Annotated in this window: 84 protein-coding genes and 1 pseudogene (2 of these 85 cut by a window edge); 55 read left to right on the top strand and 30 right to left on the bottom strand. The window is 29.1% G+C overall.

What is annotated here, in order from left to right; genetic code table 11:
• Nucleotides 1-239: the 5' end (the start) of a plasminogen-binding N-terminal domain-containing protein gene (locus CBLAS_RS06055; RefSeq protein WP_106871874.1), read on the bottom strand. The gene continues 487 nt to the left of window position 1, outside the view; only the first 239 of its 726 coding nucleotides appear in the window; its start codon is at nucleotides 237-239; its stop codon lies beyond the left edge, outside the window.
• A 142-nt stretch (nucleotides 240-381) separates the two neighbouring features.
• Here CBLAS_RS06055 and CBLAS_RS06050 point away from each other — a divergent pair, with 142 nt between their 5' ends.
• The 3 genes from CBLAS_RS06050 to CBLAS_RS06040 are packed head-to-tail and all read left to right on the top strand — an operon-like array spanning nucleotide 382 to nucleotide 3,556.
• Nucleotides 382-1,548, top strand: coding sequence for a peptidoglycan DD-metalloendopeptidase family protein (locus CBLAS_RS06050; RefSeq protein ID WP_106871872.1), 1,167 nt, complete (start codon nucleotides 382-384; stop codon nucleotides 1,546-1,548).
• An 11-nt stretch (nucleotides 1,549-1,559) separates the two neighbouring features.
• Complete coding sequence (mgtE, locus tag CBLAS_RS06045; protein WP_241517606.1) at nucleotides 1,560-2,969, top strand: magnesium transporter; 1,410 nt, start codon at nucleotides 1,560-1,562, stop codon at nucleotides 2,967-2,969.
• A complete protein-coding gene (locus CBLAS_RS06040) occupies nucleotides 2,954-3,556 on the top strand; it encodes an NUDIX domain-containing protein (RefSeq protein ID WP_106871870.1) in 603 nt (200 codons plus the stop codon). The genes mgtE and CBLAS_RS06040 overlap by 16 nt, the downstream gene beginning before the upstream one ends.
• Before the next feature lie 104 nt (nucleotides 3,557-3,660).
• Here CBLAS_RS06040 and CBLAS_RS06035 read toward each other — a convergent pair whose 3' ends face one another.
• The 5 genes from CBLAS_RS06035 to CBLAS_RS06015 all read right to left on the bottom strand — a co-directional run bounded on the left by CBLAS_RS06035 (nucleotide 3,661) and on the right by CBLAS_RS06015 (nucleotide 10,704).
• Nucleotides 3,661-6,228, bottom strand: a complete 2,568-nt coding sequence (locus CBLAS_RS06035) for an AsmA family protein (RefSeq protein WP_106871867.1) — start codon at nucleotides 6,226-6,228, stop codon at nucleotides 3,661-3,663.
• A gap of 151 nt (nucleotides 6,229-6,379) precedes the next feature.
• Nucleotides 6,380-7,132 (bottom strand): energy transducer TonB, encoded by a 753-nt coding sequence (locus tag CBLAS_RS06030; protein WP_106871865.1) that lies wholly within the window; start codon nucleotides 7,130-7,132, stop codon nucleotides 6,380-6,382.
• Nucleotides 7,129-7,518, bottom strand: a complete 390-nt coding sequence (locus tag CBLAS_RS06025; RefSeq protein WP_106871863.1) for an ExbD/TolR family protein — start codon at nucleotides 7,516-7,518, stop codon at nucleotides 7,129-7,131. Before CBLAS_RS06025 ends, CBLAS_RS06030 begins: the two co-directional genes overlap by 4 nt.
• A gap of 4 nt (nucleotides 7,519-7,522) precedes the next feature.
• Nucleotides 7,523-7,963, bottom strand: a complete 441-nt coding sequence (gene exbB / locus CBLAS_RS06020) for a TonB-system energizer ExbB (RefSeq protein WP_241517605.1) — start codon at nucleotides 7,961-7,963, stop codon at nucleotides 7,523-7,525.
• Nucleotides 7,957-10,704 (bottom strand): TonB-dependent receptor plug domain-containing protein, encoded by a 2,748-nt coding sequence (locus tag CBLAS_RS06015; RefSeq protein WP_157940029.1) that lies wholly within the window; start codon nucleotides 10,702-10,704, stop codon nucleotides 7,957-7,959. The genes exbB and CBLAS_RS06015 overlap by 7 nt, the downstream gene beginning before the upstream one ends.
• Before the next feature lie 271 nt (nucleotides 10,705-10,975).
• Between CBLAS_RS06015 and groES the strand changes: the two genes are divergently transcribed.
• The 12 genes from groES (at nucleotide 10,976) to CBLAS_RS05955 (ending at nucleotide 27,952) form a co-directional block, all read left to right on the top strand.
• Nucleotides 10,976-11,239 (top strand): co-chaperone GroES, encoded by a 264-nt coding sequence (groES, locus tag CBLAS_RS06010; RefSeq protein ID WP_106871859.1) that lies wholly within the window; start codon nucleotides 10,976-10,978, stop codon nucleotides 11,237-11,239.
• A gap of 31 nt (nucleotides 11,240-11,270) precedes the next feature.
• Nucleotides 11,271-12,908 carry a chaperonin GroEL gene (gene groL / locus CBLAS_RS06005; RefSeq protein ID WP_106871857.1) on the top strand — a complete coding sequence of 546 codons (1,638 nt, stop codon included), beginning with the start codon at nucleotides 11,271-11,273 and terminating at the stop codon, nucleotides 12,906-12,908.
• Nucleotides 12,909-13,134: 226 nt separating this feature from the next.
• A complete protein-coding gene (locus CBLAS_RS06000; protein WP_106871855.1) occupies nucleotides 13,135-15,105 on the top strand; it encodes a site-specific DNA-methyltransferase in 1,971 nt (656 codons plus the stop codon).
• A gap of 3 nt (nucleotides 15,106-15,108) precedes the next feature.
• The gene (locus CBLAS_RS05995; RefSeq protein WP_106871853.1) at nucleotides 15,109-17,979 is read left to right on the top strand and encodes a type III restriction-modification system endonuclease; all 2,871 of its coding nucleotides are present in this window, start codon (nucleotides 15,109-15,111) and stop codon (nucleotides 17,977-17,979) included.
• Between the two features lie 98 nt (nucleotides 17,980-18,077).
• On the top strand, nucleotides 18,078-20,021 hold the full coding sequence (locus CBLAS_RS05990) for a DUF4139 domain-containing protein (RefSeq protein ID WP_106871851.1): 1,944 nt from the start codon (nucleotides 18,078-18,080) through the stop codon (nucleotides 20,019-20,021).
• 84 nt (nucleotides 20,022-20,105) lie between these two features.
• Nucleotides 20,106-20,891, top strand: coding sequence for a bifunctional hydroxymethylpyrimidine kinase/phosphomethylpyrimidine kinase (thiD, locus tag CBLAS_RS05985; protein WP_106871849.1), 786 nt, complete (start codon nucleotides 20,106-20,108; stop codon nucleotides 20,889-20,891).
• A gap of 104 nt (nucleotides 20,892-20,995) precedes the next feature.
• Complete coding sequence (gene ispG / locus CBLAS_RS05980; RefSeq protein WP_106871847.1) at nucleotides 20,996-22,063, top strand: flavodoxin-dependent (E)-4-hydroxy-3-methylbut-2-enyl-diphosphate synthase; 1,068 nt, start codon at nucleotides 20,996-20,998, stop codon at nucleotides 22,061-22,063.
• Between the two features lie 4 nt (nucleotides 22,064-22,067).
• Entirely contained in the window at nucleotides 22,068-23,462 is a 1,395-nt protein-coding gene (locus CBLAS_RS05975) for a replicative DNA helicase (protein WP_420912997.1), read from the top strand.
• Nucleotides 23,463-23,468: 6 nt separating this feature from the next.
• A complete protein-coding gene (locus CBLAS_RS05970; RefSeq protein WP_106871843.1) occupies nucleotides 23,469-25,160 on the top strand; it encodes a hypothetical protein in 1,692 nt (563 codons plus the stop codon).
• Between the two features lie 40 nt (nucleotides 25,161-25,200).
• Entirely contained in the window at nucleotides 25,201-26,175 is a 975-nt protein-coding gene (locus CBLAS_RS05965) for an agmatine deiminase family protein (RefSeq protein WP_106871841.1), read from the top strand.
• Complete coding sequence (locus CBLAS_RS05960) at nucleotides 26,172-27,056, top strand: cation diffusion facilitator family transporter (protein WP_106871839.1); 885 nt, start codon at nucleotides 26,172-26,174, stop codon at nucleotides 27,054-27,056. Before CBLAS_RS05965 ends, CBLAS_RS05960 begins: the two co-directional genes overlap by 4 nt.
• Nucleotides 27,057-27,067: 11 nt before the next feature.
• Nucleotides 27,068-27,952: a carbon-nitrogen hydrolase gene (locus CBLAS_RS05955; protein ID WP_106871837.1), complete on the top strand. Its 885-nt coding sequence runs from the start codon at nucleotides 27,068-27,070 to the stop codon at nucleotides 27,950-27,952.
• Between the two features lie 4 nt (nucleotides 27,953-27,956).
• Here the strand turns inward: CBLAS_RS05955 and CBLAS_RS05950 are convergent, their stop codons facing one another.
• The 7 genes from CBLAS_RS05950 to CBLAS_RS05920 form a co-directional block, all read right to left on the bottom strand.
• Entirely contained in the window at nucleotides 27,957-28,589 is a 633-nt protein-coding gene (locus CBLAS_RS05950) for a M48 family metallopeptidase (RefSeq protein ID WP_106871835.1), read from the bottom strand.
• Nucleotides 28,590-29,396: a tryptophan-rich sensory protein gene (locus CBLAS_RS05945; RefSeq protein WP_106871833.1), complete on the bottom strand. Its 807-nt coding sequence runs from the start codon at nucleotides 29,394-29,396 to the stop codon at nucleotides 28,590-28,592. It abuts the gene before it with no gap.
• A 76-nt stretch (nucleotides 29,397-29,472) separates the two neighbouring features.
• Nucleotides 29,473-30,798: an MATE family efflux transporter gene (locus tag CBLAS_RS05940; RefSeq protein WP_106871831.1), complete on the bottom strand. Its 1,326-nt coding sequence runs from the start codon at nucleotides 30,796-30,798 to the stop codon at nucleotides 29,473-29,475.
• Nucleotides 30,798-31,889, bottom strand: a complete 1,092-nt coding sequence (locus tag CBLAS_RS05935) for a DNA adenine methylase (protein WP_106871829.1) — start codon at nucleotides 31,887-31,889, stop codon at nucleotides 30,798-30,800. The genes CBLAS_RS05940 and CBLAS_RS05935 overlap by 1 nt, the downstream gene beginning before the upstream one ends.
• A gap of 156 nt (nucleotides 31,890-32,045) precedes the next feature.
• Nucleotides 32,046-32,189, bottom strand: coding sequence for a Sel1 repeat protein (locus CBLAS_RS05930; protein WP_338152845.1), 144 nt, complete (start codon nucleotides 32,187-32,189; stop codon nucleotides 32,046-32,048).
• Between the two features lie 129 nt (nucleotides 32,190-32,318).
• Nucleotides 32,319-32,693 carry a tetratricopeptide repeat protein gene (locus CBLAS_RS05925; RefSeq protein WP_106871825.1) on the bottom strand — a complete coding sequence of 125 codons (375 nt, stop codon included), beginning with the start codon at nucleotides 32,691-32,693 and terminating at the stop codon, nucleotides 32,319-32,321.
• Complete coding sequence (locus tag CBLAS_RS05920) at nucleotides 32,647-32,772, bottom strand: SEL1-like repeat protein (protein WP_162296618.1); 126 nt, start codon at nucleotides 32,770-32,772, stop codon at nucleotides 32,647-32,649. The genes CBLAS_RS05925 and CBLAS_RS05920 overlap by 47 nt, the downstream gene beginning before the upstream one ends.
• Nucleotides 32,773-33,185: 413 nt before the next feature.
• Here CBLAS_RS05920 and CBLAS_RS05915 point away from each other — a divergent pair, with 413 nt between their 5' ends.
• Together CBLAS_RS05915 and CBLAS_RS05910 are read left to right on the top strand one after the other, a co-directional pair.
• The gene (locus CBLAS_RS05915) at nucleotides 33,186-45,704 is read left to right on the top strand and encodes a YadA-like family protein (RefSeq protein WP_172658190.1); all 12,519 of its coding nucleotides are present in this window, start codon (nucleotides 33,186-33,188) and stop codon (nucleotides 45,702-45,704) included.
• A gap of 930 nt (nucleotides 45,705-46,634) precedes the next feature.
• On the top strand, nucleotides 46,635-52,022 hold the full coding sequence (locus CBLAS_RS05910) for a YadA-like family protein (protein WP_106871823.1): 5,388 nt from the start codon (nucleotides 46,635-46,637) through the stop codon (nucleotides 52,020-52,022).
• A gap of 336 nt (nucleotides 52,023-52,358) precedes the next feature.
• Here the strand turns inward: CBLAS_RS05910 and CBLAS_RS05905 are convergent, their stop codons facing one another.
• Complete coding sequence (locus CBLAS_RS05905) at nucleotides 52,359-53,198, bottom strand: tetratricopeptide repeat protein (RefSeq protein ID WP_106871821.1); 840 nt, start codon at nucleotides 53,196-53,198, stop codon at nucleotides 52,359-52,361.
• A gap of 130 nt (nucleotides 53,199-53,328) precedes the next feature.
• Here CBLAS_RS05905 and abc-f point away from each other — a divergent pair, with 130 nt between their 5' ends.
• On the top strand, nucleotides 53,329-55,269 hold the full coding sequence (abc-f, locus tag CBLAS_RS05900; protein WP_106871819.1) for a ribosomal protection-like ABC-F family protein: 1,941 nt from the start codon (nucleotides 53,329-53,331) through the stop codon (nucleotides 55,267-55,269).
• Nucleotides 55,270-55,719: 450 nt separating this feature from the next.
• On the opposite strand, the gene CBLAS_RS05895 is transcribed toward abc-f, so the two are convergent.
• Complete coding sequence (locus CBLAS_RS05895; protein ID WP_106871817.1) at nucleotides 55,720-57,423, bottom strand: Na+/H+ antiporter NhaC family protein; 1,704 nt, start codon at nucleotides 57,421-57,423, stop codon at nucleotides 55,720-55,722.
• 65 nt (nucleotides 57,424-57,488) lie between these two features.
• Nucleotides 57,489-58,337, bottom strand: a complete 849-nt coding sequence (locus tag CBLAS_RS05890) for a TIGR01777 family oxidoreductase (RefSeq protein ID WP_106871815.1) — start codon at nucleotides 58,335-58,337, stop codon at nucleotides 57,489-57,491.
• 78 nt (nucleotides 58,338-58,415) lie between these two features.
• Between CBLAS_RS05890 and CBLAS_RS05885 the strand changes: the two genes are divergently transcribed.
• Genes CBLAS_RS05885 through CBLAS_RS05870 form a run of 4 tightly spaced genes read left to right on the top strand, consistent with a single transcriptional unit; the run spans nucleotide 58,416 to nucleotide 62,268 of the window.
• A complete protein-coding gene (locus tag CBLAS_RS05885) occupies nucleotides 58,416-59,621 on the top strand; it encodes a M48 family metallopeptidase (protein ID WP_106871813.1) in 1,206 nt (401 codons plus the stop codon).
• A complete protein-coding gene (gene prmC / locus CBLAS_RS05880) occupies nucleotides 59,608-60,414 on the top strand; it encodes a peptide chain release factor N(5)-glutamine methyltransferase (RefSeq protein WP_106871811.1) in 807 nt (268 codons plus the stop codon). The genes CBLAS_RS05885 and prmC overlap by 14 nt, the downstream gene beginning before the upstream one ends.
• Nucleotides 60,407-61,057 (top strand): uracil-DNA glycosylase, encoded by a 651-nt coding sequence (locus CBLAS_RS05875; protein ID WP_106871809.1) that lies wholly within the window; start codon nucleotides 60,407-60,409, stop codon nucleotides 61,055-61,057. The genes prmC and CBLAS_RS05875 overlap by 8 nt, the downstream gene beginning before the upstream one ends.
• Nucleotides 61,054-62,268: a hypothetical protein gene (locus CBLAS_RS05870; RefSeq protein WP_106871807.1), complete on the top strand. Its 1,215-nt coding sequence runs from the start codon at nucleotides 61,054-61,056 to the stop codon at nucleotides 62,266-62,268. Before CBLAS_RS05875 ends, CBLAS_RS05870 begins: the two co-directional genes overlap by 4 nt.
• Nucleotides 62,269-62,277: 9 nt before the next feature.
• Here CBLAS_RS05870 and CBLAS_RS05865 read toward each other — a convergent pair whose 3' ends face one another.
• Genes CBLAS_RS05865 through CBLAS_RS05855 form a run of 3 tightly spaced genes read right to left on the bottom strand, consistent with a single transcriptional unit; the run spans nucleotide 62,278 to nucleotide 64,040 of the window.
• Nucleotides 62,278-62,676 carry a YbgC/FadM family acyl-CoA thioesterase gene (locus CBLAS_RS05865; RefSeq protein ID WP_106871805.1) on the bottom strand — a complete coding sequence of 133 codons (399 nt, stop codon included), beginning with the start codon at nucleotides 62,674-62,676 and terminating at the stop codon, nucleotides 62,278-62,280.
• Nucleotides 62,677-62,678: 2 nt separating this feature from the next.
• Nucleotides 62,679-63,506, bottom strand: a complete 828-nt coding sequence (locus tag CBLAS_RS05860; protein ID WP_106871803.1) for a glycosyltransferase — start codon at nucleotides 63,504-63,506, stop codon at nucleotides 62,679-62,681.
• A gap of 42 nt (nucleotides 63,507-63,548) precedes the next feature.
• Nucleotides 63,549-64,040, bottom strand: coding sequence for a DUF4149 domain-containing protein (locus tag CBLAS_RS05855; RefSeq protein WP_172658189.1), 492 nt, complete (start codon nucleotides 64,038-64,040; stop codon nucleotides 63,549-63,551).
• A gap of 189 nt (nucleotides 64,041-64,229) precedes the next feature.
• Between CBLAS_RS05855 and rpmH the strand changes: the two genes are divergently transcribed.
• The 20 genes from rpmH (at nucleotide 64,230) to gmhA (ending at nucleotide 82,945) form a co-directional block, all read left to right on the top strand.
• A complete protein-coding gene (gene rpmH / locus CBLAS_RS05850) occupies nucleotides 64,230-64,364 on the top strand; it encodes a 50S ribosomal protein L34 (RefSeq protein ID WP_004277342.1) in 135 nt (44 codons plus the stop codon).
• Complete coding sequence (rnpA, locus tag CBLAS_RS05845; RefSeq protein ID WP_106872055.1) at nucleotides 64,352-64,687, top strand: ribonuclease P protein component; 336 nt, start codon at nucleotides 64,352-64,354, stop codon at nucleotides 64,685-64,687. Before rpmH ends, rnpA begins: the two co-directional genes overlap by 13 nt.
• On the top strand, nucleotides 64,684-65,022 hold the full coding sequence (gene yidD, locus CBLAS_RS05840; RefSeq protein ID WP_106871801.1) for a membrane protein insertion efficiency factor YidD: 339 nt from the start codon (nucleotides 64,684-64,686) through the stop codon (nucleotides 65,020-65,022). Before rnpA ends, yidD begins: the two co-directional genes overlap by 4 nt.
• Complete coding sequence (gene yidC, locus CBLAS_RS05835) at nucleotides 65,022-66,599, top strand: membrane protein insertase YidC (RefSeq protein ID WP_106871799.1); 1,578 nt, start codon at nucleotides 65,022-65,024, stop codon at nucleotides 66,597-66,599. The genes yidD and yidC overlap by 1 nt, the downstream gene beginning before the upstream one ends.
• Nucleotides 66,596-67,402, top strand: a complete 807-nt coding sequence (locus tag CBLAS_RS05830) for a Jag N-terminal domain-containing protein (RefSeq protein ID WP_106871797.1) — start codon at nucleotides 66,596-66,598, stop codon at nucleotides 67,400-67,402. The genes yidC and CBLAS_RS05830 overlap by 4 nt, the downstream gene beginning before the upstream one ends.
• Nucleotides 67,399-68,724: a tRNA uridine-5-carboxymethylaminomethyl(34) synthesis GTPase MnmE gene (gene mnmE, locus CBLAS_RS05825; RefSeq protein WP_106871795.1), complete on the top strand. Its 1,326-nt coding sequence runs from the start codon at nucleotides 67,399-67,401 to the stop codon at nucleotides 68,722-68,724. The genes CBLAS_RS05830 and mnmE overlap by 4 nt, the downstream gene beginning before the upstream one ends.
• Before the next feature lie 50 nt (nucleotides 68,725-68,774).
• Nucleotides 68,775-69,656, top strand: coding sequence for a lysophospholipid acyltransferase family protein (locus CBLAS_RS05820; protein ID WP_106871793.1), 882 nt, complete (start codon nucleotides 68,775-68,777; stop codon nucleotides 69,654-69,656).
• 9 nt (nucleotides 69,657-69,665) lie between these two features.
• Nucleotides 69,666-71,417, top strand: a complete 1,752-nt coding sequence (gene waaC / locus CBLAS_RS05815; RefSeq protein WP_106871791.1) for a lipopolysaccharide heptosyltransferase I — start codon at nucleotides 69,666-69,668, stop codon at nucleotides 71,415-71,417.
• Nucleotides 71,418-71,613: 196 nt separating this feature from the next.
• Nucleotides 71,614-72,345 (top strand): protein kinase family protein, encoded by a 732-nt coding sequence (locus tag CBLAS_RS05810; RefSeq protein WP_106871789.1) that lies wholly within the window; start codon nucleotides 71,614-71,616, stop codon nucleotides 72,343-72,345.
• Nucleotides 72,346-72,477: 132 nt separating this feature from the next.
• A complete protein-coding gene (locus CBLAS_RS05805; protein ID WP_157940028.1) occupies nucleotides 72,478-73,737 on the top strand; it encodes an O-antigen ligase family protein in 1,260 nt (419 codons plus the stop codon).
• Nucleotides 73,738-73,948: 211 nt separating this feature from the next.
• Complete coding sequence (locus tag CBLAS_RS05800) at nucleotides 73,949-74,674, top strand: polysaccharide deacetylase family protein (RefSeq protein WP_241517604.1); 726 nt, start codon at nucleotides 73,949-73,951, stop codon at nucleotides 74,672-74,674.
• Nucleotides 74,671-75,420 carry a glycosyltransferase family 2 protein gene (locus CBLAS_RS05795; RefSeq protein ID WP_106871785.1) on the top strand — a complete coding sequence of 250 codons (750 nt, stop codon included), beginning with the start codon at nucleotides 74,671-74,673 and terminating at the stop codon, nucleotides 75,418-75,420. The genes CBLAS_RS05800 and CBLAS_RS05795 overlap by 4 nt, the downstream gene beginning before the upstream one ends.
• On the top strand, nucleotides 75,398-76,402 hold the full coding sequence (locus tag CBLAS_RS05790) for a glycosyltransferase family 9 protein (RefSeq protein WP_241517603.1): 1,005 nt from the start codon (nucleotides 75,398-75,400) through the stop codon (nucleotides 76,400-76,402). The genes CBLAS_RS05795 and CBLAS_RS05790 overlap by 23 nt, the downstream gene beginning before the upstream one ends.
• Nucleotides 76,395-77,444 (top strand): glycosyltransferase family 4 protein, encoded by a 1,050-nt coding sequence (locus CBLAS_RS05785; RefSeq protein WP_106872051.1) that lies wholly within the window; start codon nucleotides 76,395-76,397, stop codon nucleotides 77,442-77,444. The genes CBLAS_RS05790 and CBLAS_RS05785 overlap by 8 nt, the downstream gene beginning before the upstream one ends.
• Nucleotides 77,441-78,508: a hypothetical protein gene (locus tag CBLAS_RS05780; RefSeq protein WP_106871781.1), complete on the top strand. Its 1,068-nt coding sequence runs from the start codon at nucleotides 77,441-77,443 to the stop codon at nucleotides 78,506-78,508. Before CBLAS_RS05785 ends, CBLAS_RS05780 begins: the two co-directional genes overlap by 4 nt.
• The gene (locus CBLAS_RS05775; RefSeq protein ID WP_106871779.1) at nucleotides 78,495-79,442 is read left to right on the top strand and encodes a glycosyltransferase family 9 protein; all 948 of its coding nucleotides are present in this window, start codon (nucleotides 78,495-78,497) and stop codon (nucleotides 79,440-79,442) included. The genes CBLAS_RS05780 and CBLAS_RS05775 overlap by 14 nt, the downstream gene beginning before the upstream one ends.
• Nucleotides 79,439-79,945 carry a D-glycero-beta-D-manno-heptose 1,7-bisphosphate 7-phosphatase gene (gene gmhB, locus CBLAS_RS05770; RefSeq protein WP_106871777.1) on the top strand — a complete coding sequence of 169 codons (507 nt, stop codon included), beginning with the start codon at nucleotides 79,439-79,441 and terminating at the stop codon, nucleotides 79,943-79,945. Before CBLAS_RS05775 ends, gmhB begins: the two co-directional genes overlap by 4 nt.
• A 43-nt stretch (nucleotides 79,946-79,988) precedes the next feature.
• Nucleotides 79,989-80,978 carry an ADP-glyceromanno-heptose 6-epimerase gene (rfaD, locus tag CBLAS_RS05765; RefSeq protein WP_106871775.1) on the top strand — a complete coding sequence of 330 codons (990 nt, stop codon included), beginning with the start codon at nucleotides 79,989-79,991 and terminating at the stop codon, nucleotides 80,976-80,978.
• Nucleotides 80,971-82,395, top strand: a complete 1,425-nt coding sequence (rfaE1, locus tag CBLAS_RS05760; RefSeq protein WP_106871773.1) for a D-glycero-beta-D-manno-heptose-7-phosphate kinase — start codon at nucleotides 80,971-80,973, stop codon at nucleotides 82,393-82,395. Before rfaD ends, rfaE1 begins: the two co-directional genes overlap by 8 nt.
• A complete protein-coding gene (gene gmhA / locus CBLAS_RS05755) occupies nucleotides 82,379-82,945 on the top strand; it encodes a D-sedoheptulose 7-phosphate isomerase (RefSeq protein WP_106871771.1) in 567 nt (188 codons plus the stop codon). The genes rfaE1 and gmhA overlap by 17 nt, the downstream gene beginning before the upstream one ends.
• 41 nt (nucleotides 82,946-82,986) lie before the next feature.
• On the opposite strand, the gene CBLAS_RS05750 is transcribed toward gmhA, so the two are convergent.
• Both CBLAS_RS05750 and CBLAS_RS05745 read right to left on the bottom strand, forming a co-directional pair.
• Nucleotides 82,987-84,921: a BCCT family transporter gene (locus CBLAS_RS05750; RefSeq protein WP_106871769.1), complete on the bottom strand. Its 1,935-nt coding sequence runs from the start codon at nucleotides 84,919-84,921 to the stop codon at nucleotides 82,987-82,989.
• A 143-nt stretch (nucleotides 84,922-85,064) separates the two neighbouring features.
• Entirely contained in the window at nucleotides 85,065-86,999 is a 1,935-nt protein-coding gene (locus tag CBLAS_RS05745; protein WP_172658188.1) for a BCCT family transporter, read from the bottom strand.
• 208 nt (nucleotides 87,000-87,207) lie between these two features.
• Between CBLAS_RS05745 and purL the strand changes: the two genes are divergently transcribed.
• The 5 genes and pseudogenes from purL to purH all read left to right on the top strand — a co-directional run bounded on the left by purL (nucleotide 87,208) and on the right by purH (nucleotide 93,614).
• A complete protein-coding gene (gene purL, locus CBLAS_RS05740) occupies nucleotides 87,208-89,409 on the top strand; it encodes a phosphoribosylformylglycinamidine synthase subunit PurL (protein WP_106872049.1) in 2,202 nt (733 codons plus the stop codon).
• A gap of 22 nt (nucleotides 89,410-89,431) precedes the next feature.
• Complete coding sequence (locus CBLAS_RS05735) at nucleotides 89,432-90,172, top strand: TerB family tellurite resistance protein (protein WP_106871765.1); 741 nt, start codon at nucleotides 89,432-89,434, stop codon at nucleotides 90,170-90,172.
• Entirely contained in the window at nucleotides 90,150-91,259 is a 1,110-nt protein-coding gene (locus tag CBLAS_RS05730; RefSeq protein WP_241517602.1) for a DNA-methyltransferase, read from the top strand. The genes CBLAS_RS05735 and CBLAS_RS05730 overlap by 23 nt, the downstream gene beginning before the upstream one ends.
• Nucleotides 91,249-91,920 (top strand): annotated as a pseudogene (locus CBLAS_RS09575) (HinfI family type II restriction enzyme). The gene CBLAS_RS05730 and the pseudogene CBLAS_RS09575 overlap by 11 nt, the downstream one beginning before the upstream one ends.
• A 155-nt stretch (nucleotides 91,921-92,075) precedes the next feature.
• Entirely contained in the window at nucleotides 92,076-93,614 is a 1,539-nt protein-coding gene (gene purH / locus CBLAS_RS05720; protein ID WP_106871763.1) for a bifunctional phosphoribosylaminoimidazolecarboxamide formyltransferase/IMP cyclohydrolase, read from the top strand.
• 318 nt (nucleotides 93,615-93,932) lie between these two features.
• Here purH and CBLAS_RS05715 read toward each other — a convergent pair whose 3' ends face one another.
• The 6 genes from CBLAS_RS05715 to CBLAS_RS05690 form a co-directional block, all read right to left on the bottom strand.
• A complete protein-coding gene (locus tag CBLAS_RS05715) occupies nucleotides 93,933-95,600 on the bottom strand; it encodes a restriction endonuclease subunit S (RefSeq protein WP_106905677.1) in 1,668 nt (555 codons plus the stop codon).
• Nucleotides 95,588-97,693: an HsdM family class I SAM-dependent methyltransferase gene (locus CBLAS_RS05710; RefSeq protein WP_106871757.1), complete on the bottom strand. Its 2,106-nt coding sequence runs from the start codon at nucleotides 97,691-97,693 to the stop codon at nucleotides 95,588-95,590. The genes CBLAS_RS05715 and CBLAS_RS05710 overlap by 13 nt, the downstream gene beginning before the upstream one ends.
• Nucleotides 97,694-99,198: 1,505 nt before the next feature.
• Nucleotides 99,199-100,338, bottom strand: coding sequence for a cell division protein FtsZ (gene ftsZ, locus CBLAS_RS05705; protein ID WP_106871755.1), 1,140 nt, complete (start codon nucleotides 100,336-100,338; stop codon nucleotides 99,199-99,201).
• A gap of 14 nt (nucleotides 100,339-100,352) precedes the next feature.
• On the bottom strand, nucleotides 100,353-101,720 hold the full coding sequence (ftsA, locus tag CBLAS_RS05700; protein WP_106871753.1) for a cell division protein FtsA: 1,368 nt from the start codon (nucleotides 101,718-101,720) through the stop codon (nucleotides 100,353-100,355).
• Nucleotides 101,713-103,182 carry a peptidylprolyl isomerase gene (locus CBLAS_RS05695; protein WP_106871751.1) on the bottom strand — a complete coding sequence of 490 codons (1,470 nt, stop codon included), beginning with the start codon at nucleotides 103,180-103,182 and terminating at the stop codon, nucleotides 101,713-101,715. The genes ftsA and CBLAS_RS05695 overlap by 8 nt, the downstream gene beginning before the upstream one ends.
• Nucleotides 103,183-103,305: 123 nt before the next feature.
• Nucleotides 103,306-103,881 carry a class II aldolase and adducin N-terminal domain-containing protein gene (locus tag CBLAS_RS05690; RefSeq protein ID WP_277620704.1) on the bottom strand — a complete coding sequence of 192 codons (576 nt, stop codon included), beginning with the start codon at nucleotides 103,879-103,881 and terminating at the stop codon, nucleotides 103,306-103,308.
• Between the two features lie 66 nt (nucleotides 103,882-103,947).
• Between CBLAS_RS05690 and rsmH the strand changes: the two genes are divergently transcribed.
• From rsmH to rmuC, 3 genes are all read left to right on the top strand, one after another.
• Nucleotides 103,948-104,862, top strand: a complete 915-nt coding sequence (gene rsmH / locus CBLAS_RS05685; protein WP_106871747.1) for a 16S rRNA (cytosine(1402)-N(4))-methyltransferase RsmH — start codon at nucleotides 103,948-103,950, stop codon at nucleotides 104,860-104,862.
• Between the two features lie 3 nt (nucleotides 104,863-104,865).
• Entirely contained in the window at nucleotides 104,866-105,156 is a 291-nt protein-coding gene (locus CBLAS_RS05680) for a hypothetical protein (RefSeq protein WP_106871745.1), read from the top strand.
• A gap of 115 nt (nucleotides 105,157-105,271) precedes the next feature.
• Nucleotides 105,272-106,210, top strand: a complete 939-nt coding sequence (gene rmuC / locus CBLAS_RS05675; protein ID WP_157940027.1) for a DNA recombination protein RmuC — start codon at nucleotides 105,272-105,274, stop codon at nucleotides 106,208-106,210.
• On the opposite strand, the gene CBLAS_RS05670 is transcribed toward rmuC, so the two are convergent.
• The gene (locus tag CBLAS_RS05670; protein ID WP_106871741.1) at nucleotides 106,207-106,704 is read right to left on the bottom strand and encodes a hypothetical protein; all 498 of its coding nucleotides are present in this window, start codon (nucleotides 106,702-106,704) and stop codon (nucleotides 106,207-106,209) included. The genes rmuC and CBLAS_RS05670 overlap by 4 nt on opposite strands.
• A gap of 162 nt (nucleotides 106,705-106,866) precedes the next feature.
• Here CBLAS_RS05670 and CBLAS_RS05665 point away from each other — a divergent pair, with 162 nt between their 5' ends.
• The gene (locus tag CBLAS_RS05665; RefSeq protein ID WP_106871739.1) at nucleotides 106,867-107,736 is read left to right on the top strand and encodes a D-amino acid aminotransferase; all 870 of its coding nucleotides are present in this window, start codon (nucleotides 106,867-106,869) and stop codon (nucleotides 107,734-107,736) included.
• 22 nt (nucleotides 107,737-107,758) lie between these two features.
• Here the strand turns inward: CBLAS_RS05665 and CBLAS_RS05660 are convergent, their stop codons facing one another.
• Complete coding sequence (locus CBLAS_RS05660) at nucleotides 107,759-109,048, bottom strand: SH3 domain-containing C40 family peptidase (RefSeq protein WP_106871736.1); 1,290 nt, start codon at nucleotides 109,046-109,048, stop codon at nucleotides 107,759-107,761.
• A gap of 54 nt (nucleotides 109,049-109,102) precedes the next feature.
• Between CBLAS_RS05660 and CBLAS_RS05655 the strand changes: the two genes are divergently transcribed.
• Nucleotides 109,103-110,443: an ATP-dependent DNA helicase gene (locus CBLAS_RS05655; RefSeq protein WP_106871734.1), complete on the top strand. Its 1,341-nt coding sequence runs from the start codon at nucleotides 109,103-109,105 to the stop codon at nucleotides 110,441-110,443.
• Here CBLAS_RS05655 and lolA read toward each other — a convergent pair.
• On the bottom strand, nucleotides 110,440-110,955 hold the full coding sequence (gene lolA, locus CBLAS_RS05650; RefSeq protein WP_106871732.1) for a LolA-like outer membrane lipoprotein chaperone: 516 nt from the start codon (nucleotides 110,953-110,955) through the stop codon (nucleotides 110,440-110,442). The genes CBLAS_RS05655 and lolA overlap by 4 nt on opposite strands.
• Nucleotides 110,956-111,057: 102 nt before the next feature.
• Between lolA and secA the strand changes: the two genes are divergently transcribed.
• From secA to metE, 3 genes are all read left to right on the top strand, one after another.
• Entirely contained in the window at nucleotides 111,058-113,658 is a 2,601-nt protein-coding gene (gene secA, locus CBLAS_RS05645; RefSeq protein WP_106871730.1) for a preprotein translocase subunit SecA, read from the top strand.
• Between the two features lie 3 nt (nucleotides 113,659-113,661).
• Complete coding sequence (locus CBLAS_RS05640) at nucleotides 113,662-114,858, top strand: ABC transporter permease (protein ID WP_172658230.1); 1,197 nt, start codon at nucleotides 113,662-113,664, stop codon at nucleotides 114,856-114,858.
• 350 nt (nucleotides 114,859-115,208) lie between these two features.
• A protein-coding gene (gene metE, locus CBLAS_RS05635; protein WP_106871726.1) for a 5-methyltetrahydropteroyltriglutamate--homocysteine S-methyltransferase crosses the window boundary here: on the top strand, nucleotides 115,209-115,343 show its 5' end (the start). Its footprint extends 2,130 nt past the window's final position; only the first 135 of its 2,265 coding nucleotides appear in the window; the start codon lies at nucleotides 115,209-115,211; its stop codon lies beyond the right edge, outside the window.

Here is a 115,343-nt window from a genome sequence, read left to right as displayed (position 1 = left end):
TTTGCCATACCCATCTTTTTTTCAGTAACTACAGCTCTTGCTATTATTGAGCTTTCGCCATTGCCAAAAGTGTGCATAACAACACCACTGCTTCCAACAACTATGTCGTTACTATCTAATACTTCACCATACCCATTTTCTGTTTTTATAAGAGGGGTTTGATATTCTGGTAAATTAAATAAAGATGATGCATTTAAAAAGGTCATTAATCCTAAAAATATAGCTATAAAATGTCTCAATTTTTCTCCTTGGTCTGTTAATTAAGCACAATTATACTAAAAATAAGTTAATTAACACAACTAAGAGTGTTAAAATTTGAGTTTACCAATTTTAAACAATAATATAGTAGAATGTATTCCCTAATTATTTAAAAGGTTGTTAATGATTAAAAAATTCTTTATTATCTTTTTAGTTTGTGTTAGTGTATATGCAAAAAATTATAGCCTACAAGAGTTTAAGTGGCCTAGTGGGATTACTTTGCTTGATTTTTTGGAAAGCTCAAATATTCCTTTATCTTTGTATTACAATTTGGAAGCAGAGGAGAAAGAGCTGGTTACTGAGATTATAGCCGATTCTGATTGTGATATGCTAATTGATGAAACGGGCAAGGTTGATCAGATATTAGTTCCTATAAGTGATGAACTTCAAATTCATATATATAAAGATAAAGAAAATAAATTTAAATTAACATTTACACCAATAATCTATGAAGAAAAAACACACTCTCTTGGAATAAATATAGAAAAATCTCCATACTTAGATATAAGTAAAGCAACAGGAAGTAGTGCTTTATCAAATGCTTTTATGGTTGTTTTTGGCAAGGTTGTAAATTTTAGAAAACTTCAAAAAGGCGATGCTTTAGTTCTTCATTATACACAAAAATATAGACTCGGTAAGCCTTATGGAAACCCAAGAATAATTTCAGGTATGATGGAAGAAAATAAAAAAAGCTACTATATGTATTATTATGATTCAAAATACTACGATGAAAAAGGAAAAATGGCTGAGAAGTTTTTGTTTAGACTTCCTGTACCTGGTGCTAGAGTATCATCTAAATTTAGTCCAAAAAGATATCATCCTGTGCTAAAAAGATATAGAGCGCATCTAGGAACTGACTATGCTGCACCAAAAGGAACACCTATAAAAGCAGTTGCAGATGGCAAAGTTGTTTTTGTTGGAAAAAAAGGCGGATATGGAAATACTATTGAAATAAGTCATATAAATGGATATAAAAGCCTATATGCTCACACTAGTAAATTTGCTAAAGGTATGAAAGTTGGTAGGAATGTCAGTCAAGGACAGATAATAGCCTATATAGGAACTACAGGACTTAGTACAGGACCACATCTTCACCTAGGATTATATAAAAACAACAGAGCTATAGATTTTGAAAAAGTTGTATATGTTGAAAAAGATGGAGAGTTTGTAAAAGAAAAAGCTAAATTTGAAAAATTTAAAAGAGTAGAAAATGAAAAATTACAAAATGCTATGGGCGGTTATCAAAATCCACCAAAAATAGTAACATTTGATAATTTTATAAAAATATAAAAGGCAAAAAATTGAAAAAAGATGAGTTTAGTGAAGAAATAGAAGGGTTAGAAGATAATGAAGAGTTACTAGAGGCAAAGGCTCTACTTGATTCCCATATAAATGATACTATAGAAGATGAGATGAGTGGTGTTGATATAGTTGAGTGCCTAAAGATTATAAAAAGACATGATGAAAAAAGCTATTTTGAATATCTTCATACTCTAGACATAGAAAGTTTATCTAACGCATCCATCGAGATGCCTGATTATATACTAAAAGATGTTATAGATCTTTTGCCTAAAGATAAGTTGGTTGAGGTTGTTGAAGATCTTGAAAGTGATGATCAGTTTGAGTTTTTAGAAAATATCGATGAGATTGATGGAAAAAAAGCAAGAGAGATTTTTGATGATTTAAGTGATGAAGATAAAAAAGATATTTTAAAACTCTCTCGTTATGAAGATAATCAAGCTGGTTCATATATGCAAATAGAGCTTTTTAAGGCAAATGCAAATGAAACAGTTATGGAGGCTGTTGATAGGCTAAGAGATTTGAGACATGCAGATGAGATAGACTATGTTTATCATCTTTTTGTTGTAGATGATAAGGATGTTTTAAAATACTCTATACCGTTAGCTGATTTAATCATATATAACTTTAGCTTAACACTTGAAGAGGTTGTAAGAAGTGCAAAAAATGAGGATTTTAGACCAAGATCAGCACTAGATACAGATGATATAAATGAGGTAGCTTCTGAGTTTCAAGAACACGATATGTCTGTTATGCCTGTTGTTGATAGTAGGGGAGTTTTGGTTGGTAGGATTACATCAGATGATATTTATGATTTTATACAAGAGAGTGCAACAGAGCAAATTTATAACTTAGCAGGACTTAACGATGAGGCTGAAGAAGAAGATATAAGTTTTGCAAAAGCTGGTAAGGCAAGGGCATTTTGGCTCTGTATAAATTTAGTAACTGCATTTTTAGCTTCATTTATTATAGGGTTTTTTGATGCGACACTTCAAAAGTATGTAGCACTTGCTATTTTAATGCCAATAGTTGCTTCAATGGGTGGAAATGTTGGAATTCAAGCTCTTACGGTTACTGTTCGTAGGCTTGCACTTGGTGAGATTGAGTATAAAGATGCCAAAAAGGTTTTAAAAAGAGAGATATCTATTGCTGTTATAAATGGAGCTATATTTGCCATAGCTGTAGCATTAATAGCATCATTATGGTTTAAAGACCACATGCTAGGTGTTGTTATAGGTCTTTCAATGATTATAAATTTATCAATTGCTGGATTTTGCGGGGCTGCCATACCTATAATACTTAAAAAGTTTAAAATTGATCCTGCTGTTGGTTCATCTATAATCTTAACAATGATGACTGATATTATAGGATTTTTTAGTTTCTTAGGACTTGCAACATGGATACTAGTATAAAAGAGTTTAAAATAAAAGAGCTAAATGAATCACAATATATAAAACCATTTAGGCTTGAAGTTGTAAGAGATAGTAAAAAGATAGTATGGGATTGTCTAAAAGCATATGATAGCGTGTCTGTGCTTTTATTTCATAAGGATAAAAATGCTTTTCTACTTGTAAAGCAGTTTCGTCCACCTATTTGGTATAGACTATACAAACAAGGCGTAAATAAAAAAGAATCTGGAATAACCTATGAGCTTTGTTCTGGGATAATGGATAAAGGAATTAGCGCTAAAGACACTATAATAGAAGAGATATTAGAAGAGACTGGATATGAAGTAGATGAGGTTGAAAAGATATCATCATTTTATGGCGATGTTGGTTTATCAGGTAGAAAACAAACACTTTTTTTTGCAATGATAGATGATAGTATGAAGCAGACACAAGGTGGCGGGATAGATGGTGAAGATATAGAGCTTTTTTACTTACCGCTTAATGAATGGAAAGAGTTTTTAGAAGATGAAGATATCATCAAGCCTGCAAGTTTAGGATATACGATATATTGGTTTTTTAATAAATTTCCAGATTTAAAACCAAAAAACTAAAACTTTTAAATTGATACTATGTTTTGATATGTAAGAGTTATTTTAGATAATTTTATCTATTAAATGAATAAAAGCCCCAAAGTAGGGGCTTTTATAGTTTGTCGTTAAAATAGTCCTTTTATTAGGCCTTTAACTATATCTTTTTCACTTTTTTTACCATCATCTGTGGCGTTTTCAGTAGCACCATCTTTTTTACTTCCGCCAAAAAGCTTATCTAATCCCTTATCTATCTGTTTTTCTAATTTCTTTTCAAGATATTTTGAACTAACTTTTACTTTTGGATCTTGAGTGGTTCCTGTTACCATAGCGCTTATATCAGTTTTTTGAACTTGTATATCAACAGGTATATTAATTTGTGAAGTAATGGTGTCTAAAGTTCCTTTTGTAACATTTAATTCCATTGTTGGAGCTTTCATATTTGAGTCAAAATAAATCATATTTTTATTGATTGTTCCTCTAATATAGGAGTTGTTAAACACCTCTTTTGTTATATCTCTTCCGGTTGCAAGACTAACAGCACTTGTAAGTTTTCCTTGTGTTAGTTGGCCTTCATGAATATCTACATTAAAATCACCTTTTTGGCTTTTTGTGTTGTAGTTAAATACTAAATCACCAATACCTTTATAAAATTTATTAAAATCTAGTAGATATAAAAGTTCAGTTATTTGAAATTTATCAAATGTAGCTCTTATAATCTCATTTTTAATACTAGCATTAAGTTTTCCGCCGATTAAATTTGAGTTCAAATCAGCACTAAAGTTTTCACCACTTTTCTTTATGTTACCATTTGCTAAAACTTCGCCATTCATTTTCATACCAGTTGCAAATTGTAGTTTTGAAAGATCTTTTATTAAAGCTTCATAATTAGCATTAAATAAAGCTTTATTTATGTCAAAGCTACCATCAAATTTAGATAAATTTGCTAAATCTGAATTGATTAAAGCTTTAAAATTTGCAACAGATTTTACTATATTTACATCTGCTTTTTGATTAAATTTAATGTTTTTAGGGAAATCTTTTTCCATAAGTTTACTAAGTTCGATATGGTTTAAAACACCATCTATAATGTTTAAATTTGCCTTACCATTTAAATTTTTAACATCAAAACTATCTAAATCTATAGAGCCATTTATCTTTCCGTTTGCTAAAACTTTTTGACCAGCTAACATAAAAATGCTTCCTAAGTTAAAGTTATTTAAATTAGCAGTTAAGCTTTTACCATTTGTTACAGCTTTTAGACTTCCACCAAGTGTTGTAGCATTTAAATTTAGGCTAGAAAGGGCGTTATTTACTAGTTTAACATCTCCATCAACATCTAATTTTTCATCAATTTTTTGACCAGTTAAAAATGCAAATTTAGATAAGTTATCAATTGAGGCTTTATAAACAGCACTTAAAGTAGCTTTATTTAAATCATATGAACCATCAAATTTAGATACATTCAATAAATCTGAGTTTAAGATATTTTTAAAATCAATTACTGAACTTTTTATAGTTATATCTGATTTTTCACTAAATTTAATATTTTTTGGAAAATCAAATTGAGTTAAATTTTTAAGTTCTTTTTCGTTTAAAATACCATCTTGTATATTTAAATCTATTTTACCATTTAAATTTTTAATGTCTAAACTATCTAATATAATATTGCCATTTAGTTTTCCATCTGCTAAAATCTTTTGACCTGTTAAGACAAAAATACTTCCTAAACTAAAATTATCAATATTTGCATTTAATTTTTTGCCATCAGTTGTAGCTTTTAAACTTCCACCAAGAGTTTTAGCGTCTAAATTTAAGCTTTTTAAGGCATTTTTTTCAACTTCTACATTTCCATTTGCTTGCAAACTTCCATTTAGTTTTTGACCAACAAATGGTTCTAAGTTAGCAAGTTTGTCTATATCAACTAAAAAATCACTAGTTAATGAGTTTGCATTAAGATTATATGTTGTATTGCTAACGCTTATGTTTGCTAGTTTTGATTTTACATTTGTATCTGCTATTACTATATTGTTTTCTAATGCAATATCAGATTTTAAATCAAGAGGTATATTTTCAGGTATGGATATGTTTTGATCTTTTAATCCATCTTTTTGAACTATTAAATTTGATGAAGTAATTGTAGCTGTTCCTGTGCCTTCTTTAACATTTGCTACTGCATTTATTAAACCATCTAAGTATAATGGTTGGTTTGCTAAAGCAAGAGCTTTTTTAACATTTAGTCCTTTTGCGTCCAAATCCACATTAAAAGGTTTAAAATCTTTTAAATTCGCTAAAAATCTTACATTTGAATCAAGCATTTTGCCAGATCCATTTACGCTAAAATCTTTTGCTTTACCCTTTGCTTTTCCACTTAAATCCATCTTTTCATCAAGATTTAACCCAAAACTTTTTAAGTTATTAACATCTACTTTATAGTTTAAATCAAAACTCTGTGCAAAAAGTGAGTATTTGCCATTTACATTTGCCATTATCTCATCATTTACAACAGCATCAACATCTAAGCTTCCAAATTTAAGCTCAAATTTCGATAATTTTACATCATATCCTGATTTTTCTTTTATAGTTTTTTCTATATATGGTTTTACTAGATTGTTTCCAAAACTCGTGAAAGCTACTACATATACGGCAACTAACATAAGCAATAGTAATACAACCAAACCTTTTATAAACTTCATTATTTCTCCTTGTTATTGTAATTTTTGCATTATATCAAATTTTAGCTAATTGTTCTAATTTAGATAAAATCTAAAAGGCTTCGCATTAATCTTAAATTTCTTAGATAATTATAAGCAAAAACCATATTTATGATTTTTGCTTATTAAAGTATTATAATTGATTTAAATCAAAAATAATAGGTATAGTTATGCTTCTACCATAAGAGCGAACAGGTAAGGAGTATTTTGCGTCATTTACAATTTTAATAGCATGATTATCAAGCACTTTGTGCCCACTACTTTTTGCTATTTTAATATATTCAAAAGTGCTTTTATCTATCTGCTTAAATTCTACTATAACTCGTCCACCAATCTCTTGCTCTATTGCTCTTTTTGGATAACTCATATGCCTTTTTAAAGCCAAATAAATTTCACCATTTAAGTTAGAGCCACTATCTTGAACAGGTGTATTACTGCCACTTGCAGTAGTTCCACCAACTACATTAGCACTATTGCTAGCTTCAATGTTTTGTTTTTTTACTATTTTTTTAGCAGGCTTAGACTTAGACTTAGGCTTTTCAATTTTTTTTGGCTCAACTGTTACTACTTCTTCAGGTTTTTTTTCTACTATCTCTTCAGGTTTTTCTTCTTCAAGCTTTTCTTCTTCAGGTTGTTCTTCTGTTATTTCCTCAACTGCTTCCTCAGGTTGTTCTTCAACAATCTCCTCTTTTTTTGCCATTGCTTCTTGATACTCTTCTGTTTGAGCAATTTGTGCAAAGCTTAATCCAAAAGCTTGTGCCTCGTTTTCAGATATACTTATGCTGGTGTCTTGACCTAAGCTTTTGAAAAATATTAATGCGACAACACAGGTATGTAAAAGCGCCGATATAAAAAAAGCAACAATAAAATTTAAATCTTTTTTCATTGTTCCACTTGTGTCATTATTAAAAAGTTTTGTAAATCAAGATATTTTAATATTTGCAAAATATCTACAAATTTTCCAAATTCAGCTTTTTGATCGCCTTTAAATAGAATAAAATCATCTTTTTTTAACTTGCTTAGTTCGATTTTTAGACTATCTAAATCTAAATTTTGATTATTTAGCCTTATTTGGGAGTCAGAACTTAATATAATCTCGACCCTCTCTTTTGGAATATCCTCTTTTTTTAAGCTAGTATTTTGCTTTGGAAGTTTTACATCAATCTTGCCATACTCTATAAAGCTAGCAGCTGTTAGCACAATGGCTAAAAGCACTAGCATAACATCTATTAAGGGTATAACATTTAGTTTAAAATTATTTTTAATTTCCATCTTTTTACTTATCTTTGTGATTGCTTTGAAAAATATCTATTCGTTTGTTTGCAGCTCTTATAGCAAAATCATGAATAACAAGACTTGGTATTGCTACTAAAATACCAAGTGCAGTAGCTTTTAATGCTAGAGATAGTCCCGTCATTATCGAAGCTGTTTCAAAACTACCACTTTGCCCCATATTATAAAAAGTAATAATTATCCCTACAACAGTGCCTAAAAGTCCAACATAAGGGGCATTTGAACCTATAATGCCTATACAAGTTAAATTTCTACTTACATCTATTTTAAGTTTATGCAAATCATCATACTTTTCTTCTTTAAAGCGGATAAAAAATATCATCCGCTCAATGCCAAGTGTTATAACTATAAAACTCATACTTCCTAAAATTCCAAATATAATAATATCAATATATTCATTTAAAAATGGCATAAAGTCTACCATCTGTATCCTCCTTCAAAATAAAATGACCGTCCTGATTGATAAATTTTTACATTACTTATATCTTTTGAATACCTATCTATTTCACCAGATACAATTTTTTTGTTTAATACATTTAACACATCAAGATTTGCAAAAAATTCTGAATTTTTAGAAGTATTGTATACAAGTCCAAGCCTAATATCCCAGTTAAAACCTGTTCCAGAGATTTTTTTAGTTCTATAAGCAGTTACATAATGCCCATTGTAATTTTCTACGTTCTCATCTGTTGCAAGTTGTAATCTTTTTAAAGGTGCTTCAAGTCTAAAGGTATTTCCTACTGTTAAATCAAGTTTTGGTGATAAAAAATTTGGAAATTTGGAAATTGTGCTAAGTCTTAAAGACCATTTTCTATTAAAATCTTCAGCCGGAGCATCTTCTATATTTATAATTTTTCCATCTAATTTTAAATATTTGTATGATGGTTTTTGTGTTTTTCCTAATGAAGAATCGGTTTTATGAGTATTGCTTCCTTGAACAAAACTATTATATGCCAAAGAGTTTGACCTAGCATCTGTATAATTGAAAGCTAATTCAAATGCATGAGTGGAGTTTTGAATTTTATATGGAATTTTATTACTTAAAGTTACTGTATAGATATCTGTCTTGCTCTCGCCTTTATTTGTAAATACTCTTAAGTCTGATTTATTATACTTGTTTTTATCAAGTTTACTTATATCTATACCTTCTGTTATTACATCAGCATCAAAGATAAGATTTTTTCCTTTTCTATGGATATATTTTAAACCTAGATCAAGATTATAAAAAGATGTGTCAAAACCTATTGCAAGTTCATCATCATAAGGGGTTTTTAATTTTCTAAAAAATCTATCACTTTTTTTCAAAACTGATGTATCAATTTCCCACGATGGATCATCTGGATCATACAATATTCCTCCAAATCTTTTTCTTTTATATGAAGTTTTTAAGTCCTCTCTACCCTCTTTTAACATAAGTGCGAGTGGAGATCTGCCATAATATCTATTTAAACCTAAGGTTATTTTTGAATTGCTAAATTCATACGATGATACAAATCTTGGAGCAACATTTAGTTTATTTGTGTAACTATCTTTGTCAAATCTAACTCCTGGTCGTAAAGAAAGGTTGCCTAATTCAAGCTCATCTTGTAGCCAAAATGAATATTGTTTTATTTTAGCTTTTGTCTCGCCACTATAAGTATCTTTTTTCATATAAGCATAACCATCAAGTCTTGAAGGATCCCAATCATATAAAGACTCAACAGTGCATGCTTCATCATCAGGATGACATCTATCTAATCGCTCTTGCCTATCTTCTGGTCCATAGAAGCCATTTACAGTCTTTCCAGAATATACACTAGGAACGCTATAAACATTAAATGCTCTTTTTATTTTATAACTTGCATCTACTTTTTTTAGCTCAAGCCCCATGCTAAAGCTGTGGTCTAAACTCAAATCACCTATATCTAAAATTTTTGCTTTTTCAAAATCTAAACTTGCTTTATAAGAAAGAGTTTTTTGGGTTTGGTCTATATCGCCAAATCCACCAGAGTTGCCTCCTGTTTTAAATTTATTAAACCTGCTACCAGTTGACCATAATTTATAATATTCATGCTCAGCATCTCTTGATGAATTAAGGTTTGAAAAGCCAATAACTTGATTGAGTTTTCCAAACCCAAGGTCATAATCTAAATCAATTGAGCTTATTAATCCACCAGAGTTGTAGGTTTGTTTGGAATTTTTTGCAGCTGGATTATGATATGCTCCACTGCTTGGTGCATATATAAAGCTAGGAGTAATAGTTAGATTATCTGTTGCAAAGTATCTAGCCTTTAAGAAAAAATTATCATTTTTTCTAGTTTGATTTTTTGTCTCTTGTCCATATTTTTCAGCATAATTTTCACTATAAGCTAATAGTGGAATGGTGCTTCTAGAGCGTGAGTAATTAAATAAAATCCCTAAATTTTCAGCTACATAACCTTCTAATTCTACAATATTTCTTATTTTTTTAAACTTTGGTTGCTGTAAGCTATTATGTGAATTTTCAAAATCATTTTTTTCTTTTTCATCTACAAAGATTTTAGTATATTTATCGCTTGTATAACCAGAACTTATTTTACCATGAAAACCATTTCGTGGATTTCTTGTTTTTGTTTCTACTACCCCCCCCTGAAAACTACCATATTTAGCACTCACAGAGCTATCATAAACATTTAATGTTTCTATTAAATCTGGATCAAGATTAATGCCTTGTGAAATAGAGCCAATATCTGGTAGTGCTGTTTGTGACATACCAATTGAACTCATACTTCCCATCTCTTGTGAGACTCTTAAACTACTTGATGGATTTAAATCATTATTTATACTCATACCATCTATGATAAAGTTGTTTTGATAAGATCTTGCACCATTAATACTTATATCTTGAGAATCTAGCTCACCTTGATTTTTAGAAGAAACTTGTGTGTTTGCAAAAGTTACATTTGGATTTATTTTCAAAATGTCAGTAAGTCCTCTTCTTGGTCCAGCAATAGAACTTATGGTATTTTTTGATATAGATGATGAACCTTTGTATTTGTCTTTTGTTGTTATGGGTTTTGATGGTAAATTTGCAGAGATATTTAGATCTTTAAGCTCGATATCCTTTGCCAAACCTGCGGTGGAGATATAGCAAAAAGACGAGCTTAATGCTAATAGACTAAAACTAAATGTATTTTTTTTATACAATTTTATTCCTTTTTTTAAAATAATAATGATAATTATAATAAGAATTATTTTAAAAGATTATTAAATATAATATAAATAATAACCTTAAATTTATAGATTGTTTTAAATATATTAATCATAATTAAATATATTTTTAAACAATACATTTAGCCTAATAGACTAAATGTTTATGATAAATTTAGCTACAAGTATTGACAAAAATTAAAAAATTGCCTATAATTTCATCACTTAAAAACATTGAGTGCTAAAAATTTAATAAAAAGGATGTAAAATGAATTTTCAACCATTAGGAAAGCGCATTTTAGTAAAACGCGAAGAGGAAACAAAAACAACAGCAACAGGTATTATAATACCTGATAATGCTTCAAAAGAGAAGCCATCAGTTGGTGAAGTAGTAGCTGTTTCAAAAGAGAGTGAAGGCATAAATGTTGGAGATACTGTTGTATTTTCTAAATATGCAGGTAGCGAAGTAAATTTAGATGGAGAAAAATATCTTGTTCTAAATTTAGAAGACACTCTTGGCATAATAAAATAGGTATAATAAAATAAATTAAAAAGGAAATAAAATGGCAAAAGATATAATTTTTTCAGATGAAGCAAGAAACGGACTATATGCAGGCGTTAAAAAACTTAACGATGCAGTTAAGGTTACAATGGGGCCAAGAGGTAGAAATGTTTTAATTCAAAAAAGCTTTGGTGCTCCATCTATCACAAAAGACGGTGTTAGTGTTGCAAAAGAAATTGAGTTAAAAGATACTATTGAAAATATGGGAGCAGGCTTAGTTAAAGAGGTTGCTAGTAAGACAAATGATGAAGCAGGGGATGGAACTACAACAGCTACAATTTTGGCTCACGCTATATTTAAAGAGGGTCTTAGAAACATAACAGCAGGTGCTAATCCAATAGAAGTAAAAAGAGGTATGGATAAAGCAGTTTCTGCTATAATTGAAGCTTTAAAAGATATCTCAACTCCTGTTAAGGGTAAAAAAGAGATAACTCAAGTTGCTACAATATCTGCAAACTCAGACTCAGCTATCGGTGAGCTTATAGCTGATGCTATGGAAAAAGTTGGTAAAGATGGTGTTATAACTGTTGAAGAGGCAAAATCAATCGATGACGAACTAAATGTTGTTGAGGGTATGCAATTTGATAGAGGTTACTTAAGCCCGTATTTTGTAACAAATGCTGAAAAGATGACAGTTGAGTTAAGCAGCCCTTATATTTTACTATTTGATAAAAAAATAGCAAATTTAAAAGACTTACTTCCAGTTTTAGAACAAATTCAAAAAACAGGAAAACCACTTTTGATAATTGCTGAAGATATTGAAGGCGAAGCACTTGCAACTTTAGTTGTAAATAAACTTCGTGGTGTATTAAACATCTCAGCCGTAAAAGCTCCTGGTTTTGGTGATAGAAGAAAAGCAATGCTTGAAGATATTGCTATTTTAACAGGTGGTAATGTAATTAGTGAAGAGATGGGAAGAACATTAGAGAGTGCTACACTTGAGGATTTAGGTGAGGCAGAAAGTGTTGTGATTGATAAAGACAATACTACTATCGTAAATGGTAAAGGTGAAAAATCTGCAATTGAAGGTAGAGTTGCTCAAATAAAATCTCAAATAGAAGAAACTACAAGTGATTATGACAAAGAAAAACTTCAAGAAAGACTTGCAAAACTAAGTGGCGGTGTTGCAGTTATAAAAGTAGGAGCTGCAAGTGAAACAGAGATGAAAGAGAAAAAAGATAGAGTTGATGACGCACTAAGTGCTACAAAAGCTGCTGTTGAAGAAGGTATCGTAATTGGCGGTGGAGCTGCTTTAATTTGTGCTGGCAAAAAGGTTAAGTTAGAGTTAAGCGGTGATGAAGCAATCGGTGCTGCTATCGTTGAGAGAGCTTTATACGCTCCAACAAGACAAATCGCTGAAAATGCCGGATTTGATGCTGGTGTTGTTGCAAATGAGATTAAAAATAGTAAAGATGATAACAAAGGTTTTGATGCTTCAACTGGCGAATATGTTGATATGTTTGAAGCAGGTATCATTGACCCTGTAAAAGTTACAAGAGTTGCACTGCAAAATGCAGTTAGCGTTTCAAGTCTACTTTTAACAACTGAAGCTACAGTTAGCGATATAAAAGAGGACAAACCTGCTATGCCTGATATGAGTGGTATGGGAGGAATGGGCGGTATGGGTGGAATGATGTAATCCACTTTTTAGCCCCTTTTTGGGGCTAAGCCCTACTTATTTTATACCTACATAATTTTACATTTTTATAAATTAGATTTTTAATTATTTTTACACTAACAAATTTTAATAAACATTATCAGTCAATTTATATAATTTAAATTTCAAATCTTATTAGTATTTTAAAATAAACATTGTATAATCAAATTTATCATTTTTGGCAAAACTATGTTATAAAGGAACAAATTTGGATAAACATCAAAATACAACTAACAATATAAAACCACATGATGAAAAAATTGATATATTAAAAAAACACTTTGGCAACTGTTTTACTAAAGATGGAAAAATAAATTTTGAAAAGCTAAAACAAGAACTAGCTCCAAATGAGATGAACTTTTACAAAGAGAGTTATAGTTTAGAGTGGTTAGGTAAATCATATGCTAGAATTTTAGCTAGCGATGAAGCAACTACACTTTTAAAAGAAGATAAAAGCTTTAACCAAAAAGAAGAGAATAAAAATTCACAAAATTTGCTTATAAAAGGGGACAATTTAGAGGTGCTTAAACACCTATCTAATGCCTACTATGAAAAAATCAAAATGATATATATAGACCCACCTTACAATACAGGAGGCGATGGTTTTGTATATGAAGATGATAGAAAATTTACGGTAAGTGATTTGGTTGCTTTGGCAGGAATTAGCAAAGATAAAGCTAAACAGATACTCGAGTTTACCAAAAGTAAAAGTAATAGCCATAGTGCATGGCTTACTTTTATGTATCCAAGGCTCTATATAGCTAAGACTTTACTAAGAGATGATGGGGTTATTTTTGTAAGCATTGATGATAATGAAGTAGCACAACTTAGACTAATTATGGATGAAATTTTTGGCGAAGAGAATTTTGTATCAACCATTAATATATATTCAAATCCAAGAGGTAGACAATCTAGTAAAAATATTGCCGAAACTCATGAATATATATTGGTATATTCAAAAACACAAAAAATTCAATTAAAAGGAGAAAATCTTACAAAAGATCAAATAAATGAATATAACAAACAAGATGAAAATGGTTTTTATAGGGAAATTGGCTTAAGACTAAGAGGAGGTAGGGCTACAGCTGAAGAAAGTCCAAGTTTACATTTTCCTATTTTTGTAGATCCAACAGATAATAGCATACATTTGGACAATAAAGAAAAATTTATAAAAATTATTCCAAAATTTTCAAATGGTATTTTAGGTACATGGAGATGGTCAAAAGATAAAATTATCAAAGATAAAAAATTATTAATTGCAAGAAAAGTTAAGAGAGAAGGAAAGCTTGAATATGATATTTTTGAAAAAAATTATTTATTTAAAAATAAAACAAGAAAAATTAAAAGCACATGGATGGAAAAAGAAATAAACTATGATAGGGCATCTAATGAACAAAAAGATATTTTAGGAAATAAATTTTTTGATTACGCTAAACCTCTTTTTTTATTAAAAAAAATTACCCAAATTTCTACTGCTAATAATGATATTATCCTAGATTTCTTTGCAGGTTCAGCGACTACAGGTCATGCTATTATGCAACTAAATGCGCAGGATGGTGGAGATAGAAAATTTATACTAGTTCAATTACCTGAAAAGATAGATGAGAAAAAGAGTAAAGTAGCATATGAATTTGTAAAAAATGAGTTAAAAGTTAAAGAACCAACTATCTTTGAAATTACAAAAGAAAGATTAATCCGTGCTGCAAAAAAGATAAAAGATGAAAACAAAGATAAAGATTTAAGCGAGCAAGACTTTGGCTTTAGAATTTTTGAGACTATGCCTATTTGGGAAGATTATAGATTTGATGAAAAAGAGTTAAGTTCTAATATGGCACTGTTTGATGAAAAAGAGTTAAATGAGGAAGACCTTAATGCTTTACTTATAACTTGGAAAACTTATGATGGATCACCTCTTACAAAAAATCTTATAACTTATGATTTAGATGGTTATAGTGGATATTATGTTGACTCAAAACTATATTTAATGCATAGAGGTTTTAAAACTAAAAATTTAAAAGCCCTTCTTGAAAAGATAGACAATGATAAGGATTTTAACCCAACAACTATCATAGCCTTTGGATATAATTTTGAAAGTAAGAGCCTGCTTGAAATTTCAGAAAATATAAAGTCTTATGCTAATAAAAAAAGCATAGACATTGACTTCATAACAAGGTATTAAGTTATGAAAGGATTTAATTTTGAGAAAAACTTGCCTCATCAAACACAAGCTGTAAATAATACCATTGCAGTTTTTGAAAACCTTGAGATAAATAAACCAGAACAGATAAATAAAAATTGTGTTAATCCTATTTTAGATAAAAACATTAATTTTCAGTATTTTAATAATATCCGAAATATTCAAGAACTTAATGGAATTGAACCATTTAGGGATAACAATAGTAATATTATTGATATTATGATGGAAACAGGAACAGGGAAAACTTATACTTATACAAAAACTATTTTTGAACTTAATCGCTATTTTGGAATTTTTAAATTCATAGTTGTAGTTCCAACACTTTCTATCAAAGCAGGGACGATTGATTTTTTAAAATCAGATAGTCAAAGAGAGCATTTTAAAGAACAATATGGAAAAAGTATAGAATTACACATCGTAGAGAGTCAAAAAACAAGCAAGAACAAAAAGTTAAATATGCCAACAGCAGTAAGCAGTTTTGTAACGGCAGAAAATTTTGGCAACAAAACAATTCAAGTAATGATAATAAATGCTGGTATGGTAAACTCAGATACAATGCAAAAGAGATTTGATAGAATGCTTTTTGATAATTATAATACCCCATTTGGTGGCATTGCGTCAGTAAATCCTTTTGTAATAATAGACGAGCCTCATAAATTTTCTAAAGATAATAAAACATGGAAAAATATAGAAAAGATGAAACCTCAATTCATTTTAAGATATGGTGCTACTTTTGAAAAGTATGAAAATTTGATTTATACATTATCAGCGGTTGACTCTTTTAATCGTAACTTAGTAAAAGGGGTTATCGGCCATATAGCTGAATTTGAAGATGGTAAAAATGCTATTGTTAAGCTTGTAAACACAGATGGCAAAGAGGCAACTTTTGAATTAACCGAAGGAAACAAAAAAAGTAGTGTCAAAATTGCAAAAAAAGAGAGTCTACAAAAAGTTCATTCCAAGATGAGTGGATTGCTTGTTGAAAATTTAAATAAAAGTAAAGTTTTACTATCTAATGGGCTACAGATGAGTAAGGGAGATAAGATAAACCCATACTCTTATGCACAAACCTTGCAAGAAGTTATGATAAAAAAAGCAATAAGAAATCATTTTAAAATTGAAAAAGAATTTTTAACAAGAGATGTTAAAATAAAACCATTAACACTTTTTTTTATTGATAATATCGAAGAATATAGAGGAGAAAATGGTTATATAAAAAAACTACTTGAAGAGGAGATAAAAGCTCAAGTAGAAAATTTACTTAAAACTGAAACTAACTCTTTTTATAAAAGTTATTTAGAAAAAACATTAAGTGATATATCAAAAACACACGGAGGATATTTTTCTAAAGATAATACTGAAAAAGATGAAGCTATAGAACAAGAGGTTATTGAAATACTTCACGATAAGCAGTTAATGTTAAATCTTAATAATACAAGGCGTTTTATCTTTTCAAAATGGACTTTAAGAGAGGGTTGGGATAACCCTAATGTTTTTCAAATATGTAAATTAAGAAGTAGTGGGAGTGAAATTTCAAAACTTCAAGAGGTTGGACGTGGTTTGCGTTTGCCTGTAAATGAGTATGGTAACCGAGTAAAAGACGAACAATTTTATCTAAATTATTTTGTAGATTTTACAGAGAGTGATTTTGTAGAGAGTTTAGTAAATGAAATCAATGAAAAATCAGGTGCAATTTCTATAGAAAAAGAGCCTGAAAAATTTACATGCGACATCATCAAGAAAATTTGTGAAATTTATAAGACAGATGAAGAGAGTTTGCTTGAAATGCTTGATGAAAAAAATCTCATTACCCGTTCTAACAATTTTAAAAATGGTGGTTGGGAGTATATCAAAAAAAATTATCCTTTAATTTTTGATGGAATTGGTTCAAACAAAATTCGCAAAACTACGGATACTAAAAAGAAAATTGCTATAAGGACACAAAAGTATCAAGACTTAAAAGAACTTTGGGAAAAGCTTAATGAAAAAGTTATTTTAGAGTATAAATTTAAAAATGAGGACGAGTTTAAAACTCTTTTGGTTAAATTTTTTAATTCTGAAAAAGAGATGTTTTTAATAAAAGGCATTAAAGAGAAAAAATCAAAAATTTTATTTAAAGATAAAAAAGCAATTATAGATGATGAAATTTCTGTTTTAGATAGTGATATTACACCTATTTCTACTATGAAATATAGTGATTTTGTTTTGGAACTTTCAAAAGCCTTAAATGTGAATTTAAAGACTATTAATTTATCTATTTTGGAATCTAAAATTAAGATTAATCAATTTTTAAATACATCTACGATTAGGATAATCAAGCAAAAATTTAATGATTATTTGTTATTTAATGCTTTTAATAAATATGAAATTTCTTATCAAAAAGTTTCAAACAGTATTCATCCAACTAAACTTACAGACAAAAATGGTAAAGTATTAGAAGAAATTTTAGCAACAGATGTTGGTGTTATGTTTGATGATGAAGATGTGGCTAAAAACTATCTTTTTGAAGAACTTTATTATGATTCTGAATTAGAAAAGCAAAACATACAAGAAAATATTAAAGAGGTAGTAGTTTTTACAAAAATACCTAAAAACTCAATTAAAATTCCTATCGTGGGAGGCAAGAGTTATTCACCTGATTTTGCCTATGTTTTAACTTTTGAAAATGGCAAAAAGCAACTTAATTTTATAGTAGAGACTAAAAATGTATTGGATGAAGATGCTTTAAGAAAAGAAGAGATACAAAAAATCAAACATGCTGAAGTGTTTTTTAATGGTGATATAAAGATTAAATTTAGAACACAATTTTCAAATGATAAAATAAATGAACTAATTAAGGAGATAATTAAAAGCTAATATTGTAAAGCAGATATTTAAATTTAATCTTTCATATATTAAATCTTTAGATTTGTAATTATGTTATACTTGCAAGATAGAAAATCAAAGGATTTAACATGAGGATATTTACTTCTATATTATCTTTAATAACAGTTTCAAGCATGGTATTTGCAGATAAGATAGAGAATGCAGTGGATTTAAATCAAGCACTAAATTTAAAAAATGTAACACTTTATAAATCTGGTATGAGTTACTATGAGTATCAAGGTATTTTAGATAAAGATATATCTTTAAAAATGAGTTTTAGCAAAGCTCAAATAAGTGATATCTTAAAATCAATTACCATAATAGATCCAAAAGCAAAAGATATATCTTTTAGATTTGATAGTGGGCTAGATAGATTTGCAAATAGCAGTAATTTTGGAGTAGATCCTAAGGTAGCTTTAACTCTGAGTGATTTTTTAGCAGAGAAAAAAGGTTTTATGTTAGAAGTTAAGGCAGATTCAATCATAAGAGGTAGAATTTTAGCTGTTGAAAATAGTGGATTTAACTCAGTTAAAAACCCAAGTGATACCATATCGCTTTTTAACAATGGCAAGATAACTACAATAAAATTTGATGATATAGTAAGTTTTAAATTCCTAAATGAAGATATAAACAAAGAATTAGAATCTATTCTTGCTCTTATGGAGAGTGAAGGCGTTTCATCGCAGAGAAATCTATATCTAAATATAAAATCTAACGAAAAAAGAGATGTAAAACTTGCATATGTTATGAAAGCACCAATTTATAAAATTTCATATCGTGCTTTTTTAGAAGATGATAGTGCTATTTTTCAAGCATGGGCATTTATAAATAACCCAAATAGCTTTGATTGGCAAGATGTTGAGATTAGCCTTATGAGTTCAAAGCCTTTTTCTTTTACTCAAGATTTTTATACTCCAACATATAATCTTGAAGAAGAAATTAGGTTAATAGAAAAAAAAGATAGTATTCCTAGAAGATTCCAAATGGCAGAGTCTAGGATGTTATCTACAAGCTCACAAAACAAAAATTTATCGACTAATCCAAATTTATTTAAAAGCAATACAAAAGAGTCAAATAGCGACCAATTTTCTTTTTTGATACCAAATAAAGTTACCATTTTAAAATACCAAAGTTTAGCAGTTCCGCTTATAAGCACAAATTTGCCAATGGATAAATTCTCACTACTTTCAAACATAAATCCATATGGAGAAAAAAGCAATGCCATTTTAACAGTTGAGCTAGAAAATAACTCAAGCTTAAAACTTCCTAGTGGACTTGTTGCTATGTATGATGATGGTAGCTATATAGGAGATGCTAAGATGAAATATCTTGCCATAAACGACAAAGCTAGTTTGAAATTTGGAGAAGATGAGGATGTGGTCGCTTCAAGAAATGACAAACAAACAGAAAATATAGTATCAATTAGCATTAATAATGGTTTAGCTAAACAGGTTGTAAGAAGAGTTTTAAACTCTACCTATATAGTTAAAAACAAAGATAATAAAAATAAACAAATAGTGCTAGAACACCCTAAAAAAGCAGATGAAAAAGTTGAATCTAGCATAAAGCCACTTGAAGAAAAAACAAATTATAATAGATATAAATTTACTTTAGCACCAAAAGAGGAGCGCAAAATAAATATAAGCACATTTAGGACTATATCTAGCTCATACGAATTAGTTAAACTAGATGAAAATAGGCTTAAGTATTACATTTCAAACGGCGAAATTCCTGATAAGATTAAAATGGTTTTTGAAGAGATACTTGGAAAAGGAGAACTTTTAAGACAAAGGCGCAAAGGCTTAAAAGATATAAAAGAAAAGCAAGATTTTATTATAAAGTCTCAAGAAAGAGCAAGGGAAAATTTAAAAGCTATAGGAAATGATAATGAAAACTCAAAGAAATTTTTAGATCAAATTTTAAAATATGAAAAAGATATAAACGAAGCAAATAAAGAGATCCAAAAAACAAAATATGATATAGAAATTTTAGAAAAAGAGTTAAAAGAATTTATAGATAAGATAAAAATTTAGATATATTTAATAGATTAGTACTCTTAAATATTAAGCTTTTTAGTAGTATAATCTAAAGTTAAATTAAATAAAAGGATAGGTAATATGAAAAATGCTCTAAGTATAGCAGGCGTGGATCCAAGTGGTGGAGCTGGTATTATAGCTGATTTAAAGGTTTTTATAGCTCATAAAGTTTATGCAATGGGTGTAGTTACTGCAACTACTGCACAAAACACAAAAGGGCTTTATGGTATGCAACTTATTGACACAAAACTTATTAAAGATGGAATTAATGCAATTTTTGATGATATAAAAGTTGATGTTATAAAAATAGGGGTTGTTCCAAGCGTTGAGATTATAAAAACAGTTGCAGATACTTTAAAAGCTCAAAAATACCTACCACCAGTTGTTTTAGATCCTGTTATGAGTTGTAAAAATGGTGATATTTGGCTTGAAGGCGAGTCTAAAAATGCAATAGTTAAAGAACTTTTTCCATTAGCTAAAGTTATAACACCAAATAGATTTGAGGCAACTGAAATTTTAGGATTTGAGATTAAAACAAAAGAAGATGCTAAAAAAGCTTGTATAGAACTTCTAAAATACGGTCCAAAGAGTGTATTTTTAAAAGCAGGCGAGATTGATGGTGCTTCTGTTGATGTTTTTTATGATGGCGAGGAAGTTCTCTTTTTAGAAACTAAAAGGCTTAATACTGACAGCACTCATGGTTCGGGTTGTTCACTCTCAAGTGCAATAGCTTCAAATTTAGCAAATGGTGATGATTTAAAAACAGCAGTTAAAAAGGCAGAAGAATATATATTTAACGCTATAAAAAATGCTTTTAAAGTTGGTTCAGGTTGTAATCCTGTAAACCATTTTTATAACTTTTATTAAAATAGATACTCTAGATTAATTTTAATTATATTAGTCTAGAGACCCAAATTACACTAAATTAAACTACTTTTTTGTATAATTATTAAAAATACCAAAGGAAAATAATGCATAGGTATAAAACTAAAAAACTATTTGTTGGAGATGTTGGGGTTGGTGGAGATGCTCCAATTTCAGTGCAATCTATGACATTTTCAAAAACAAAAAATGTAAAAGAGACATTGGAACAGATAAATAGAGTATATTTTGCAGGTGGAGACTTGGTTCGTTGTGCGGTTTTAGATGTTGAAGACGCGGCTGCTTTAAAAGAGATTAAAAAAGAGAGTCCAATTCCAATCATAGCTGATATACATTTTAACTATAAACATGCTTTAAGAGTTGCTCCTTTTGTTGACGCAATTAGAATAAATCCAGGAAATATAGGTGGAAAAGATAGGATAAAAGCAGTTGTTGAGGCTTGTAAAGATAGAAATTTACCTATTAGAATTGGTGTAAATACAGGAAGTTTGGAAAAAGAATTTGAAGAAAAATATGGTAGAACCGTAAAAGCCATGCTAGCTTCTGCTGAGTATAATTATAAGCTTTTAGAGGATTTTGATTTTACAGATATTGCAATCTCATTAAAAAGTAGTGATGTTGCAACAACTATGCAAGCTTACAGAGAACTTCGTCCAATGTGCGAGTATCCTTTTCATTTAGGAGTTACTGAGGCTGGAACTGTTTTTCATGCTACTGTAAAAAGCTCTATTGCACTTGGCGGACTTTTGCTTGAAGGTATTGGCGATACAATGAGGGTTAGTATAACAGGAGAACTTGAAGAAGAAATTAAGGTTGCAAAGGCAATTTTACAAGATAGTGGAGTTCAAAAGAGTGGATTAAATATCATATCTTGTCCAACATGTGGTAGACTTCAAAGCAATTTAGTAAAAGCTGTAAAACTTGTAGAAGAGCGAACCAGACATATAACAGCTCCTTTAAATGTTTCTGTTATGGGGTGTGTTGTAAATGCAATAGGCGAAGCAAAGGGTGCTGATGTGGCTATTGCATTTGGAAAAGAGCAAGGCCTTGTTATGAGAAAGGGTGAAGTTGTGGCAAAATTAAAAGAGAGTGAATTAGTTGAAAGATTTTTAAAAGAACTTGATGAGGAGGTTGCAGAGTATGAGCGAAACAAATAACACAATACCTTCAAATTTATATGATCTTGATATGGAAAGATCAATTTTAAGCTCTATATTTTATAGTGAAGATAGTTTTTCTGAAATTTACGGACTTATAGACGCAAATGATTTTTATTTGAAGGCACATAGTGATGTTTTTAAAGCTATGCTTGAGTGCGTTAATAGTGATGAACCGATTGATTTTACCTTTGTAAAAAAAAGACTTGGCAAAAACTATAATGAACCTGTATTTAATGAGATAATAGCCACAAATTCACTAATAGACATAGAAAAGTATGCAAATGAGCTAAAAGAAAAAAGTATAAGAAGATCACTTATAAGCATAGCGCATAAAATTCCAAGTAAAGTAAATGAATTTCAGCCAGCTAAAGATATGGTTGATGATATTAGCTCTAAACTTTATGCCTTAGTTGATGGTAAAAAAGGCGGAGTAGTTAAAAAAAGTGATGAAGTTATTCATGAGCTTATGCTTGAGATGAAAAAGCAAAAAGAAGCGGTAGATAAAGACTTAGTTGGGCTTGATACAGGCTTTAGATATCTAAATGAGCATACAAAAGGCTTTAAAGAGGGAGAGCTTATAATAGTTGCAGCTCGTCCTGGTATGGGAAAAACTGCTTTTGTTTTAAATGCTATTCAAAGAACTTTAAACGTAGGAAAAGGAGTTGTATTTTTCTCTTTAGAAATGCCAGCAAGCCATCTTATGATGCGTATTTTAAGTGCAAATACTTCAATTCCTTTATCAAACATACTTACAGCAAAAATGGATGATGATGAGTTTACTAGATTTGGTGATGCTTGCGAAGATATGATGAACAAAAAACTATTTTTTTATGATAGTAACTATGTAAATATACATCAAATTAGAACACATCTTAGAAAATTAAAAGCTAAACACGAAGAGATAAATTTATGTGTTATTGACTATATTGGGCTTATGATGAGTAGTAGTAGTTTTAGTGAAAGACATCTTCAAATAGCTGAAATTTCTCGCGGATTAAAGCTTTTAGCAAGGGAGCTTAATATGCCTATAATTGCTCTTTCACAGCTTAATCGTGGCTTAGAAGCAAGGTCAAACAAAAGACCAATGTTAAGTGATCTAAGAGAGAGTGGGGCGATAGAGCAAGATGCCGATATTATTTTGTTTGTTTATAGGGGTGATGTTTATGCCGCACAAGAAGAGGATGAAAGAAGAGAAAGATGGATAAATGAAGGAAAAGATCCAGCTTCTTATGTTCCAAAATTTACACCACATGCAAGCGAAGAAAAAGCTGAGATTATAGTAGGTAAAAACAGAAACGGCTCACTAGGAAGTGTTGAGGTAGTGTTTCAAAAACAATTTACTAGATTCGTGGATCATAGTTTTGAGCCTGTTGAAGAGTCAACTTTTAACGGTTAAATATTGATGTTAAAAAGTGTATTTAGTATTTTTATAGTAGTATTTTTAGCTTTATTTTTTATATTTATACAAGATTTTTATTGCTTTAATATTATTTTATTTTTTATACTTTTTACACTTGTAATTTTTCTTGAAATTTTTTCATATAAATATGGCTATAGAATTGTTTTTAATAGTGCATTTTTTGCAAATTCAAGTATATTTAAAAGGCTATTTTCAGGTAAACTTACAATTAGTTTTATATCCGTTTTTATATCTTTATTTTATGCTGGATATTTGATATTTGGACTACTTTTTTTAACCAAAATTGATTTTCTTTTTATATTTTTAGCCTTGCCATCTATATTTTTACTAACTAAATTTACTATTTTAAGATACTTCAAAAAAGAGTTTAAGCATATAGATATAACATCAAAAAAATGGATTATTATTTTATCATCTTTTATCTCTTGTGCTATGTATGCAATTTTATTTTTTAATGATTTTGATGTAGAAATTATAGATAATAATTTTTTTGAATATTTAAGGATATCTGAACCTGTTTCAAATTTCAAATGTGATATTTTAAATGAGGCTTATGCTTACTCTTTTTATGCAAATAACTCTGCTTTATGGTTTAAAAATGCTTTTTTGCAAGATTATAAATTCATTGCAATTTTTCTTTTGTTTATGAATAAATTCATATTTTTTATAGCTTTAAATCATCTAATATCTTTTATTTTAAGTAGTGATGAAAGCAAAAATGGATTTGGGTATTTTTTAAATACGATAGCTGTTTTGGCTTATGTCGTTTTTGTTTTTCTTGGAGCTAGCTATCTTAGCTATGATGAGGTCTATGAGCCTAAGAAAAAAGAAACACAAGTTGAAAAAGTATTTAAAATAATCATAAACAATGGTATGAAATTTGATATAAATGCTTCAAGTTTAGATGTTTTAAAAAATGATATCAACATAACAAAATCTAAAAATTTAGACAATGCAAAAGCTGTTACAGATAAGTATATAGATGATATTTATGAAGTAGGTGCTAAAAATTTATCTAAAAAACTTGCCGATTTTAGATATTCGCCTTTTGTTGATTATATGGTTCTTTGGCATAGTGCAGTTGGAAAAGGTGCAAATGAGTATGTTTATGATAAATTTAAAAAATTTGTAGATGAGAGTTTTGATAAAAATTTTATAAATAATTTAGAAAATTTAGTAAAAATAGGCATAGGGAAATTTGAAAAAGATTTATATAAAGATGTTGATAGAAATATTCCTAATACTGCAGTTGTTGCTTTTGACACTAATTTTACAAATATCGATAGTAGAAATTTAAATAGGGTAAAAATAAGTGGGTTTAGCGTAGCAGGGTTAGGTGTTGGGTTGGTCGGTAAGACACTTTTAAAAACAGCTAGCAAGACAGCAGCAAAAACAGGAGCAAAGATAGCAACTTCAAGCGGTGCTGGTGGAAGTGGTTTAGTTTGTGGAGCAGGGGCTTTTGTCTGTGTTCCTGCTTTTGCAGTGGCTACTTGGTTTGGGTTTGATTATGCTTTTGCAAAGGGCGATGAGTTTATAAACAGAGATGAATATGAAAAAAGTATTTATGAAGAGATCATGCAAAATAAAGATGAGTTTAAAAGCTCCATAAATTTAGAGTTAGAAAAAACATATAATGAAATTTTAGAAAACTTCTATATCTTGCAAGAGAGATAATTTGTTTGATATAATTGAAAATTATAAGACAGGGGATAAGATGAGAACATTTGGAGAGTGGGAAAAACAAGAGCTTATATTTTTAGCACTTCCACATAAAAATAGCGATTGGGCTGAGTATTTAGATGAAATTTTAGATTACTATGTAAATTTAGTTAAAATCATAGCAAAATATCAAAAAGTAGTTTTAATCTCACCAAATAAAAAAGATTTTGAAAAATACTTTAAAGATGTTAAAAATGTAGAATTTTATGAGATAGATACAAATGATACTTGGATAAGAGATTATGGTGCTATTGATGTTTTAAAGGGCGATAAGATAGTTGCTAATGATTTTAAATTTAATGCTTGGGGTGGTAAATTTCAGAGCCAAAAAGACAACGAAGTTAATGACAAACTTTTTAAAAATTTTAGTGGAAAAGTTGTAAAACATAACCTAGTTTTAGAGGGTGGAAGTATTGACTTTAACGGAAATGGCATTATGCTTACTACCCAAAAATGCCTTTTAAATGAAAATAGAACAAATGGATTAACAAAAGATGATTTTAATAAAATATTCAAAGATATTTTTGGTATAAAAGATGTAATTTGGCTTAAAAATGGCTTTATAAAAGGCGATGACACAGATAACCATGTAGACACATTAGCTAGATTTATAGATGAGCAAACAATAGCATATAGTAGTTGTGAAGATAAAGAAGATGAACACTATAACGAGCTTAAAAAGATGGAAAATGAGCTAAAACAAACTAAGTTTAATCTCATATCTTTACCTATTCCAAAGCCTATATTTTATGATGATGTAAGACTTCCTGCTACATATGCAAATTTTGTTTTTGTAAACGGGGCATTGATAGTACCTACATATGGTGATAAAAATGATGAAATTGTCTTAGATAGACTTAAAAAAGCATTGCCAAATCATGATGTAGTTGGAGTTGATTCAAGAGTTTTAATACGCCAAAATGGCTCAATTCACTGCTCAACTCAAAATAGATTTTTTGGAAAAAGATGATGGATATAAAAAACAAAGCCCCATTTGTAGCAGGTTTAACTGCTGTTATGCTTGCTATTGTCAAGCTAATTATAGGGTTGTTTAGTGGTTCGGTTTCTGTTATAGCCTCAGCAATTGACTCTATACTCGATGCCATAGTTTCCGCTGCAAACTATATAGTGGTTTCAAAATCAGATCAAGAGCCAGATGGTAAATTTAACTACGGATATGCAAAACTTGAAGCTATTATGTCCTTTTTAGAAGGATTTTTTATAGCTGGGATTGGAAGTTTTATAGTATATTCAGGTGCTATGAAAATTATAAACCCACAAGGTCCTATTAAGCTAAATATAGCCTTATATGTTATGATTTTTTCATTTATAGTTACAGGTTTTCTCATAGTATATCTTACAAAAATTTATAAAAAAACAAACTCACTCATTATAAAAACTGACATTTTACACTATAAGAGCGATTTTTTCTCAAACTTAGCAATTATAGCAGGACTTGTTGTAGTGTATTTTACAGGTTGGCACATAGTTGATAGTATATTTGGTATAGCAATAGGGCTTTATATAATGTATGGAGCTTTGGGACTTATAAAAGAGAGCGGATATATACTAATTGATGGTGCAGTTGATGAAGATATAGTTTTAGATATAAAAGAGTTTATAAATTCCAATAGTAAAATACGAGATTTTCACGATTTTAAAACTAGAAAATGTGTAAATAAATGTTATCTTAGTATTCATCTAGTTTTTGATAGAGATATTTTACTATTTGATGCACATGAGATTGGAGATAGTGTTGAAAAATATATAACTGAAAAATATAACCAATACGAATGGGATATAAATTTACATTTTGATCCATATGATGATTCAAAGATAGAAAATATATAAAAAGGGAAAAAATGAGTAGAGTATTAAAGCTAGGGCTTGTTTCACACACATATAAAGGCAGTAAAGAAGATACTATAAAAGCGACCGTTAAAGGCATTGAAAAAGTAGCAAAAGATGGGGCTAGTTTAGTTGTGCTTCAAGAACTTCATCAAAGTGAGTATTTTTGCCAAAGCGAAGATGTGTCTAAATTTGACTATGCAAATTCATATGAAGAAGACATTAAATTTTGGGCAAATGTAGCAAAGGAAAATAAAATAGTTTTAGTAACTTCGCTATTTGAAAAGCGAACAGCTGGACTTTATCACAATACCGCAGTTGTTTTTGATAGTGATGGAAGCATAGCTGGAAAATATAGAAAAATGCACATTCCTGACGATCCAAACTTTTATGAGAAGTTTTATTTTACCCCTGGGGATTTAGGCTATAAAGCTATTGATACAAGTGTTGGAAAGCTTGGTGTTTTGGTGTGCTGGGATCAGTGGTATCCTGAAGCTGCAAGATTAATGGCATTAAATGGGGCTGAAATTTTGATATATCCTACTGCAATTGGCTGGTTTGATGGTGACGAAAGTGATGAAAAATCTCGCCAACTAGAATCATGGGTTGCAGTTCAAAGAGGCCATAGCGTGGCAAATGGTTTGCCTGTGGTGGCTGTAAATAGAGTTGGGTTTGAAAAAGATGAAAGTGGTGTTAGTGATGGGATAAGGTTTTGGGGAAATAGCTTTGTCTTTGGACCACAAGGAGAGCAAATGTTTCGCTCAGATGAAACAGAAGAACTTACTAAAATTGTTGAAATTGATTTAGATAGATGTGAAAATATTCGTAGATGGTGGCCATTTTTACGAGATAGAAGGATAGATAGTTATAGTAATTTAACAAAAAGATTTATAGATTAAAAGGCTAGTATTTTAGCTTTTTTTCTCTATCTTTATAATCAGGCATTATCTTTTTTATAAAATCATAAAAACTTTTTTGGTGATGAGGGTAGATTAGATGAGTTAATTCGTGAAGAACTACATACTCTATAATATCAGGGCTTTTTTCTATAAGCTTTAGAGCCAAATTTATATAGCCCTTTTTTGAGTTACAACTTCCCCATCTTGTTTTCATATCTCTTACAACGACTCTATTTACATCTTTTTTAACTAAGGGCTTATAAATTTCTATAAATTTCATGAATTCTTTTTTTGCAAATTCTTTTTTAAATTTCATAAAAATTTCCAAATTTGGAGCTAATATAGTGTCATTAGCAACCTCTACTCTTTTGAAATTTTCATCAAATTTTAGAGTATAAATCACACCTTTTAAATATGTTTTGTCTTTTGGCAGTGCTCTGTTTTTATTCTTCGTTATAGTTTTTTGTATCCAAGTTTCGTTTTTTTTAATGAAATTTAAAGCTTGATAGTCAGGAAATCTAAGCGGTAAAGATAGATAAATGTTTGATTCTTTATCTACTTTAAGCCTTGCATATTTCATCTTTTTATATTTTATGTTTATCTCATAATCTTCAAATTTTAAAATATTTGGTAGCATTTAGACCCTATAATGCTTTTTTGGAAGTATTGATTTTTTATTTTTTTGAAAAATATATATCATACTAATGATTAAAATTATAATGGCGGTAAAAATTGTAAATTTTATAGATGAGCCCATATCAGTTTTTATTTTTCCTGCACTATATGATAAATATATTCCAACAAATGTCCAAATTATACCAAATGAAAACAGAGCATTTTTATAATAAAACATATAAAACACAGCAAAACCAGTAGTTGATAAAATTACTACAATAGTCCAAATTGGGATAGGTATACCACCAAGGCCTCCCCAATTTTGTTGAGCAGCAAATATCGTTGCAGTTATGATAGTTAGCATAAGTATCCAAGAGGCGTAAATAGTAAAAACTGCTAAAGAAAAAAAATTAAGAGCAGATCTTTTTTTGTAAATTTCATCTAAAATAAACATAAGCATAGTTAGTAACCCAGCTATCATTAAAAGGGCTATCCAAAATCTCTCAAATATAAATGAGATTATCCATGCTATATTAAACAAAGAGCTTATTATAAATAGTATCGAAATAGGTTTAATTAGTGTTTTTTTATATGAATTATATTGATTTTTATACAAATAGACTAATGTCAACAAAAGCAGTATATATATAGGTATCCAAATGCTAAATGTAAAATTTATAGGAGTTATGAGGGTAGGGTATTTGTTTATAATACCTTGAAATTCTATATTGTTTAAAAAACCTACATAAGCAAAAATATTAAATAATATAACTAAAGCATAAAATACAAAGTTTAAAAATACTAGATTTTTAAGGTTTTTTTGATGCATTAAATCTCCTTTTTATCATGAAGTATACCTAGTTTTGATATGAAGTCATAATATTTTACCCAAAATATTTTACTAGCTAAACTAGCTTTTTCCCTATCCATTTTCTACTTATCCATCTAAACATATTAATTAAACCTCTTATTGTTTCATCTATTACAAAAGCTATCCAAATACCTATTATCCCATATCCTAAAGTGATTCCTAACAAATATCCAAGCGGTATTGAAATTAACCACATTGAAGCCGCACCTGTAACAAACGGAAATTTAACATCCCCACTTGCTTTTAAAGCATTTACCATAACGATATTTAAAGTTCTACTAAACTCAAGAAAGAAAGATACATAAAAAAGTGGTCTCATTAGAGTTTTCATATTTTCAGTTAAGTTCATTAGATTCATCAAAAAATCTTGACAAACAAAAACCCCACCGACAAATAAAAATGTTGATATAAACCCTATTTTAGCAGTTTTAAAAGTGTGATTATAGGCTTGTTCATTTTCACTTGCTCCAACAAATCTAGCTACTATAACTTGATTAGAAAGACCTAACGCTATAGCAGCAAAAAAGATAAAAGATGAAAATTGAAAGTATATTGTTTGAACTGCTAAGCTGTCTTCACCCATACTAGCAACAAAGCTAAAAGCTACTAAGTATTGCAAACTCCAAAGTAAATTTTCACCAGCGCTAGGTAGTCCAACTTTTAATATCTTCTTTGCGATATAGATTTTAGCATTTACAAATAGCTTAAATATTATAGGTATCTTCATAATTTTTATCAATATTATAAAGTAAAACGCAACACCTATAATTTTACCCGCTATAGTTGATATACCAACCCCCATAAGTCCGTAGTAAGGCAGTCCAAAAGGCTCAAATAAAGATAAGATGTTTCCTATGATTATAACTACATTCATAAGCAAAGACGCCATTAATGCATAGTTTGCAAAACCATAAACCCTAGCTACGGTAGCTAGTATTATAGCTACACCATCTATAAAGAAAATTATACTAATAATCCTAAGATAGACATAGCTTTCATCTGAAATTTCAGTTGGAATTTGCATTAAATTTAAAATATTTCTAGCAAAAATAAATACGATAATCCCACAAATCAAACCAATTAAAAAATTAAGAGATATGCTTATATGAATAGCCCTTATAGCGAGTTTGTTGTTTTTAGCACCAAGTGCTTGAGATATTACAACAGAGCAACCAACCCCTAAAAGATTAAAAACATTTAAAAAAAGTATAAAAACTTGATGTCCAGCAGCCAAAGCCCCAACTAAACGAGGGTCAACTAAACTTATCATATATGTGTTTATGACAAGGGTTGCTAAGTTTAAAAGCATAGTAAGATAAATCGGAATAAAAAGCCTTGTTAATGTTATATTTTTATCCATTAAGTTCTCTTTTTTAGTATATAAAGTTGTTCATTTACATGGGTATTTCTAGACTTTAAATTTCTACTTCCTCTAAAAGTATTGTATCTTTTTTCTATTATATGTGCTTCACCAAATTTTGATAAATCATTCAAAAATTCATCTTTTTTTACAAACCCTTCGCAATTATAAGAGATTAGTACTATTTTGGATTTTACACTATTTACTATCTCTAAAAGCGCCTCTTTTGCACTTTTTCTTTGGTTAAAAACGCTTCTATTCCAGTCTTTAGCAATGCCAGAAACTTTTGAAATTTTTTCAGGTCTTTTATATGAAGCTATTAAATTTAACATAAAGTAGTTTGAGCCATAAGGGTGCTGATTATATGGAGGGTCTATATAACAAACATCAGTATCTATATCTTTTGAAAGGACATTCGCATCTTCTTGCAAAACCTCAAATTCGCACTTAAATTTGCTAAATACAGGCAAAGCTAGCTCTATCTCACCCATTATCCTACTAAGTGCATTTCTTCCCTCCCCGCCAAACTGACCAACGCCATTTTTGTTTTTATAAAAACCTTTAAATATACCGCTTGTATTTGCATGAACACTTGCTTCGTAAAGTAGTGGGGCTATAAAGTATTGTTTTAGTTCTTTAGGGCAGTACTCATCTATGTTTTGTCTTATGGTGTCAATTATTTTAGCATTTTTATTTGTATAAAAAACCCTATCATTCTCTTTTATATTATTGTCATCTTTTGGTGCATAAAGTTCATTTATAAAGCCATCTTTTAAAACTTCTATATTGTTTACTAACTTATAGATGTTTTTAAGTTCTTTAGTTAAATTTGAGCTTTTGTTGCTTAGATAACATTCGTTGATTATCTTTGAATACAACTCCAAATCATTTGTTATTATGTAGTTAGAATGTGCTTTAGCATATCTAGAAACTACACCCGAGCCAGAAAAAAGATCACAAAAGCTAAATTTATCTTTTTTAAGCTCGCTTTTCGCATACATAAACCCCTCATCTATAAACCCAAGTAAAGATCTTTTGTTTCCTAGATATGTGATAATTTGCTCTTTTAAATACTCTTTTTTTTCTTTCAAATTTTATCCATAATTTTTATTTTAATTATAACAAACTGATAATTAAATATAGGATAAGCACAGTGAAAATTCATTTATGATACAAAGTGACACAAAAGCCATTAACTAAAAATTTAGTTGCACTAGGTCTAGGCTCTACAAATTTTCACTTCTATCTTAGTATCCGCTTTGATTTAGTACTTTATAGCTTTGACAACCTTTTCTCTCTCTTAGCTCACAAGCCTTACCAAAAAACTCTTTTGCTTTTGTTAGGTTTTGCTCCACTATATTAGAGTCTGTATATAGCATGCCTAAGTCCAAGCAAGACTGACTTACATTTAAGTCACAAGCTTTTTCAAAATATTTTAGTGAATCTTTTTTAACTAAACTGTTTTCGTTATTTATAAGATAATTACCTAGAAGCAGACATGAGCTAGAGTTTGATTTGTCTCAAGCAAAATTTAAGAGTTTAGTTGTGTTGTTATCATCTTTGATACCTAGATAATTTGTTTGGTAAATTTTGGCTAAGATATTGCAATTTTCTAAAACAGCTTTTTTGCAACTATTTTCTAAAATTTCTATACCCTTTTTAATCTCTTGTTTGATACCCCTTCCATCTATATATAGAAAAGCTAAATTTGCACAACCTATACTATCTATATATTTACCTTTTTTGTTTTTAGTGCAAGTAAGCTTATACATATCAAATGCCAAAAACTCATCTTCTTTTACACCTTCGCCATTTTCACTCATAACTCCAACATTGAAACAACTCTCTTTAAAGCCTAGCTTTGCAAGCTTTGTTGAAAAGAACAAAAGCAGCATTTAAATCTTTGTTTATAATAGAGCCATTATAAAAAGCAACAGCAAGACCATGACAAGAAGAAGCGTTGTTTTTTGACAACTCTCATCTATGATTTTTATATAATCTTCGCAGGTTTCAATTTTAGTTATTTTGGAGCTATCTTTTGCGTATGCTATCTAAAAAGCAACCACAGATAATAAAATCAAAAATATCTTTTTCATACAAAAACATCCTTTTAAATTTCATAAATTATAACATTTTTTAAAACCAAACAGTCTATATAAAACCATAAAGCATACTGTAAATCTTAATATAATATTTTAAATATTTTTATAAATTATTTAATAAAATTTTAAAATTTATATACAAATAGTAATAAATTAGTGTTAAATTTAATAAAATTTTGCTATAATGGCAGATGAATTTATATTTATTATAATTTTAGCTATAGAATAGATAGATTAATCAAATAAATTAAGTATAAATATATCAACAAAGAAAGGCATAAAGTTATGAACAAAGCTTACAGACATATATACAAAGAGGGCGTTGGATGGGTAGCAGTGGCTGAAAATTCAAGCTGTCGCTCTAAGATGAGTAAGAAAAGCATAAGCATACAAACAAGCGGTAGTTCAGTACTACTTAAATTTAAACAACTTTCGGCTGTGGCAGTAGCAGCACTTTTAGCAGTGAGTTTGCAAATTCCATTATTAGCAGCAGATACAAATACAACTAATGTTGTTTATGTGGATAGTGATGGGAATCCTTCCAATGTTATCGTGCCAAAAGGAACAGGTGAAGACACTAGATACTACACTCAAGAGGAATTAGATAAGTTAAAAAACAACCAATATACAGCACAATATGTAAATCTTTCTGGAATACCAACAGGCAATGACCATAGTGTTACCTTAAAAGAAGAAAACGGTAAATTATTTGTAATAGATGGTGATAAAAATATTGAAATTGAAAAAACTGACGATCCTAGCGGTTTAATATATAGAGAAAAAGGATATCATGGTAGCGGTTATGGAGGATCTTCAAGTCTTGGAATTGCAGGGAGAGATAATAAATACCTTTCCATTGAAGAAATAAAAAAAGATGGGGTAAGAGAAATCGCAAAAGTAACTGGTAAAGGTGATTATTATTGGGTATCAGGAACGGCTCCAAAAGGTGATTTGCAAGGTGGAAAAGTTTATATGCCTGTTTCCACATATGCTAGCAATTTAAAAACTGGTAAAGAATTTTTAGCTTCAGATGCAGGCAAAGCTTTTATAAATAAATATAAAGACAAATATACAGAAGAAAAACTAAGGCAAATAATAAAAAAAGATAAATTGTATTTTATAAATGGAGGAAATGGGGATGGAGAACCTCTGTTTATTACAGACAGAGGTAAATTTCATCAACTAGATAAATTTAGTGATTTTAAAGTAGATGAAGAAGGAGAACCTAAAGGTGCAAATGGTTCTTTTGGAGAAGCCGCAAATGGAGGAGGAGATATAGCATTTAATAAGGCTGTTATATCTGACCAATATGATTTTAAGTTGAACCAAAAATTAAATCAAATCAACCCATCTACTAATGATAGTATGAGACTAAATCTAGTAGGTAAAAATGGTGATCACAACTCACCTATTAGACTAGGAAATGTTGCAGATGCGATAAAAGATGATGAAGCTGTAAATCTTAGCCAACTTAAAAAAGTTATAAACACAGGCATCGGACTTCAAACTAACGAAAATGAAAAAACAACTGTTAAGTTAGGCGACACCATAAAAATCACAGATGGAAACTTCACTAAAGTCTCAACGATAACTAGCCAAGATGGTAATCATTCATTTAAAATAGATATAGATAAAAATAAACTTTTAGAAGGTTTGAGCGGAACATCAGCAGACAATCCATTGGTTTACACAGATAAAAATGGTAACAAAGTTTACAAACAGGAAGATGGGAGTTATAGCACAACAAAAGACGGCATAGGTGGAACAACCATTGATAAAGGTAATATCGTTGTATCTTTAGCCGATTCTACTGGTGATACTAAAAATCCTATCAAACTTACCAACCTAGGAGCTGGAACTATTGGAGAAAATTCAACAGATGCTATAACTGGTGGTCAAATTCATGCAGCCAATAGCTCTATTGCAACTGCTTTAGGTGGGGGTGCAACTGTTGATACTGATGGAAAAATTACTGCTCCAACATATACATTAACTAATAAAGATAATAGTAGTGTTGATAAAAATAGTGTAGGGGAAGCTTTAACTGTTCTAGATGAAGTTAATAAAGATCAAAACACTAAGATTGATAAAAATATTAAAGACATTGCTAAAAACACTACTAAGATTACTGAAAACAGCGAAGCAATTGAGGGCTTTACAGATAAAGATAAAGGTATGTTTAGTGTATTAGCTAAAGATGGCATTGAAAGTAAGATTATAGCTGGTGGAAAAGTTCAATTCAATGCAGGTGATGAAAACTTAAAAGTTACATCAACTAATGATGGTAATATAACTTATACTTTATCTGATACTTTAACAGATATAACAAGTTTAACTACTAAAGGCAACATAGTTATAGATAATAGTGGTATAGCTATGAATAATAAAAAGATTACCAACCTAGGAGCTGGAACTATTGGAGAAAATTCAACAGATGCTATAACTGGTGGTCAAATTCATGCAGCCAATAGCTCTATTGCAACTGCTTTAGGTGGGGGTGCAACTGTTGATACTGATGGAAAAATTACTGCTCCAACATATACATTAACTAATAAAGATAATAGTAGTGTTGATAAAAATAGTGTAGGGGAAGCTTTAACTGTTCTAGATGAAGTTAATAAAGATCAAAACACTAAGATTGATAAAAATATTAAAGACATTGCTAAAAACACTACTAAGATTACTGAAAACAGCGAAGCAATTGAGGGCTTTACAGATAAAGATAAAGGTATGTTTAGTGTATTAGCTAAAGATGGCATTGAAAGTAAGATTATAGCTGGTGGAAAAGTTCAATTCAATGCAGGTGATGAAAACTTAAAAGTTACATCAACTAATGATGGTAATATAACTTATACTTTATCTGATACTTTAACAGATATAACAAGTTTAACTACTAAAGGCAACATAGTTATAGATAATAGTGGTATAGCTATGAATAATAAAAAGATTACCAACCTAGGAGCTGGAACTATTGGAGAAAATTCAACAGATGCTATAACTGGTGGTCAAATTCATGCAGCCAATAGCTCTATTGCAACTGCTTTAGGTGGGGGTGCAACTGTTGATACTGATGGAAAAATTACTGCTCCAACATATACATTAACTAATAAAGATAATAGTAGTGTTGATAAAAATAGTGTAGGGGAAGCTTTAACTGTTCTAGATGAAGTTAATAAAGATCAAAACACTAAGATTGATAAAAATATTAAAGACATTGCTAAAAACACTACTAAGATTACTGAAAACAGCGAAGCAATTGAGGGCTTTACAGATAAAGATAAAGGTATGTTTAGTGTATTAGCTAAAGATGGCATTGAAAGTAAGATTATAGCTGGTGGAAAAGTTCAATTCAATGCAGGTGATGAAAACTTAAAAGTTACATCAACTAATGATGGTAATATAACTTATACTTTATCTGATACTTTAACAGATATAACAAGTTTAACTACTAAAGGCAACATAGTTATAGATAATAGTGGTATAGCTATGAATAATAAAAAGATTACCAACCTAGGAGCTGGAACTATTGGAGAAAATTCAACAGATGCTATAACTGGTGGTCAAATTCATGCAGCCAATAGCTCTATTGCAACTGCTTTAGGTGGGGGTGCAACTGTTGATACTGATGGAAAAATTACTGCTCCAACATATACATTAACTAATAAAGATAATAGTAGTGTTGATAAAAATAGTGTAGGGGAAGCTTTAACTGTTCTAGATGAAGTTAATAAAGATCAAAACACTAAGATTGATAAAAATATTAAAGACATTGCTAAAAACACTACTAAGATTACTGAAAACAGCGAAGCAATTGAGGGCTTTACAGATAAAGATAAAGGTATGTTTAGTGTATTAGCTAAAGATGGCATTGAAAGTAAGATTATAGCTGGTGGAAAAGTTCAATTCAATGCAGGTGATGAAAACTTAAAAGTTACATCAACTAATGATGGTAATATAACTTATACTTTATCTGATACTTTAACAGATATAACAAGTTTAACTACTAAAGGCAACATAGTTATAGATAATAGTGGTATAGCTATGAATAATAAAAAGATTACCAACCTAGGAGCTGGAACTATTGGAGAAAATTCAACAGATGCTATAACTGGTGGTCAAATTCATGCAGCCAATAGCTCTATTGCAACTGCTTTAGGTGGGGGTGCAACTGTTGATACTGATGGAAAAATTACTGCTCCAACATATACATTAACTAATAAAGATAATAGTAGTGTTGATAAAAATAGTGTAGGGGAAGCTTTAACTGTTCTAGATGAAGTTAATAAAGATCAAAACACTAAGATTGATAAAAATATTAAAGACATTGCTAAAAACACTACTAAGATTACTGAAAACAGCGAAGCAATTGAGGGCTTTACAGATAAAGATAAAGGTATGTTTAGTGTATTAGCTAAAGATGGCATTGAAAGTAAGATTATAGCTGGTGGAAAAGTTCAATTCAATGCAGGTGATGAAAACTTAAAAGTTACATCAACTAATGATGGTAATATAACTTATACTTTATCTGATACTTTAACAGATATAACAAGTTTAACTACTAAAGGCAACATAGTTATAGATAATAGTGGTATAGCTATGAATAATAAAAAGATTACCAACCTAGGAGCTGGAACTATTGGAGAAAATTCAACAGATGCTATAACTGGTGGTCAAATTCATGCAGCCAATAGCTCTATTGCAACTGCTTTAGGTGGGGGTGCAACTGTTGATACTGATGGAAAAATTACTGCTCCAACATATACATTAACTAATAAAGATAATAGTAGTGTTGATAAAAATAGTGTAGGGGAAGCTTTAACTGTTCTAGATGAAGTTAATAAAGATCAAAACACTAAGATTGATAAAAATATTAAAGACATTGCTAAAAACACTACTAAGATTACTGAAAACAGCGAAGCAATTGAGGGCTTTACAGATAAAGATAAAGGTATGTTTAGTGTATTAGCTAAAGATGGCATTGAAAGTAAGATTATAGCTGGTGGAAAAGTTCAATTCAATGCAGGTGATGAAAACTTAAAAGTTACATCAACTAATGATGGTAATATAACTTATACTTTATCTGATACTTTAACAGATATAACAAGTTTAACTACTAAAGGCAACATAGTTATAGATAATAGTGGTATAGCTATGAATAATAAAAAGATTACCAACCTAGGAGCTGGAACTATTGGAGAAAATTCAACAGATGCTATAACTGGTGGTCAAATTCATGCAGCCAATAGCTCTATTGCAACTGCTTTAGGTGGGGGTGCAACTGTTGATACTGATGGAAAAATTACTGCTCCAACATATACATTAACTAATAAAGATAATAGTAGTGTTGATAAAAATAGTGTAGGGGAAGCTTTAACTGTTCTAGATGAAGTTAATAAAGATCAAAACACTAAGATTGATAAAAATATTAAAGACATTGCTAAAAACACTACTAAGATTACTGAAAACAGCGAAGCAATTGAGGGCTTTACAGATAAAGATAAAGGTATGTTTAGTGTATTAGCTAAAGATGGCATTGAAAGTAAGATTATAGCTGGTGGAAAAGTTCAATTCAATGCAGGTGATGAAAACTTAAAAGTTACATCAACTAATGATGGTAATATAACTTATACTTTATCTGATACTTTAACAGATATAACAAGTTTAACTACTAAAGGCAACATAGTTATAGATAATAGTGGTATAGCTATGAATAATAAAAAGATTACCAACCTAGGAGCTGGAACTATTGGAGAAAATTCAACAGATGCTATAACTGGTGGTCAAATTCATGCAGCCAATAGCTCTATTGCAACTGCTTTAGGTGGGGGTGCAACTGTTGATACTGATGGAAAAATTACTGCTCCAACATATACATTAACTAATAAAGATAATAGTAGTGTTGATAAAAATAGTGTAGGGGAAGCTTTAACTGTTCTAGATGAAGTTAATAAAGATCAAAACACTAAGATTGATAAAAATATTAAAGACATTGCTAAAAACACTACTAAGATTACTGAAAACAGCGAAGCAATTGAGGGCTTTACAGATAAAGATAAAGGTATGTTTAGTGTATTAGCTAAAGATGGCATTGAAAGTAAGATTATAGCTGGTGGAAAAGTTCAATTCAATGCAGGTGATGAAAACTTAAAAGTTACATCAACTAATGATGGTAATATAACTTATACTTTATCTGATACTTTAACAGATATAACAAGTTTAACTACTAAAGGCAACATAGTTATAGATAATAGTGGTATAGCTATGAATAATAAAAAGATTACCAACCTAGGAGCTGGAACTATTGGAGAAAATTCAACAGATGCTATAACTGGTGGTCAAATTCATGCAGCCAATAGCTCTATTGCAACTGCTTTAGGTGGGGGTGCAACTGTTGATACTGATGGAAAAATTACTGCTCCAACATATACATTAACTAATAAAGATAATAGTAGTGTTGATAAAAATAGTGTAGGGGAAGCTTTAACTGTTCTAGATGAAGTTAATAAAGATCAAAACACTAAGATTGATAAAAATATTAAAGACATTGCTAAAAACACTACTAAGATTACTGAAAACAGCGAAGCAATTGAGGGCTTTACAGATAAAGATAAAGGTATGTTTAGTGTATTAGCTAAAGATGGCATTGAAAGTAAGATTATAGCTGGTGGAAAAGTTCAATTCAATGCAGGTGATGAAAACTTAAAAGTTACATCAACTAATGATGGTAATATAACTTATACTTTATCTGATACTTTAACAGATATAACAAGTTTAACTACTAAAGGCAACATAGTTATAGATAATAGTGGTATAGCTATGAATAATAAAAAGATTACCAACCTAGGAGCTGGAACTATTGGAGAAAATTCAACAGATGCTATAACTGGTGGTCAAATTCATGCAGCCAATAGCTCTATTGCAACTGCTTTAGGTGGGGGTGCAACTGTTGATACTGATGGAAAAATTACTGCTCCAACATATACATTAACTAATAAAGATAATAGTAGTGTTGATAAAAATAGTGTAGGGGAAGCTTTAACTGTTCTAGATGAAGTTAATAAAGATCAAAACACTAAGATTGATAAAAATATTAAAGACATTGCTAAAAACACTACTAAGATTACTGAAAACAGCGAAGCAATTGAGGGCTTTACAGATAAAGATAAAGGTATGTTTAGTGTATTAGCTAAAGATGGCATTGAAAGTAAGATTATAGCTGGTGGAAAAGTTCAATTCAATGCAGGTGATGAAAACTTAAAAGTTACATCAACTAATGATGGTAATATAACTTATACTTTATCTGATACTTTAACAGATATAACAAGTTTAACTACTAAAGGCAACATAGTTATAGATAATAGTGGTATAGCTATGAATAATAAAAAGATTACCAACCTAGGAGCTGGAACTATTGGAGAAAATTCAACAGATGCTATAACTGGTGGTCAAATTCATGCAGCCAATAGCTCTATTGCAACTGCTTTAGGTGGGGGTGCAACTGTTGATACTGATGGAAAAATTACTGCTCCAACATATACATTAACTAATAAAGATAATAGTAGTGTTGATAAAAATAGTGTAGGGGAAGCTTTAACTGTTCTAGATGAAGTTAATAAAGATCAAAACACTAAGATTGATAAAAATATTAAAGACATTGCTAAAAACACTACTAAGATTACTGAAAACAGCGAAGCAATTGAGGGCTTTACAGATAAAGATAAAGGTATGTTTAGTGTATTAGCTAAAGATGGCATTGAAAGTAAGATTATAGCTGGTGGAAAAGTTCAATTCAATGCAGGTGATGAAAACTTAAAAGTTACATCAACTAATGATGGTAATATAACTTATACTTTATCTGATACTTTAACAGATATAACAAGTTTAACTACTAAAGGCAACATAGTTATAGATAATAGTGGTATAGCTATGAATAATAAAAAGATTACCAACCTAGGAGCTGGAACTATTGGAGAAAATTCAACAGATGCTATAACTGGTGGTCAAATTCATGCAGCCAATAGCTCTATTGCAACTGCTTTAGGTGGGGGTGCAACTGTTGATACTGATGGAAAAATTACTGCTCCAACATATACATTAACTAATAAAGATAATAGTAGTGTTGATAAAAATAGTGTAGGGGAAGCTTTAACTGTTCTAGATGAAGTTAATAAAGATCAAAACACTAAGATTGATAAAAATATTAAAGACATTGCTAAAAACACTACTAAGATTACTGAAAACAGCGAAGCAATTGAGGGCTTTACAGATAAAGATAAAGGTATGTTTAGTGTATTAGCTAAAGATGGCATTGAAAGTAAGATTATAGCTGGTGGAAAAGTTCAATTCAATGCAGGTGATGAAAACTTAAAAGTTACATCAACTAATGATGGTAATATAACTTATACTTTATCTGATACTTTAACAGATATAACAAGTTTAACTACTAAAGGCAACATAGTTATAGATAATAGTGGTATAGCTATGAATAATAAAAAGATTACCAACCTAGGAGCTGGAACTATTGGAGAAAATTCAACAGATGCTATAACTGGTGGTCAAATTCATGCAGCCAATAGCTCTATTGCAACTGCTTTAGGTGGGGGTGCAACTGTTGATACTGATGGAAAAATTACTGCTCCAACATATACATTAACTAATAAAGATAATAGTAGTGTTGATAAAAATAGTGTAGGGGAAGCTTTAACTGTTCTAGATGAAGTTAATAAAGATCAAAACACTAAGATTGATAAAAATATTAAAGACATTGCTAAAAACACTACTAAGATTACTGAAAACAGCGAAGCAATTGAGGGCTTTACAGATAAAGATAAAGGTATGTTTAGTGTATTAGCTAAAGATGGCATTGAAAGTAAGATTATAGCTGGTGGAAAAGTTCAATTCAATGCAGGTGATGAAAACTTAAAAGTTACATCAACTAATGATGGTAATATAACTTATACTTTATCTGATACTTTAACAGATATAACAAGTTTAACTACTAAAGGCAACATAGTTATAGATAATAGTGGTATAGCTATGAATAATAAAAAGATTACCAACCTAGGAGCTGGAACTATTGGAGAAAATTCAACAGATGCTATAACTGGTGGTCAAATTCATGCAGCCAATAGCTCTATTGCAACTGCTTTAGGTGGGGGTGCAACTGTTGATACTGATGGAAAAATTACTGCTCCAACATATACATTAACTAATAAAGATAATAGTAGTGTTGATAAAAATAGTGTAGGGGAAGCTTTAACTGTTCTAGATGAAGTTAATAAAGATCAAAACACTAAGATTGATAAAAATATTAAAGACATTGCTAAAAACACTACTAAGATTACTGAAAACAGCGAAGCAATTGAGGGCTTTACAGATAAAGATAAAGGTATGTTTAGTGTATTAGCTAAAGATGGCATTGAAAGTAAGATTATAGCTGGTGGAAAAGTTCAATTCAATGCAGGTGATGAAAACTTAAAAGTTACATCAACTAATGATGGTAATATAACTTATACTTTATCTGATACTTTAACAGATATAACAAGTTTAACTACTAAAGGCAACATAGTTATAGATAATAGTGGTATAGCTATGAATAATAAAAAGATTACCAACCTAGGAGCTGGAACTATTGGAGAAAATTCAACAGATGCTATAACTGGTGGTCAAATTCATGCAGCCAATAGCTCTATTGCAACTGCTTTAGGTGGGGGTGCAACTGTTGATACTGATGGAAAAATTACTGCTCCAACATATACATTAACTAATAAAGATAATAGTAGTGTTGATAAAAATAGTGTAGGGGAAGCTTTAACTGTTCTAGATGAAGTTAATAAAGATCAAAACACTAAGATTGATAAAAATATTAAAGACATTGCTAAAAACACTACTAAGATTACTGAAAACAGCGAAGCAATTGAGGGCTTTACAGATAAAGATAAAGGTATGTTTAGTGTATTAGCTAAAGATGGCATTGAAAGTAAGATTATAGCTGGTGGAAAAGTTCAATTCAATGCAGGTGATGAAAACTTAAAAGTTACATCAACTAATGATGGTAATATAACTTATACTTTATCTGATACTTTAACAGATATAACAAGTTTAACTACTAAAGGCAACATAGTTATAGATAATAGTGGTATAGCTATGAATAATAAAAAGATTACCAACCTAGGAGCTGGAACTATTGGAGAAAATTCAACAGATGCTATAACTGGTGGTCAAATTCATGCAGCCAATAGCTCTATTGCAACTGCTTTAGGTGGGGGTGCAACTGTTGATACTGATGGAAAAATTACTGCTCCAACATATACATTAACTAATAAAGATAATAGTAGTGTTGATAAAAATAGTGTAGGGGAAGCTTTAACTGTTCTAGATGAAGTTAATAAAGATCAAAACACTAAGATTGATAAAAATATTAAAGACATTGCTAAAAACACTACTAAGATTACTGAAAACAGCGAAGCAATTGAGGGCTTTACAGATAAAGATAAAGGTATGTTTAGTGTATTAGCTAAAGATGGCATTGAAAGTAAGATTATAGCTGGTGGAAAAGTTCAATTCAATGCAGGTGATGAAAACTTAAAAGTTACATCAACTAATGATGGTAATATAACTTATACTTTATCTGATACTTTAACAGATATAAAAAGTCTAGCTATAACTGGTGGTCCAACACTAAGTGGCACTGGTATAGCTATGGGTAAAATTATGATAAATACTGATGGAATTGCAATCACACCTGTAAATAATAATGATAAAAGTAAAATTGTATCTTTAACGCAAAATGGTTTAAATAATGGTGGAAATACTATTACTAATATAAAAAGCGCTCTTGAAAAATATGGCAAAAGTATAGAAGACATTAAAAATATGTCAGATACTACTTTAAAGAATGAAATTATTAACAGTGCTGCAACCGTTGGAGACTTAACTACTATAAAATCAAATGTTAGCAATATAACTACAATAACCAACGATATATTAATTGGTAAAAATGATAAAAATGAATCTTATGTTGACAAAGATGGCAAATTAAGCGAAGCTGGTAAAATTGCTTTAACTACAAATGCATCTAGCAAACAAAATATTATTAAAAATGAAAATCTTATCAGCGCTATAACAAACATAAATAACGAAGGAACAAAATTTTTCCATGTTAACAGTAGCACTGCTCCAGAAAATATAGATATCAACAAAAACGATGACAATGATTCAAGTGCAGGCTCTTTTGGTTCTATTGCGATAGGGTTTAAAGCTATGGTTAGTAAAGATTCAAATAACTCAATTTCTGTAGGAACTGGCTCAAAAGTTACAGGAAAAAAATCAATCGCTCTAGGCTTTGAAAATATAGTTAAAGGCGAAGGTTCAGGTGCTATAGGTGACCCTAATATAATTAATGCTAATTCTTCATACTCAATAGGTAACAATAACCACATTGACGGAGAAAATACCAAAGATAAAATTACTATGAAAGATGTATTTATCTTTGGTAACAATGTAAATGTTACTAAGGGTATGAGTGGTGCTGTTATTTTAGGAAGTGGTTCAGATGGAATGTTTAAAAATTCTCAAAGGGTTATAGTTAAAGATGCTAATGTGACATATGGCAATAAGACAATTAACTTTGCAGAAGTTGGCGGTGGATTTGCTGGAAATGATAAATCAACAAACGCAGAATTTAAAGGCTATGTTGTATCAGTAGGAAAAGAAGGATTTGAAAGACAAATCAAACATGTAGCAGCTGGTCAAATTTCGGCTACTTCAACAGACGCCATAAATGGTTCTCAGCTTTATGCTACAAATAAATTTGTAGGGAATTTAGCTGGTAGTGTTGCAGGTATTTTAAATACTAAAGTTAATAACGATGGCTCATTAGTTTTAAATGGCAACACTTCATCTCAAGCAAATTCAGGATTAAATGTAGGCATTACAGGTGGTGACAAGACTACTATAACACCTAGCCAAACTTTAAGTTACAAAGCAGGCGATAATATAAATTTAAAACTAAGTGGTCAAGAAATAACTGTGTCCACTAGTAAAAATCCTGAATTTAATAAAGTTGTTTCTAATGTTTTAGAGATAACAGGTGGACCTACTATAAATAACAATGGCATAGATATGGGAGATAAAAAGATAACAAACCTAGCAAAAGGAACTGCTGATAAAGATGCTGTTAATTATAGTCAGTTAAAAGAACTAAAAAATTCAATAGACAATATAAGCCTTAGTGGGACTAAATGGGTAAGTGCTAACCCTAGCAATGAAAACAACATCGTAGCAAAAAGCGAAGGTGAAAACTCAGTAGCTGTAGGCGGAAATGCACAATCAAGTGGCAAAGACTCAACCGCTATAGGTAATGGTGCAGTTGCAAGCGGTAACAATTCAGTTGCTTTAGGGGCTGGCTCAAAAGATGATGGAAGAGCTAATACCGTATCAGTTGGTAGTGTGGGTAATGAAAGAACCATAAGCAATGTTGCTCCTGGTAGAAAGGGAACTGACGCTGTTAATGTTAACCAACTAAATAGCAAAATAGCAGGCGTTTATAATGATATGAATAAAATTAAAGATAACGCAAACGCAGGTATAGCAGCAGCATTTGCTGCAGGAAATTTGCCACAGTCAACTATTCCTGGAAAAGGTATGTTTAGTATGGGCGGTGGTTACTATGAAGATGAATCAGCCTTTGCTATAGGTATATCAAAGATGTCAGATGATGGCAAATGGGTATTTAAAGCAACTGGTTCTTATGATTCACAAAAAAATGTTGGTGCGGCAGCTTCTGTAGGCTTTCACTTCTAATTAAAAACTCAAGCATAAAAGAGATAATTTCTTATCTCTTTTATAGCTTTTTACCTTGTTATTCTAAATTTTTTATCTTATTATTTTAAGCGTAACGAAGAAATCCTTTTTACTCTTTATCATTCTAAGACTTTCACTATATCATTTTAGAGCTTTCACTTTGTCATTTTAGATTTTTTATCTTATTATTTTGAGATTATTATCTTGTCATTTTGAAATTGTTCTTTTATCATTTTGAGGCTTTAACCGAAAAATCCAAGTAAAATAACAAATAGTAAAATTAAACATAAATTAAAAGTTAAATCCTTTACATTCGTTAAGGATAACAAAGCAAATTTAAAACAACAAAATAAATTTAAGATAACAAAATAAATTCTCAAAATAACCTAATGCATTTTATCAAATGTTTAAAATTTTATAACTTTCACAGCCTAGCATATCTCTTAAATCACAAGCTATTCTAAAACTTTCACTTTGTCATTTTAGGTTTTTTATCTTATTATTTTGAGATTATTACTTTGTCATTTTGAAATTGTTCTTTTATCATTTTGAGGCTTTAACCGAAAAAGCCAAGTAAAGCAGTATTGAGCTAAACTTATATAATACTCTTACAATATTTTAATTTTATAAGTTTTTAAGTGATACTATTTTGCTACTAACTAAATAGTTAAAACTACATAATAGCAATATTTAAATATTTTATTAAAAAACACTGTTAAATTTAAAAGAGAGACAGAAAAGTTAAATTCAACATAAAATTTTAAAAAATTTTCTAAATATTATATCTAAAAATAGCTTAATTTAATTTATATTAAACATTATTTTACTATACTAGTAGTATTAAGATTTTTATAAGATATGCTTAATATGCCTATTTGGTATGTTTTATAAATTTTTAACTAATATAAGTTATTAAAGAAAAGAGGCATTATGAACAAATCATATAGACACATATATAAAGATGGTGTAGGTTGGGTAGCAGTGGCTGAAAACGCATCATCAGTAAATTCAGGTAAAAAGAGCGTAGTAGTAGGTAATAGCTCTAATAAATTTAAAACTTTTAACAGTTTTTTTGAAAATAGAAATTTTTTAGTAAAATCCTTGCTTTTAGGAGCTTTAACACTAACTCCATTTTCGTTAAATGCTGCGTGGATTGATGCAGCAGACAGCAATGGGGTAATAGCAGGAGAAAAGTTTGATACAAAATGGAGTAGTGGTGCGACATTAACCCTAAAGGCTGGTAATGGTGTGAAAATTGAAAAAACAGGAGCAACCTCTACAACTAGCGATCAAACTTACACCTTTAGCTTAGATTCTTCTAGTCTTGACATTAATTATACAACAGCTAATGGGACTAAACAAAGCACAACCTTAAGTAAAGGCTTCACCTTTAAAGGAGATGATAACTTAAACATAACAGCAGGAGCTGACGGCAAACTTAACTTTACTCTAGCACAAGCTTTAAAAAACATCACTTCCATAACAAATGGAACTCAAACATATAATTTTAATAGTACCGGTTCAAACTATCAAGATAATGATGTAGTAAGATACAGTCAAATCAAAGATATAAAGCCTATTCACTACTTTAGTGTAAACTCAACAGGCGGTGGCAACTATAACAATGATGGTGCAACTGGCAGTAACGCCATTGCCATTGGTAAAAATGCTAAAGCAGCTGGTAACAATTCGCTAGCCATAGGCCCCGACGCTATCGCTAATAAAAATTTCGTTACAGCTATTGGTAATGGAGCAGGATTTAGAACAACTCAAGGAGAGTCTAGTGTTTACTTAGGGCAAAATGCTGGTTCAAATGGTAACCATTTTGTCCATGGTCAACGATCATGGGGCTCTATCTATATAGGTCAAGACGCAGGGACAGAGGTAACAGGTGATGCAAGCATAGGTATCGGCTCAACAGCAGGATGGAAGCATACAGGTTCACAAAATATCTTTATGGGAGATTCGGCTAAACCTTTAAAAGAAGGGCAAAATGCTTATTCTTATACTTTTGGTAACAGAAATTTAATCTTTGGAAATCAATATATAGATAAAAAAGTTAAAGAAGCTGAAAGTGGTAAAGCAGATTATATCAACGATGTTATTGTTATAGGAACACTTGCAAAAGCTGAAAAATCTCAAGGTATTGCTATCGGTTCAAGTAGAAAAGATAAGGTCACGGGTGCTTACGCAAAAGGGAAGCGCTCTATCGCCATTGGTGTAAGTGAAGATGAAAGCAAAAAAGGCGCGCAAGCATTAGGTGATGACTCAATAGCACTGGGCACAGAAAGTTATGCAAAAGGCGAAACTTCAATAGCTATTGGTAGAGATTCAAATGTAACTGGAAAACAATCAATCTCTATCGGTTATAAAAACCAAGTATTGGGTGAGAAATCCGGTGCATTTGGTGACCCATCAGTGGTTACTGGCAATGGCTCTTACTCTTTTGGTAACGATAACAACATTTCAAGCGATGGCTCATTTATCTTTGGTAACAACAACACTATCGCTCAAAATGATACCTTTGTAGTTGGTAGTAAAGTAACCACAACTCAAGCAAATAGTGTGGTTTTAGGTAATGAATCTACAGACCGTGCCGCCACTGCTGAAACCAGTGCCACTGTAGGTGGTATTACCTACGGTAGCTTTGCAGGCGTAGGCTCTGAGGGTAATGGCGTAGTTAGTGTGGGTGATACAGGAAAAGAAAGACAGATTATAAATGTTGCTGCGGGTAAAATTTCAAAAGATAGCACAGACGCAATTAACGGCTCACAACTTTATACAACTAATAATGTTGTTAGTAATGTAGGAAATACCTTAGTAAGTAAAATTTTAGGTGGCAATGCCGAAATTGAAAAAACAGGAGAAAATGCTGGACAACTTCAAATGAGTGATATTGGTGGCACGGGTAAAGATACTATCGATGACGCCATAAAAGCTGCAAAAACTGAAGTTAAAGCAGGCAAACAAGTGACTGTCACTGATGCGCCTGATAAAACAGACGGTCACACCATCTACACCGTTAACGCTACCAAAACCACTTTAGCTAAAAAAGCAGATGGGAAAGTTGAAGTAACAGGTGGAACAGATGTAGATGGTCTACTTGCTTATGAGATTGATTTAACACAAGCAACAAAAGATGATATTCAAAAAGGTGTTGATGCTGATACAGAGGTTAAAAAAGGTTTATTTTTTACAGGAGATAACGGTAGTGAAACAGGTAAGATTAGTTTAGGTGATAAAATTGCTCTAACAGGTGATACTAATATTATAACTAATGCTACTGGAAAAAGTATTGCATTCTCTTTAAATAAAGATTTAACAGGTATCACTTCAATAGGTGGAGCAACTGGACAAGGTAAAATAACTTTTGGTGATAATAATGTTATTAATGCTAATGGTGGAAAGATTACTAATGTAGGAGCTCCAACAGATGGTGGAGATGTAACAAATAAAACCTATGTTGATTCTGTAAGAACAGAGGTTACATCAAATGATAAGAGTGTAACAGTAAAACAAACTGGAAATGAACACGGTAAATTAGTTTATGATTTAAAAGTTGATACAGATAAGATAGCCGAAACTACTAGACTGGCATATAAAGCTAATGGAAAAGATGATAATAAAGAAATTGTAACTTTAGAAAAAGGTTTAAATTTTATAAATGGTAGTAATACTGTTGCTAGTATTGATAAGGATGGGGTTGTAAAGTATGATTTAAATGACGCTACTAAAACTATTATTAACAATGCAACCAATAAAGATTTAAACAATTTAACAAATGCGGGCAATACTATTATAAGTAATATTGCAAATAAAGCTGTTGAGGTTAAAGAGGGTTCAAATGTTCACATTACTTCATCAAAAGACAAAGATAATGGCGATGGCACAAAAACCACAACTTATATAGTTGCAGCTGATAAATCTATAGTCTCAGTAGAAAACACATTAAAATTAGATAAAAACACAACTACAGAGAAAGATGGAGCTATAACAACTGATTATAAATTAGATTTATCTCAAGCCACCAAAGATAGCCTTGCAAAAGCAGATAGTGCAATTCAGTCATTTAAGGTTCAAGCAAATAGTGAAGCTGCAAAAGATGTTACAAATGGGCAAACTATTAAATTTATAAATGGTAGCAATATAAATATAATTCAAGATGAAAGAAATTTTACTTTTGCACTAAATAAAGAATTAACAGGTATTAACTCAATTGGTGGTGGAACCGGAAGCGGTTCTACTATAACATTTGGAGATAAAACTATAGATGTTAATGGTTCTAAGATTACTAATGTAGGAGCTCCAACAGATGGCGGAGATGTAACAAATAAAACCTATGTTGATTCTGTAAGAACAGAGGTTAAATCAACTAATGGTAGTGTAACAGTAGCGCAAGTTGGAAATAAAGACGGTAAATTAGTTTATGATTTAAAAGTTGATACAGCTAGCATAGCAACTAATACCAAACTAGCCTATAAAGCTAATAGTGGAACTAAAAACTCTGTATCTTTAGCTGATGGTTTAAATTTTGTAAATGGTAAAAATACTATTGCTTCTGTTGGAGCTGATGGTAATGTAACATTTGGCTTAAAAGATGATATCACTTTAAGTAGTGTTACTACAGGTGATACAAAAGTGGATACTAACGGTATCACTATAACTAATACAACAGATGCTAATAAAACAGTATCTTTAACAGATAAGGGGCTAAATAATGGTGGTAATGTTATATCAAATGTTGCTAGTGCTTTAGATAAATCTGGCAAACAATTAAAAGACTTAGATGCTTCTAATGCTGATGATAAAAAGATATTAAGCAGTGCTGCAACAGTTGGGGATTTAACAAAATTAAAAACTAATGTTACTAATAATATAACTAATGTTAGCAATATTCTTGGCGATAATAAGTATGTTGATGGCAATGGTTCATTAACCGAAGATGGTAAATTAGCTCTTAGAACAAACAATGCTGATGGAAGAAAGACAACTGAAAATACAAACATCATACAAGCTATTAATAATTTAAATAGTCAAGGAACAAGATTTTTCCATGTTAATAGTGATGTTAATGCTATAGGAGCTGAGAGACCAGTAGATGACAATGACTCTAGTGCTGGTTCATATGGTTCTATATCTATAGGCATAAGAGCTGATGTTGGAGATAGTGCAAAACATTCAATCTCTATTGGAACAGATTCAAATGTTACAGGAAAAAGTTCAATCGCTATAGGTTATGGAAACCAAGTTAAAGGAAACCACTCTGGTGCATTTGGAGATCCTACAGTAGTTACTGGTGATAACGCTTACTCTATTGGTAATAATAATAAAATAGACCATAATAATACTTTTGTATTAGGAAATAAAGTTACAAGCAAAACAGCAAATAGTGTTATATTAGGTAATCTTTCAACAGATCGTGCCGCCACTAGTGAAACGAAAGCCACAGTTGCGAGCATTGATGGAAAAACATCTATAACTTATGGTAACTTTGCAGGTAAAGGCTCTATGGATAACGGCGTAGTTAGTGTGGGTGCTGCTGGAAATGAAAGACAAGTTATAAATGTAGCTGCGGGTAAAATTTCAAAAGATAGCACAGACGCAATTAACGGCTCACAACTATTTGCAACAAATCAAGTTATAGGAAATGTAGCAGGTAGTATTAAAAATATTCTTGGTGGAGATGCTAATGTTACATCTGATGGTGATATTACTATGAATGATATTGGTGGAACAGGAGCTACTACTATTGATGGTGCTATTAGATCTATTAAATCAGGCGGTACTAATTTAATAGACGGAAAACCAGCTTCAAGTAAACCTAAAGACAAAGCATCAGCAGTTGCAAATGGAAAAGGTAGTACAGCTGTTGGTTATGGAAGTGTAGCTGATGGTAAAAACTCAGTTGCTTTAGGTGCTGGTTCAAATGATGGTGGTAGAGAAAATACTGTTTCTGTTGGCTCAAAAGGCAATGAAAGAACCATAAGCAATGTTGCTCCTGGTAAATTAGGAACTGATGCAGTTAATCTTAATCAATTAAATCAAGGTCTTGCTGGTGTTTATAGTGATATAAATAAATACAAAGATAGTGCAAATGCAGGTATAGCAAGTGCCATTGCTTTAGGAATGTTACCACAGTCAAACATACCTGGTAAAGGATTGCTTTCTTTAGGAACAGGGTATCATAATGGAGAATCTGCTATATCTATAGGTATATCAAAAGTATCTGATAATGCTAAATGGATATTTAAAGGCGGAGTTAGCTATAACTCTGAAAAAGATGTTTCAGCTGGTGCTTCTGTAGGGTTTCATTTTTAATTAATATTTCAATTTATGTATAAAAGGGAGATTTATCTATCTCTTTTATACATTTTAAATTCTATTTTATAATGTTACTAAGTATTTTTTAATTAGTTTTTATAATTGTGCTTATACAATTAGTAGTGTTATTTATATTTTAACTTTGCAATCTCGTTTTTTACAATTATAATACAATTTTATATAATTATAACAATTTTTACATATTTAATTGTATTTTATAGGGTTTTTAATTCCTAGATAAAGTAACAAAATATATCTTTTTGTCTAAGAAAAACAAAAATAAGACTTATTTTAGAATTACTAAATAAATTAGGTGTTATGTAAAAATATAAATTAATATTCTGCGTCTTTATTTAAAATTTTATAACTTTCACAACCAATTGGGTCTCTTAAGTCACAAGCTTTTCCAAAATAATCTTTTGCTATTTCTAAATTTTGATTTACAAATTTGCCATTTGCGTAGAGTACACCTAGATCTAAGCAGGATTTTGCTAATTTTAGATCGCAAGCTTTTTTAAGAATTAATATAGCTTTTTCATACAAATTATTATCATTTTTTGATAACAATTCATCAGCTAATTTATGACAAAAGATTGCATTGGATTTTTTGCATTGTTGCTCTAATATCTTTTTAAATTCTTCTGGTCTTGGCTTTATCCCTAAATATCCATCTTTATAAATTTTAGTTATGATATCACAGCTTTTGATATTGCTATTTTTACAAGTTTCATCTAAAATTTCAATACCTTTTTTGTAATCTTGTTTTACTCCTCTACCATCTATATATAAAATGGCTAAATTTGGACAACCAACACTTTGTTTGTATCTATTCTTTTTATCTTTTGTGCAAGTTAAGCTATATTTATCAAAGGCTAAAAACTCATCTTTTTTTACACCTTGCCCATTTTCGCTCATTACTCCTACATTGAAACAACTTTCTAGAAATTTACCATTGCAAGCTTTATTGTATAGTATAAATGCAGCATTTAAATCCTGCTGTATAATAACTCCTTCGTAAAAAGCTGTTGCTAGATTATGGCAAGATTTAAGATCATTTTTTTTACAACTTTCATCAAGGCTTATAATGTATTTTTCATAATCATTAAGATTGTTTGCTAAAGAGTTTGAAAAACCTAATATAAAAAGAAATAAAATTTTGTATATTTGTCTCATGTTTATCTACCTTTTTTAAAATATTTAATTATACAGCGTTTATTTAAATTTAGATATATTTGAAAATTTATACTATTTTTACTCATTTTATTATAAAATATTAAAATTTAGTTTTGAAAGGCAGTTTTCTTTGGCACTTGTTGATCTTATCGATATTGATAAAAAATTTGGTATAAAAGTTATTTTAGAAAAGGCAAATTTAAGTATAAGTGAAAAGAGCCGTACAGCTATTATTGGAAAAAATGGTGGCGGAAAATCTACTTTGATGAAAATTATAGCAGGTCTTTATAAGCCTGATGATGGAAGAGTTATAGTTCAAAACAATATAAACATTCAAATGCTTGATCAAAATCCTAAATTTGAAGATGGACTTAGTGTAAAAGAGGCTATAACTTCACAGTTAAAAGAGATTTTTGATGCTATAAAAGAGTATGAAGATACCTTAAATTTAATTTCAAAAAATCCAGAAGATAATGAATTATTACATAAACAAAACGACCTTATAAAATTTATAGAAAGCAAAGACGGCTGGAATTTAGACAATAAAATAGAAAGAGTTATAGAAAATTTTAACCTCAAAGAGTATGAAAACAGAGATGTAAACTCACTTAGTGGTGGAGAGATAAGAAGAGTGGCTCTAAGTGCTTTAATACTAAAAAAGCCAGATATTTTGCTACTTGATGAACCTACAAACCACCTTGATGTCTATATGGTTAAATTTCTTGAAGATATGTTAATAAACTCAAATCAAACCATAGTTTTTATATCTCATGATAGATATTTTATAGATAGAGTTGCTACTAATTGTATCGAGATTGAGGATGGTAGGTTGCTTTTCTTTGAAGGTGGATATTCAAAATATCTAAGGAAAAAACAAGAAATTTTAGCTTCTATGCAAAAAACACACGAAACTTTACTTAAAAATCTAAGGAGCGAAGAGGAGTGGTTAAGACGAGGGGTTAAAGCAAGACTCAAAAGAAACGAAGGTAGAAAACAGCGTATATTTGCTATGAGGGAAGCTGCTAAGAAAAATCCAGGTGTTATAAGGAAGATAAAAATAGAGCTAGAGCGAACAAATGTAGGGTTTAAAATAGGTGGCATAACTCAAAACAGAAAAAAAATGCTTTTTGAATGCAAGAATCTATCAAAAAGTCTAGGCGGAAAAAAGCTTTTTGAGAATTTTAGCGCAAGAGTTCTTCAAGGTGAGAGGATAGGAATAGTAGGGAGAAACGGAACAGGTAAAAGCACCCTTTTAAAGATACTTCTTGGAGAGATGAGTTATGATAGTGGGATGCTGAAAAAAGGTGATATTAAAATAGGCTATTTTGATCAAACAAGAAGTAGTATTAGCGATGATAAAACTTTGATAGAAATTTTTTGCCCAAACGGTGGTGATCACATAATGGTTAAAGGGCGATATATGCATGTTTATGGGTATTTGAAAAATTTCTTATTTCCAAAAGAGTTTCTAACTCAGCCAGTTGCAACTTTAAGTGGTGGGGAAAAGAACCGTCTAGCACTTGCTAAGCTTTTTACTGCTGAGTATGATTGTTTGATCCTTGATGAACCTACTAATGATCTTGATATTGCTACTATAAACATTTTAGAGGAGTATTTGCTTGACTTTGATGGTGCTGTGATAGTTGTAAGTCATGATAGATATTTTGTAGATAAGATTACAAATAAACTATGGATATTTGAAGATGAAAAGATAAATCAAAGCCATATGGAATATAGCGAATATCTTGAATATGAAGATGAGATAGATGAGCTAAACAAGATAGAAAAAGAGGCCATAGAGCAGCAAGATTTGCAAGCAAAACAGAAAGAAAAAACTCAAAAATTAACTTATAGACAAAACAAAATTTTAGAAGAACATCCACATTTAATTGAAGATATTGAAAATAGAATCAAAGAGCTAAACCATGCACTTTCTGATCCAGAAATTTATCAAAAACTAGGACTAAGCGAGCTATATGAAGAGCTTGAAGATAAAAAAGGAAGTTTAGCAAAACTTGAAAATGAATACTTTGAAGTTTTAGCTATAGCAGAAAGCTTAGAGCAAGAGTAGCTAGTATAAATAATGTAAAATTATAAAACTTGTGTTTTCACCGTTTTTCTTATTTTAGGCAATACTTAGTTATTTATATTTTCATATTTTATCATTTAAACACATTTTGTATAGTTTTTAAAGTTATTTAATTTTTTTAAAGTATATTATTGCTTTGTTATTCTGAATTTACTTTGATATCTTAAATAATCTTTGTTTATTCTTAGTGTATCGAAAAATATCTTTTATTCTTATTGCCTTAAATTTATTTTGTCATTTTGAACGAATGTGAAGAATTTAATTTTTAATTCATACTTATAATTTGTTATTTTACTGGATTCTTCACTACGCTTAGAATGACAGGATAAAATACTTAAAATAATAAGATAAAAAATCTTTTAAATGATAAGATGAAAGAAAATTAAAAGTGAAAAGTTAGGGTAAGCTTATAAACTTACCCTATAGAATAATTTATATTATCTTTTTACCAAATACTCTTAGCATTAAAAATACAGCTATAAAACCAAGTGGAAGTGCTATAAATACTGAATACCCCATTGCAACAGGTATATAACCAGCCACAACAGTTATAACAGCAACTGATAAAGCGTATGTAACTTGCGTTGCAACATGGTCTATATGGTTACAACCAGCACCCATTGATGAAAGTATCGTTGTATCTGAAATAGGCGAGCAGTGATCTCCAAAGATAGCTCCTGTTAAAACAGCCCCTACATTCATAATCATATAATTATGCATAGCCTCTCCCTCAAAGCCATTAAATCCACCTATAGCAAAGGCTAGTGGAACAACTAGTGGCATTAATATACCCATAGTTCCATAGCTTGTTCCGGCTGCAAAAGATATAAATGAACCAAGAACAAAGATTATCGCTGGAAGTGCCCAGCTAGGGATAGCATCTGATAAAACATTTACTAGATAAACAGATGTTCCTACATCTTTTATAACAGAGCTTAGTGACCATGCAAGAAGTAGTATAACTATTGTGATTATCATAGTTTTCCACCCTTTTATCCATACTTCTATCGCCTCTGAAGCTGTAAATATCTTTCTATACATACCAAGAAATATAGCCACAACAGTTGCAAATAAAGCAGCCTGGAAAAGAACTACAGACGCATCAGCATTTCCAAATGTTTCACGAAGTGCAAAAAACGATAAAGGTGATGCTTTGACTTGCGCTAAAGCCTCTCCTTCAAGTGTTGACATACCATTTAGATAAAAGCCTGTAAATGCTGCAATCATTAAGACCAAAATAGGAATTATAGCATTTGAAGTTTGAAGTTTGATCCCTTCTTTTGGAAGAAGTGCTTTATCTTCTACATTATTAATGCTTTGTTGGTTTGTTGATTCAACTACACCTGTTTTTAAAGCTCTCATTTGTGCTTTATACATTGGTCCAAACTCCCTGTTCATAACAGCAGTGGCTACAACAAAAACAAGCATAAATATATTATAAAATCTATAAGGAATTGTTTCTAAAAATATAGCAAATGCGTTTATATCTGTAACGCCTATTAGCTCATAAGATGATTTAATAATTGAAAGCTCATAGCCTATCCATGTTGAAATTATAGCAATACCAGCTATAGGTGCTGCCGTAGCGTCAATTATAAATGCAAGTTTCTCACGAGAAATTTTAAATTTATCAGTTACAGGACGCATAACAGGACCAACAATAAGGGCATTTGCATAGTCATCAAAAAATACAAAAAGTCCCATTACCCAAGTATAAATTTGAGCAGAAACCCCACTTTTTGACTTTTTAGCAAGCCACTCTGCGACCGCCTTTGTTCCACCCATTTTTGAGATAAGAGCAACTACACCACCTATAGCTAAAACTTGAAGCATAATTCCAGCATTCCAAGAGTCAGCCATTGAGTTTATAGCTTTATTGCTAACATCAACAAAGCCTTTTATGATAGCTATAAAGATATTGTTTTCTATAACACTTATCATAAATGTTCCACTAAAAACACCTAGGAAAAGTGATAAAACAACATCTTTAGTTATAAAAGCCAAACTTATGGCAACTAGTGGTGGGATAAGGGTTAGTATCCCAAATTTGTCTGCGTTAACACTACTTACATCATCAGCAAAAAGTGCTAATGGTAAAATAGTGAAAACTAAAAAAAGAGATAAAAATTTTCTCATATTTCAACTTTATATTGGATTTTGTAAATTTATATAGTTTATCTAAAAAAAGCTTAGTTTGAAATTTAACTATAAATATCGCTTAATGCTTCTTTTAATAAAGGGTATTCAAATTTAAATCCATTATCGAGTAGTTTTTTAGGTTTTGCATCAACTGAGCTTGTTAAAACAGTTACACCCTCTTTTAATTTTAGTTTTAAAACAAAAACTGGAATGGTAAAAAACATAGGGCGGTTTAAGGCACTAGCAAGCTCTTTTGAAAAAGCTTCATTGCTTATTGAGTTTGGGCTAGTAAGGTTGTATATATCATCTTTTATATCTTCATTTAAAGCTAATTTTATGGCTTTTGCAAGATCTTTTATGTGTATCCAAGAAATAATATTTTTTCCATTACCTATCTTTCCGCCAAGACCTAGTTTAAAAGGAAGCTCCATCTGTTTTAATGCTCCACCGCTTTTACTTAAAACTACACCAAATCTAAATATAGTTGTTTTTATACCAAGTTCATTTTTGGCTCTTAGTGCCTCTTTTTCCCAGTCTTTTGCTAAATTAGCCAAAAAATCATTACCATAAATTGCCTCTTTTTCGCTACTACTAAAACCATCTTCATAAATTCCAACAGCAGAAGTTGAGATAAAAACTTTTGGCTTATTATCTAACTTGCCTAGTGCATTAACTATTTTTTTAGTTGTTTGAATTCTACTTTCATAGAGCTCTTTTTTATAGCTATCTGTCCATTTTTTAGATATTGTAGCTCCTGCTAAGTTTATAATTCCATCACAATCTTTTAAAGCATTTAACAAACTTTCATCATCTGCTAAAATTTCACGAGTTAAACCTATAACTTCAACCCCTAGATAGTCTTTTAAATATCTCCCAACCATGCCGGTTGAACCGCTTATTGCTATTTTCATATTTACCCTTATTTTTTATTAACTAAATTTAACTAAAATTTACTATTATTTTACATGATAATAAACAATGGAGAAGCAATGTTAATATTTTTAATATCGGTATTTTTAGTATATACAATGATAAAAATTTCATTAGAAATTTTAGAGATAAGTTTTATAAATGAGGAATCCAAAAAAGATGCAGTTATTTTAGACGATAAAATCTATAAAGAGGCTGCTAAAATTTCAGTAACAAATAAGAAATTTGAGATAACTACTTTGGTTTATGATTTTATACTCACTGTGTTTTGGCTATCTTTTGGCTTAAAACTACTCTATACTAAGATAGTTTTAGATGATACAATAGTTCAAAATTTACTATTTGTAATGAGCTATATAGTAATCTCATCTATCTTAGGACTACCATTTGAGATATATTCTAAATTTATAAAAGATAAAAAGTTTGGTTTTTCTACGATAGATAAGAAAACATTCATTTTAGACTTTATAAAAGCATTTAGTTTAACTATAATTTTTGGCTCTTTATTTGTGTATTTGATACTTTTATGCATTGAGTTTTTGGGCGCTTCGTGGTGGATTTGGGCAGCAGTTTTGTCCTTTGTTATAATCTTAATTATAAATTTCATATATCCAACTATCATAGCTCCTATGTTCAACAAGATGAAACCATTAGAAAACAAAGATCTTCAAGATGGTATTGAAAGCTTAATGCAAAAATGTGGATTTAAAAGTAGTGGAATTTTTACTATTGATGCAAGCAAGAGAGATAATAGGCTAAATGCCTATTTTGGTGGACTTGGAGCTTCAAAAAGAGTGGTTTTATTTGATACATTGATACAAAAATTAAGTATAAATGAAATTTTAGCAGTACTAGGTCATGAGTTAGGGCATTTTAAAAATAAAGATATAATTAGAAATTTAGTGTTTGCAAGTGTTGGCATTTTTATTATGTTTTTAATTTTTGGAAATTTACCATTTAGTGTATTTGAATCAGCTGGAATCGCAAAAAGTGGAGGAAGTATCATTATAATGTTAATGGTTTTAAGTCCTATTTTATCGTTTTTTATAACACCTATTCAGTCATCTATAAGTAGAAAATGTGAGTTTAAAGCCGATGAGTTTGGAGCAGAAATTCAAGATAAAGATGATATGATAAGTGCTTTGAAAAAATTAGGTAGTGAGAATAAAGCTTTTCCAAAATCACATAAAATTTATTCTAATTTTTACCATTCACACCCAACACTATATGAAAGAATTACACAATTAGAAAATGACAATATTTGAGGCTTTTAAAAAAGCTAGTGAGGAAACAAGCTCAAGAACCGTAGCTAAAGAACTTTTAAAATTTGTTTTAAATACTGATGAGTCTAATCTAATTTTAAAATTTAATGAAAAACTTAAAGATGAAAAAGAATATTTTAAACTTATTGAAAGATTTAAAAACTCAGAGCCACTTGAATATATAGTTGAAAAGGCAAGCTTTTTAGATAGAGAGTTTTTTGTAAAAAAGGGAGTATTAATACCTAGGTTTGAAACTGAAATTTTAGTAGAAAAAACTTTAGAGATTGCCAAAAATATTAAAAATCCAAAAATTTGTGAGATAGGTTTTGGAAGTGGGATTATAAGTATAAGTTTAGAAAAAGAGCTTCCTAACAGTAAAATTATAGCAAGTGATATATCCACTAAAGCACTTGAAGTTGCAAAGGTTAATGCCAGTAAGTTTAATAGCAAAGTTAGTTTTATAAAGTGTGCATATATGGATAAAATAGATGGAAATTTTGATATCATAGTATCTAATCCACCATATATAAAAGAGGATTATAAGCTTGATAAATGGGTTAAAAATGAGCCTGATATGGCACTTTTTGGTGGTAAAGATGGACATGAAATTTTAGAAAATATAATCATACTTGCAAAAAAACGAGCTAAATATCTAGCTTGTGAAATAGGATATGATCAAAAAGAGATTTTATCAAATATCTTGGATAAAAATGGTTTTGTGTATGAGTTTTATAAAGATTTAGCAGGTTTTGATAGAGGGTTTGTAGCTATGAATAAAAGGGAAAATTTTGAGTGATAATATATTTTTGATACAAAGACTCCAATATTATAAAGCTTTTGGATATAAATACATTGATGATAATTTTATAAATTATAAACACGATAATAACTTTGAAAATATAGAAAAGCTGCAAAATGCCTTAAAATGTTGTGAACTTTGTGCTTTTTCAAAAAATAGAAAAAATAGCATATTTTCAAACAATACTTCAGCTAAATTAATGGTTATTTTAGAAAACCCTACATTTAAAGAAGATGAGAGTGGAAAACTTTATAGTGGAGAGGTTTCTATAAAATTAAGAGAACTTTTGTTAGAATATAGTGGATTAAAAGAAGATGAGATTTACACTAGTTTTTTAATTAAATGTAAAACTCCTAAAAATGTAACCATAACAGAGGAGTCTGTTATGAAGTGTAGCCCATATCTTTTTGAAGAGATAGATAAGATAAAACCTAAGGTTATATTGACTATGGGCGAGCTTTGTTCTAAAATAGTTTTACAAGATAGTGATTTACCAAGTTTAGATATTAGCCATGGGTCTGTGTTTAAGCTTAACAACTCTTTTTTAATTCCGGTTTTTGATATGGATTATATTGCTAAAAATCCAAGTAAAAAAGATGAATTAATAAAAGATTTAGAAAAGATAAGAGAGTTAATATGAGACAAATTTTAATTTTAATATGTTTAGTACCAATGTTTGCATTTGCTAAAGTTCAGAAAATTTCAGATATTCCACCTGCAAGTATTAATTACATAGATATAGAGCATGGAAACTGCGATGCTAACTGTCTTCAAAATTTAGTTAATAGCGGAATGGAGTTTAGTTTTCTATCTAGATTTAAAGAAAGCAATGCAAATAATTTCTTATCAAATTTATATGCAAAACTAAGCGGAAATATAAAATCTTTAATTGCTTTTGGTGGTTTAGATGGTGGTTCAAAAAATAGCTCAAACTCTGTGAAAATTGCTGTTTTAATTCCTCAGCAAGTGATAAAAGGGTATTCGCATGTAGTTTCTGATGCTATATTTTCATATGTAATATCTCAAAACATTAATGCAGATATTAAGTTTTATCTTAGTGGAAATGAAAGTTCAGCCTCTTTAAGAAATGCTTTATCACAGATAAAAAGAGATGGAATTTCTCTTGTAGTAGCTCCACTTACTGTTAATGGCGCAAGATATATAGCAAGCAATTCAGACCCTAATACATTCTTTTTTATACCGACTTTAAACTATAGCTCGGTTGGCTCTAGTAGTGGGAATATCTTTTTTGGTGGTATTAGTTATGAGGATCAAGTAAGAGAGCTTTTAAACAAATCCTCATCAAATTTAATAATCTATCACGATGGAAGCTATTTAGCAAAGACGCTAAATGGATATGTTGAAATAAATTCAAATAATGTAATTGCAAAAAATATGGTTGATAATTCAAAAAGAGCTCTTTTTGATACTATAGATGAGAAATTTAATGAGAGTGATGTTTTTTTAAATTTACCGCTTAGCAAGACTGAATTTGTAATAAATGAGATTAGTATAAATAAAGCAAAACCAAAGGCATATCTAACAACTCAAATCAACTATGCACCAAAGCTACTTACCTCAATAGAATATGGAAATAGAGAAAACTTATACATAGCTAATTCTATATCATATATACCTAGTGATATTTCATCTACTGCTAGTTTACTTGGTTTAGATATGGAATATAATTGGGTTGCGTATTCAACTGCTATAGGGATTGATTACCTTTACTCAACATATTCAGGAGCTAATAAGCAAAGAGTTTTTGATGAGCAAATTTCTGGTGCCGGGATAAGATATGATACAAAAATATATAAAACAACTAGATATAAATTTATTCCAATAAACTAGGGTAGAGCGTTAGCTAATTTTATTTAAAAAATCAATTATATCTTTATCCATTTTAGCTGGTTTTTTATCTAACACAAATGCTAATTTGATATCTGCATTAAAAACTAATTCAGGCTTATTTAGCGGTTTTTCAATACTTGCAATCCTATAGATGTTTTGCTCTATTATAATACTTGCTTTTTTAATTTCTTTTGCTTTTGATTTAATCTCTAAGATATCGCCTAAAAAAGCTGTTTTAATAAATTTAGCATTTATAGAAGTTACTACAAAATGCCTATTTTTTGTAAAAGCTTGTATATTTGAGCTAAAAAATAGTTCACTTCTAGCTCGTTCACAAAATTTTATAAAATTTGCATGATAGACAATGCCTGCTGCATCTGTATCTTCATAATAAACTCTTAATTTCATAACTATTTCCTTAGTAATTTGTATATACATTTAACCATATTTTTTGGTAAAATTCTAACTATAAATCTTATAGTAACATTTCTTATAAACTCAAATATATTTATAAAACCAATTTCCAAAAGTTCTTTTTGAAACCTTAATTCATATAGTGCATATTTTAAACCCTTTCTTCTTTTTAGTTGGCTAAAGCCTGCTCTCATATCAACAAGAGGTTCTTGAATATTATAAAATTTTGCTCCATTTATTATCATTCTTGCCCATAAATAGTAATCTTCAAACCATAGCATTTTTTTATATCCACCTGCATTTTTAACAACCTCTTTTTTGTACATAGTTGCTGGGTGATTTAGTGGATTTCTGCTTTTTGAAAATTTTATAATATTTTTATGAAATTTGGGAACTTTTTTATAAGAAACGATATTTGTCTCATCACCATCAAATTCTCTTGCCCAAGAACTGCATATATCAATATCTTTTTCTTTAAATATTTCTATCTGTTTTTTGAATCTATCGGGCATTGATATATCGTCTGTGTCCATTCTGGCAACTAAATTAAAACTACATTCTTTTAAGCCAATATTTAAAGCATCACCAAGTCCAAGGTTTGATTTAAGTGCTATTACTTTTAATATATTTGGAATTTTTTCTTGCCATATAGATATTACTTCATCTAATTTTGCAGTTAAAGGGCCATCTTTAACTAAAATGATTTCATCTGGTTTTAGCGTTTGGTTATCCCAAATGCTTTGCATAGCCTTATTAAAAAATTCAGGAGTTTCTTTATAATATATAGACATTAAAACTGAAAATTTAGTTTTAGGATTGCTCATTTTGACTATCTTTTTTAAAATTCAATATGTTTTTAGTTTTAATTAATAGTTTGATTTGTTTTTAGGAAATCTTATGAAAAATAAAATAGTTTGAGCTATCATCATAATTTTCATAGACCACTCGCTTGCTTTATGGATTTGATTAAATTCACTACTTTGAATAGTTGCTATTTCGCCTAATTTTTGAGCTTCCAAGATATAGCTTGTAAAGTAAAAAATAAATAAAAGTGCAAGAGCTAAATTTATAGAAGCTAGCATAAAAGTTGAAAATCTAATGTTAAAATTTTCAATTTTATTTTTAAAAAAGTTTATAGTTTCATATAAAAAAGCCAATACAGAAACAGCAATTAACACATAATTAAGCTTAACAAATATTGCTGACATCATTTGTCCGCTTTGAAAATGGGTTAAAACACCATCTCCTATCAAATTTTGCGGGAAAAATATAACAGGTGCTACAAATGCACCAGCACTTATCTCCATACCAATTAACATGGCTAGTAAAAACATATATATATTTAAAATACTCTTCATAATTACCCTTAATAGTAGTTTTAGTTATTGTACTAAAAAGTATTTTAATAATAGTTTATTTTTTATATAATAGGGTTTTGATTTATAAAATATTGGATAGGGTGGTGTTGTATAGTAGATATCTTATCTATTTTTAAGTGAGAATAAGATAAAATCTTCTTTCTGTATTATTTTTAAAAGGAAAACAATATGAAAAGAACATATCAACCACATAAAACTCCTAAAAAGAGAACGCATGGTTTTAGAGTTAGAATGAAGACCAAAAACGGTCGCAAGGTTATCAATGCAAGACGTGCAAAAGGTAGAAAAAGATTGGCTGTCTAGGTAATTTTGCCCCAATTAATGAGGCAAAAGAATTTAAATATATTTATGAAAATGCAAAGAAGTGGCATTGTGAATGTGCTGTAGTTTATTTTCTCCCATTTAATGAAGATAAATTTACAGTTGTAGCAAGTAAAAAAGTAGGAAATGCAGTCAAGAGAAATCTATCAAAAAGACTTATTAGAGCTGCTTTTTTAAGTTTCAAAGACGAGTTAGAAACTGGCAAATATATAATAATAGCTAAATCTAAGATAGGCGAACTAAAATATGATGATATTTGTAAAAATTTAAAATGGTCATTTAAAAAGATGGGCGCTTTAAGATGAAAAATATTTTTATATCTTTGATTAAATTTTATAGACTCTTTATCTCTCCACTATTTCCTGCAACTTGCAGGTATTATCCAACTTGTTCAGAATATGCCATGATTAATTTTCAAAACAGCTCTATTTTTAGAGCTATTTTTTCAACTTTTTTTAGAATTCTTAGGTGTAATCCGCTATTTAAAGGTGGTATAGATTACCCTGTTATATATAAGAAATTTTCTAAAATAACATTTTTTTATAGACCAAATATATCTAAGATATATTTTTGGTATGTGCCTTTAAAAAAGGATAAATATTATATAATTAAATCATTAGATTTTAAAAAGGACAAATAGTGTTAGACGATCTTTCAATTCAAAAAAGAGCTATTATAGCCACTCTTTTGGCATTTATTTTTTTTATAGGGTATGATCATTTTTATCTATCAAAGTTAAAAGTAGCCCCAGAACAAAATCAAACAACGAAGCAAGCTATGCAAAATAGCGCTCCAGTAGCACAAGGCAAAGCACAAAGTATAGAACAACCTAAAGTAGATTATACTAAAAAACCCATAGTAAATATAAAATCAAAAACATTTGAAGCAAGCATAGATGAGCTTGGTAGGATTAGTGCTTTTATACTAAAAGATGCAATATATAAAAGCGATGAAGGTGTGTCTTTTAATTTAGTAGATCCTAGTTTTTCACCACTTCCTTTAGAGATTAGATTTTCAGATAGCGAGTTAAATAAAAAAGCGTTTGAAGCACCATATAGCACATCTATTTCTAGTGCGGATTTAACTACTGGTTCAAAAACGATTGTTTTAACTCAAGAGTTAGGCGATATCACTATTGTAAAAACCATTAAATTTAATTCAAATGGAAGTTATGAATTAGATGTTAAATTAAATAAAGATGTTGAGTATTTTATAACTCCAGGAATGAGACCAAATATAATAGTTGACTCATATACAGTTAATGGATTACTTCTTAGAGATAGTGAAGACAAGTTAGAGATTATTAAAGATGGTAAAGTTGAAAAAGGTGGCGAGGATTATTCGGGTATAGATATTGCAGCTGCTTTTGATAGATACTATACAACTATATTTTATAATTTTGACAAGCCTTTTGATGTTGTTGCAACACAGCATTCAAATAAAGTAAACCAACTTTTTGTCTTAGCAAAAGGCTCTTTTAAAACAAATGGTTTTATAGGACCTAAAAACCAAGAATTGTTAAAAAGCATAAGCCCAGAGCTTACCGATGTAATTGAATACGGGTGGTTTACATTTATAGCAAAACCAATGTTTTCGTTTTTAAGTATTTTACATAACTATGTAGGTAACTGGGGATGGGCAATTGTAATTTTAACTCTTGTCATAAGGCTAGTGCTATTTCCTTTAACATATAAAGGCATGGTATCTATGAATAAAATGAAAGATTTAGCGCCAAAGATAAAAGAAATTCAAGCAAAATATAAAAATGAACCGCAAAAAATGCAAGCTCAGGTAATGCAACTATATAAAAAGCATGGTGCAAACCCAATGGGTGGATGTCTTCCTATATTGCTTCAAATTCCTGTGTTTTTTGCTATTTATAGGGTTTTATTAAATGCTATCGAGCTTCAAGGCGCTCCTTGGATATTTTGGATACAAAACCTTGCTATAAAAGATCCTTATTTTGTGCTTCCTATAATAATGGGTATATCAATGTTTTTACAACAAAGACTAACACCTACTAATTTTACTGACCCAATGCAAGAAAAGATAATGAAATTTCTACCTTTAATATTTACATTTTTCTTCATGACATTCCCTGCGGGTCTTACTCTTTACTGGTGTGTTAACAACTTATGTTCTGTAGTACAGCAATTGGTCGTTAATAGAATTTTTAAAAAAGATAAAAAAGAAGCTATATTGGAGAAAAAGCAATGAGAATAGAAGCAAAAAATTTACAAGAAGCAATAACTAAAGCGGCTGAAAAACTTGGTTGTTCTGTTGTTGATTTAAAAATTGATGTTGTGCAACATCCAAGTAATGGAATATTTGGCTTTTTAAAGAAAAATGCAATAATAAATGCCAGTTTTGGCAAAGATGAACAAAAAATATCTAAGACAAAAGATGTAAAAGAAAAAAATATTAAAAAAGATAGCTCTAAAAAAGTTGAAAAAAAGCAACAAGATTTGACAAAACAAGAAGAGCTTGATACTATCAAGAAACCTAGTAGATTAAATAGGACTAATAATAAAAAATCTAAAAGAAAAGAACCAGTAAATATAGAGCTAGTCTTATCATCTATTGATAAAGAGATTAAAGATCTTTTTTCAAAAAGCATATTTGAAATAGAGGTCGTAGAGATATCTAAATTTGATGATAGAACTATATATGTAAAACTTGATGGTGAGGATGCTGCTCTTTTAATAGGAAAAGAGGGAGCTAGATACAAAGCCATCTCAACCTTGCTTTATAATTATCTGAGTTTAAAATACGGTCTTTATGTAAGGCTTGAGATATCACAATTTTATGAAAATCAAGAAAAGATGATAGCAAATTATCTAAAAGATATATTTGAAAAAATTGACAATAATGGAAAAGCACAAACTAGACCCTTGGATGGAATTTTAATTAAAATTGCCTTAGAGCAACTAAGAGAGGCGTATCCTGAAAAATACATAGGTGTTCGCTCATCTAAAAATGGAAAATTTATAGTTATAAACGATAAAATTAAAAAGCAATGAATGATACTATAGTAGCCATAGCAACAGCTCACGGAATAGGTTCAATTTCAATAGTAAGGCTTAGTGGAAAAAATGCGTTAAGCCTAGCTTTAAAACTTATAAAAAAAGATACACTAATTCCAAGATATGCCACTTTTTCTAAAATTTACTCAACTGTGGGTGAGCTTGTAGATGAGGGTATAATTATATATTTTAAAGCACCAAATAGTTTTACAGGTGAAGATATAGTTGAATTTCAAACACATGGCGGACTTATAGTAAGTAATTTTATCCTAGAAGAGCTTATAAAGCTTGGTGCTAGACTTGCAAACCCAGGCGAGTTTAGTAAAAGGGCATTTTTAAATGGCAAAATGGATTTAGCTAAAGCAGAAGCTGTTCAAAGCCTTATAACATCTAGAAGTGAAGACGGTATAAAGATACTAGCAAGACATCTAAAGGGTGAATTAAGTAGCTATGTTAACTCTCTTAGAGATGAGCTTGTTACAACTCTTGCTTATGTTGAAACTTGTATTGATTATGCTGAAGAGGATCTTCCTTTAGATATTTTAGAGCAAACCAAGAGTTTGCTTATTGAGAACTATAAAAAACTAAATGAGATAGTAGAGATTAGCGAACAAAGAAAAGGGCTTATTGAAGGTTTCAAAGTTACAATTATAGGCAAGCCAAATGTGGGCAAAAGTTCAATCTTAAACTCACTTTTGAAATTTGAAAGAGCAATTATAAGCGATGAAGCAGGAACAACTAGAGATAGGGTAGAGGAAAGCCTTAAAATAGGAACTCATCTAATTCGTATCATAGATACGGCTGGCATTAGAGAGGGTGTTTCTTTAGTTGAAAAAATTGGAATTGAAAATTCAATGAAGGCAGTTGAGGAAGCAGATATTATAATAGCTGTTTTTGATAGTAGTAGAGTAAAAGATGAAGAAGATGAGAAAATTTTAGAAATTTGTAAAAATAGTGGTAAAAAAATAATATATGTTTTAAATAAAGATGATTTGGAGTCTAAATTCAACTACGATTTTGAAGAGTACATCAAAATTTCTGCTAAAAAAAGTTCAAATTTAATAATAGAAACATTAAAAAAGTATCTAGATTCTCAAAACTATGATGGCATAATGCTTAGTTCAACTAGACAAATTTTATCTTCTAAAAATGCCAAAGAAGCACTATATAGGGCAAAAGATCTGCTCAATGAAAATGAGTTAGAGCTTTTTGCATATGAGTTAAATTTAGCAATTATGGAGATATCAAACATAGCAAAACCATATGAAAGAACCGAAATACTTGATGCTATGTTTTTAAATTTCTGTCTTGGTAAGTAGGGTTTAAACATTTTCTAAGTAGAATAAAATAAACTAAACATGGGATAGATATGAAGAAAAAAATTGAATATTTTCTAGTTTTAACTTTGATTAAAATAAGTAAAATTTTACCAATTAAAGCTAATTATTATCTATTTGATAAAATTGGCTCTTTTATGTTTAAAGTTCTTAAAAAAAGAAGAAATGATGCTATTTCAAATTTAAGATTGATATTTAATGATTTAAGCGAACAAGAGATAGAGGATTTAGCAAAGAGAAATTTTAAAAGTATCGCTATAACTGCTTGTGAGTGTTTGCTTTTGCTAAATAAAAAGATAGAAGTTATAGATCTGATTGAAAATATAGAAGAAGCCACAAAAAGTATAAAACAAGCATTTACTGATAATAAGAATGGATTTATAGTAATTGCTGCCCATTTTGGAAATTGGGAAATATTACCAAAATTTGCATCAAAATTGGGTTTTTCACAGTTATTGATATCAAAAAAAGGAAACAATGAGCTAATAGAAGAGAATATAACATCACTTTTTAGAAATGATGAGAGAGTTGAAATTATCGATAAAGAGGGCGCTACTGGCAAGATAATTAAAAGACTTAGAAGTGGTGGAGTTGTGGGACTTCTTACTGATTTAAAAACAAGTGCAAATATGGCAATTATTCCATTTTTAGGAAAAGATGCTATGACTGTAAAAACTGTTGGTACTTTATATGTTAAATATCAGCCAAAAATAGTGCCTTTATTTGCAAAAAGAGTTGCAAGTGGAAAGTATGAAGTGATAGTAAAAGAGTTTCCTGAAATTAAATTAAGTGATGATAAAGAGCAGGACATTATAGACATCATCAAGATGTGTAATGATGTTTATGGTGAGATTATAATGGAAAATCCAGAGCAATGGTTTTGGGTACATAGAAGATGGAAAATAAACGTATAATTAGATATTATGAAAATAGCTATCATTAAACTATCAGCTTTAGGTGATATTGTTCATTCCAGTATAGTTTTACAGTTTATTAAGAAAAATATCCCTAGCTCTGAGATACATTGGATATGCGATGAGAGATTTAGTGGAATTTTAAAAGATCATGAGTATATTGATAGGGTTATATCTTTAAAGCTTAAAGATAAAGAGTTTAGAGATAGCTATACAAGATTAAAAAAGCTTAAAAAAGAGAATTATGATATAGCTATAGATCTTCAAGGGCTTATAAAATCAGCTATAGTAGGCAAAATAATATGTTCAAATTTGGTTGGTTTTGATAAAAATAGTATAAGAGAAAAATTAGCTGCTAAATTTTACAAAGATAACTTTTTTATAGATTACTCTGAAAATATTATTTTAAGAAATTTAAAATTAGTATCTAGAGCTTTAAATTTTAATTTTAATGAAGATGAAATTAAAAACAAAAAACCATGCTTTGCTAAATTAAAAAGAGAAAAACCATATAATAACATTAGTAAAATTTTAATAACAATTGGATCTAGCTGGAAGAGTAAAATATATCCAACCAATTTACAAATTCAACTTATTAATAAATTGAAAAATTATGAAGTATATCTATGTGCAGGAAATAAATACGAGCAAGAGATTGCCAAAGAGATATCTGCAAAAACAGATGCTAAAATTCTAGAAAAAATGGATATTCAAAATTTGGTAACTAAGATGAACGAATTTGACTTAGTTGTAGGTCCTGATAGTGGTATAACGCATATTGCTTGGGCACAAAATATGCCATCACTTACTATTTATGGACCAACTCCAAGTTTTAGAAACAGCTATATTACAGATGTAAATTTAGTAATAGATAGTAGAAAAGATATAAATCCGTTAAATTTAAATAAAGATAGTAATTATATTAACTTGATTAAACCAGATGATATAGTTGTAAAAATTGAAAATATAATGGATTTAGTAGAAAAAAAAGAGCTTAAAGAATTTGTTTTAAATTTAGACATTGAATCGCTAAACTATATATCAAAAATAAAATTTAAAAATAAAATTTATTGGTTAAAAAAGGCTAGACAAACAGGTCCTAGAAAGATTCAAAGCTTTTATTCTAAAATTTTTAATTTTGATATACTTATTTTACCAGAAAAAAAAGATAAAAAAAATTCACTTAACTATGAGTATGAAAAAAATCTCTATTTTTCAAAAAATGGTATAAATGTTCCTAGGATAAGATATAAAAATGATGAATTTTTTATAATGGAAGATAGTGGAAAAACACTACATGAACTGCTAAAAACTTGTAATGAAGATGAGATAAAAAATTTGATAGATTTATCTTTAGAACAACTTTCAAAAATACATAATATTAAAGAGTATCATGGAGGCTCTCAAACTAGAAATTTTACGTATATAAATGATAAGATGTATGTTATAGATTTTGAAGAGAGTTTTGATGCTAAAACTAGGCTTGATGTTTTGCAATTTAGAGATTTTTTGCTTTATTTGCTATCTTTTACTAAGATTAAAAACAAAAAGATTGATTATAGATATATCATAAATAGATATATAGAATTAACCAATAACTCTTTTGTAGAAAAAAAACTACTTAGCTACTCTAAAGCCTTAAAACCATTTTTAAAAATATGCAATATCTCTTTCATAAAAAAAAGACTAGGAAGCGATGTAAAGAATTTTCTAAATCTTTTTAGTGATATTGAAAAACTAGACGATAAAAATATTTTTTAAATTTCAAGTAGTTATTTTAGGTTTTTAATTCAATTTAGTTCTTTATATATCAGTAGATTAAAAGAGTAAAAATAGTAAAATAAGACTAAATTTATGCAAATTAAAGACAAATTTAGTATCTAAATAACATTTATAGAGTAAAATATGCATAAAATTTTGACAATCTATTATAAAATGTAAGATAAAGAAGGTAAAGATGAGATATGAAATAAATAAAGATGATAAAGAGGTTAGAAATTTTATTTTAAATATTCAAGACTATTTTAGTAACAATGATTTAGTAATTCACAAAGCTAGAAACGAGGTTAAAAAAATTTATTATAATGACAAAAACTATATTGTAAAATCTTTTCAAACTCCAAAATTACTTAGAAGGATATATTTTACATTTTTTGCAGACTCAAAGGCTAAAAAATCCTACAAAAACTCCTATAAGATTAAAGAATTTGTTCCAACACCATCAGGATATATTGAATTTTTTAAAAATGGGCTATTGGGGAAGAGTTTTTTTATAAGTGAGGAGTATAAGTATGATTTTACTATAAGAGAACCACTTTTAGATAAGTCTTTTAAGGATAGAGAAAATATATTTAAAGAGTTTGCTCTATTTACAGCGACACTTCATAAAAATAATATCTTTCATAAAGATTATTCACCTGGTAATATCATTATTAAAAAATTAAAGAATGGGTACGAGTTTAGGATAGTTGATGTAAATAGGATGAAATTTATAAAAGTAAGTCCAATAAAAGCTTTAAGCAATTTTATGAAACTTTGGATTGATGATGATGATCTTGCTATTATGTTAAAAGAGTATGCTAAAATTAATAAAATAGATGAAGAAAATTTTGTTAAAAAAGGTTTAAAGGTTTCTAATAATTTTAAAAAAATAAAAAATATTTCAAAAAAAATAAGAGGTAGAAAATGAACTATTTTGATATATTTATTATATAAACCCATTACTTATATTAAGGTTCAAACTATAGTTTTATAATTTGATTGATAAAATATATCATTAAAGATATATTTGTTATAAAAAAATAAATAAAAAGGAGAGATGGTGAGTATAGCATTTAATTTGCAAAAGTCAAATAGAATTAATTTTGAAAAAATATATTATTATTTGATTTTATTTTTAGCTTTTGCATCCCCGCTATCTAAAGCATTAAATAGTTTTAATATTATACTCTTATCTCTTGTTTGGCTTATAGAAGGAGATTTTAGAAGAAAATTTAAGATGATAAAAAGTTCAAATTTGCTTTTATGTCTAATGGCTTTTTTAATACTAATAACGATAAGCCTTACATATTCAAATTTAGAGCTATCACTTGGATATTTTAAAAAATATTGTTATTTACTTTTAATAATTGTAATAGCAACATCGGTAAAAAAAGAGTGGATAGGCAGTATAATTACAGCTTTTCTTTGTGGTATGTTGATAACTGAAATTTATGCACTTAGTCCTTTAGTTTTTGATTTTGAAAGTAGCATTAAGACTTCTAAAATAGATGCTCAATTTTTTAATCCAACTATGCTTTCAATTCAATATAGTATTTTTTTAGCATTTTGTGCAATAATAATAATAGAAAAGATATTTAATATTAAAAAATTAAATTACAAAACTATACTTATGTTTATGTTTTTATGCACTACTTTGTTAAATCTATTTTTATCATACTCAAGAACAGGGCAGCTTATATTTTTTGTTCTTCTTATTTTTTGGACGATATATAGGTTTAAAATCAACTATAAGGCAATAATAGCTCTAGCAATAGCTCTAATTTTGATTTTTGTTCTTGCTTTTAACTATGTGGATAATTTTAAAAAAGTTGTTAAAAAGACAGAAAACGAGATAGCATTACTTAAAAAAGGAAATTTCAACTCTTCAAATGGTATTAGGATTGCTCTTAATATATTATCAATTGAGGTTATTAAAGATAATCCATTTTTTGGTGTAGGACTTGGGGACTATGAAGAAGAGTATAAAAAGCTACTAAAAAAAGATGAATTTGCCTATATGAGTAATATAAGAGGTTTTATTGAAAAAAACAGCCCACATAATCAATATACATTTATAGCTATGCAAGTTGGCTTGATTGGGCTAATGGTATTTTTATTAATTATCTATGAATGTTTTAGGGCTTTAAGAAGGATTGAAAATGAAGAGCAAAGAACTGTTTTTTTGTTTTTTATACTCACTTTTTTAATTGCTTTTTTGACGGACAATCAGCTAACAGGGCAGACAACTAGAACATTATTTATAATATTTATTGGGGTATTTTCAGTTGTGAGCATTAATCATAAAGATGAAAAACATTAAATTATAATAGTTCTTAAAGTAGTATTGAAAAATTTAACTTTTGCAATTATAGATAGATTAATTGTACTTTTTGGGCATAGGCTAATTGTGTAAATTATCTATTTGTAAAAGTTAAGTACTATGAGTTTAATTTAATATATTAAAATTTAAATTACCTTTAAAACCATAAGCAAGGTAGAGGTGAGCGACCTATTTTAATATGAGGTGAAAGATGTTAATTGGTGTTATGTATCATCATGTAAATAGTAATACTTGTAGTAATGATCTATCTATTTTTGAAAAACATTTAGAGTATATAAGCAATAATTATATATCAGTTTTTCCAAGCGATAAACTTTTTACAAATAGCATATGTTTAGTTTTTGACGATGCTTATGCTGATTTTTATTACTATATTTTTCCACTTCTTAAAAAATATAATTTAAAAGCACTTTTAGCAGTTCCAACTAAGTATATAATTGAAACAACGAATTTATCAAAGGAACAAAGACTAAACTATATTCATGATGATTTGCTTATAAATTATCAAAGTGCAACTTGTTGTACATTTGAAGAGTTAGAAGAGATGGTAAAAAGTGGTTTAGTTCAAATTTGCTCACATTCACATTCGCATATAAATTTATTAGAAAAAGGTGTTGATTTTAAAAAAGAACTCCTACTTTCAAAAGAAATTTTAGAAAAAAGACTGGATATTGAGGTTGAATCTTTTGTCTTTCCGTTTGGAAAATATAATCAAGAAATTTTAGAAAAAACAAAAGAGATTTATAAATATGCTTTTAGAATAGGAAATGCGGTTCAAAAAGATTTTAATGGAATAAATGGCGTTATATACCGTATAAAAGGTGATGAATTAAAAAGTGAAGATGAAATTTTCAAACCATTAAGATTATTAAAATACTACATAAAAGGTCTATTTAAGAAAGTGACAAAAAGATGATAAAAGATATTTCAGTTGTTATGATTGCAAAAAATGGGGAGAGAACGATTAGAAAAACTCTTCAATCTTTAAAAGATTTTGATGATGTGGTTGTTTATGATAATGGCTCAACTGATGAGACTATAAAAATAGCTAAAGAGTTTAGTAATGTAAATTTAATAAAAGGCGATTTTTTGGGTTTTGGAAAAACAAAGAAAAAAGCAACACAGTATGCAAAAAATGATTGGATTTTGATTTTAGATGCAGATGAAGTTGTGGATAAAGAACTAATCGAAACATTAAAAAATGAAAAGCTAGATGAAGGCTATGTTTATCTTTTAAATTTCAATGCATATTACAAAGATAGACAGATAAAACATTGTGGTTGGAGTAACCAAAAGATAAAAAGACTTTTTAACAAAAAAATTACAAACTATAATGATAATGATGTTCATGAAAAAATAATTGATGAGAATTTGAAAAACAAGATATTAAAGGGCAATGTAGAGCATTATAGTTATCATAGCATTGATGAGTTTGTTCAAAAAGCAAATGTTTACGCAAGACTTTTTGCAAAAAATAATCAAGGCAAAAAGAAATCAAACCCCTTAAAAGCATTTTTAAATGCTATTTACTCTTTTAATAAAACATATTTTTTTAAGCTTGGTTTTTTAGATGGATATGTTGGCTTAGTTGTGGCATTTTCACATATGGTTACAAATTTTTATAAATACATTATGCTTTATGAAGCAAACAAAAAGTCATAGTATGAATATTTTAATAACTAGACATGATAAAATAGGAGATTTTGTTTTAACTCTTCCTATGATTAAACTAGCTAAAAACAACATCAAAAATGTTAGAATAATTTTATTGGTATCAAAGGTAAATTTTGAATTTGCCAAAGAGCTAGAGTTCGTTGATGATGTTATTTTATATGAAGATGATATTTTAAAACTAGCTAAAAAGATTAAAAAGGCTAAGATTGATGTAAGTATTAGCGCTTTTATAGATACAAAGTTAGGATTAGCTCTTTTTTTAAGTGGAATAAAACAAAGAGTCGCACCAGCTACAAAAATAGCCCAAATATTTTTTAACAAAAGATTAAAACAAAGAAGAAGCAGAGTTGAAAAAAGGGAATTTGAATACAATATTGATCTATTAAAATACCTTTATCCTAATGTAAAGTCATATTTTTCAAGACCTGTTATTAATATGGATAAAAAAAGACAAAAGCTCATATTTGATGAGTTTAAAGCAAGATATAAGATAGATGAAAACAAACAAATTATTTGCTTTCATCCAGGTTTTGGTGGAAGTAGTGATGGGAATTTAAAAATTGAAGACTATGTGAGATTATATAGATCAATTGCTAGTAAAAATATACAAATTGTATTTAGCTTTGGTCCAGATGACAAAAAAAGTTTAGAGTATATTAAAAAATATTGTGGTAATAGTGTTGTGTGTTTAGATAGCAAGTACTCTTTAATAGATTTTTGTTATCTTATATCAAATTTTAAAATTTTTGTTAGTACATCAACTGGTCCTATGCATTTAGCGGGTGCTGTTAATATAACTACATTTTCATTTTTTGGAAGCTCTTTATTTGCTAGTGCCAAAAGATGGGGCAGTATAAATGAACCATCTAAGCAAAACAATTTTTCTATAAATAAAGACTATTTAGAGGAGGACTATATTAAAATTGAACAAGAGTTTAAAAAATTAGTAAGTGAGATTGAAAGTGAGTAAAATTTTAGAAGTGTGCCTATCACCAAATATTGGAGGATTAGAGCTTTATATGAAGGATCTAACTATAGAGATAGATGCACTTGCAGTAGTTGGTAAAAGCTCTAAGCTAAAACACTATTTTGATAATAAAGAGATAAAATATTTTCAAATAAAACGAAATAGCTTTATAAAACTAGCTAAAATAATTGATGAAAACCATATCGATATAGTCCATTTTCATTGGACAAAAGATTTGCCAACTGTAGTTTTAGCAAAGATCTTTTCAAAAACAAAACCTAAAATAGTTCAAACTAGACATATGCATATGACTAGGTTTAAGAGTGATTTTTACCATAAATTTTTATATAAAAATGTAAATGCTATAATAGCAGTAACAAATTTAGTAAAAGAGCAGTTAGAAAAGTTTATACCAAAAGAGATTAGACCTAATATTATAAAATCATACATAGGGGTAAGGGACTTTAAGCCAATAGATAGTAAAAGAAAAGACGAACTTAAAAATAAGCTTGGTTTAAAAGATGAGTTTATCGTCTCAATAGTTGGTAGGATAGAGGAGGCAAAAGGGCAATATAAAGTTTTAGAAGCGGTTGAGAGACTAAGACAAAATGGTGAAAATATCAAGGCTTTAATTGTTGGACATAGTATGGAAGAGAGTTATTTGAAGGATTTAAAAAGTAGATATAAAGATGATATTTTTACAGGTTTTGTTGATAATACCAATGAATATATGCAAATATCTAATTGCTTAGTTTTGGCTACTAAAAAAGAGACATTTGGACTTGTTTTGGTTGAAGCCATGAGATGTGGAATTTGTGTAATAGCCAACAATAAAGGCGGACCACTTGAGATAATAGAAGATGGCAAAAGTGGGCTACTTTTTGATGGTGAAAAACAAGATGATTTAAAAGAGAAAATTTATCTATGTATGAAAGATGAAGCTTTGTTAAAAAGCTTAGCTATTAATGGTAAAAATAGAGCTAGTGAGATTTTTGATGAAGTTAAGCAGTTTAATGAAGTTAAAGGTATTTTAAAGTCAATATGAAAAAAGAATATGAACATTTTATTTGGGATAAATTTTCAGACCAACCTTGCGTGATTGAAAATAAAAAATTTAAAAAAAATGCTAGATTGAAGTATCTATTAGACTATCTAAGACTATTTATAACAACTATTTTTATACTTCCAATATCGCTTTTTTTTATGCTATTTTTAAAAAATAAAAATAAAAAAAGTTCTATAAATTTTTATGGAATAGGTGTAAATTTAGACAAAGGCAACATTCAACAAGACTTAGTTGAGGAGCTTGGTGTAAAAAATCTACTCATTAGAATACCGCTTAGTGATATTGAAAATTTAGACAAATATTATGAGTTTTGTAAAAGTTTCACAAAAAAATCTAAAAAAAATATAGTTTTAAATATTATTCAAAATAGAGAAAATATAGATAACTTAGAGCTATTTGCAAAAAACATTACTTTAATTTTTAATAAATTTAATAAATTTGTATATGAATATCAAATAGCAACTACCATAAATAGAATCAAATGGGGATTTTTTGCACCTTGTGAGTATTTGAGGTTATATAAAATTGCCTATGATATTAAATGTAGTAAATTCCCAGATATTAGACTAATTGGTCCAAGTGTAATTGACTTTGAGTATCACTATGCCATAAGAGCTCTATTTAACTTTTATAATTTAAAATTTGACATTGCAAATGCACTTTTATATGTTGATAGAAGAGGTAGCCCTTTTAACAAACAATATTTATTTTTTGATACATTAAAAAAGGTAAAACTTTTTGCATCCTTAGCAAAACTAAGTCCAAAAACTTCTAACAAAGTCTATATAACGGAGGTAAATTGGCCATTAAAAGATACAGCTCCATATGCTCCAACTAGCCAAAAGGAGTGTGTAAGCAATGAAGAATATTGCAAATATATGTTAGAATATCATAAAATAGTTTTACAAACTGGCTTAGTTGAGAAAGTTTTTTGGCACCAATTAGTTGCTCCAGGGTATGGGCTAGTTGATAATAGAGATGGAAAAGTTATAAAACTTCCGCAATTTTATGCATATAAAGAGATGATAAATGCAAGAGATTAAAAAAATAGCAATAGAAATTCCAAATTGGCTAGGAGATGCTATCATGGCAACTCCTGCCATTGAAAATATAATAAAAACTTATCCAAATTCTAAAATTATTTTAATAGGCTCCTATGTTTCTCTTAAAGCTTTTGAGGGCTATAAAAATATAGAAAAAACTATTATAAACGACACTAAAAAGGCAAAATTTAGATATATTGGGTTGTATAAACTTGCAAAAAGTATTGGAAAAGTTGATTTGGCTATATCGTTTAGAAGATCAATTTCATCAAAGATTATGATGTTTTTTGTAAAAGCATATAAGAAATTTAATTATAAAAGACTTACTAAAAATACAATTCATCAAGCAATTCGCTACAATGATTTTGTAAATTATGCTTTGCATTTAGAGCATAAAACAGGCGATTTGTCTTTGAAATTTATCCCTTTTTTGTATAAAAAACCAACACTTGGTATAAATCCAGGTGCAACTTATGGAAGTGCAAAAAGATGGTACCCTAAAGAGTTTGCACAAGTTGCTACTAATTTAAGTAAAAATTATGATATTGTAATTTTTGGCGGTCCTAATGAAAAAGAGATTGCTAAAGATATTGAAGATGAACTTATAAAAAATGGGGTTTTAAACTACCAAAATTTAGCAGGAAAAACAACTATAAAAGAGCTTTGTGAAAAAATTGCAGGACTTGCTCTTTTTTTAACAAACGATAGCGGTCCTATGCACATTGCAGCAGCTTATAAAGTAACAACATTTGCTATTTTTGGTCCTACAAATTTTAAAGAGACAAACCAGTGGAATAACCCAAATGAACATATAATAACTAAAAATTTATCATGTTCGCCCTGTATGAAAAGAGTATGCCCACTAAAACACCACAATTGTATGAAAAGCATAAAGGCTAGTGATGTTTTAAAAGTTATTAAGGAAAATATATGAAAAAGGCTCTTTTTTTGGATAGAGATGGTGTTATAAATGAGGATAAAGGTTATGTTTATAAAAAAGAGGATTTTTTGTTTTGTGATGGCGTTTTTGAGGCCTTGAAATTTTATAAACAAAAAGATTTTTTAATTTTTATAATAACAAATCAATCAGGTATAGGAAGAGGGTATTACACAAAAGAGGATTTTTTAAAGCTAAATGAGTATATGTTAAATGAGTTTAAAAAAAGATCTATTTTTATAGATAAAGTATATTTTTGTCCTCACTCTCCAGAGGAAAAATGCGAGTGTAGAAAGCCAAAAATCGGAATGATTTTAGAGGCCAAAAAAGAGTTTGATGTAGATTTAAAAAACTCAATTTTAATAGGAGATAAACTCTCAGATATAAAAGCAGGTATAAAAGCAGGTATAAAAAATTTATTTTTAATAGGCAAAGAAAAAGCAAAAGAGTATCAAAATATAACAAGTTTTTATGATAGTATAAAATTTTACAAGAACTAATGTTTTTATTATTTTGATATAATTTTTTAAAAAAGGAAAAATTGTGAAATTTAATGATGAAAAAATACTAATAACAGGTGCGGCTGGATTTATAGGTTCAAATTTGGCTCACTATTTTGATAAAAATTATAAAAATACAAAAGTTTTAGCTTTAGATATTTTTAGAACAGGTGAAACTTTTTCAAATGGAAATTTAAAAAGCTTTGGTCATTTTAAAAATTTAAAAGGTTTTAGCGGAGAGATTGTTCAAGCTGACATCACTAAACCTGAGTTTTTAAAAATTCTTAAAAAATTTAAACCAGATATCATCTTTCATTTAGCTGCGATTTCTGATACAACTGTGCTAGATCAAGCTGTTATGATAGAGACAAATTTAAATACCTTTAAACCACTTTTAGAGTATTGTAGAAAAAATGGTGCAAAACTTATATATGCAAGTTCAGCCGCTACTTATGGGGATGCAAAAGTTCCACAAACAGTATGGGAGTGCGAAAATCCAAACAATGTTTATGGCTTTTCAAAACTTAGTATGGACTATATGGCTTTAAAATACATAGAAAAAGGTGTTCATGTTGTTGGGCTTAGGTATTTTAATGTTTATGGAGAAAGGGAGTATTTTAAAAATACAACAGCTTCAATGGTGCTTCAATTTGGGCATCAAATTCTAGCAGGAAAAGAGCCAAAACTTTTTGAGGGAAGTGATAAAATCTTTAGAGATTTTGTATACATAAAAGATGTAATTAGTGCAAATATCAAATCTGTTTTTACAAAAAAATGTGGTGTTTATAATGTTGCAACAGGCAAACCAAGAAGTTTTCAAGATATAGTTGATATCTTGCAAAAAGAGCTTGATACAAACTACAAATGTCAATACATTAAAAATCCACACAAAGCCTACCAATACTTTACTCAAGCAAATATGCAAGAAAGTAAAGAATACCTAGATTTTGAGGCAAAATATACCTTAGAAGAGGGCATTAAAGAGTATATTCCAGAGATAAAAAGACTATATAAAGAAGAAGTAGATGTATAATATAAAAGATAAAGAACCAAAAATTTTAGTAATTGGCGATTTAATGCTAGATAGATATCTTTGGGGGAATTGTGATAGAATCTCTCCAGAAGCTCCTGTTCAAGTTATTGATGTAAAAAATGAAACAAAACACTTAGGTGGTGCTGGCAATGTTTTAAACAACCTTTTAAGTCTTGGTGCAAAAGTTGGCATTATAAGTGTCGTTGGAGATGATAAAACTTCAAAAATAATAGAGAAAATTTTAGATGAAAAATTGGTTAAGATAGAGTTTTTACATAAACAAAAAAGAAGACTAACATCACAAAAAACTAGAATTATCTCAAGTAAACAGCAAATTGTAAGATTTGATAAAGAGAGCGTTGAGGATATCTGTGAAGATGTTGGGCTTAAACTTTTAGATAAATTTAAAGATATTGCTAAAAATTATGAAGTTGTTGTTTTATCAGACTATGGAAAAGGCGTTTTAAGTGATAATATTTGTAAACAAATTATCAAAATTTCAAATGAGCTAAATTTACCTGTTTTGATAGATCCAAAGGGAAGTGATTACTCAAAATACAAAAATGCAACACTTCTTACACCAAACAAAAAAGAGGCTTATGAGGCAACTGGCATTAAAATTATAGATAATGAAAGTTTGCAAAGATGTATTAAAAAGCTAAAAGATGAGCTAAATTTAAAATACTCTTTGATAACTTTATCAGAACAAGGCGTTGCATTTTATGATGATAAGCTTACTATAATTCCTGCAATTGCTAGAGATGTTTTTGATGTAACGGGTGCTGGAGATACGGTTCTTTCAGCACTTAGTTATATGCTAGCTTGCAAAGAAGATATAAAAGATGCTGTAATTTTTGCAAACAAAGCCGCAGCTGTTGTTGTTGCAAAAGTTGGAAGTGCTACTGTTACTTTTGAAGAGATAGAGCATTATGAGAGAGAAAAGGGCATTGGTGAGCTTGAAAGTAGAATTAAAACTAAAGAAGAACTAAAGCAAATTTTAAGTAGTAGCAATAAAAAAATTGTTTTTACAAATGGTTGCTTTGATATTTTGCACGCTGGGCATGTGAAATACTTAAAAACTGCAAAATCGTTTGGTGATATTTTAGTTGTCGGCTTAAACTCAGATAATTCTGTTAAAATTTTAAAAGGTAAAGAGCGTCCTATAAATAGTGAGCTTGATAGAGCTGTGCTTTTAAGTGCATTAAGCTTTGTGGATTATGTGGTTATATTTAATGAACAAACTCCTTATGATTTAATCAAGTATTTAAAACCTAATGTGCTAGTAAAAGGTGGGGATTATGAGGGAAAAGAAGTTGTTGGTAGTGATTTAGTTGATGAGTTAAAACTTGTTAAATTTGAAGATGGAAAGAGCACTACAGGCATTATTAAAAGGATAAAAAATGAAAGAAATGATTAAAAAAGAGCTAAATTTACATGAAAAAACAATACAAGATGTTAAGATTTCTTTACAAGATGATATTTTAAAAGCTTGCGAAATGGTAGTTAGATGTATAAAAAATGGAAATAAAGTTTTACTTTGTGGAAATGGTGGAAGTGCTGCTGATGCACAACATATTGCAACTGAGCTAACAGGAAGATATAAAACTGAAAGAGTAGGGCTTCCTGCAATTGCTATCACAACTGATACATCAGCCTTAACTGCTATAGGAAATGACTATGGTTATGAGTTTGTATTTTCAAGACAAGTAGAAGCACTTGCAAAAAAAGGAGATTTGCTTTTAGCTATTTCAACAAGTGGAAAAAGCCCTAATGTAATTAAAGCCATAAATCAAGCTAAAAATATGGGTTGTGATGTAATTGGTTTTAGTGGAAAAGATGGTGGAGAGATGAATGAAATTTGTGATTTAAACATAGTTATACCTTCAAATGACACTCCACGCATTCAAGAGATGCATATTTTAATAGGTCATATTATTTGTCAAGCAGTGGATAATAATTTTAGCTAGATTAAAGTAAAATAGCCTAGAAACTCTAGGCTATTAAAAAATTATGTAACTTTATGTAAGAAATATAGGTGTTTTCTATATTGCTCTACAATATCGTTTAAAATAGAGTCCTTGCTCCATCCCATTACATCATATCCTTGACCACCTTCAAGTAGATAAACTTCAGCTGTATAGAGTGTATCAGTATTGGCATAATCAAGAGCTTCGGTTTTAAGTATTTTTATACCATATCTAAAATCTCTATCATCTCCCATTCCTACATGTATGTGAATTTGAGATTTTTCTTTATTTTTTTCTATAATAGCCACTAAGTCATTTTTTTCAAATTCCTCTTTGACCTCTTTAAAAGCAGGCTCAACAATTTTATTTAAGAATTTTTCTGCATCTCTTTTATCTGGGACATATATAATTGCTTGAAGTTTTTCTCTCCAATTTTTTGAAGTACCAGTTGGAGATATAGCGCCTAAAATTTGAGTTCTTTTTTTCTCAGCATCAATACTTAAAGCTTTAAAAAGACCATATATACAACCGCCTAAAGCTATAGTAAGTGGAAAAGCAGCTATAATTGTCATAGCTTGAAGTGCTTTTAAGCCACCTGCATAGAGTAAAACTGAGGCTATGACACCTATTAAAACACACCACCATAGTTTTTGCCATTTAGGTGTATCGTCTTTTCCATTTGAGCAAAGCATATCTATCACCATAGCAGCTGAATCAGCTGATGTTACAAAAAATATTATGATCATTATGGTTGCAATAGTTGACATTATAAAACTAAATGGAAATTTCTCTAAAAATACAAATAAGGCTAAAGAGACATTTTCATTTACTGCTGTTGCAAGCTCTGTGTATCCTCCATTTATAAGTTCAATCGCACTATTTCCAAATACAGTCATCCACAAAAAGACAAAACCCGTTGGAACAAATAAAACACCAGCTACAAACTCTTTAATAGTTCTACCGCGGGAAATTCTAGCTATAAAAAGTCCAACAAATGGAGCCCAAGACAGCCACCAAGTCCAGTAAAGTAACGTCCAACCACCAATCCAACTTTCATTTTGTTTTTCATATGCATATAGATTGAATGTATCTCTTAAAAATGATGACATATATGAACCTATGTTTTCAACCAAAGAATTTAAAAGACCTGTTGTATTACCTAAAAGTAGTATAAAGAGAATTATAAAAACCGCAAGTATCATATTTGTATTACTAAGTAGTTTGATTCCTTTATCAAGTCCACTTGTTGCAGAGATTGTAACTAAAACAGTTATTATGGCTATAAAAATAATCTGAGTTGACGAGGTCATAGGAATTTCAAAAAGATGGTTAAAACCAGCATTTATCTGAAGGACTCCCATACCTAAAGATACAGTAACACCAAAAAATGTAGCAATTACAGCAAAAATATCTATAATATCTCCAAAGGTTCCATAAATTTTATCTCCAACTAATGGATAAAAAGCAGATTTTAGGGTAAGTGGAAGATTGTGTCTATATGCAAAAAAGGCTAAAATTATTGCTACAATTCCATAAATAGACCAAACGCTTATTCCCCAGTGAAAAAAGGTTATAGTCATGGCTTGTTTAGCTGCTTCTACGGTTTGTGGATCTCCTGTTGGTGGCGCTAAGTAGTGCATAACAGGTTCACCAACTCCCCAAAACATTAAACCAATCCCCATTCCTGCTGAAAAAAGCATCGCAAACCACGATACATTGGAGTAGGCAGCTTCAGCGTGATCAGGACCTAGCTTTATGTCCCCATATTTTGAAAATAGTAAAAACATAACTGAAAAAAAAATAATAGTTACAGATAGTACATAAAACCAGCCAAATGTTTCAGTTAGATAGTTTTGTATATTGGTTAATGATACAAGCATTATCTTTGGAAATATTAAAGCAATAGCTAGTATCGCAAAAAGCAATACAATAGACGGATAAAAAACCGACGGATTAAAACTTTTTTTAAATTTCATATCTAAATCCTTTCTATAAATTTAACAAATATTAAAGAAATTTAATATTTCTACATATATTATTTTGCAGTAATCAATTTGCAATTTTAAAGAAATTTACACTGTATTAATTTATAATACAGTGTAAATGTTTAAAGACTATTTTAGGTGGTTTTATATAAGAAATGCATATGGTTTCTATATTGCTCTATAATATCATTTATAATAGACTCTTTACTCCAGCCGATGACATCATAATCTTGACCACCCTCAAGCAGATAGACAGTTGCTCTATAGTATCTGTCTGTATCAGCATAGTCAGGAGCTTCAGCCTCAACTAGTTTAATGCCATATCTAAAATCTCTATCATCACCCATTCCAACATGTAGATGAATTTGCCACTTTTTAATATCTTCTTCTATTTTTGCAGACATACCATACTCTTCAAATTTAGCTTGCACATCTTTAAAAGCTGGTTTTATAACTCTTCTTAGAAACTTTTCAGCATCATTTTTATCAGGAGTGTCAATTATAGCTTTTAATCTCTCTTCCCAGTTTTTTGAGCTTCCAGTTGGTGCTATAGTTCCAATATCTTGAGTTTTTTTCTTCTCTACATCTATAGCTAGGGCTTTTATAAGTCCATATATACAACCAAGCAGAGCTATAGTTAGAGGAAAAGCAGCCGCAATTGTCATAGCCTGAAGTGCTTGCAAACCACCTGCATATAGTAAAACAGAGGCTATAAGCCCAATTAATACGCACCATAGAAGTTTTTGCCATTTAGGGGTATCATCTTTTCCGTTTGAACAAAGCATATCTATAACCATAGCAGCTGAATCAGCTGAAGTTACAAAAAATATTATAATCATTATAGTTGCAATTCCAGACATAATTGAGCCAAGTGGAAATTTTTCTAAAAATACAAAAAGAGCTAAAGATACATCTTCATTTACTGCAGTTGCAAGCTCTGTGTATCCACCATGGATTAAATCTATTGCGCTATTTCCAAAAACAGTCATCCATAAAAATATGAATCCAGTTGGCACAAATAAAACACCAGTTATAAACTCTTTTATAGTTCTACCACGAGAAATTCTAGCTATAAAAAGACCAACAAAAGGAGCCCAAGATAGCCACCAAGTCCAGTAAAGTAAAGTCCAACCACCAATCCAGCTCTCTTTTTGTTTTTCATAAGCATATAGATTAAATGTATCACTTAAAAATGATGATAGGTATTGACCTGTGTTTTGCACAAGTGAATTTAAAATAAATGTTGTATTGCCTAAAATTAGTATAAATAAAACTAAAAATATAGCAAGTATCATATTTGTATTGCTAAGTAGTTTAATGCCCTTATCAAGCCCACTTGTTGCAGAAATAGTTACTAAAATAGTTATCACACCTATAAATATTATTTGAGTAATTATACTAATATCAAGTCCAAAAAGATGACTAAAACCGCCATTTATTTGTAAAACTCCAAAACCTAAAGATATAGTAACACCAAAAAATGTAGCAATTACTGCAAATATATCTATGATATCACCAAAAACTCCATAAATTTTATTTCCAACTAGTGGATAAAATGCTGATTTTAAAGTAAGTGGGAGGTTATGTCTATATGCGAAAAATGCTAAAATGATAGCAACTACTGCATAAATTGCCCACACATTTAAACCCCAGTGGAAAAATGTTATACTCATAGCTTGTCTTGCAGCTTCAACTGACTCAGGGGAGGCTGAAGGAGGAGCTAAGTAGTGCATAACAGGCTCACTAACGCCATAAAACATAAGTCCGATTCCCATTCCTGCTGAAAAAAGCATTGCAAACCAAGACATATTGGAATATGATGGTTTTGAGTGATCAGGTCCTAGTTTTATATCTCCATGTTTTGAAAATAGTAAAAATATAATCACAAAAAATATAATGGTTACAGCCAAAATATAAAACCAACCAAATGTATGTGTTAGATAGTCTTGTATTTTGGTGATTGAGTTAAGCATTCCTTCTGGAAATATTAGCGTTAAAGCTAATATTACAAAAAGCAATACAATAGATGGGTAGAAAACCGATGGGTTAAAACTTTTTTTAAATTGCATAAAAATCCTTATTTTTAGTTTTTTGTATTACTTTAAACAATATTGAATTTTAGTAAATTAATCTTAAATAAAGATAATATTATATTTATTGAAATTACTATTTTAAGGATATTTTATAGCTTTTATAGGTTAAATTATGGTTTTATCAAAAATATAGAGAAAATTTGATATTATTAGGGAATTATTGATTAAATTTGAGGATATAGATATGGATAAAGAGACCATCAAAGCACATAAAATTAGTGATGAAGAGTATTCAAAGATACTTGAAATTTTAGGACGAGAGCCAAATTTGCTTGAGCTTGGGGTATTTTCTGCTATGTGGAGTGAGCATTGTTCTTATAAATCAAGCAAAAAATATCTAAATGGTTTTCCAACTAAAGCACCTTGGGTTATACAAGGTCCAGGAGAAAATGCAGGTGTTATAGATATAGGCGGAGGTATGGTAGCAGTTTTTAAAATGGAGAGCCATAACCACCCAAGCTACATAGAGCCATTTCAAGGAGCAGCAACTGGAGTTGGCGGTATACTTCGTGATGTTTTTACAATGGGTGCTAGAGTTGAGGCAAATATGAATTCACTTAGATTTGGAGATATCAAGGGAAATGAAGCTGTAAATAGATATCAAAGATATTTAGTTAAAGGTGTTAGTGGTGGAATTTCTCACTATGGAAATTGTATGGGAATTCCAACAATTGGAGGAGAGATTAGCTTTGATAGCGGATTTAATGGAAATATCTTAGTAAATGCTTTTGCGCTTGGAATTTGCAAAAAAGATGAGATTTTTTATGGAAGGGCTGAGGGTATTGGAAATCCTGTAATCTATGTAGGTAGTAAAACAGGTAGAGATGGTCTAGGTGGTGCTGTTATGGCAAGTGATAGCTTTAATGAAGAAAACAAAAGCCTTAGACCTACTGTTCAAGTTGGAGATCCTTTTGCTGAGAAGCTTTTAATGGAAGCTTGTTTGGAGCTTTTTAAACATGATTATATAATAGGAATCCAAGATATGGGTGCAGCAGGACTAACAAGTTCAAGCTTTGAAATGTCTGGACGAAGTGGTAGTGGTATGAAGATGTATCTTGATAAGGTTCCTATGAGAGAAGAGGGAATGACTCCATATGAGCTTATGCTTAGCGAATCTCAAGAGAGAATGCTAATTTGTGCTAAAAAAGGTTGTGAAGATAAAATTAAAGAGATTTTTGCAAAATGGGATTTAGATGCTGAAGTAATTGGTGAGGTAACATCTAGTGGAAAGATGGAGCTTTTTTGGCATAATGAGTTAGTTGGTGAAATTCCAATAGATCCACTTAGTGAGGCAGCTCCAGTACTTGATAGACCTACTAAAAAACCAGCATATTTAGATGAGATTAAATTAGATAACTTACAATGTGCTACTATAAATACAATGAAAAATCAAGAGGCATTTGAGAGAATTTTAAAAGATGAGCATATTTTAAATAAATCTTTTGTTTATGATCAATATGATGCAAATATAGGAACAAATACCATAAAACAACCTGGACATTTAGGTGCTTCTGTTATGAGAGTAAAAGAGAACAATTGTGCTATTGCTATGGGTATGGAGTGTAACACAAGAATGAACTTTGTAAACCCAAAAATAGGGGCAGCTTTAGCAGTCGCATCAAGTGGTAGAAAGGTTGCAATGAGTGGAGCAACTCCTCTTGCTATAACTGATTGTCTAAATTATGGAAACCCTGAAAATCCTGAAGTTATGTGGCAATTTGCACAGGGTTGTGAAGGTATAAAAGAGGCTTGCAAAGAGCTAAATACTCCTGTTGTTAGTGGAAATGTTAGTTTATATAATGACACTGATGGTGTTAGTATCCAGCCAACTCCAGCTATAGTTAGCGTTGGAGTAAATGAGGATTATACAAAAACTTTGCCTTCTGTTTTTCAAAATGAAAATACAGCTGTCTATCTAGTTGGCGATACTAAAGGCATATTTGCAGGCTCACTTTATAGAAAAGTTGTAGAAGATAAAATCACCGGAACTTTGGTTGAAGTTGATTATAAAAAAGAGAGAGCCTTGTGGGATTTAGTCATTAGTGCTAACAAAGACGGATTGCTCGAGTTTGCAAATTCTGTTGGCATTGGTGGTGTTGCCATGACACTTGCTAAGATGAGTTGTAATGCTGGTTTTGGTGGAGAGTTTAAAATGCTTTGTGATGATAGTAGAGATATCTTTGATGAAAGTTATAGTAGAGCTATAATAGGGGTAAAAGATGAGGCTAAGTTTAAAGAGTATTTGCATAAATTTGGACTTGTATGGCAAAGATTAGGTGAAACAGGTGGTAATAAATTTAGTATAAATGAAGTTAGTATGAGCTTAGATGATATGAAAGATATATATTTTAATGATTTTGTTAAAATCATCAAAGATGAAAAATAGATAAAACTATATTAGGTTTTTAATGAATTTTTTTACTATACTATTAATTGTTATAATTATATATTATTTTTTAACAAGCTCAGTTAGGGTTAAAAAAAGCCCTAATATGGGCTTAACTTTTTTAGAGGCAAAATACCTAATAAGCCTACTTGCAAAAGTTGCTAAAAGCGATGGAAGAGTAAATGAATTTGAAGCAAATTTAATAAGCCATATTTTAGATGATTTGACTGTTCAAATTAATGGAACTAAAGAGGATAGAGAAGAGCTTAAAAAAGTTTACAATATAGAAAAAGAAAATATCTACAATGCTTACGATATAGCTAAAAAATATCAAAAAAAATTTAATCTAGGTCTTAGGGATAGAGTAGGTAGGGTGTATTTCTTTTTAAATATTGCCTATATAGATGGAAATTTTTCAAAAGCAGAACAGGATATAATAAGTAAAATTTGTGAAGGTCTTGGCATTCACCCACAGATACAAAATGAAATTTTTGCAAGATTTCAAAAGGATTTTAAATTTAGAGGCGGTAAAGAGCAAAACTACTATAATAAAAAATATATCCATAGAAAAGATCCATATAAAATTTTAGGTCTTCAAAAAGGAGCTAAATTTGAAGATGTTAAAAAAAGATATAGAGAGTTAGTTAGAAAATATCACCCTGATATCTTAATGGGCAGAGGAGCTGATGAAGAGATAATAGAGGCTGGAACAAAGAGATTACAAGAGATAAATGAAGCTTATGAAGAAATTAGAAAATTGTAGAGAACTCAATAAAATGGTTAAATTTTTTAATCAAATCATTAACGGCGATTGTATTGATGTTTTAAAGACAATCCCTGATAACTCAATAGATTTGGTTTTTGCAGATCCACCATATTTTATGCAGACGCAAGGAGAGCTTTTAAGGGCTGATGGTGATAAATTTAGCGGAGTTGATGATAGTTGGGATAAATTTAAGGACTATAAAGAGTATGATGCCTTTTGCGAAAATTGGTTAAAAGAGTGCAAAAGGGTAATGAAAAAAGATGCTTCTATTTGGGTAATAGGTTCATTTCAAAACATATATAGAATTGGCTATATTATGCAAAATTTGGATTTTTGGATACTAAATGATGTTGTATGGTCTAAACCAAATCCAGTTCCAAATTTCAAAGGCACAAGATTTTGCAATTCACACGAAACTTTACTTTGGTGTTCAAAAAGCCAAAAATCTAAATTTACATTCAATTATAAGACAATGAAGTATTTAAATAATGACAAGCAAGAGAAGAGTGTATGGAATATAGGTATTTGTATAGGACAAGAAAGAATAAAAGATACTAATGGTAAAAAGGCACATTCTACTCAAAAACCAGAAAAGCTTTTAGAAAAAATAATATTATCGAGCTCAACAATGGGAGATATTGTTCTTGACCCATTTTTTGGCACAGGAACAACAGGTGCTATTGCAAAAAAATATGGTAGAAATTTTATTGGAATAGAAAAAAACAGCGATTATATAAAGATTGCTAATGATAGGATAAAAAATATAAATTTTGTTGAAAGTGATATAGCTAGTGGTAAATTAGAGACAAAGCCTCCAAAAGTATCACTTGATATGCTATATCAAGCAGATATGATTTGTTTAGGTGAAATGCTATATGATAAAGCTGGAAATAATCCAGTAAAATATATAGGCAATGACAGGGTTAGTGATGGGTCAGATGAATTAAGTATTCATAAAATGTCAGCAAAAATTTTAAATAAGGTAAATCATAATGGCTGGAGCTATTTTTATATTATGAGAGATGGTGCTTTGTTTGAGATAGATAAATTAAGATATTTATATAAGGAAAAAAATGCAAGATGATATTTTGACAAAAGCTGTTAAAAATTTAATAACACATTCCAAAAGCAAAAGTAAAATAGAAAGTTTAAGAAAAAAACATAGTAAAAAATTGCATTTCATACCTATAAAATATAGAATATTTGGTGGAATTTTGCAAAGTATGAATATTTAGTTTGGAAATTTTATAGAAGAATTAATGCAAATTTTAGTATATGAGAGTGGGAATGAAATTTTAAATATTAGTGGTAAAAAAAATAATAAATTTTCAATATCAAAAGTTATTGAAACTAAGATAGACAATTATATTAGTAAAGCTCAAAGTGATGATAATTTTAATCTTAATGAAGAATTTTCAAAATTACAAGATGAAATTTTGGATGATAAATCAAATGATTTCATTACGATTAAACACGATATAGATTTGATTTTCAAAGATAAAAATGACATTACATACTATGTTGAAATAAAATATAATGATGATCACGATACTGGTAAATTTATTGATATTAATAGAAAATTTATAAAAACTTATGCTTATTTGGTTCGCAAATTTAATATATCATCAAAAGAAAAACTAATTCCAATTTTATTTTATTTTAACAATAAAAAGATGAAAGGAAATATTTATATACCAGAAAAAACTAATATTTATAGAGGAAAAAATTTTTTGATAAATTTTTAAATGTAAGCTATGAAGAAATAGAAAAAAAGTTATTAAATTTTTCAAATAGTGATGAAAATATTGAAATTTTTGAGCAATTATATAAAAATATAGTAAAAAACTAGTTAATTTATAAAAATAATAATCAACTAAATAAAATTAAAAATGGAGGGGAAATGAGAGCTTTAATTAGTGTTAGTGATAAAGATGGTGTAGTTGAGTTTGCCAAAGAGTTAGAAAAACTTGGTTGGGAGATTTTAAGTACAGGTGGGACTTATAAGCTTTTAGTTCAAAATGGGGTAAAAGCAGTTGAGGTTAGTGAGTATACAAAAAGCCCTGAGATGTTTGAGGGTAGGGTAAAGACCTTACACCCAAAAATTCACGGCGGTATACTACATAAAAGAGATGATGAAAATCACAAAAAACAGGCTATGGAATTTGGCATTGGTGGGATAGATTTAGTTTGTGTTAATTTGTATCCATTTAAAGCAACCATTGCTAGAACTGATGATTTTAATGAAATTATTGATAACATAGACATTGGCGGACCTGCGATGGTTAGAAGTGCAGCAAAAAACTTTAAAGATGTTTTGATAGTTACTGATATTTTGGATTATGATGAAATTTTAGATAGATTAAAAAACAAAACTGATGATATTGAATTTAGAAGAAATTTAATGATAAAAGCATATGAGCATACAGCTGCATATGATTCTATGATAGCAAACTATATGAACAAAAGATTTAATGGCGGTTTTGGGGCTAAAAAGTTTATAGTTGGAAGTAAAGTTTTTGATACAAGATATGGAGAAAATCCTCACCAAAAGGGTGCTTTGTATGAATTTGAAAACTACTTTACAAATAATTTTAAAGCACTAAAAGGTGAAGCTAGTTTTAACAATATGACCGATATTTATGGAGCTGTTAGCTTAGCAAGTAGCTTTGGAGAACTTCCTGCAATTGCTATTTGCAAACATGCTAATCCTTGTGGTTTTGCTATAAAAGGTAATTTGTTGGAAAGTTATGTGGAAGCTTTAAAATGTGACCCAATATCTGCTTTTGGTGGAGTTATTGCGATAAATGGCACACTTGACAAAGAGCTAGCTTTAAAACTTCATGAAAAGGGAACTTTTATGGAGGTAATTATCGCTGCAAATGTTACAGATGAAGCGTTAGAAGTTTTTGCTGATAAAAAAAGAACTAAAATTTTTACTCAAGAAAATAAATTTTTAGCAAGAAGCGATGAGGATTATAACTTTAAGTTTATAGATGGTGGTTTTGTATATCAAGAGCGTGATTTTGTAGATGATAGCGAGATATTAGATGCAAAATGTGTTACCAAAAAACAATCTTCAAAAGATGAGTTAAATGATATGCTAATGGCATGGAAAATAGCAGCTTTAACAAAGAGTAATTGTGTTGTTTATGTTAAAAACAGTGCTATGGTTGCCATTGGTATGGGTATGACAAGCAGGGTTGATGCGGCTAGGGCTGCTGTGAATAAAGCAAATGATATGGGGCTTGATTTAAATGGTTGCACTTTGGCTAGTGAGGCATTTTTCCCTTTTAGAGATAGTGTTGAGATAGCAGCTAAAGTTGGAGTTAAAAATATAGTTCAACCAGGTGGTTCAATAAGAGATGAAGATGTTATAAAAGCAGCCGATGAAAATGATATTGCAATGTATTTTACAGGAATAAGGCATTTTTTGCATTAAAAATAAATAAAAGAGATATCAGTAATTTGATATCTCTTTAAAGAATGAAAGAATATATAGTTTTTAATTAGTCCATTTTATTTCTAAGATAAGCTTATGTGTTTTAATTAGTATATTTTTAAATCTTCTATTTGTTATTTGTAAAATTAATATATAAGCATAATACTTTTATTATTTCAACTATTACATTTACATATTTTATTATACTTTATATAATTATTCCTTATTCTTATAATACTTTCTCCTAATTTTGAGCAAAAAAAGAATAAGAATTTTTATTTATTATTCCAGCTAATACTTGTATTACATTATTTTTATTTAAAATTTTATTTCTGTATTTATAATATCGTCTGCTTTTTTTACTAAAATATCTTTAATTTTTAAAATTTGATTATATTGTTTTGATATTTCAATTTGAATATCGCCATCTATATCTCCATAGCAATTAAATGGTATAGGTATTTTTATATCGTCAATCATATTTTTGGTTAATTTTGTAAATTCATTTTTGCGACCTATTCCTTTTCTTCCCTTTGCAATATCTCTTAACCTGTACTCTAATACATTAGATACATATTCTAAATTTATATTTTCCATTTTAGGAATTAAAATAACTCTGTCAGCATTTATAGAAAATTTTTCATTGAAAATTTTCATTACTCCAGCTATACCATTAACAGAAACAGATAAATACTTTCCACTATAATCATAAGTATTCATATATGATAATGGCGAATAATTATCTGCTGAATAAACTGGATATTGTCCGTAATTATTTTTACAATATGTTTTCGTGTATTTACTTTTTCCTCTAACTATATTAAATAATTCGCTAACGTTTATATATATATATATATATATATATGGAGTTAAGCCATCTAACTCAACATTTGCAAGTGTAAAAGGTAAACCTTTATCAGTTATTTTTTGTTTCATTTCATCAATTAAATCATATTTTTTTACAATTGCATTTTGTTTATCTAAATCTATTTTTCCATCTTTAGTTGCGGGAAATTCTATTTTTATATTTAAATTTTTTATCATTGTACTATTTATTTTTGTATATTCATTTTTACCTTTAATACCCTCTCTACCTTTAGTATTTTGTCTAAAAATAGGTTGTAATATTCTTCTAATATACTCTAAATTAACAGTATCATAATATTCAGATTTCAATTTCATTATACCAACAATATTTGTAATAGAAAATTTACCTTCAATATTTCTAATATAACCACCAAGACCATCAGTATTCCATATAAGATATTTTCCATCATACATAAAGTTATTAATGTAGCCAAAAGGCATATCTAATTGTGTAGAATATACTGGATAATCACCTTTATTATTATTTATATACATTTGAGAAATTACTTTTCCTCTTTCTATTTCAAACAATTCTTCAAATGGCAAAATAATAGTTCTTTTTTCTTCATTACTAGCCATAAAATCTACTTCAACACTATTTATATAATCTAATTTTTCTTTTAATTCTAATTTTTTATCTTCTATAATATTATATTTTTTTACAATTTCTTTTTGTTTTTCAATGTCAAAATCACCATCTTCATTAACTGGAATATTTATTTCTGTTGTTTTTACAAGGGTTTGGTTTAAATTTTTTTGTTTTGACCCTTTTACCCTTAAAAGAAACTTTTGCTCTGCCATTAATCTAATAAATTCAAGCGAAAGAACACTTTTATATTCTTCCTTAATCTTTACTCCACATACATTTCGACCTATAGAAAACCTATTCGTAGTAATATTGTATGTTTTACCAGAATCACCATAATTGACAACACAAAAAACTTCTTCATTCTCAAAATCATAATCACTAATATAGCCAAAAGGCATATTTGTATTTGCGGAATATACGGGATATTCCCCTTTATTATTATTAATATAGTTTTTAGTATATTTATGATTTTCAGGTATTATATCACATATATCTAAAATTTGTTTTTCAACGTAACTTATTTTAGCCATTCTAATTCCTCCTTAAAGTCTTTTAAGGATACAATCATATCTTCCAATAAATCTTGAAATTCATCTACTGTTACAATATTTTTTGCCTTTTTAAGTCCTATATCAATTTTTTCTTCTTCTGTCCACCAATTTTCAATTATCCAAGATTTATTTTCGTTAAATTCGTCTATATTAATTAACTTCAGCTTTTTATCATTTTTAATATATGATTTAATAGGTTCTACAATATTATTTTTATCACCTTTTCTATAAAAGTTATATTTTGTTACAGCTTCTTTTAAATCACTATCATAATTATCAAATCTATATACATCAAGTGTTTCACCTATTGTATTTGCAATATATGTAAATACAGGATATTTTTGATGTATATTATTATTTAATTCATCCTCTGTTTTCTTTTTTAATGTTAAAATATATGTCTTCTTAGGTGTATTGAAAAATGCCCCAACTGGTAGTGATATAATACTTTCTATATAAAAATTATTTATAATATATTTTTTTATTTTTTTATTTGCATAATTTGAGAATATACCATCAGGAAGTACAATATTTGCTACCCCACCATATTTTAATGATTTTAATATCCATTCTAAAAATAAACTTTCAACACCACTACCGCCTAAATTATAATTCCCAGTATTTTTGGCATTCTCCATCATTATTTTACTTTGATAATAAGGTGGATTAGCAAGAATTAAATCATATTTATTTTTTTCTAATTCTCCTAGAGTTCCTAACATTGTTTTATGAAGATAAAAAGATTTATCTAATAAACTTTGAGATATTTTTTTTACATCTGATAGGGAATTGTTTTTTTTAAACAATTCAGAAAAATAAATTAACATATTTGCTTTTGCTAAAATTATAGTTAAATCATCTCTCTCAGACATCATTTTGTCATAACCTATAATCTCTATATTCTGCTCTAAATTACCTTTTTCATATTTATAGTAATCAGACATTTTGTCATCTATTGACTCAAGTAAAAATTTTCCTACACCACAAGCTGGGTCACATATTTTCATTCCTTTATTTATATCAACCATAGAAATCATTTCATTGACAATTTTTAATGGCGTAAAAAACTGACCCATATCAGACTTTTCATTACTGTTTTTCATAAAAGTTTCAAATAATTTTGATTTAAAATCTGTACTAATATTCAAAAATTTTCCGTTTTCTTTTTCATATTTATAAAACTCTAATATGACTTTTTTAAATATTTCATCTGTATTATCTTTACTAATATAGTTATTAAAATCATCTTTTTCTATATGAAAAACTTGACCATTTATAATACTAGTGCCATCATTAGCTTCAGGAAATAATTTTTTCATAGTCTCCCTTGCTCCATCTATATATTTACCTAATATTTTAGCATCTGTAATATCTGGGTCTCTTTTTTTGTAATCGTCTGAATACATATTTACAATATGAGAAAAGGAACTATCTCCTTTTAAAACATTTATATCTGATAAATATTTAAATAAAAATAATTCTACAAATGTATATAACGACATTTTAGCTGATGCAAAAGTTAGATTTACAAGTATTCTATTAATTTTTACGGCTAAAGTTGTTGGGTCTAAATATTCTTTTTTTAATATTTTGTCATTAGTAGAGCTAATAGATTGAGAAATATTATTTACAAGAGTTGCTATCTCCTTCTCGTTTTCTTTTGGTCTTATTGCTAAATTAATCTCATTGCCATTTTCGTCTAATATAGGATTTCCTGTTTTGGGATTTATCCAAATATACGACTCTCCATCACTAACAATATAAATTAAAGAATTAATTGCTTTTGCAACTGATAATTCTTGATTTATAGCTCTTTTTATATCATTTTCACTTTTAAATTTATGTGGCACTTTTTGTTCAAGATAAATTACTACTTCTTTTTCTTTATTTATTATTAAAACATCTGGTTTTTTCTTGGCAATATCTTTATTTACTTTATATTTTTTTATTATATTTGAGTCAATTAAAGATTTTACAGTAGTTGCACCAAGACTTAAACACTCATACCTATCAAGTATGGTAACATTATTAGAGTATATTTTATTTTGTGTTAATTGTTCTGATTTACTCATTTTTTATTCTCTGCTTTTTTTATTTTTCTAATTGTATTATAGTAAATTTTCTCTTGTTTTGAATAAATTATTTAATATTATTTGTTTTTCAAAAACCTATTCTTGTATTATACATTTTTTTATTTTACAAGATATGATTTTATTGTATAGTTTGTTTAAATTAATCACTAAGCTACTTATAATATCATATCCTTATTTGTTATTTTTGTTTTATTATTACAAAAACTTAATAATATATTTTAATGTTTAATTCAGATATATTAAAGTTAATTGTATATAATAAATTAAATAATTCTATATAAAACTCAAGATTTAGTTATGACTCAATTAAAATTACTTACAAATCTCTTTAATCTATTATTATATTTATTAAAATTTTGTACATGATAAATTATTTTACTCTTTTCTATTTTTTAATGAGAAAACTCTATATTATTTTAAAGTATATAATTTTTATATACTTTAAATTTATCTGTACATAATATTAGAGTATTTTAATATTTAAATATCTATCTAGACTTATATTTTATTTCTTTGCTTGATAATTTTTTGCAATATCTTTCTTTTAATTTTTGCTTTTTCTGCAAGTATAGCATTTTGTTAGTTAAAAAATCTATGAGATTTTGATTTTCTACCTCTCTTTTTAGAATTTATTGTTAAATTTTTATAACCTTTATTTGATTATAATAATATTTTCCATTTATTTAACTATTTTATTAAAATTATATTTTAACATTTAATTTAAAGATTTAATAATTTTATATCGCTAATAAAACAAAGATATATAATACCTACCATACATTTTTTCTATATGCTGATATTGTATTTGTGTTATTTGTAGAAGTCTTATTATAATTGTATATTTTATCGAACTTTATATGTGTTCTTTTTATTAACATTACTTTTAAATTTTTAATATCTAATTCTAATCCTTTTAGCATTTTTAAATTTGTTAATTACCCATAAGCATCGCTTCTATTTTTACCTTTGTAATAGAAATATAGTATATTCCAAATAAAAATTAACACTTTGATTCAATAGAACCATAAAATAAAAAGTTTGTTAATTTCAAAACCATTTTGATTAATATCGCAAAGAGTTTGGGTTAGTTTTTATAATAGTAAGTTTAATACTAAAATATCATTGGTATTAAACTTATAAAATAGCGATATAGATATGTAAGAATCTTAACATGATTTAAAAAATAAGCAAATTAAAAAATCTTAATGCAAAAGAACAACCAACATAAATTTAAAATATATTAATAATAACCATAGTTAATTTTTTATTTCCATGAATATTTAATTATTGATTTGGAAATTATGAATCAGCATATGAAATTAAAATTTAAATACTTAGTAGATTTTTTATTATTATATTAATTTTAATATTATAACTAAAACTTTAGTTTTATTTTATATATAAGACACTTTTTACATTAATAAAAAAAGAGATATCAGTAATTTGATATCTCTTTAAAGAATAAAAGAATATGTAGTTTTTAATTAGTCCATTTTATTTCTAAGATAAGCAGGTTGTTCTAGCTCATCATAGATATCATCACTATCAAAACCACCACTAACTTTTCTTAATTTTCTCATACTTATTTGTTGCGTTGTTTCATTCATATTAGAATTATTTTCGTTGTTTATAACTTCCTTTACTTTTTTTTCGCCTTCAAAACCAGTTGCGATTAAGGTAACTTCAACTCTATTATTTTCTATTGTATCATCTGAAGTAGTTCCAAAAATAATATCAGCATTATCATCAGCAACTTCTTCGACTATACCTACAGCCTCACTTATTTCAAGCAAAGAGCAAGATGGATGAATTCTAAAATGTATTAAAATTCCCATTGCACCATTTATCTTCATATCATCTAAAAGGGGTGATTGAATAGCATCTTGAACAGCTTCTATAGCTGCGTCTTCACCTTCACTAACTCCTGCACCCATAAGTGCCAAGCCTCTGTGGCTCATAATTTTTTTAACATCAGAGAAATCAAGATTGATATCGCTATCGCCGGAGTCTAAAATGATTGAAGTCATGCCATTAACAGCTCTTGCTAATACATCATCAACCATTTTAAAAGCCTCTTTGATACCTGCTTTTTTATCAATTAAGCTTAGTAATTTTTCATTCGGTATTACAAGTATAGAATCACACTCTTTTTTAAGCTCTTCTATCCCCTCTTGCGCTAGGGCTAATCTTTTTTTACCTTCAAATTTAAATGGAGTTGTTACAACACCAATCGTTAAAGCTTTATTTTCTTTTGCGGCTTTAGCAACAATTGGAGCAGCTCCGGTTCCAGTTCCACCGCCAAGACCAGATGAGATAAATACTATATCAGAGTATTCTAGTGCATCTTTTATGATATCGTAGCTTTCTTCGGCTGATTCTTTTCCAACTTCTGGTATCATACCTGCACCAAGACCTTTTGTTCTTACTTCACCAAGCTGAACTTTTGTCTTTGCTAAGGATGAATCAAGTGCTTGCGCATCTGTGTTGGCAACTATTAAATCAATTCTGTCAAAACCTTCTCTTATCATATGGTTTATCATATTTCCGCCGCCACCACCGACGCCTATTACTTTCATTTTGGCTCCATATACGCCTCTATTTTCTTCCACACTAAATCCTTTCATACTCTTCATCCTTTTTAAAATAATTGTGTTAATCTATTCCATAACTTTACAAAAAAACTACTATTTTTATCATTTTTTCTAAGTTCTGGTAAGTTGGTTAAGCCTTCTTCAGGACTGCTTTTTTTCTCATCATTTATTTGAGAATTGCTTATTTTTTCATTTTTTTGGTTTGCAATTCTGTGATTGCTTTTTATACTATTATTTTCTTTATATTTTAATTCGCCATTTGAATCCACTTCATAAGGTGTAAATTCGCCAGCTCCGTATAAACAAAGCCCAACTACACAAGAATTAGAAGGATCTTCTGATATCTCATATAGCCCTTCAACTTTTCTCGGTTTTGCAACTCTAACAGGGATATTATCAAATATAGCAGATGTTAGATTTCTTATATCATCAAGCTTAGACATTCCTCCAGTTAGAACTATTCCAGCCCCTAAATGTTTCATATGTTCGCTAGATTCTAATTTTTTAGCAAGAAGCATTAATGTCTCTTCTATTCTCGCATAGATTACATTTGTAACGATATCTAAACTAACAGTATGTTTAGAGCTTGATTCCCCCATAGTTGGGATATTAAGTTCTTTTTGATTTTCTGTAACTATTTTTGAATAATTAAGTTTTAACTCCTCAGCACTACTTAAAGGAGTATTTAAAGCATGTGATAAATCACTTGTTATACTAGAAGAGCCTATAGGTAAGGTATAATTATATATAATTGAATTGCCTAGATGTATAACTATATCACAAGTTGATCCACCTAGATCCATAACTGCAACACCTAAGGATTTTTCATCCTTATTTATTGTAGATATGGCTGAAGCATAACCAGCTAACACCATATTATCTATATTAAGACCAGCCATTTGGGTTGCTTTTATTAGATTTTTAACTGAATTTTCATTGGCAGTTATAACGTGAGTACATACTTCAAGTCTTGAACCGCTCATTCCGATAGGATCTTCAATATGTTCTTGACCATCAACTTTAAAGTCATAAGGTAATACGTGTAGTATAATTTGATCTTTTTCTAAAATAGTATTATCTTCAGCCATTTGCATAGCTCTTTTAATTTCATTTAGAGTTATCTCTTGGCTAGGAACACTTACTATACCTACAGATTTTTCACTTTTTGCACAAGCTCCTGAAATAGATACTATTATGTGATCAGGTATTGCTCCTGCACTTTTTTGAGCTTCAAGTACAGCTTTTCTAATAGATATAGATGCTTGCTCAATATTTGTAACAGCACCTCTTCTAAGTCCAGATGTTTTAACTTTTCCTATACCGCTTATAGAAAACCCATCATCTCCAACTTTAGCTATAGCCGCTGTTATATCAACAGAGCCTATATCTAGACCTAGTATAAAAGAATTATTCAAGATTGCTACCTTTATAATAGTATTCTACTTTATATCTTTTTTGTAGTAAATTTAATAAATCTTGTTGCAATTGATTATTTTTTAAACTAAAAGCATTTTCTTCCAAAATAGATTTATTTTCATTAATAATTTCTGCATTCGCTAATTTTTGATCTGTTATTTCATATAATATAGCTTTATTTTCAAGTTTTGCATACCCTTTTGTTTTGTTGTTTGTGCTAAATAATTCATTTAAGAAAATGGCAAATTCTCCTTCTGAAATATTATCAAAACTTTTTGTTGTATCTCTTGATACAAAGCCGATATCTTTGCCTTTGAAATTTTCTAAAGAACTGATAGCGAGTTTTTCTAAATCATCTTTTGCTTTTTGATCTTTATAGTCAGCCTCTGCTAGCTCTTTTGCCTTTTCAAATTCCATTGCTTTTGGTTCATTTACTTTGCTTATTTTTGCTATTAGATAACCATTTTTATATATAAAAGGTTTTATAAACTCGCCAACTTCTTTATCTTTTAAATTTTCTATAGGGAATTCTATATCATTTTCAAATATAGACATTTTATCTGTTGTAGAATCTTCTTCTTTTTTTAAGGATAGATATTTTTTTAGAGAATCACTTTTTACAGCGTCAAATTTGTAGTCTTTTGTGGCTTTATCTTTTGCCTCTTCAAATTCCATAAGTTTGTCATCGCTGCTTATATATTGGTTTTTATTTTCTTCCCAATATTTCTTAATATCTTCATCACTAACTACTACGTTATCTATAGAAATAAAATAGGTGTCTATATCATAGCTTTTTATAGTTTTGTATTTATCTTTATTTTCTTGCCAGTATTTTTTAATCTCATCCATGCTTGCAGTTATATTTTCAGGTTTGACCTCAATCACATCAATTGATAATCTATCTTGCATAAAGTAAGCACTGGCTAGTAGTTCTAAATCTTTATCGTTAGTAGGAATGTTTAGTGCATGAGAAAGTTTATCTGCTATAATATTTTTTTTCAAATCTTTTTCAAAATCAACTGGTTTAATTCTTAGATTTGCAAGCGAACTTTTATATAAATCTTCATCAAATTTGCCATCTCTTTGAAATTCAGACATGCTAATAAGATAATTTGCTATATCTTTATCGCTTCCACCAATTCCTAAGTCGTGTGCAAAATTTAATCTCATAGTATCTTGAATAGAGCTATTTAATGCAATTTGCTCAAGATTCATACTATCAGCTTGCTCTTGAGTCATTCCCCCGCCAATTGCACTAAAAAAATTGTAAAGATTATTATATTTTTGTTGAAATTCTTTAATCGTTATTGGAGTATTTCCTACTTTTGCAACTGCTGTGCTTTTGTTTTTGTTTAAGCTGTATTGACCCCAACCAACAAATCCAGCACCAACAAATGCTATAGTACTTACCCAAATGGTTGGTATAAGATACTTTTTATTTTTTTGCATCCAATTTATCATTTATTTCCTTTTTTATCACTAACTAACAAGTATTGAAATATTTTACTGAATTTAAACTTAAAATAGCTTAAAATAGGCGATAATAATCAAATTTTTTTCAACTAACAGTTTGTTAGTTGGTCATTAACTATAAATTTTCTCATATTGTAAAATTTTGCAACTATTATCAAGCAGTGCTATATCTTTTACAAGCTCTTGCGCGGTTCTACTGTATGCGACAACTCCATACCCTTTTATAATCATTATATTTGTCTTCTCATTTATCATATGATTGCAAATTTCATATGGAGCTCTTTCATACCAATCATCAAAATTCTTAGGATCATATATTTTTATCTTGCCAAATTTCTCTTCACCAAAAAAATCTTTTGGCATTATATAACTATGATTTAAAGAGTAACTCACAGTATATGGAGACATTGCAAAGGCAATATATTTGGCTTCAAATATATTTTTATAAATATTGAGATGAATTTCACTATCAATACTAGCTTCATTCCACCTATAATCTTTTTTATCATATAAAACCACTAAATCATTCTTTGTAATATTATCAAATATTGCATATTTTTTATTTATAAGAAATTTATTTTGTGCAATTTTAGCAGAAACAGAGCCGTGAAATATACCAAAAAAGTTTTTTCTAAACATAGATAGTGAGAGTTTTTGAATTGTTTCAATATGTTTTTCTATTTCCAAATTAGACCTTTTTAAACTTTTGTTTGTTATTATACTAAGAAATTTAAAATCAAAGGTTAAAAATATTTGATACATATACCAGTTTTGATAAATGAAGTTTTAGATGCCTTTAAGGATATTGAAGATGGAGTTATAGTTGATTGTACTCTTGGATATGGTGGACATAGCGAAGCTATCTTAAATAATAACAAAAATATTAAAATAATAGCTTGCGATAGAGATGAAGAGGCTATTAACTACTCTAAAAAAAGATTAGAAAAATATAACGGTAGAATAGAGATGCATAAAACAACATTTTCAAATTTAGTCAAAAATATTGATCTAAAAAGTGTTAGGGGAATTTTAGCTGATATTGGAGTGTCTTCTCTTCATTTAGATAAAAATGATAGAGGTTTTTCTGTAAAAAGTGATGTTTTAGATATGAGAATGAATAAAGAAAGTAGTTTGGACGCTAAATTCGTTGTCAACAACTACACACAAGACAGGCTTGAAGAAATTTTTAAGGAGTATGGTGAATTAAAAGATGCAAGAAATACCGCTAAAAAAATAGTTGATTATAGAGCTAAAAAAGAGATAACAAGCGCTAAAGAGTTAGCAAATTTAATAGGTCTTAATCCAGTTAGGGGAAATAGCGGTATAAGTAGAGCTACTTTGGCATTTCAAGCCATTAGAATAGAGGTAAATAAAGAGCTAGAAGAGCTTGAAAGCTTACTAACAACGATACAAAACTCAGATATAAAACATGCTATTGTGGCTATAATATCTTTTCACTCATTAGAAGATAGAATGGTAAAAAACTATTTTAAGAAATGGAGTAAAAATTGTATTTGTCCTGAGTTTTTTATAAAATGTGAATGTGGTGGAGATAATGCAATTGGAAAAATTATTAGCAAAAAAGCAATCGTTGCAAAAAAAGATGAAATTTTAAATAACTCAAGAAGCAAAAGTGCAAAACTTAGAGTTTTTGAGATTGATAGGTAAACAATGAAACAAGATGAAATTTTAGAAAATTACGAAAATAGATATAAACAGGAGAAAAATTTATCTTTTTATGATCTGCTTATTGCTTATATTATAGTTGCTGTTTTTGTTGTTTTGTTCGTTCCTGCAATATACATAAGGAATGAAATTTATTATATAAGTAGAGATATTCATAAACTTAAAAATAAACATTCAATCTTATTAGAAGAAAATGATGATCTTAAATATAGGTTAAAAAGATTACAATTTGAAAATGAGATAATACTGCCTTTAAAGATTAAAATAGATGATTAGTAATTTAAGTTTATACATAATATTTGCTCTAATTATTATTTTTTTCTCTATAATTATTTTTCTTATAATATTTATAGTTAGACAAAATGAGAAATTTAAACAGCAAGTAGCTAACTTGATAAATGAACAAAATAGTGTAAATCAAAATTTTATGAATGATTTTAATGATTTAACTATTGATAAATTTTTTATGTTAAATAGAAATATAAATGAATTTTTAAACTTATCAAGTTTAAATACAACTAATAATTTAAACAATAATATGAATATTCTTGATAAAAGATTCCAAAATATTTTAGAGAAGATTAACGATTTAGAGGATTCAAACAGCTCAAGTGAAAAACTTAAAGAGCAGGTTATAAAACTAAATTCTATTTTTAGTAATATTAAACTTAGAGGTATTTTTGGAGAGATAGAGCTTAAAAAGATTTTGGAGATTAACTATGGAGATAATAAAAATCTTTATGAGCTTCAAAAGAAACTTTCAAACAACTTAATGGTTGACTCTGTTTTATATGTTAAAAACAAAACTATGCTTCCAATAGATTCAAAATTCCCACTAACTAACTATCAAAAAATTTGTGAAGCAAGCAGTGCAGAGGATAGTAAAAATGAGATATCAAAGTATGAAAAGCTATTCATAAGAGATATAAAAAACCATATAGATGATATCTCAAATAAGTATATTCTGCCACCAGAAACTACAGAATATGCTATTTTATTCTTACCAAGTGAGGCAATCTTTACATATATTTGTTCAAATTTGGTAGAAATTTTTGAGTATATGAGTAGAAAAAATGTATTTATAGCATCTCCTTCAACCCTTATGGCTATAACTCACTCCATAAATATTTTTACTAAAGATGAAAAGATTATGAAAAATACAAATTTAATGAAGCATCATATAGCTGAACTTTCAAAAGAATTTGAGATATTTAAAAAGCAAAATAGTGCTATTTTAAACTATGCTACCAAGTTACAAGACGCAATTAAAATATTACATAAAAACTCTAAAAAAATAAGTGAAAAATTTGATGATATAAGTAGTATCTAATCATTTTGTACCAAGCTATCTAAAATATATTTTTCTAAATCTCTTTTTGGAAGCTCTTTTTTAAGCGCTTCTTCATAAACTTCTTCAACTTTTGTGGAGTATTTTTCATATGGGAAAAATGGAAGATGATTTTCCCATGCTTTTTTAATAAGTTGTTTAGTAAGAGATTTTCTAGCCCATGCTTTAAAAATATCAAATGTTACAAAAACTCCAGAAGTTGCCAATATAGTAGCAATTATAGATATGTGAAAATCAATTTTTTGAAAAAAATCATGAGTTAAAATAGTAAAAGGTATAAATACCAAAAAGCAAATTACAGAAAAAATCATATAAGATTTACCATATCTAAATTTGAAATTTAGTTTTCCAGGATCAACTAGCATACCTTCATTAAAGCTTGCATTGGCTTCAAGCAGGTCTTTGAATAAAACTGGTTTTTTTGATACAGCAAACATGCTTTCAATAATCTTTTCTTTTAAAGTTTTGTTTTTCATATCACTTCCTGATAATATATTTAATACTATTTTATCAAAAAATTCTCAAAATATCTTTATACTTCTCTTATTTTTTAAGACAAAATTATAAATTAATATAAAATTTATCGCTTAGAAAAGAAATTTTAGGTAAAATACGGTTTTATCATAAAAAGGAAAGATATGGCAGGCAAACTTAAAGATATAGTTTATTTAAATGGTCAGTTTTTGAATAAAGATAAAGCTAGGGTTAGTGTTTTTGATCGTGGGTTTTTACTTGGAGATGGCATATATGAGGTTGTTCCTATAGTTAACTCACACTTAACTAACATAGAAGATTTTTTTGAAAGATTTGAAAATAGCCTTTCAAAGATAAACTTAAAACTTCCTTTAAAAAAGGATGAAATTTTAAAAGTTTTATACGAATTAATCTCTAAGAATACATTAAAAGAGGGTGCTGTTTATATACAAGTAACAAGAGGTGTTGCACCAAGAGAGTTTCATTTTATAGAAAATTTGGAGCAAACTTTTATGGCATTTGTTTATGAAAAAGATGTTATAAATGATGATCATCTAGAAACTGGCGTAAAGGCTATAACATCTGAAGATATTAGGTGGAAAAGAAGAGATATAAAATCAATATCACTTTTAGCACAATGTATGTCAAAAACAGAGGCTAAGAAAAATGGTGCATTTGAGTGCATAATGGTAGAAAATGGATACATTACAGAGGGTTCTAGCTCAAGCATTTTTATAGTTAAAGATGATGTGCTTATAACCAAGCCTTTATCAAACGAAATTCTCCCTGGTATTAGAAGAAAAAATTTACTTAAATTTGCAAAAGTTGCCGGACTTAAAACAGATGAGAGAAATTTTACGTTAGATGAACTTTATAGTGCAGATGAAGTTTTTATGAGTGCAGCAACTCTTGTTTTACTTCCAATTGTTGAAGTTGATGGTAAATTAATAAATAATGGCAAAATAGGAAAATACTCTAAAAAACTAAGAGAAATATATGTTCAAGATTTAAAAAAACAAACAGGTTTGTTATGAAAACTAAGCCTAAAATTTAGGCTTAGTTACTTAAGATTACTAACTTTGTTATCTTAGATAAAAGTAGGTTGCTGTTAGGTATATCTTTGTTTTCTTTTCCTATCTCTAGTGTTGTTAGTGCCATTTTAGCTATTAAGGCTCTGCCGTTATTGTTAGTTCTTAATCCCCAAACATTATGTGCTACACTAACCTCATTTTTTATAACTCCTGTATAGAGCATTATATGTCCTGGCATATAAACAAGGCTAAAATATGGTTCTCCATGATTTTTGATTATTTCTAGCTTTTCTTCATTTGTTTTGTTTTTTAAATCTATAGTTTTATATATTGAAGCTTGTGCTTTTGAATTTCTAGGAAGCCAAATTCCAAATACTGACATAAAGTCTTTTGTAAATAAAGAGCAATCTCTATAATACTCAAAACCGCCCCAACCATAAGGTTCGCCTAGTATGCCTTCTATTATTTGCTTTAGATGTTTATCATTAATTTGTGCTGGCCAAGTTGTAGCTGACTTAAGTTTTATTTTATATCTTTTTAGTCCGTTTTTCGTAAATACATCTCCGTAGTAATATCTCTTATCCTTGCTATCATTCATAAGTATAGTTCCTACTCTTCCATAAAAAAGGAAGTTATCTTCTATATCTAATATTGGAGTTCTATCATCTAATATTGTTATAAAATTTGAGTTTTTGAACATATTAATTTCAAATTCATTTAAAATTTTAATATCTCTTGCATCAATCCAGCCCCAAACAGTATCATTTTGCACAAAAGCAAAATCTCTATTTTTACTAAAATGAGAAACATAAAGTGGATAGTTTATGCCTAAAGTTGAGTTTGAAAATTGATCAAATGGATAGCCCCCACTAGGATGAGAAAAATTTTTAAATATTGGTTCATGCGAAGGTGCATTTCTTAAAAATGTATTTTTTAAAGTGATTGCTGGTTTTGATATTTTGCCAAATTCATCTATACTTGAGTTTTCTTTTATATTTTTAAAAAACTTATCACTATATGTGCTTCTGTTTGGTCCATAGTATGATCTATGTTTGCTGTTTTTATATACATTTAAAGCCCAGAAAGCATCTTTTTTAGATGTATCTGGTTTTGTATTATTCCAAACTCCAAAGTATCTTTTCATAAAAACAGAACCATCTAATTGTTCTTGTTTTTTTAGTTTTGGAAGTATTTTAGTATCTTGTTTTAAATCTAATTTAAGATTATAGCTATTACTAGTTACTATCTGTGCAGTTTTGGTTGAGCATCCATTTATGAAAATAATAGTAAAGAATATAAATATAAAATTTCTCAAATTTAAAACCTTTTAGTATAATTAAAGCTAATTTTATACAAGATAGGACAATTATTGTTTAACAAGCTACTTGAAATTTTACAAACCTCAAATCTTTTTATAACTGGAGGTGGCGGTGTAGGTAAAAGCTACACAACACAAAAAATTATAGATTATTATAGAAGTAACAATAAAACTGTAATATCACTAGGAAGCACAGGCATAAGTGCTGTAAATATTGGTGGTGTTACAATCCACTCATTTTTTTGTTTTGGAATTTGTAAAAATATTGACGAGTTAAAACGCCAAGATAGAGGAAAAGCTTCGAAAGAGAGGGTAAAAAGGCTAAAAGAAATTTTGAAAAATAGTGATTTGATAGTTATAGATGAGATATCTATGGTTTCATCTGAGCTATTTGATATGATATATTATAGATTAATAAACTCAGAATTCAAAGGCAGGCTTTTGGTTGTTGGGGATTTTTATCAGCTTCCACCAGTTATTAAAAAAAGTGATATACAAGATGGAAATATTTTTTATTCTAAATATGCGTTTTCCTCTTATTCATGGGAGCATATGAAATTTCAATATGTTGAGTTTTTAAAATCAAAAAGAACAAAAGACCTTGAATTTTATGAGGTTTTATCTCGTATTAGAGTAGGCGATGTTGATAGTAAGGTTATTAACTATATAAGTAAACTTCTTACTTCAAAAATCGATGATAGTGATAATAAAACAGTTCTTTTTGGACGGAATAAAGAGGCTGAAGAGTTGAATAAAAAGATGCTTTATAGTCTGCCATCTAATCTTGAGATAGCCTATGGCTATTATGAGATATTTGATAACACTCTAAATAAAGATAAACTTCATAAATGGCTTAACAGCCTAAATGTTATTCAAAATTTTGAATTTAAAATTGGAACTAGGGTTATTTTTACTTCAAACAAGTATAAAAACCCCTACAATAAAATATCTTTTTTTAACGGCGAGCAAGGTATTATTAGAAATTACAAAAAAGAAGATGGAGCTATAATATCTATAGAGGTTGAAAAAAATAGTGGTGAGATCATAGATATTGAGCCAAATAGCTACGATCTAGGCGAGTATGAACTAAATGGAAATGAAGTTAGTTATAATGTGTTAGCAAGTTTTTATCAGTTTCCACTTCGTTTAGCTTACGGGATAACTATACACAAATCTCAAGGTATGAGTATAAAAAATTTAGTTTGTGATTTAAATCATATATTTGCAGAAGGACAACTATACGTTGCACTCTCAAGAGCAATTGACCCTAACACTCTTAGTATAGTTTATAGTAGAACCGAAAGTTTTTCAACTTATTTAAAAAGAGTCATAAAAACCAGCTTAGATGTTGCTAGTTTTTATGATGAGGAAAATTTTTTATACATTGATTAATTATTGTAGACAACATCATAATCTTTTGGTATCATTGGAATCAAGTTAGTTTCATCAAGCTCTAAATCTTTTTTTAAGTTTTTTATATCTATAACGACACTATTGTCTAGATTGTCTTTGTAAGAAATTCTATTTAATAAATTATTTTTTAGTTCTATTTTATAGATTATATCCTCATATGTTGCTTCATATAAGTCTTTGCTTTTTTTTGTAGCATTATCTAAGATGTTATTTAAATTTGGAGTCTCTTTTAAAGATGTTATTATGGCTTGTTCTAAAAGTGGCTCTATCATTACAGCTTTTTCTTTGCTAACATAAATATCTTTTTTAGCAGGACTTTCGTAGTGCCATAATGCTAGCTCTTTTGTTATTATGAAGCTTCCTTTATATTCTATTTTACTGCCATTGTTTGTTATAGTTTGTGTAAAATCACCTTTTAGTGTTTTAAAATCCAAAGGATTAGCAAAAATGGTAGTTGCTAAAACTAAAAATATATAAATAACTTTTTTCATATTAAATATCCCTTAATTTTTTAAAAATTTTAACGTGTTTAAATTAATATAAATTAATATATGATAAAATAAGAGATTAAAATTTTAAACAAGGCAAGATGAATGATAAAACAACTTACAAAAGCTATATTTGGAACAAAAAATGACAGAATTGTAAAACAATATGCAAAAAAAGCTATGCTGGTTAAGAACTTAGAACCAAAATATGAAGCTATGAATGATGATGAGTTAAAACAAGCCTTTTTGGATTTAAAAGAAGATGTTAAAAGCGAAAACAAAAGCATGGACGATGTGCTTTATGATGTTTTTGCAATCGTAAGAGAGGCTAGTAAAAGAGTTTTAAATATGCGTCCTTATGATGTTCAAATCATAGGTGGTATGGTGCTTCATGATGGAAATATTGCTGAGATGAAAACAGGTGAGGGTAAAACTTTGGTTGCTACACTTCCTGTTGTTTTAAATGCTATGAGTGGCAAAGGTGTTCATGTTGTTACTGTAAATGACTACCTTGCAAAAAGAGATGCCACAGATATGGGAGTTTTATACAACTTTTTAGGTCTTAGCGTTGGTGTTATAGTTAGTGGTGAATATGATGATAGGGCTAGAAAAGATGCATATAATGCAGATATAACTTATGGAACAAATAACGAGTTTGGGTTTGATTATTTAAGAGATAATATGAAATTTAGACTTGAAGATAAAGTTCAAAGAGAGCATAACTTTGTTATAGTTGATGAGGTTGACTCTATTTTAATTGATGAGGCAAGAACACCACTTATCATTTCAGGTCCAACAAATAAAACTTTAGATGGTTATGTAAAAGCAAATGAGGTAGCAAAACAGTTAACCAAAGGAAAAATAGCTGAAAATCCAGATGAAAAACCAACGGGAGATTTTATAATTGATGAAAAAAATAGAACAGCAGTTTTAACAGAAGATGGTGTTACAAAGGCTGAAAAATTATTTGGAGTTGATAATCTATATAGTCTTGAAGATGCGGTTTTAAGTCATTATTTAGATCAAGCTTTAAAAGCAAACTATCTATTTGAAAAAGATGTTCATTATGTTGTAAAAGATAATGAAGTTATAATAGTTGATGAATTTACAGGAAGACTTAGTGAAGGTAGAAGATTTAGTGAAGGCTTGCACCAAGCCTTAGAAGCTAAAGAAGGAGTTAAAATTCAAGAAGAGAGTCAGACATTAGCGGATATAACATTTCAAAACTATTTCAGGCTTTATAAAAAACTAGCAGGTATGACAGGAACCGCTCAAACTGAAGCGGCAGAATTTTCTCAAATTTATGGACTTGAAGTTATTTCAATCCCTACAAATGTTCCAGTTATTAGAATTGATCAAAATGACTTAATTTATAAAACCGAAGCTGAGAAGTTTAATGCTGTTATAAAAGAGATAAAAAGAGCAAATGAAAAAGGGCAGCCGGTTTTAGTTGGAACTGCGTCTATTGAAAAGAGTGAAAAACTTCACGAACTTTTGAAAAAAGAGAAAATTCCACACTCTGTGTTAAATGCTAAAAACCATGAAAAAGAGGCTCAAATAATAGCTGATGCTGGTGCAAAAGGTGCTGTAACAATTGCTACAAATATGGCAGGTCGTGGTGTTGATATAAAAATTAGTGATGATATAAAAGATCTTGGTGGACTTTATATAATAGGAACTGAAAGACATGAAAGTAGGCGTATAGATAACCAACTTCGTGGTCGTTCAGGAAGACAAGGCGATCCTGGAGAGAGTAGATTTTTCCTAAGCTTAGAAGATAATTTGCTTAGAATATTTGGTAGTGATAGAATTAAAAATATCATGGAAAGACTTGGTGTAAAAGATGGTGAAAGTATCGAGTCAAAAATGGTAACAAGAGCTGTTGAAAATGCTCAAAAGAAAGTAGAAAGTCTTCATTTTGAATCAAGAAAATATATACTTGAGTATGATGATATAGCAAATGAGCAAAGAAAGACTGTTTATAGATATAGAAATGAGCTTTTAGATCCAGAATTTGACTTGAGTGAAAAAATTAACTCAAATAGAGAGGATTATGTTGCTTATTTATTAGATAGTGCTGAAATTTTTGAAGGAATTCAAAAAGAAGATTTCAATGTAGATGCCTTAGTTGGTCAAATTAAAAGTGAAATAGGTCAAAGTTTAGATTTAGAAAAGCTTGATACAGCTGAGGATTATGAGTCTTTGAAAAATATGGTAGTTAAAGATTTAAAAGATGACTATGAGGCAAAAATGAGTCTTATAGAAGAAGAGCAAAAAAACAATATAGAAAAACAGCTATATCTGCAGATAGTTGATAGAGATTGGAGAGAGCATCTTTATCAAATGGATATCTTAAAAACAGGAATTGGTCTTCGTGGATATAATCAAAAAGATCCTCTTACAGAGTATAAAAAAGAGAGCTACAATCTATTTGTAGAACTTGTTTCAAGGCTTAAAAATGATAGCATAAGAACACTTCAATCTATTAAATTTAAAAGTAAAGAAGAGATAGAAGCTGAAGAGCAAGCTATGAATGCTAGAGCTTCACAAAATAATCAAGAAGAGCTAACTACTAATAGAGAAGAAGAAGCCCAAATGCCTAAAAGAAAGGTGAAAAGAAATGAACCTTGTCCTTGCGGAAGTGGTAAAAAATATAAAGATTGTCATGGAAAAAGTGGTCCTAAAAAGGGAGCTTTTGCTAGATAAGGGATTGTTTTGGTAAAGTATTTAGTTCCAAAATATTTAAGATTTGATAAAAATCAACCATTTATAAGTCTATGTGCAATACTTGCCTTTTTGGGTATTAGCATCGGGCTTATGGTGCTAATTATAGCTATGGCTATTATGAATGGTTTTGATAAGGAATTTGAGAGAAAACTCTTTACTATGAATTACCCAATAACTATATATGGCCACTTTAAAGCCGGCATAACAGATAGTGAGTTAAAAGACCTTAAAGAAAATTTTAAAGATATGAAATTTAGCCCATATATAAGCTCACAAGCTATTGCAAGAAGCGGTAATGGTCTTGAAGGAAGTATGGTTTTTGGGGTTAATATGGACGATGAAAAAGAGATAAACTCAGTAGTTAAAGATGGTATTAAAGATAAAAATTTAACTAAATTTGGAAGTTTGGTAGGAAAAGGACTTAAAGATGAATTTTTGTTAGATATAGGTGATAAAATAACTCTTATATTTACCAAAATAGACCCCGGTGGTTTTTCTTTAATGCCAAAAATGAAAAGATTCGAAGTTAGATCTGATTTTAGCTCAGGACTAATCGCATATGATAAAAGCTATATATATGTTGATATTAATGATTTAGCCAAGGTTCTTAGCTATGAAGATGGTAAATTTGATGGAATTCATGTGTATTCAAAAGATCCTTTTAAAGACAAAGAGAGGCTTAATGAATACCTACCAGGTACGATGAAGGCTATTGGCTGGTGGGAGCAAAATGGAAACTTTTTTTCTGCACTAGAGCTTGAAAAAAGGGCTTTATTTATAGTTTTAATGTTAATAATTTTAGTAGCAAGTTTAAATATAATTAGCTCACTGCTTATGACTGTTATGAATAGACGCCAAGAGATAGCTCTTCTTTTGTCGCTTGGCACATCTAAAAAAGAGATTAAAAAAGTGTTTTTTTATATTGGTATGGTTATAGGTGCAGGCGGAATTGCTTTTGGGCTTAGTTTAGGACTTTTTGGAACTTGGCTTTTGGGAAGTTTTGATATTGTAAATTTGCCTGCTGATGTTTATGGAAGTTCTAAACTGCCTATGGAACTCTCATTTACAGATTTAATTATGATAGTCGTTGGAGCATTTGTAATAGTAACTTTATCATCATATTATCCAGCTAAAAAAGCTACTCAAATAGATGTTTTACAAACTTTAAGAAATGAGTAGTATTTTTCTTATCTGAAATTTAACCTTGACAAAAATATAAAAAAAATATAAAATAACACTCCAAATTAATTTAGAAGGAGCTAGAATGAGTTGTCCCATGGTTGATCTATATAGATGAAGAGACAAATTTAAAATTTTTACTACAAAATTTATATTATGACAAAATATATTTTTACTATTTCAATACACAAAAAAACATATTATTAAACAAAAAATATCTACAAACACCCATGTGCAATTAGCACTTTTTCTCTAATCTTATTTTTCAATTTTCAATCTTTAGTTTTGTAAAAATTCAGTATATTTTTGCATTTTTTTAAATTAAATTTAAATTTTTCAAAGGAAATCTTATGATAAAAAGTTATGTAACAGGTTTTGGTAGAATAGGTGAGCAAAGAGAGCTTAAAAAAGTTTTAGAAAATTTTTGGGCAAAAAAAGCTACAAAAGATGAGCTAGAAAAAACAGCAAGTATTCTTAAAAAAAGA

Source organism: Campylobacter blaseri, assembly GCF_013201895.1.
In the GTDB taxonomy this organism is placed as follows: domain Bacteria; phylum Campylobacterota; class Campylobacteria; order Campylobacterales; family Campylobacteraceae; genus Campylobacter_B; species Campylobacter_B blaseri.
Note: the sequence above shows the minus strand (reverse complement) of the source record. Positions and strands in the feature narration are given on the sequence as shown.

Excerpts from the sequence above, each read along its gene's own strand:
- CBLAS_RS06050 (WP_106871872.1), top strand. The coding sequence starts at position 382 with ATGATTAAAAAATTCTTTATTATCTTTTTAGTTTGTGTTAGTGTATAT.
- CBLAS_RS06040 (WP_106871870.1), top strand. The coding sequence starts at position 2,954 with ATGGATACTAGTATAAAAGAGTTTAAAATAAAAGAGCTAAATGAATCA.
- CBLAS_RS06035 (WP_106871867.1), bottom strand. The coding sequence starts at position 6,228 with ATGAAGTTTATAAAAGGTTTGGTTGTATTACTATTGCTTATGTTAGTT.
- CBLAS_RS06030 (WP_106871865.1), bottom strand. The coding sequence starts at position 7,132 with ATGAAAAAAGATTTAAATTTTATTGTTGCTTTTTTTATATCGGCGCTT.
- CBLAS_RS06025 (WP_106871863.1), bottom strand. The coding sequence starts at position 7,518 with ATGGAAATTAAAAATAATTTTAAACTAAATGTTATACCCTTAATAGAT.
- exbB (WP_241517605.1), bottom strand. The coding sequence starts at position 7,963 with ATGGTAGACTTTATGCCATTTTTAAATGAATATATTGATATTATTATA.
- groES (WP_106871859.1), top strand. The coding sequence starts at position 10,976 with ATGAATTTTCAACCATTAGGAAAGCGCATTTTAGTAAAACGCGAAGAG.
- groL (WP_106871857.1), top strand. The coding sequence starts at position 11,271 with ATGGCAAAAGATATAATTTTTTCAGATGAAGCAAGAAACGGACTATAT.
- CBLAS_RS05995 (WP_106871853.1), top strand. The coding sequence starts at position 15,109 with ATGAAAGGATTTAATTTTGAGAAAAACTTGCCTCATCAAACACAAGCT.
- CBLAS_RS05990 (WP_106871851.1), top strand. The coding sequence starts at position 18,078 with ATGAGGATATTTACTTCTATATTATCTTTAATAACAGTTTCAAGCATG.
- thiD (WP_106871849.1), top strand. The coding sequence starts at position 20,106 with ATGAAAAATGCTCTAAGTATAGCAGGCGTGGATCCAAGTGGTGGAGCT.
- ispG (WP_106871847.1), top strand. The coding sequence starts at position 20,996 with ATGCATAGGTATAAAACTAAAAAACTATTTGTTGGAGATGTTGGGGTT.
- CBLAS_RS05970 (WP_106871843.1), top strand. The coding sequence starts at position 23,469 with ATGTTAAAAAGTGTATTTAGTATTTTTATAGTAGTATTTTTAGCTTTA.
- CBLAS_RS05965 (WP_106871841.1), top strand. The coding sequence starts at position 25,201 with ATGAGAACATTTGGAGAGTGGGAAAAACAAGAGCTTATATTTTTAGCA.
- CBLAS_RS05960 (WP_106871839.1), top strand. The coding sequence starts at position 26,172 with ATGATGGATATAAAAAACAAAGCCCCATTTGTAGCAGGTTTAACTGCT.
- CBLAS_RS05955 (WP_106871837.1), top strand. The coding sequence starts at position 27,068 with ATGAGTAGAGTATTAAAGCTAGGGCTTGTTTCACACACATATAAAGGC.
- CBLAS_RS05950 (WP_106871835.1), bottom strand. The coding sequence starts at position 28,589 with ATGCTACCAAATATTTTAAAATTTGAAGATTATGAGATAAACATAAAA.
- CBLAS_RS05945 (WP_106871833.1), bottom strand. The coding sequence starts at position 29,396 with ATGCATCAAAAAAACCTTAAAAATCTAGTATTTTTAAACTTTGTATTT.
- CBLAS_RS05940 (WP_106871831.1), bottom strand. The coding sequence starts at position 30,798 with ATGGATAAAAATATAACATTAACAAGGCTTTTTATTCCGATTTATCTT.
- CBLAS_RS05925 (WP_106871825.1), bottom strand. The coding sequence starts at position 32,693 with ATGCTGCTTTTGTTCTTTTCAACAAAGCTTGCAAAGCTAGGCTTTAAA.
- CBLAS_RS05915 (WP_172658190.1), top strand. The coding sequence starts at position 33,186 with ATGAACAAAGCTTACAGACATATATACAAAGAGGGCGTTGGATGGGTA.
- CBLAS_RS05910 (WP_106871823.1), top strand. The coding sequence starts at position 46,635 with ATGAACAAATCATATAGACACATATATAAAGATGGTGTAGGTTGGGTA.
- CBLAS_RS05905 (WP_106871821.1), bottom strand. The coding sequence starts at position 53,198 with ATGAGACAAATATACAAAATTTTATTTCTTTTTATATTAGGTTTTTCA.
- CBLAS_RS05895 (WP_106871817.1), bottom strand. The coding sequence starts at position 57,423 with ATGAGAAAATTTTTATCTCTTTTTTTAGTTTTCACTATTTTACCATTA.
- CBLAS_RS05890 (WP_106871815.1), bottom strand. The coding sequence starts at position 58,337 with ATGAAAATAGCAATAAGCGGTTCAACCGGCATGGTTGGGAGATATTTA.
- CBLAS_RS05885 (WP_106871813.1), top strand. The coding sequence starts at position 58,416 with ATGTTAATATTTTTAATATCGGTATTTTTAGTATATACAATGATAAAA.
- prmC (WP_106871811.1), top strand. The coding sequence starts at position 59,608 with ATGACAATATTTGAGGCTTTTAAAAAAGCTAGTGAGGAAACAAGCTCA.
- CBLAS_RS05870 (WP_106871807.1), top strand. The coding sequence starts at position 61,054 with ATGAGACAAATTTTAATTTTAATATGTTTAGTACCAATGTTTGCATTT.
- CBLAS_RS05865 (WP_106871805.1), bottom strand. The coding sequence starts at position 62,676 with ATGAAATTAAGAGTTTATTATGAAGATACAGATGCAGCAGGCATTGTC.
- CBLAS_RS05860 (WP_106871803.1), bottom strand. The coding sequence starts at position 63,506 with ATGAGCAATCCTAAAACTAAATTTTCAGTTTTAATGTCTATATATTAT.
- CBLAS_RS05855 (WP_172658189.1), bottom strand. The coding sequence starts at position 64,040 with ATGAAGAGTATTTTAAATATATATATGTTTTTACTAGCCATGTTAATT.
- rpmH (WP_004277342.1), top strand. The coding sequence starts at position 64,230 with ATGAAAAGAACATATCAACCACATAAAACTCCTAAAAAGAGAACGCAT.
- yidD (WP_106871801.1), top strand. The coding sequence starts at position 64,684 with ATGAAAAATATTTTTATATCTTTGATTAAATTTTATAGACTCTTTATC.
- CBLAS_RS05830 (WP_106871797.1), top strand. The coding sequence starts at position 66,596 with ATGAGAATAGAAGCAAAAAATTTACAAGAAGCAATAACTAAAGCGGCT.
- mnmE (WP_106871795.1), top strand. The coding sequence starts at position 67,399 with ATGAATGATACTATAGTAGCCATAGCAACAGCTCACGGAATAGGTTCA.
- CBLAS_RS05820 (WP_106871793.1), top strand. The coding sequence starts at position 68,775 with ATGAAGAAAAAAATTGAATATTTTCTAGTTTTAACTTTGATTAAAATA.
- waaC (WP_106871791.1), top strand. The coding sequence starts at position 69,666 with ATGAAAATAGCTATCATTAAACTATCAGCTTTAGGTGATATTGTTCAT.
- CBLAS_RS05810 (WP_106871789.1), top strand. The coding sequence starts at position 71,614 with ATGAGATATGAAATAAATAAAGATGATAAAGAGGTTAGAAATTTTATT.
- CBLAS_RS05800 (WP_241517604.1), top strand. The coding sequence starts at position 73,949 with ATGTTAATTGGTGTTATGTATCATCATGTAAATAGTAATACTTGTAGT.
- CBLAS_RS05795 (WP_106871785.1), top strand. The coding sequence starts at position 74,671 with ATGATAAAAGATATTTCAGTTGTTATGATTGCAAAAAATGGGGAGAGA.
- CBLAS_RS05790 (WP_241517603.1), top strand. The coding sequence starts at position 75,398 with ATGAAGCAAACAAAAAGTCATAGTATGAATATTTTAATAACTAGACAT.
- CBLAS_RS05780 (WP_106871781.1), top strand. The coding sequence starts at position 77,441 with ATGAAAAAAGAATATGAACATTTTATTTGGGATAAATTTTCAGACCAA.
- CBLAS_RS05775 (WP_106871779.1), top strand. The coding sequence starts at position 78,495 with ATGCAAGAGATTAAAAAAATAGCAATAGAAATTCCAAATTGGCTAGGA.
- gmhB (WP_106871777.1), top strand. The coding sequence starts at position 79,439 with ATGAAAAAGGCTCTTTTTTTGGATAGAGATGGTGTTATAAATGAGGAT.
- rfaE1 (WP_106871773.1), top strand. The coding sequence starts at position 80,971 with ATGTATAATATAAAAGATAAAGAACCAAAAATTTTAGTAATTGGCGAT.
- gmhA (WP_106871771.1), top strand. The coding sequence starts at position 82,379 with ATGAAAGAAATGATTAAAAAAGAGCTAAATTTACATGAAAAAACAATA.
- CBLAS_RS05750 (WP_106871769.1), bottom strand. The coding sequence starts at position 84,921 with ATGAAATTTAAAAAAAGTTTTAATCCGTCGGTTTTTTATCCGTCTATT.
- CBLAS_RS05745 (WP_172658188.1), bottom strand. The coding sequence starts at position 86,999 with ATGCAATTTAAAAAAAGTTTTAACCCATCGGTTTTCTACCCATCTATT.
- purL (WP_106872049.1), top strand. The coding sequence starts at position 87,208 with ATGGATAAAGAGACCATCAAAGCACATAAAATTAGTGATGAAGAGTAT.
- CBLAS_RS05735 (WP_106871765.1), top strand. The coding sequence starts at position 89,432 with ATGAATTTTTTTACTATACTATTAATTGTTATAATTATATATTATTTT.
- CBLAS_RS05730 (WP_241517602.1), top strand. The coding sequence starts at position 90,150 with ATGAAGAAATTAGAAAATTGTAGAGAACTCAATAAAATGGTTAAATTT.
- purH (WP_106871763.1), top strand. The coding sequence starts at position 92,076 with ATGAGAGCTTTAATTAGTGTTAGTGATAAAGATGGTGTAGTTGAGTTT.
- CBLAS_RS05715 (WP_106905677.1), bottom strand. The coding sequence starts at position 95,600 with ATGGCTAAAATAAGTTACGTTGAAAAACAAATTTTAGATATATGTGAT.
- CBLAS_RS05710 (WP_106871757.1), bottom strand. The coding sequence starts at position 97,693 with ATGAGTAAATCAGAACAATTAACACAAAATAAAATATACTCTAATAAT.
- ftsZ (WP_106871755.1), bottom strand. The coding sequence starts at position 100,338 with ATGAAAGGATTTAGTGTGGAAGAAAATAGAGGCGTATATGGAGCCAAA.
- CBLAS_RS05695 (WP_106871751.1), bottom strand. The coding sequence starts at position 103,182 with ATGATAAATTGGATGCAAAAAAATAAAAAGTATCTTATACCAACCATT.
- CBLAS_RS05680 (WP_106871745.1), top strand. The coding sequence starts at position 104,866 with ATGAAACAAGATGAAATTTTAGAAAATTACGAAAATAGATATAAACAG.
- CBLAS_RS05670 (WP_106871741.1), bottom strand. The coding sequence starts at position 106,704 with ATGAAAAACAAAACTTTAAAAGAAAAGATTATTGAAAGCATGTTTGCT.
- CBLAS_RS05665 (WP_106871739.1), top strand. The coding sequence starts at position 106,867 with ATGGCAGGCAAACTTAAAGATATAGTTTATTTAAATGGTCAGTTTTTG.
- lolA (WP_106871732.1), bottom strand. The coding sequence starts at position 110,955 with ATGAAAAAAGTTATTTATATATTTTTAGTTTTAGCAACTACCATTTTT.
- secA (WP_106871730.1), top strand. The coding sequence starts at position 111,058 with ATGATAAAACAACTTACAAAAGCTATATTTGGAACAAAAAATGACAGA.